Raw genomic sequence first — 115343 nt, 5'->3', positions numbered from 1 at the left:
TTTTTTAATTTCATATAAATTTTATTAAATTTATTTACACTTAGAGGATCTTTTGATTTATCGTAATTAATAAATAACGCTGACTCTATATCATAAATGAAAAGATCATCAATTAAAGTAAGTTTGTTTTTTAGTTTTTTAATATAATTAACAAAACTTTCACTTTGAACGGATTCTATAACAGGGATGATAATAGTGTCATGATATAAAATTTCAAGATATTTATCTTCAACTGTACTGTATAAATTTATAAGGAAATCGCTATCAATATCTATCAATTCTATAATCGGCCAAAAAAAAGATTCATTTAAATTAAACCACAAATTAAATGAAAGAATTTCATCACATTTTTCTTTAATCTTATAAATTCTGTTTTCCATATTAATCCAATAGTGACTAATTAAGAACAGGCTGTATTATAACTAGATAATAGTCCGATAAGTTAAAGTTATTAAGTTCATCTGATTTTTATAAAAATCAAGTCTTATAATGGTTTTTTATTATAAAATTACACTGTTCATGTAAAAATCCTAGTTGTGTATTTTATTATTTTCTTTATTAAATTTCTTTAATTTACATGAAAATTTATCCCTGAACAATTATTTTATATTCAATAGAGTCTGCAATTATATGTACCCATTCTTTTGAAGAAAAAAACTCTGCTAAAAATGAAAATGAATACTTTCCACCTAGATGAAAATATTTTTGGTAGTTTGGCGAGTGTTCTAGAAAATGTATTCTATCAGTAACTTTTATAAATTCTCCATTTGTTGTATCTATCGTCCATGACAGCGGTGCATCAATATAGCTTACATTTCCAAATTTTAATTCAATAAAATAATTTTGGTCTGTTATATCCAAACATCCTTTAACGATTAGATCATTTTTATGGAAGCCACATATTTCCATATCACACCAATCATTTTTTTTTAAAATAGAGCTTATTTTTTCTATATTCATAATATCAACAATATTTTTAATAAGATATATAAGCGGTAAAATATTATAACTACTGTTTTCTACGCTTAATCTTAAGCAAAGAAGTTATCATATATCAAATGATAATTTAATGCATGAATATATTCGTTTATAGTTGAATCATTCTGGCCCATCCCATTCAAGTTTATCTTTTAAATTTTCCGGAACTAATTTAAATAATAATTTAATGTTTTTTTTATGAGAATTGTAGTTGTTGAAATGTTGTGGGCTAGCATTTTCTAAATAATAACGAGCATGGTGATTAAGAAAATATACATCATGCTCAGTCATTTGTGGATAGGATAGTGATTTGACAATATCATGCAACAATTCTGCTTCTTGATAACAAGTCTTGTCTAATGCTTTTTTTAAGGCAGACAGGGTTTGAATGTTTCTTATATAGGATAATACCTTGTTAAGCATGTCAATATATATATTTATTTTGTCCATTAAATTTAAATCCCTGTTTGTTTCTTAATAATTTGCATGATCAGGTAAAATATATTTTTTCGTGTCCTCATCATAGTAGAAATAATGATTGTAATATAGCTCATTTTCTTTATCTTCATATTACTCAGTAAAATAAAAATGATATTCAGTATTGTTATCGGCATAAATCTGGATTTCTTGCACCATCTGGTCGCGAGACCACAGGTAATCAACACGCTGAACACGTTTATTTTTAAACGGTGAATTGGGCGGTGAAATAGGACGATTATCGACCACCTTACTTTTACTGAGGCGTCGCCCAAAAGCATCGTAAGTGTAACGCCAGCATTCCCCTTCAGGGTTAAAACAGGCAATAAGTTGATTAAGCGTATTCCATTGGTAATACCACGTTTTTGCTCGAAAACCGTGTTGATGAACCACTTTTTGCGTTAATCGACCATTAATATCATAGTGATAATCTTGGTAGCCTTTCGCGGTGATACGGCGAGTGACACGGCCTTTTTGTTGCTGTTGTGCCAGTTGTAAAAAGGCACCTTGCGCATCAGATGGAATAAGCTGGTGCTCTGTGATATTTAAGTTGTTATCGTACTGAAACTTCTCGCTTTGGCATTCAAACTGGTTACTGTATTGGGTTACTAAAATGTAGGAACGAAAGTAGAGAATAAAATCAACCATGTTTACGAAGCCATATTAAAATGGTAGAACAGCTTTGTATGCCATATCGATATTGGGCTTGTTTATATAGGTGAGTTCATTTTTTCCTATTTGGTTAAAAACCGATAATTTTAAAGAAAGGAAATAATCATGTTGAATTCATTTAGTATTTTGTTTAATTGCATTCTCTAATTTTAGATTTGAAAAGTATCAACCTTATTTAGAACAGGTCAATAGATTATAAAAAAACAATTTGATTAATTTAGGCTTCAAATAAAAGTATTACTTAGGGAAATAAATATTTCCCTATTTTAGGAGAAATAAGATCAGTTTGGTGATAAGGTGCTTAAATATGATCTTTATTATTTACAGCACTGTAATGCGGATATAGCTCCATTTAGACAATATTGTAAATTATCTTTATCAGTTAATAACGTATATCCAATACCGTCATCTGGCAATAATAACTCATTTTCTAATGAGTTATTAATAAGTGTTATCATTGATTTAAGTTGTATTTTGTCACCTCCAGAATAAATATCTAATAATGGTGGCCATTCCATTTCTTTATTTTGGTGTTCAATATTTTCAACGAAATTAGAATAAGAGTAATACATATCATCTATAGAAGAATAATTTTTAAAATAAGGTATGTTAAAATCATTATTACCAACAATACCATATTCAATGAATAAAGTTGATTTTTTTGAACTTATCTCAATGTAAGTATATGGTGTTGATAAATTTAAATATTTATTGATGCTCATAAAATCTCTTGGTTTTTAATTAAAATCGCAGCCTTAGTACCATCATGAAATAATATATTATAGTGTGCATGTGTATCATGAATTTTATTCCCTGGCATATTATGAACAATATCAGAAAATGGATTGTTTGTATTATATGTATCTCCTCTGTATGTGCCTCTTTTTTGTTTCCATAAAGAACTCAAACCACTTTCTTTCGGAAATGTAGATGGAATTGGTAGAATATCATGCTGTGGTTTTAGTTCGGGCATAAAATTCAGTAACTCTCTCGCCTCGTTAGCGTCTTTTACATAAATATCTTTTCCACTTTTGAGTTCATTAATTTGTTTTTGTTGTTTTTGTTGTTTTTGTTGTTTTGGTGTTGGTTTACAGCTTAACCCAAACGGATCAACCCACCCAGCCGGACAATGCACATACCCATACGGATTAAAGCCACCTAATAATCCGATAGGGTCAGGTGAAATATATTGCCCTGTGTCCTTATCATAGTAGCGAAAGCGATTGTAATACAAGCCACTTTCTTTATCTTCATATTGTCCGGCAAAACGAAAATGCCATTCGGTATATTCAGGGTCGTTATCGGCATAATCATCATGAGATTGCCAAAATGCCATTTGCCCCCAGGTATTTAACCGTCCTGCCCAGCTAACTGCCGTACGGCACACCATGCGCGATCTGATGGCTGATTATATCAGTGGCTAAAAGCTATAAATAGAGCAGCCTTTAATAATGAGTAAGTCATAATTATTAAGATTTCTGGCTTACTTATATTTTTCTCTTCATTAAAACAAGATTTTTTTTGAACTCATTATTTGATAGCTCACTTAATGAAATGAGTATATCTTTTTCATTCATTATGGTTTTATGTGTGTAAGATTCATAATCCTCATTAAATGTAAAAAAGTACCACTCATTTAAATTTCTGTTTATCAATTTCAAAAACTCAATAATGGTATTAATATTTTTAGAAGTTTTTTTTAATTCTAATTTGTATGAATAAAAATCATTTAATTTTAATGTGTTACCAAAAAGATAGTCGATAACAAAACCTTCACACTCATACTGAGTTAATGTAATTAAAGTTTCCCATTTAAATATTTTTGGCTCCTGAGAGAAAGATTGTTCTCCCCAATAAACTAATTCTTCATTTAAATTTAACTCTTTTATATTTAAACTTTTTTTAAGTAAAATAGAAAAATATATTTCCATAAATATCTCTGCTAATAATTAGTCATTTTTTAGTGGGTAATAAGGTACTTGATTCTGTCGCTTCCATCTAAATTTATCTTTATATATAAACTGATGCTGATGTAGATTAAGGTGATGGTGTGGCTTTCCATAATCACCCCAATACACTTCACTAAATGGAACTGATTTACCGTTTGCTGTCGGCCATGTTGATGATGGAAAGGTGGCTGATTGTCTATATAACTGGCCATTTTCGCTACTTATTTTCCCACCTAAAACAGTATGAGCTCTAGCTTCCGCTATAGGATCTGGTAAAGGAATATCTTGTCCATTGACTCTTTGCTTATCTAAAGGTGTTGGTCTGCCATTTGAATCACGAGGAATATAATGTTTATCTACAGGGCTAATATTCTCATTATCAAGCTTCGACGTCCCATTTAACCCAAACGGATCTACCCACCCAGTAGGGCAATGCACATACCCATACGGATTAAAGCCCCCTAATAATCCGATAGGGTCAGGTGAAATATATTGCCCTGTATCCTTATCATAGTAGCGAAAGCGATTGTAATACAAGCCACTTTCTTTATCTTCATATTGACCAGCAAATCGAAAATGGCATTCGGTATATTCAGGATCGTTATCGGCATAATCATCATGCGATTGCCAAAATGCCATTTGTCCCCAGGTATTTAACCGTCCTGCCCAGCTGACAATGCCTTTTTCGCTAAAAAATTCGCGCGGTGTACCTTGATGATCAGTGACGACATAATGCAGTTTTCCACGTTGATAACGGGCTGTTGGAGTGATTTCTCCGGGTTGATAAAGCCACTGAATTTGCGGATCATAAGCCGGTGTGACATCGGCATAAATCGGGGTTTTTTGCACCATTTGATCGCCAGACCACAGGTAATCAATACGCTAAATACGTTTATTTTTAAAGGGTGAATTGGGGGGAGGGGAATAGGGCGATTATCGACCACTTTACTTTTACTGAGGCGTCGCCCAAAGGCGTCGTAAGTGTAACGCCAGCATTCCCCTCCAGGATTAAAACAGGCAACAAGTTGATTAAGCGCATTCCATTGGTAATACCACGTTTTTGCTCGAAAACCGTGTTGATGAACCACTTTTTGCGTTAATCGACCATTAATGTCGTAGTGATAGTCTTGATAACCTTTGGCGTTAATACGGCGAGTGACACGGCCTTTTTGTTGTTTTGCCAGTTGTAAAAACGCACCTTGTGCATCAGATGGAATAAGCTGGTGCTCTGTGATATTTAAGTTGTTATCGTACTGAAACTTCTCGCTTTGGCATTCAAACTGGTTACTGTATTGGGTTTCAACAATTTGGTCGTTGGCGTTATAGCGGTATTGTGTGCGGTTCCAGCGGGCATCGTCGATATTGACCAGATTAAAGGCTTTATCGTATTGATAATTATAAATAGAGTAAAATTAGATGATGTTACAAGGCCGGATAGACCAATAAGTTTTTCCGGCTTGCGTCTAAATGTAGGCTAATATGTTGTTGAAAAATTAACTCCTGTAATGCTTAATTTATTTATTTAAAAAGCTCTTCATTTATAATCAAAACTCTTAAAAATGATTTAGTCAATATTACGATGGGTTCATTATTTAGTATATCTTCGTTTATAACTAGTTTCTCTATTTCATCAAAATAACCACGATCCATCGTATAGATGGATTTTTCTTTATCAATAAAATCTATATCACACAGTACATGAGCAAAATAAAAACTATTCTCATATGTTGTTTTTTTATGGATAAGAGAAACAGGAAAGTATTCTATTTTAGAGTTAGATCTATCAAATATATCTTTTAACTCTTTGGAAACTATTAATATTGGGCCACTCATAAAAAAATCAGTGGGCTTATTTTTAGATATTACTTTTACCATTAATCTAGGAAAGTTATTTCCTAATTTTTCAGGTAAAGATACTTTATGGTCTAAAATCTCTTGTATATTTTCGACTATAGCATCTGTATAGTATTTATCTTCATATGTTTCTTCTATAATATAATACATATTGCACTAGATATTTATTATAATAAGTTGTTTTGTTAGCTTAAAGTTAAAAATCAAGATAACCACCTATAGCTTTTGAGAGGGAATTGTTATTTTCCATTTCAAATTTATCAATAAAATTTTTAAAGTTATGAGCAACTAATGTTAGTCCGGAAGCAATTTGTTCATTATTAAAAGAAGGGAGTATTTCATGATCCCAAAACCATATGGTTCCTTTTATATTTCCTTGAGTGCATATACATATTTGATTTCCACCAGATGAACAACCAATGGGTATTAATTTCATTTTAAGTTCATTCTTATATGTTTCAATCATTTCAAAAATAGTATAGTCTTTATTGATATTATCTAAACCATAAAAATAATCGATAGTATCAAATCCTTTATCATCGGCCCATGGTGAAGATTCAATACCTTTGAAAATTACTATTGCATCAAATTTTACATTACTACCAAAATATAATAAAAAATCATGATAATCCTTAGGTAATATACCTGTTCTTCTCTCAAGATTTTCTAAAAGGATGATTTTTTCACTTACGTCAATGGATATAAAATTTACTCTTAAAAATTTGAGTTTGTTTATCATTTCTTACCTTTATTTAATTTTCTATATCGGATACTGAACTGATGACTTACTGCTGATTTGATGCTAATAAGTATAGAATAATTTCTTTCTCACATTGGTACATTAATTTGAGTACAGGGTTATCATAGTCACTATAAATTTCTAGATATCCTCGAGTCATATTTTTTACGATATTATTTTTTAATTTCCCTGATTCTAAAGATAAAAGTGCTTTTTTATAAAGTATCAAAATAGAATCTAAATTGTCCTCACCTTTAGATTTTTTCAACTCATTTAATGCATTGGTTATTTCATTTATTAAATACATTAATTCTTTTTTATTCATATGGTTATATTTACCTTGATGGAATGTTAGTTGTTTTTTCATCCGATTAGGTTCACAATCTCTAAAATGTATTTTCATCCATACATATTTTTAAATTGGATACATATTCCCCAAAACGTTGGCATGCATCATCTTCTTTTTTAAACGGCTCGACCCAACTTCGTTTCCCTCTTTCTGAATGATAAACAAGCCAATTATCATATTCATAAACAAGGCAAATTTTGTCATCAGGGTAACCCCTTCAAAAGAATAATAAGATAATGAAATATTATTTTATTTTAAGCGTTTTTTAATTCTACTTTATTCACAAACTCTTCTTATTTTAACGATGTTGGTGTTATTTTCATTATATTGAAATTTTTCCAACCTTACGGATATAGATTTAACCTGTCAACTAACCTTATAGGGTTATACTAGGTAAATCGCTCAATATCAAACGATAATATATTATAGCAGTTTGATCTAAAATTTATTCTGAATAAGAAGAAACTATATTTTGCCAAGTGAAGCCATCATATAAATTCACATTATGTAAATCGGCTACAATTAGAATATCATCACGTACATCTATATGGCCTGAGTAAACAACATTTTTTCCATTATGTTCAGGGCGGATCATTTTTTCTCCATCCCAACATTGTAAGTGATAGGTGTCACATGCCCATAATTTATTATCAAACCAACGTAATTGATGAATCAAAACAGTTGAATTGTCACTATGAACTTTCTCCCAGAGGAATTCTCGGCCTCGCCATAGGTTTCCACCTTCACCTGCTATATAGACGTAATCATCAGGGGCACAGAGCACTGCACTTAATTGTTCATTAGATGGAAATCCACAAGAAATCCATTTATCGTTGGTATAATGCCAGACATCTCCTTCACCACCAACTGCATACATGTCAAATTCAGAAAATCCATCTAAATCAGAAAAACCCATATTGGTGTTTATTTTTCCATCAGGCAAGCCATTGTCAAGTAGATGCCATTGACCAATATTTATACGTTTGTATATTTTTCTTCCGAGTCCCACATGATAAGAATATTAATCAATACATTTTATATTAGTAAGACCTGAAAAAATATTAGGTGTGACTTTTTCTAGTGGATAATTGGCTCCACTACCAACGCAAAGAACATCACCATCATGTCCTCTAGAAGCTAATAATCCTTGAGCTTTGGGCTTTAAACTAACACCGACTATAGGACTGTCAAATCCTTCTAAATATGTAGAACCAATAGATGTTTCTGGAGTATCCAAATAAATTGATATTAACTTTGAGGGGATCTCATTATCCCATAATTTAGAGGCCTCATCATAAGGAATATCTTTTCGCAAACAAAGATAAATGATATTTTTATCTCGAATTGCACATCCTGTGATTAGCCAAGTTTTAAATTCTTTATCCCAATAATCTTTTTTTACATATGCCATATCGTTTACCTTATTTGTTCTATACTTGGTTTAATTATTTTTTATCATGTTAATTAAATTGTAGTTTTTAGTCATATATATCTTGCTATAGTATATGAGCGTTATTATCTTCTATTGGATTTTAATTATAATTATTAGGCCTCAATATTGATATATAATACCAATTCCCGTTATGAGCAATTCCTTCCTATCTAAAATATTATTTTGTAGCAGGATTAATATCTGTTTTATTACGGGCTATTTGATATAAGAATCTACTTTATGAGTAAATTTACCTTCTTCCCCCGTAAGAATAGATAATTTCTGTGGCGTTGATGACTTTTTTGAGTAGTGTTAAAGGATAAGATAATAGGATTTTACAATCCTTTAGTAAAATACTCTAAAACATCATCCATGGTTTCTTTATATTTAAAATTATCAACAAAAATAATTTTATCTACAGATTTTATTTTTCCCTTATAGTTAAAATCAGGAACAGCAAGAACAAAATTTATTTTATCAATTTTCATTTTTCGTAATTTTTTTTCAACTTGAGGCCAAAAGTCAGAAATTAGTTCGTTATTACCAATTTCATCTATTTTTTTTCCTGTATAACCTAATTCTTCTATAGATAAGATAATTTGGTGTTCATCATCAAATAAATCACTATTATCATCTATTTTAAAATCTATTTTTAATTTTATATCATTATTGTGAATTATAAAAAGGTCTTTAATTTCTTTCTCAGAAATAGATTCAGCAATCCATACCGCTATAGTTGTATATTCGTTCATTCCTAAAAAATCTCAAGATAAATCATATTGTCCAAAAGGAAAGTGTTTTCCTGACCATTTTTTGTTTGCTATTATGTTAAAAATATAACAGTTACTAAAATTATAGTTTCAATAATTTATTTATCATTAACTAAAATAGTTTTAAATAGCCTAATAATCCAGTGCATTACCTTGTTTTGCTGGATCGTTCCCCACAAGCATCATAATTGGCATTTCAGTATAATATGGCATTCATACGAATAATAAGATTAATATGTTAGTTAATTATATCTACCATACCATCATATTTTAGATAAGTAATACCCAAGATTTAATCCTTTAAAATCCTCACTTCTTATATAGAAACTACGGTTTATTATTTTACTAATAATTTTAAGAAATAGCTTTTTATTTTTACCGCAATATTTTTTTAAATCTAACACTTCAGCAGGGCACTTCCTTATGACATAATAAATATAATTCATAAATATGATGTTGGATATAAAAAGATTACACTCTGATTGATTTTCATTAACACAATCTATTAATACGGAAAATATCTTTTTTTTATCATTATGATACTGATTGACAAATAAGTTAGGGTGGGAATAATCTATGTATACATCATCATACGGAAGTTTATATTCACATTTGGTATCAAGTAAAAAATCTATCGTTGCCAATTGAAACTGTTTTATAGTGTCTAGTTTTTCTTTATTACTATCATCAGAAAACTTAGATGCTACTATATGTACTGTCTTTATTAATTCTTTAACATCAGTAAATTTATCACGTTCAATATTGAATAATAAAGTCTCACCTCTAACTATAAAATACTTTGAAAATCTATCCCCAATTCCTAGCTCATAGGTTAAATAATTAAAAAATCAGACTTGCTCTCATCTTCATTTAATACACCAGTAGCACTTAAATTAGATTTAAGTTGATTCACAAAATAAGTTATAAATATGTTTTTATTTTCATAGCAAGCGTTAGTATCTATTAAAAAAACAGAAGGAATAATTCTTAAAAAGGAGAAGAAGATATCATGATTATTATATCCTCCTTGATAAATTTCTTTTCTTGCCTTTTCAAAATTAAACAAATCGCACCACCATGAAAGATATAACGAATCACCATCACCTCTCAACGATAATAATTTTTCATAATCATCATCCCAATTAGAATAAATAAAATTACATTCACCTATTGGCGATGTCCTTGGATTAAAGAGCATCTTTAGCTTATAGTTATATATCTCACTTACTGTAACTGATAATTTATTTTTATTTATCATTTTATTCTTCCTTCTGTTTTAATCCATCTTTTTTGATACGATTCTTAATTTTTGACATGAGGCTTGTATGAAAACCAATCATGTTTTTATTATAAGTTAAAGTTAAAGTTAAAGTTAAAGTTAAAGTTAAAGTTAAAGTTAAAGTTAAAGTTAATATTAGTATTAGTCTTCTAATCCTAGTAATTTATATTTTTCTGTCATATCTACATCTTTAGCATTAATCCAATTAATTTTTTTTGATAGTTCTAACGGTTTTTTAGAAAAATCTTTTATTGCTAAGAATACTTTTTCTGGAGAGATACAAGATCCTGTAAAAATAAGATCAAGTTGACCATCCAAATCAATTAACTGATTCATCTTGTTTTTATCTCCTAAAGAATAAAAACCTGAACCCCTATGACTATAAAGCAATGAAAAGCTTCCTTGCGCAACATTATGAGAATAAAATAAAGTGGAAATAATCTTTCCATTCTCAGAAAAGTAACGACTAGCCAGAGTTGTGTGAGACTTAGTCCAAATATGTTTGTTTTCTGGGTAGGATAGAAAAAAAAGACTATATTTTTCCAGGTGAAAAATTTTAGAAATTTTCCCATCTGGATAGCTAAACTCAAAGTAATTCACATTGAGTATCCTTTTAGTTCAAAATACAAGCAGATTTAAAATATTTTTATTAGCTCGTTATACTTATTAAGTATTAAAGTTTTTAATATCAATTCCAATCTATGATAGTTCTTCAGGTATAAAGTGTCTATTTTCTAGTCTTAAACAAGGTAGAGGCAATAGTTTTTTATACGTATAATAATTATAATGTTGAAATTATATCTTTTTTAATTTTGTTCAATGACTCTTTGTTTTTGAAGTCAGAAATATCATAAATACTAGTGTCCATAGTGTTTTCTAATTCATAATTTATATATGACTCTATATAATTATCCTATCTTCAGATATATTAATTTCAAACTCATTTAGCGTTTCTGATGGATTTTTATTTTTTAATAAATATATTAAAAATTCCCCTTTTAAAACTGACATAATTATGGAATATATTTCTAAGCTCATCAAGTTAGCTTTTATTTGCAGGGGTTCAATTATTTAAATTTATAACATATTTAATCTTATAGAGGAGATTATTAAATCTACTTTAGATCTTTCATTAAGTGAGAAAAAACGTATTTTTAATAGCCTCATTAGATTTTCAATTGAAATATCTTTAATTTTATTTGAGATGTCTTCAAATGAGCTTAATTTTATTCTTTCTATTACATTTTTTCTAACAGAAACTTCTAGTTCACTTCCACTGTTAATGGCGTGATTTATTTTTTCAATGTAGATGCTATTAATATTACCTTTCATTTCGTTATCATATATTTTTAATAGCAGAGCATATTCAATCCAAGTCCAATAGTTGTAGTTATTTTCAAAATCAACTTCACATAATAAATTTAACAAATTTTTGTATTTCTCATTGTCTTTGAAATATAGATTATAAGCCATTTTTACAATATTTTCTAAATAACTTTTCTTTGTTTTTCTTTCATTCTGTGATAATAAGTTTATGTAATTATCATCTTCATTTAGTTTCTTTATTAAGCTATTTAAATTCATATTACTCTCTCTTTATTCAACAACAATTTTTATCATTTTCCATCAGAATGAGAGGATAATCAATGAAATATAGTTGAATTGAGCCTCTATTAATCATTAATACTAATATACTTTACACTAGCTTCCTTTTCCTCCTTATTTATACATAGCCATAGTAAACTCATCTCTATCAAATTCTGTTTTAGTTGGATAATTTTGAAGGGATTAACGCCTTCCTTTTAGCTATACCAGTCAAATTAATTGCAAATTATGACATCAGATGCATGGCCAAAAGCTTCTTTATATTGCTAGGCAAAACGAAAATAACATTTGTTTTATTTTGGGACTAAAAATGTTGGCCCATTTTCAATGTGTAAATAATAAAATTGTATAGAATCAATAATATTAATTCTTAGTAATGTATCACAATATTTGCATGAGGAGGTATTAAATCACCAACCTTTAATTTTTGGTTTAAATGTTAATGTTTAATTGTCATAACTCTTCATTAATCCATTTTAAAATTTCTTTTTGGATAGCTTGTATATTTAAATCTTTATTCCAATTCAATAACTCTTCTTCACCATAGCCATCACTTAACATAAATAAGTATATAGTTGATTCTGGCTTTTGAAATAGGTTGTTTTTAATACAAAACTTCATTGCGTTTATACATACTTTAGCAATATTATTTTTATCGTTATCCTCTTCGTGCTCATCACTTAAAGAAAATTTCATCATCATTGATGACACGGAAGAAAAAGCAACATTATTATATAAATATTCATCATCATCTTTAGATATTGTTTCACTAAACCATTCGGCTGGGCTGTATTTGTTGGTTAGAGGATACGTATCATCTTTTTTTTCTTCAAAATATGTATTTGTATTAAATAATAAAGAAATAGATATAAAACTTTCATCTGTATATAAACAAAATGAGTTGATATTATCCCAATAACTTTGTTTTTTTATATGATTTATAGTATTTGTAATACTAAAAACTATATCAGTTTCTAATTTTTTAAAGTCCATAAAAATCCTCTCACACTATAATATTTTTTCCTTTACGAATAGCTCACCTAGTTCAGCTAAGGTCTCTTTTATTGATATACCTGTTTTTAATACGCTATTTTCTTGTTTTCTAAACTCCCTATATTGTGCATACCTTTTTGGAAAAATAGTCAACTCAAGCGGATCCATCCAATCTACCAGATAATGCACATATCCATATGAATTAAAATCCCAATGTCCTAATAGGATTGAAAAGAACTTATTGGCTGTTTTTTTATAAATCTGATGTAATTAACTATAATTTAAGGTGGCTAAAATTAAGAATGTTAACAGGATAGATTATTCTTAACATAGATGCTTTATATCTAGTCTTTCCTTTGAACCTGTTAGGATATTCCTCTTCAAATAATGAAGTTTTTTCATAAGGATATATGCTTGATAAGTTAGTACCTGTAGCATAATAAAATGCTGTGCTAACTTTCTCACAATAATAGGAAATTACATATGAAAAATTTATCTTAGTGCTGAACGAATTAATATATTTAGCAATGAGATTGGATTCATTGTATACAGATGGGTATTGTATATCAATATAAGAAAAACCTAGGAATTGTTCTGTTGTATAACCAAAAGATGCGCACCACGGTTTTATGTCTTTTTTCTCTGAATATATTAGAAATGGAGTTATATTATTCTATTTGTTCTTTTAAATCTGAAAGAGTTGTCACAACTATATCATGCCCATCTTTATATATGCTAGATTTTATTTCTTTATAATATCCTACTGATGTTATTTTTATATTAAATGTTTTGAAAAAATTAAGCTAAATTAAAAGCATTTTTTGAGTCTAATTTTCAGTATTGTATAAAGCTATCCTTGAGTACGTTTTTTATCCTGATAATTATATTTTTATATATCAAAAATTAATTATCTAATATTTTTATGCTTAAGAAAAAATTTCTTTTGGTGTTTAGTTGGTAACTTACTTATTACCTCATGATTTAGTGATGTAAGCAATGGTAGTTTTGTTCCCATGTGTGTTTTGAAAGTTAATTCTATTGCATGAATTGTATATTTATAGCCATAACATCGGGTCGCCTTATCGAGATCCCTTTACCACATATTTTTGTGCCATTTACTTATCTAATAGGGAAGGGAGTCAATCCAAACAGATCGACCTATCCCGTTAAACAATGCTCATACCTATATAGATTAAAGCTATCTAATAACCCGATAGGGTCAGGTGAAATATATTGCCCGGTATCCTTATCATAGTAGCGAAAGCGATTATAATACAAGCCACTTTCTTTATCTTCATATTGTCCGGCAAACCGAAAATGACATTCAGTGTATTCAGGATTGTTATCGGCATAATTATCATGAGATTGCCAAAACGCCATTTGTCCCCACGTATTTAACCGTCCTGCCCAGCTAACAATCCCTTTTTCGCTAAAGATTTCGTGTGGCGTGCCTTGATGGTCAGTGACGACATAATGCAGTTTTCCAGGTTGATAACGTGGCATTGGAATAAATTTCGCAGTGGAGATATTAAGCGGTTGTTCGATACTGACGCTGTACAGCGAAGATATCTGCGTGATTAAGTATAAAACCAACAACAGAAAGAGCAACTCAGTGCCATGATGTTCAAGTTGATGGTTGATCATCTTAATTATAATGAATGATTAATATGGCTTAGAATATTTTCAATTAACTTTTCATCACTTTCATCTAATATGCTGTTATTTATGTTTTTTAGAATAAATCGAAGTTTCATTAAAATTTCAGTTGCAGTCGAACTATATTCAATAGCATCAATAATGGTCTCATGATACTGATGTAATCCTTGTATTTCTAAAATAGTAGCTAACTTCCTAGATTCTGTATAAATGTCAAATTTCATATTTTAAAAGTAGTCGAGCATGACTCCACGATTCAGAATTACCTTTTTCCATAAATATTTGATCAGCATAGGAGCTACTAAGGGCTCCGTTCCGCGACTGCACGTTGATACGTTAATAATCTAATGGAACATGTTGATTGATTTGTAGCGAGGTCAGTTCATGGAGTTTGACCAAAGGCATAATTAAGTTCACGTTCACCAAAGTAGGTTTGGGCGAGAATATCGTGCTCTTCATCCCATTGGTGCTTAATCTCTTGTCCGTTTATTCGTTCATAACATAAATGCCCTTGGTCGTTATACTCAAATTCCACCACCGAATTAGGATTAGTGACACGAATAAGTTGTAAGTGTTTATTGTATTTATATTTTATTATCTTTATAGTTACTTAATTATTCTGTATTGAGCTTTTCTAGTATTTTTTTTATATGGTAACTAGAATAAGGCGTTAGAATAGGAATGTTCATTGATTCTTTTTCAGTTATTGAATATTCATTCCCCCATATATCTATTTTCTTACGAGAGTTTTCAGCTCCATACAAAAAATATACATCATTCATATTTGTGGGTTTGTAGTTTTCTTGGTGACCAATAATTTGCCAATCTGAATCTGATTCATATTTTTTGTCAAATAAAAGATAGCTATCAATTATAAAAGGAGGAGTTAAGCTCTTTGCTGATTTTATTTTATTTTCATCAATAGATGGAGATTTAGAAATAAAGTTAAGTATTTCAGCTACGTGGCCTACTATAGATTTCGATATAATTCTACCAAAATAGTACTTTTCTTTATCAAATGTAAAGCAAAATACATCACCGTTTTTTATAAATCTAATCATAGTTCGAGGTTTCTTATTCCACTTCCTAATTATAATATTATTCATTTGAAGTTTTTTCCTAATTGTATTATTTTACTTTTATAAGCCTCTTTAAAGACTTTTGCTCGATCATCTTCTCTATTATGATCAAATGAATTGTATTTATTTCCTCTATTGATTAAAGATATATTTTCTCCAATTATTCCTATTTTTGTTTTATAATGTTCTATGTAAAATTGCTCATATCCACGAGATTGCCCATAATTAATATTATTTTCAATAGGCATCATTATTCCTCTAGTTGATAGTCTCCCTGTATCTCTGTGTTCAACTGTTCTTCTTTCAAGGTTTTATAATAAGGCTTAGTGGCACCAGGGCCATATAAGGCATAAACATAGAATCCAGAATCATTGATACTAGAAGACAACCCAAACGGATCTATCCACCCAACTGGACAATGCACATACCCATACGGATTAAAGCCACCTAATAATCCGATGGGGTCAGGTGAAATATATTGCCCTGTATCCTTATCATAGTAGCGAAAGCGATTGTAATACAAGCCACTTTCTTTATCTTTATCTTCATATTGACCCGCAAAACGAAAATGGCATTCGGTATATTCAGGGTCATTATCGGCATAATCATCATGTGATTGCCAAAAGGCCATTTGTCCCCAGGTATTTAATCGACCTGCCCAGCTAACAATGCCTTTTTCGCTAAAGATTTCGCGTGGCGTACCTTGATGGTCAATGACGATATAATGCAATTTTCCGCATTGATAACGGGCTGTGGGAGTGATTTCATTGGGCTGGTAGAGCCACTAAATTTGCGGATCATAAGCCGGTGTGCCATCGACATAAATCGGAGTTTCCTGCACCATCTGGTCACCAGACCAAAGGTAATCGACATGTTGAATTTGTTTATCTTTAAAGGGCGAATTGGGTGGTGTAGGGCGATTATCGAACACCTTACTTTTACTGAGGCGTCGCCCAAAAGCATCGTAAGTGTAACGCCAGCATTCCCCTTCAGGATTAAAACAGGCAATGAATTGATTAAGCGAACTCCATTGGTAATACCATGTTTTTGCTCGAAAATCGTGTTGATGAACCACTTTTGGGGTCGAGTGGGTGAGTCATATTCAAAACGAATTTCCGTCCCATCAGGGTGTATTGTGGCGAGCAATAAATAAAAAGGACCGTAACGATAGTGCGTAGTTTTGCCTTCGCCATGCTGTAGTGAATTAGTCGTTGTAATCCGCTAAGGGGGAATAGTAGAAAATCATGATGTGATCGTCTATGTATTAAATATCGCGATCATGTAAGAAAAAGAGAAAACAGGAGGGCATTAAAAAATTATGACTTGAAATAAAGCCCCCGAAAAACGAGGTGTACTGCACCGTGGGCTATACCCCTAAGGGTAAAAAAACCGACCTCTTCCAGCAAGACCAGCTCAGTGAAATTAAGCTTCGAAATGCGGGAACTGATTGGAGATTATAATGTGGGATAAAAGCAGAATAATAAATTGTCCGGCAAGGTTAATTAGACGGACAATTATATCTATTTTTTATCTAGTGATTTCATCCACAACAATATCATAAAAAGTGAATTTAGCATTTTTTATGAACATAAGAATTTCAGAAAATCTAGCATCTTTACTTTGTTCGCGGAGACAATCTTTTTCCAATTCATTGAGCATTAACAAGTATTTTTCATCTTGATCATCCATTGCATCATAGACTTCGTCAGTACATAAATCAAGCATCCTTATTAAACACTCATTGAAAAATAGACAACTATTTGAATTAGAAAAACCAACTATATTTTCAATTGCATTAATTAATAAAAAACCAATATAATTACGAGAAGAATTTAATAGAAAATAAAAATTATCAGATATTTTTACTTTATAACAAACAGATAAAAAATCAGATGATACGATTAATTGATTTTTTTTTATCGAAAAAAAAGACTTTTCTTGCATTACAATATTATCAATAAAATGATCAATACAATCAATCAATTCTATTTTTTTTAATTTTTCAATATCAAAAAATTTAAATTTTGGTTCGTTGTTAAAAAATAATGATGGAATACTGAGCAATAAAAATGATAATTTATTATCAATTTTATTAAGCAAAAACCAATCCAATGAATCTAATTCACTGAAATTACTACTACCATATAATGAATCAGTATCCTCCTCCAAATCATATATAGTAGTATATTGGTTTGTCATAAAGACATTGAACCCAGATAAATCCCAACGAATATCATCCATTGAATTATCCTCCTAGGCTTACAGGATGTGCCACAGGTAAAAAAACACCATCAGGTTTAGAAATCTTTCCATTAATAATCATATTACTTGTAATTGGTAAGCTCGGATCATTCGGTGAACCTCCATGAATAGCAGTACCACTGTAGCCTTTCGGACTCAATGGGCCATAAGTAGTTATAGCTTGACCTTTATATGCACCTGTTTTATTACCAGCAAAAATAGTATTATTATTTCCACTACTAGAGACATAAACTCCATCGGGCTTCTTAACGATATTTTGAACTCATTCTTCAGACAATCTACCGCGATAACCTTTAGGAAATACTTTTTTTGGGGCGATCTTAGGTGCTTTTTCCTAATTTTCCCTTTTTTGGAGCTTTGATGCCAATTTTGCATAAGGACATTTTGCCAACCCAAACAGATCAATAAATCCTACCAGACAATGCATATACCCATACGGATTAAAGCCTGCTAATAATAATATATTGATTAGGTTTTTTATAGTGTTTATAGGAATAACCATAATTTATGATAGTTAATTTATATTCTTTTAAAATTAAAATAACATACTTTTAAATAGTTATAGTTATAGTTATAGTTATAGTTATAGTTATAGTTATGGTAATTTTCGTTTTTTCTTTTCTAAATGCAGTGGTGACCATGATATTAAAACTCCAGTTTCACCAAGAGTTTTATTAATTCTGTCAATTTGATTACTATCAACTAACCATAACCACATATTATTCTTCATTTTTATTATAGAACCATTTTTTTTATTATTGAAAATCCATTCTTTTAAAGTTATATTATTAATAATAATATAAAGGTGATTTGAGTTAATAATATTAGCTGGATAGGCCATTCTTAACATAGAGGCTTTGTATCTAGCTTTTCCTTTAAATCTACCAGGACATTCCTCTTCAAATAATGACGTTTTTTCATAAAGATATATGCTTGATAAATTAGTATCTGTTGCATAGTAAAATGCTGTAGTAACCTTTTCACAAGAATAATTAATTCCATATGAAAAAGTTATATTAGGGTCGAATGAGTTAATATATTTAGTAATGAGTTTGGATTCATTGCATATAGATGGGTATTGGATATCAATATAAGAAAACCCTAGAAGTTGCTCTGTTGTATAACCAAAAGAAGCATGCCATGGTTTTATATCGTTTTTTTCTGAATATATTCTAAATGAAATAGTATTGTTTTCTTCTATTTTTTTCTTTAAATCTGAAAGTGAACCCATAACTATATCATGCTCACCTTTATATGCACCATATTCTATCTTTTTGTAATATCCTGCTGATGTTATTATTAGATTGAAAATTTTAAAAAAGGTTTCAGCTAAATCAAGAGCATTTTTTGAATTCAATTTTTCAGTATTGTATAAAGCGATTCCTGAGTACATTTTTTCTCCTAATTATTATTTCTTAATATATCCAGAATTAATTTATCTAATATCTCTTTTATATCTTTATGCTTATATTCATGCTCAAGAATAAGGATTTCCCCTTGTTTTTTATTTGGTAACTTACTTATTACCTCATGATTTCGTGATGTAAGCAATGGTAACTTTGTTCCTATGTCTGTTTTGAAAGCTAATTCTATGGCATGAATTTTATCGTGTATATCAATAGCCATAACATCGGGGCGTCTTGCAGATATTCTTTTTCCTAAAGCAAAAGAATATGATCTATTTAAATAAATAGCTTTAAATTGACCACTCATTGCTAATTTGTTAGCTATTACTTCTCTAATTGGACAACCCGCCAACCCAAACGGACCTATCCAACCAGTTAGACAATACACATACCCATACGGATTAAAGCCACCTAATAATCCGATGGGGTCAGGTGAAATATATTGCCCGGTGTCCTTATCATAGTAGCGAAAGCGATTGTAATACAAGCCACTTTCTTTATCTTCATATTGACCTGCAAAACGAAAATGGCATTCGGTATATTCAGGGTCATTATCGGCATAATCATCGTGAGATTGCCAAAATGCCATTTGTCCCCAGGTATTTAACCGTCCTGCCCAGCTAACAATCCCTTTTTCGCTAAAGATTTCGCGCGGTGTACCTTGATGGTCGGTGATGACATAATGCAGTTTTCCACGTTAATAACGGGCTGTTGGAGTAATTTCGCCGGGTTGATAAAGCCACTGAATTTGCGGATCATAAGCCGGTGTGCCGTCGGCATAAATCGGAGTTTCCTGCACCATTTGGTCGTCAGACCATAGGTAATCAACACGCTGAACACGTTTATCTTTAAAGGGAGGATCTAAAAATGAAGAAAGAGGATATTAGTGTATTTATTTTTATTTAGTTATTGAATTATGAATATTGCAGATAGAATATTAACACTCACTTTTTTATTATAATACTTTTTGGTTTTTATTGTATATCTTGATTAATTATTATAAAGGCATTGTTAATACAATGCCTATTTTATAAATAAAAAATAAATTATTTATCTGAGAGCCAATCATTTTTAAATGAAATACTTTTCCATGATGCTGTTCTTTTTCTCTTTAGCCATTTTTCTAATTTGTCCCCATCTGGTTTTCCTGTTTTAGTATATTTCATTGGGATTAATAGTAATAAATTAACCTCTTCATCTTCAGGAATAGATATTTCTTTTTCTTGATGATCGAAGGAATAATCAACGGTAACGAGTGCATCGATTTCATCAGGCCAATGAAGGTGTTTCCATTGCTCGTCATTTTTATCTAAAATGAAACCTTCTTTAATGATTTCACTTTTTTTATAATATTCAGAGAGTGAGAAAAGTAACTTCATTGGGAAATTATCTTTGTAATTACTTTGGAGTATTGCCCGATTAATTGGCCAATTATAAGGCAAGCAGATTAAAAATTCAGTGTGAGGTAATCTTTTAAAATTGCCGAAGGTAAAAAATAATTTATGGTAATTACCATTTCTTACCCATGATGTCATTAACCTAATATTATCAGAAGAATATTCATCAGTTAGAATAGGGCCAACATTTTTATAAATATGGGAGAGAATACCATCGCCTTCAATGACGCCAGCTTGCATTTCTTCGAATGCTTTTCGTCCTCCTATCGATTGTAAATATTGAGCAACATCGGTATGCCCATAGGATATAGCGAGATCTAAAGCAGTACGATTAAAATTCATCTGTAAGCGGTTAATCTCTGCGCCTGATTTGATAAGTAATTTGACAATGTCTAAATGACCACCACATGATGCCTCAATTAATGGTGTAGTGATCCCTCGAGGATCTCCATCAATCCATGCTTTATTATTAAGCAAAAGAGTTAATATATTTATATATCCTTCAAATGCGACCTCAACAAGAGGTGTTAGATAGCTACTATCTATCACATTAGTATTGAAACCTTTATTTATTATGAAGTCACATAATAAATATTTACCTTCTTCTGAAAATCTATGTAATAGTGATTTATCAAATTTAATCTCAGATAAGTTTAAATCTTTTAGATATTCTGATAGTTTTTCTACATTCTCGTCTTTTATTATTTTATATATATCTATGTTATTTTCTTTCATAAAACTTACCTTTTATCATTTCTTTCCCTAAATCATTTAAAGCTTCCTCTACAGCATTTTTTCCTTGAGGTGCCGCAGTTATTATTTTTTCGTGAACATGTTGTGCCGCTTTTATTGTATGAGCACCACCACCATTTCTAGCCCAAGTGAAATTTCTTAAATCTGTATTTAGATCAATGCCATAGTATTTAAGAACATCTTGTGCTTGGAGTATATAATCTCGATTTTTTTAGACCAATTTGAAGGTGCATTCTCTCTAACTTATGGTGTCTATGTGGGTTTTTCATTCCGTCAGGTGCGGACCCTAGTTTTTCTAGATCTTCTTTAGATAAACGGCATTTTTCCCAACCCCAAGGATCAACCCACACTAATCCATTGGGTGCATATTGATACAGATTTAACCCACCAGCTAACCCAATAGGGTCATGCTGGGTAAATCGACCAATATCAGGATCATAATAGCGAAAGATATTATAGTGTAAACCTGAATACTCGTATCATCCTGATACTCGCCCTACGGGCCAGCGTAAATGCTGTTCAAATTTGTTCCCGACAAATTTGTCTCTATCGAGATATTGCCCCTGAAAACGTAAGTTTTGATCACGATTTTGGGGATAATAATGAAACTCCCCTAATTCAATTTCTGTTTTACCCCAAGAGGTGAAGCGAGCTTGCCATTGAATATCACCGTTACCATCAACTAACGCATCAGGTAAACCATTAGGCTGACAATGAAAATAAAAAACAGTTTGTTTATTTTTTAAGGCATTAACGCGCGCTAAGGGAGAGTAACTGCCCACATCTTCATAGATATAGAGCATGTCAATGCCGTGTCGATATTCGCTTAATAATCGCAAGCCTTCCCATAAAAAGGTAGTCGTACCACAAGTGTGTGCTTTTAAAGGCAAACGTTGTTGTGCTTGTGGTAGTTGCAGAGAGAATGATGAAGTACGGTGTTTCAAACAGTATTTTGTATAATAGGAATAATGCTAATATTTATTTTTTGTAAATTTTAATGTGAAATATAGATATATTTAAGCTGTTTAGATAAGAGATATCATCTATTTTATTTTTTATAAATAAATATCATGTTCCCGATTTAAATCAGCTAGTTATAAAAATAACCAGCTGATTATTAAAGCTTATAAATATTGTATGAAGAAAAAACCAGCATTAGATGTCTTATTTGTGTTCTTTATTTTATAATCTAAGAAAATATATCCCATACCATCGTTAAATATATTTTCATATGCTTTATTGAAATTTTTTAGATCCGTTTCATTTATTTGTGTTATAAAGTGATATCTGGAATTTATATTTATTTGATCTTGTAACCAAGCTGGTCTTCCAAATTGTTTGGAAATTTCAATACCATTTATTTCATCTTCTATTTCTTCTTTGAGTTCATCGCTTGATAAGCTTTTCAAATTAATAAATCCTTTAGGTAAAGCAAATTCATTAGGGATAATCAATTCATTAGTTCCCTTCCGATGAATTAATACTTTAGCACTTAATTTTTTTATATCAATATTATCAATATTTAGATTTAAAGAAATATCTCTAAAGTAATTTATGGAAAATATATTTTTTTTAGGTAAAGGTAAAAATACAGTTATCATCATATGATCTGGAAAAGCATTTGTTGGAAAAAATTTTTTTTCCAAGCTAATAAAAGGAAACATTGGTCGTTTATTATTATCCATAGGCCAATCTGCTATATTTTCTAGGTATGCTCCACCACCAATATAGCCTATTTTATGATCTACACTGTCTATAGTAATTTTATTAAATCCCATTAGATATACCTTATTTAATAACAACCTTTAGATTTTGCAAAGGATTTTGCATATCTTCTTGCTGTTCTCAATTGTTGTTGTGAAATTATATTGGTATCAATAAGTGATAGTTGTATAGCTTTAGACATTAGTTTTATTTCTAATCTAGCTGAACTAAGCATATCATTTACACCTAATTTCATAGCTTTACGTAATGTATTTTCAGCCGCATGAACCCAATCATGGTGTTCAGGTGTTAATGCTATTGATGGATTTCCTTTAACTCTTCTTCCTGTACCAATACCTGAGATTTGGAAATATTTATTTCTAATTATCTCATGAGCCTCTAGTCCATCTCGGGCATGAAGTTTAGAACCATATCCAGCAACTTCACCTTCTTTTAATAATCCCCAAGGATCAACCCACACTAATCCATTGGGGGCATATTGATACAGATTTAACCCACCAGCTAACCCTATCGGGTCATGCTGGGTAAATCGACCAATATCAGGATCATAATAGCGAAAGGTATTATAGTGTAAACCTGAATACTCGTATCATCCTGATACTCGCCCTACGGGCCAGCGTAAATGCTGTTCAAATTTGTTCCCGACAAATTTGTCTCTATCGAGATATTGCCCCTGAAAACGTAAGTTTTGATCACGATTTTGGGGATAATAATGAAACTCCCCTAATTCAATTTCTGTTTTACCCCAAGAGGTGAAGCGGGCTTGCCATTGAATATCACCGTTACCATCAACTAATGCATCAGGTGAGCCATTAGGCTGACAATGAAAATAAAAAACAGTTTGTTTATTTTTTAATGTATCAACGCGCGCTAAGGGAGAGTAACTGCCCACATCTTCATAGATATAGAGCATGTCAATGCCGTGTCGATATTCGCTTAATAATCGCAAGCCTTCCCATAAAAAGGTAGTTGTACCACAAGTGTGTGCTTTTAAAGGTAAACGTTGTTGTGCTTGTGGTAGTTGTAGCGCAGGAAGATATTCGACAGTTTTATGTAAACGACGCCCTAATGGATCGTAATCAAATTGGACAAAATACCGTTTTTCTTCTGGATTAACAGGATGATGAAGTACGGTTTTTAAACGGTGCTCAGCATTATAGGAATAAGTCCAAGAGCCAGTATCGGTGCGTTTCTCAATCGTCCTACCATAAATATCATATTAATAATACTTCCAACCATAAGGTACTGTTTCTTATTGTGTGGTGATTAAATTATGGCGTAAGTCATAATCCCAACGGGTTTCATTGATAGGGCGCATATATTGCTCCTGATGATATTGAGCTTATAGTAAATTTTGCCACTTAAAGTGTGTTCTATACCAGCAGCTTTATATGTACACTAGAGAAAGATGGATGTAATGAATTGGTATATCTATATTGTTTATATGTTAATGTAGATAATTCAAATAATAACCTCAATCTATTTTGTATAATTATTATTTATTATTTTTTAGTAGTTCCCATCCGTTTTTTATCTTAATAATTTCTTCTAATAAGTTATCTTCATCAAAATCATATTCATCTCTGATTTCTGGATCTGAACAATAAAGATCAACAGCTGTAAAAACACGATCAATATATATTTTTGTATTATTATCAATTTCATTTTGAGCATTAAAGTCTCTATAAATTCTCCACATAACAATATAATTATCTTCAAACTTAGTTGCTGATATGTTACCAGAGATTAAATTATCAATTAGTTCTAATAATTCAGTTGTAACTTTTTTAGAACACATTTCCTTTCTCCAATAAATCAGTTGTTTGTTTTTCTGATAATTTCCATCTAGATATAAAACTCCCATCCATATCGATCATAACATTAAGATTAGTTTCTAGATTAAAATAATGATAAACATCTTGAACCCATCTATATTGTCTCTTTATTTTTATTGTGCTAGATAAGCTCATATGATTTTTCATCGCAATTTCAAATTTGGCTATATTTATCTTATTAGTATTATCTGTAACACCAAGATTAATGGCATGTTTAAAATTCTTTTGTAATTGTTTTGAATCAAAAATATAAGGACTACCCGCCAACCCAAACGGATCTACCCAACCCGTTGGACAATGCACATACCCATACGGATTAAAGCCACCTAATAATCCTATGGGGTCTGGTGAAATATATTGCCCGGTGTCCTTATCATAGTAGCGAAAGCGATTGTAATACAAGCCACTTTCTTTATCTTCATATTGTCCGGCAAAACGAAAATGACATTCGGTATATTCCGGGTCGTTATTGGCATAATCATCATGAGATTGCCAAAACACCATTTGCCCCCAGGTATTTAACCTTCCAGCCCAGCTGACAATCCCTTTTTCACTAAAGATTTCTCGTGGCGTGCCTTGATGGTCAGTGACGACATAATGCAGTTTTCCACGTTGATAACGGGCAGTGGGAGTAATTTTACCGGGTTGATAGAGCCACTGGATTTGAGCGTCATAAGCGGGTGTGCCATCCGCATAAATCGGGGTTTCTTGCACCATCTGGTCGCCAGACCACAGGTAATCAACACGCTGAACACGTTTATTTTTAAAGGGGGAATTGGGCGGTGAAATAGGGCGATTATCGACTACCTTGCTTTTACTAAGCCTTCTGCCAAAAGCATCGTAAGTATAACGCCAACATTCCCCTTCTGGATTAAAACAGGCGATAAGTTGGTTAAGCGTATTCCATTGGTAATACCACGTTTTTGCTCGAAAACCGTGTTGATGAACCACTTTTTGCGTTAATCGACCATTAATATCGTAGTGATAGTCTTGATAACCTTTGGCGGTGATACGGCGAGTGACACGGCCTTTTTGTTGCTGTTGCGCCAGTTGTAAAAACGCACCTTGTGCATCAGATGGAATAAACTGATGCTCTGTGATACTGAGATTGTTATCGTACTGAAACTTTTCGCTTTGGCGTTCAAACTGGTTGCTGTTTTGCGTTCTCAGCGCCATAAGACACACTATGCGTGAGTTGATAGCGGAGTATATCAGTGGATAAAGACTATAAACTAAGCGGCTCTTAAAAATGAGTAAGCCAGAAGGTTGAAAGATCATCTGGCTTGTTTGTGAAAAACTTAGCTTTTATTGGTAATTAAGTAATTGATTAATATTATTTTTAATCTTGTCTAATGCCTCATTAACTTTAATTCTTTCATTAAAGTCATCTCTCCAAATAAAATATTCAGAAAAACCACCATAGCCACCAAACATGGAGCTATATGCAATTCTAGCTTCTTTAATCGCTAAGCTTGCATTATTAACTCCACCATATGTAGGTGGGGTTAATAATGCTAAAATATTTTTAATACCCTTTATCCAATTTTTTCCACCGTTATCATGCATAATTTCCCAAAGTGAGTAAAACAGGGATCTAAGCTTTTCTGATTGTTCAATTGAATACATATGCTACCTCAAAGGCCAGTCTTGTAATACTTGAACACCATCTATTTTCCAAGGCTCTTTAATAAAAATTTGCGTCTTATCTTGCCCACCTAAATATATTCCACCTTGGTAACCCACCGGACCTTCAAATACCTCAGTACCTTTAGGTATTTTTACTTGATATACGGCATTTATTGGTGACTTACCTATTAGCTCACCCGATTCATTAAGACACTGAGGTTTAACAGCTGTATCAATTCTCACATGAGTAACAGACGAAGGAGGTGATGTTGTAAACCATTGGCCTAAGCCATTTTGTCCGCCACCACCATTTCCTCCACGGTAGAGAATGATATCTTCTTGTAATATATGTGAATTATATTTTCCTCCCGCAAAATTACCAACAGGAGTCCAACGAATATTACTTGGATGTTCACCTAATGGACCTGGGTTATTCACCATATCATATTGGAAAAGGTCACCTTTATTACCTTTACCGCCACTTAACCCAAACGGATTAAAGCCACCTAATAATCCGATAGGATCAGGCAAAATATATTGCCCTGTATCCTTATCATAGTAGCGAAAGCGATTGTAATACAAGCCACTTTCTTTATCTTCATATTGTCCGGCAAAACGAAAATGACATTCGGTATATTCGGGGTCGTTATCGGCATAATCATCATGGGATTGCCAAAACGCCATTTGTCCCCACGTATTTAAACGTCCTGCCCAGCTGACAATCCCTTTTTCGCTAAAAATTTCGCGTGGTGTACCTTGATGGTCGGTGACGACATAATGCAGTTTTCCACGTTGATAACGGGCTGTGGGGGCCAGTTAATGGAGTTGATCAAAAGCATAGTTAAGCTCACGTTCACCAAAGCGGGTTTGGGGGAGGATAGTAGTTGTAATCGGTTAGTAAGTAGAATAGTAGAAAATCATGATGTGATCGTCTGTGTATTAAATATCGCGATCATGTAAGAAAAAGAGAAAACAGGAGGGCATTAAAAAAATTGTGTGACTTGAAATAAAGTACTCGAAAATCGAGATGCACTACACTGTGGGCTATTCCCAAAATGGCAACAAAAGCACACTTTCGAACGGAATTCATCTAACAGGGCACTGGCTAAAAGCGGCAGGTTTTGAGACTGGCTTTACGTTTACCGTCAAAATCTTAAACAGCTGTTTGGTTTTGATACTGGACAGCGAAGAGACCAGAGCAATAAAACAACAAAACCAACAACAGCAAGCGCAACTGAGAGAGATTAAGCTGCGCTTGCAGGCGTTGGTTATCGAATAGGGATGTTAAATAGATATGATGTGGTCACATAGTAAGTCTAGCACCAGCCTTTATAGGAGAAAAATCATCAGGCCACATTGTATCATTGTCATATTCTGCATTAACAAAGGTAGCATCACTGATTCTACTCACATTCATATTTGCACCTTTCAAGTTCGCACCATTCATATTTGTAGCAAATAAGTCAGCACCACTAAGATTTGCATTTTTTAAATTAGCATTTAAAAAGAAGGCGCCTGCAAGTTTGGAATCTACTAATATTGCATTTACCATAGAAGCTTCCATAAAATTAGAGTTCATCAATAATGAATTAGTGAAGTTAGCTTCATCTAATAAGCAATAGGCAAAGTTTGCACCACGTAAATTAGCTTGTTTAAAGATGGCTCTTTTTAATGAAAACTTTTCAAAAATGGCCGTATGTAATAAATCATTAGTAAAATCAAAACCATCTAAACTATTTACGTTTATCTCTCTGATTGCCTCTGTTGATTCAAACTGGATTTGCACCATTACTTACCTCCCCAATCAAAACTATCAACTTTAGTTTCAGACATTGGTTTAACACGTGCGGCCTGACTAGGAGATAATGTTCCAGGTACTGTTTCAGGCAATTTACCAAATACCTTACCTGCAACATATCTATGATTTCCTTCAACAATAATATTGCCATCAACTTTTATTGGTGGAGCAACATCTCCTTTCGCTAATCGATCCACATAGCGTTGAACCATAGGTAAAGAAACGGACCCTTGAGCTGTTTGCATAGTATCACCTTTTAAGGCGCTCTGGATGACCTCAGAGGTTACATCTATTCCTTTCGTTATTGTGGTTTTTGGCTCTCCTTTATTCCCCTGACCACCCGCCAAGCCAAACGGATCAACCCACCCAGTTGGACAATGCACATACCCATACGGATTAAAGCCACCTAATAATCCGATAGGGTCAGGTGAAATATATTGCCCTGTATCCTTATCATAGTAGCGAAAGCGATTGTAATACAAGCCACTTTCTTTATCTTCATATTGTCCGGCAAAACGAAAATGACATTCAGTGTATTCAGGGTCGTTATCAGCATAATCATCATGGGATTGCCAAAAGGCCATTTGTCCCCAGGTATTTAATCGACCTGCCCAGCTAACAATGCCTTTTTCGCTAAAGATTTCGCGTGGTGTGCCTTGATGGTCAGTGACGACATAATGCAGTTTTCCACGTTGATAACGTGCTGTTGGAGTAATTTCGCCGGGCTGATAGAGCCACTGAATTTGCGAATCATAAGCGGGAGTACCATCGGCATAAATCGGGGTTTCTTGCACCATTTGGTCGCCAGACCACAGGTAATCAACACGCTGAACACGTTTATTTTTAAAGGGTGAATTGGGCGGTGTAATAGGGCGATTATCGACCACCTTGCTTTTACTGAGTCGTCGCCCAAAGGCATCGTAAGTGTAACGCCAACATTCCCCATCAGGATTAAAACAGGCGGTAAGTTGGTTCAGCGTATTCCATTGGTAATACCACGTTTTTGCTCGAAAACCGTGTTGATGAACCACTTTTTGCGTTAATCGACCATTAATGTCGTAATGGTAATCTTGGTAGCCTTTAGCGGTGATACGGCGAGTGACACGGCCTTTTTGTTGCTGTTGTGCCAGTTGTAAAAACGCACCATGCGCATCAGACGGAATAAACTGATGCTCGGTGATATTGAGATTGCTATCGTACTGAAACTTCTCGCTTTGACGTTCAAACTGGTTGCTGTATTGGGTTTCAACAATTTGGTCGTTGGTGTTATAGCGATATTGTGTACGGTTCCAGCGAGCATCGTCGATATTGACCAGATTAAAAGCTTTATCGTATTGATAACCTCGGTGAACATCGGTCGACATCGGGGGTTGAAGCGGATTATCGTGTAGGGATTGTAAAAAGGACTCCGTTCCTCGTCCTGCACGTTGATGCGCTAATAAGCCAGTAGCGGTGTAATGGCTGGAATTGGCAAAGCCCGCTTGGCTTTGACGTAAAAACTCTTACCCCAGTGCGTTATAGCTAAACTGCAAGGGTGCATGTTGATTGACTTGCAGGGAAGTCAGTTCATGGAGTTGACCCGCTTTATCACGCCTATAAGAATAGGCATCGCCTGTAGCATTGATGACTTTTTTGAGTCGCGTTAGTGAGTCATATTCAAAGCGAAATTCAGTGCCATCAGAATGGATTGTGGCGAGTAATCAGTTAGTGAGTGGAATAGTAGAAAATCATGATGTGATCGTCTATGTATTAAATATCGCGATCATGTAAGAAAAAGAGAAAACAGGGGGCACTAAAAAATTGTGAATTGCAATAAAGCTCCCGAAAATCGAGAGTCACTGCATCGTAGGCTATGTCCCAAGCGCAGGTTTTGAGACGGGTTTCACTTTTATCGTCAAAATCTTAAACGACTATTTGGTGTTGATACCCGATAACGAAGACACAAGAGCCATTAAACAACAAAATCAACAACAGCAAGCGCAGTTGAATGAGATTAAGCTACGCTTGCTGCCGTTAGTTATCTAGTAAGGTAATGTTAGTTACCTGCTTTTATTGACCACTTCATATTTATTAAAAGCAGGTGAATTCACACCTTATAATATATCAGGAACATAAACTTCATCATCATCTTCTGACACATAAACGAAAACCATATTAGGTTCAAAAGATTCTGGTACATTCAATTTAGCAGAAACTGACCAGCCTGATTTTTTATTATTTTTAAAACTTAATCTAGTACTATAAATTGCGTCTAATGATCTGATATCAAATGATGTTTTCTCTCTATTTAGAGCATCTATTGCAACATTAATAATATCCTGTTCACTTCTTTTTTTAATAGACATTAATTTATTGCTCCTCTAAGGTATCTCCTTTTAAGTTCTCTCATATAACCAACGGCATGTTTAAGCTCTGCTGAAGAAAATATTGTTCTATTTCCTATAATCGTGTTAAACACATGAGATTCTCTTGCATAAGTGCCCAAAGCGATATAGGCCTCTTTACCAATAGCCGCGTATTGCTTTGCATGCGTCATTTCATGAAATGCTTCATATCGGGTAGCTCCTCTTTTTAAATAGACTGTTCCAGAAGTATAATCGAATCCACCGCGTGTATGAGGTGGTAATAGCCTATCTGCATTTTTCACAAATTTAATACCTAATTCGCTCAATTCATTCCGGATATCTGTTAGCTCTCGTCTAGAAAGTCTAGGGCTATTTAAATATCCAGTATGTCCACTAACTGGTCTTCCATCTCCAATATGGTCTATTGTTGACGTCCCACTTAACCCAAACGGATCTACCCACCCAGTAGGACAATGCACATACCCATACGGATTAAAGCCCCCTAATAATCCGATAGGGTCAGGTGAAATATATTGCCCTGTATCCTTATCATAGTAGCGAAAGCGATTGTAATACAAGCCACTTTCTTTATCTTCATATTGTCCGACAAAACGAAAATGACATTCGGTATATTCGGGGTCGTTATCGGCATAATCATCGTGAGATTGCCAAAACGCCATTTGCCCCCAGGTATTTAACCGACCTGCCCAGCTGACAATGCCTTTTTCGCTAAAGATTTCTCGCGGGGTACCTTGATGGTCAGTGACGACATAATGCAGTTTTCCACGTTGATAACGTGCCGTTGGGGTAATTTCGCTGGGTTGATAGAGCCACTGAATTTGAGCATCATAAGCGGGAGTACCATCGGCATAAATCGGGGTTTCTTGCACCATCTGGTCGCCAGACTACAGGTAATCAAGTACACCAATACCATTAACCAAACAATTAAAGGTAAGGGATAGTTACTATGACTAAGGCGTATTCTAAGTAAAACCAAGTGATAAATACCTCTCTCTAAAAAATAGAGTGTTATTACACGGTCGGGTATGCCTCGAGTGGGGGTAAAATCGGTTCACCACTCACAATCCACTTAACAGGGTATTGGCTGAAGGAAGTGGGTATTGAAACGGGTTTCACGTCTGCAGTGAGGATATTAAACGGGGGAATTGATATTGGACAGCGAAGACATTCGATCGTTGAAGCAACAGAACCAACAACAGCAAGCACAAGCTGATGGCAGAGTTTATCAGCGGTTAAAGGGTAAACTGAGCGACTCTTGAAAACGAAGAAGCCAGAAGCTCCTTCAATCTTCTGGCTTCTTTTATATTGATAAACTAATTTAGCAATAATAAAAGTAAATAGCGCGAATTAAGCCTCCATCATCTTGACTAATTATTTTTACTCCAAAATCATTAATATCTGCTAATATTCCTTTTACAGGTACATCATCTCTATCAATATAATTATATATTTCATCTTTTTTATTTTTATCGACTACGTATTTATCGGCTAAATATCTAAGGTTTTTTCGTAATTCATCTTCTGTCATATAATTATTCCGGAATAATTGTAACTTTATCGAAAGTTACAGGTAAATTTTTCTCTACAGGTAATAACTGGACTGCACCACCTTTACCATATTGAGGATACGCACTAGTGAATAGTTCAAGTTCAGGTCCTTTACCACCATTAGCAAGAGGAACTTTAACTTGTGGTACCCCATTTTTATAAAGTTGCAATGTATCAAATTCACCCAGTAGTCGAGCATCACTCCAAGATGCAGGATTGCCTTTTTCATAAAATATTTGATAGGCATCACGAGCTTCTTTACCAGAGCCATATTTTGTATAGCCAAAATAGCTCAATGGTGCAGTTTTATTTTCTAATGTAGCGGCACTCCATTCAGATTGGCTATTCATATATCTATAGGCTTTGGAAGGCATTGTCGCACTAGACCCAGCCGGTCCAACATAAAAATCAGGTTTACAATATTCGCCCTTATTTCCAATTCCTCCGGCAAGACCTAGAGGATCAATAAATTTTGTCGGACTATGTACGTAACTATAAGGATTCAACCCTCCCAATAGCCCTATTGGATCTGGTGAAATATATTGCCCTGTATCCTTATCATAGTAGCGAAAGCGATTGTAATACAAGCCACTTTCTTTATCTTCATATTGTCCGGCAAAACGAAAATGACATTCGGTATATTCGGGGTCATTATCGGCATAATCATCATGCGATTGCCAAAAGGCCATTTGTCCCCAGGTATTTAAACGTCCTGCCCAACTGACAATGCCTTTTTCGCTAAAGATTTCGCGTGGTGTGCCTTGATGGTCAGTGACGACATAATGCAGTTTTCCACGTTGATAACGGGCTGTTGGGGTAATTTCACCGGGTTGATAAAGCCACTGAATTTGCGGATCATAAGCGGGTGTACCATCAGCATAAATCGGGGTTTCTTGCACCATCTGATAGCCAGAGCACAGGTAATCAACACGCTGAATGCGTTTATTTTTAAAGGGTGAATTGGGCGGTGAAATAGGGCGATTATCGACTACCTTGCTTTTACTGAGGCGTCGCCCAAAAGCATCGTAAGTGTAACGCCAGCATTCCCCTTCAGGGTTAAAACAGGCAATAAGTTGATTAAGCGTATTCCATTGGTAATACCACGTTTTTGCTCGAAAACCGTGTTGATGAACCACTTTTTGCGTTAATCGACCATTAATATCATAGTGATAATCTTGGTAGCCTTTCGCGGTGATACGGCGAGTGACACGGCCTTTTTGTTGTTGTTGTGCCAGTTGTAAAAAGGCACCTTGTGCATCAGGAGGAATAAACTGATGCTCGGTGATATTCAGGTTGTTGTCGTACTGAAACTTTTCACTTTGGCGCTATAGCTAATCCAATTTTTTATCTGTTACCATATATTTAGGAATGCTATACTCAATCTAAATAATGCAAATTACATCATGAATAGACTGAGATTTATGATTTTATATACTTCAAGTTAATAATAAAGATGAATTTTTACCTATTAAATAATTGGTAAAAATCCTTTAAATACATTTTATTTATTCTCCATGTTTTTTTGAGTACTAAAAATTTTTATTCTTGAATTGTATTAAGTTGTTTTTTATTATTTTATCTAAGTTTTTATTTGTATATGAATGGGATTTCACCTTGTGAAAATATAATAAATAAAGACAAGTGTAAATTATTGATGCTAAATAAATTTCTACAATTTAATTATAATTTTAATTAAAAATAATCTTATATTTTCCACTATAAGTGAGGAGTGATTTTCTCCTTGATTTTATGTGGCTCTTTATAGGTTGAATATAAGTTGAAGCTATCAATTTCATTTGTTTTCTCTATAGAGATAAAGGGGGCGCTCTCGTTGTTATAAAATCCATCAACATTTTTGGAATCAATATCAAGAAATAATACATTATCTATATTTTTGCCTTCTTCATCATTAATAAAAATAATATTTGTTGTTTTTTCTAAGGAAAAATGTAGATGTTTTTTAAAAAAAAAGTGATGAATTTTTTCTTGTTTCATTTTATGGACTTGACCCGTCCTAAATAAGGTTGACACTTTTCCAATCTGAAATTGGAGAATGTAATGAAACCAATCACTAAACGGACTCAACGCGATTATTCTCTCGCTTTTAAATTACAGCTTGTTGACCAAGTTGAAAAAGGCGAAATAACCTATAAACAAGCCCAAGATCACTATGGTATACAAGGATGCTCTACTGTTTTAGTTTGGCTTCGTAAACATGGTAGGTTAGATTGGTCAAACGGTACCCCTGATACTTTTTATAGAGGTTCAGCTATGACCCAATCTTCTAAACAACAAACGCCGGAACAACGCATTAAGATCCTTGAAAAGGAACTTGAAGAAGCTCGGCTTAAATCCGATTTTTTCGAAGCTGTGGTTAAAGTCATGGATAGAGACTTTGGAGTTCGTTTGTCAAAAAAGCGCAAAGCCGAGTTATTAAAGAAAAAACGGTTAAAAACCTCACCGTAACAATTGCTTGCCGTTTTATGCAGATCAGCCGACAGGCTTATTACAAGAGGCTGGATAGAACTGAGGAACGAAAGAAAGCAGATTCGGCCATTATTGATGTTGTTAAATCTGAACGAGTCTTACAACCTCGACTGGGTGGGCGTAAATTACATTTTATTTTAAAGCAAAAACAGATGGTTATTGGTCGTGATCGGCTATTTTCTTTATTGAAAGAACATCAGTTACTGGTGCCTAATAAACGGGCTTATCATCGAACAACCTTAAGCCATCATCGTTTTCATCGGCATCCTAATTTAATTAAGTCAGGGTTTATCCCCACACAACCAGAACAGCTTTGGGTGGCAGATATTACCTATTTATCGACGCATGAAGGTGATACTTATTTAAGTTTAATTACGGATGCGTATTCACGAAAAATCGTGGGATATCATTTAGATAACAATATGAAAACAAGTTCAGTGAAGAAATCGTTGGTTCAGGCGTTAAAAAAACGGACTTCGACAACTTCGTTAATCCATCATTCAGATCGAGGGATACAGTATTGTTCTTCGGAATATCAGGAGATACATAAAGAGCATAATATTCAATGTTCTATGACTGATGGGTATGATTGTTATCAAAATGCCTTAGCAGAACGAATTAATGGAATATTAAAAATGGAGTATCTACTGATAAAACCGAGTAATCTAGAACAAGCAAGAAAATTAGTAGAAGAATCAATTCAACTCTATAATGAAAAACGGCCACACTTATCGTTAAACTATAAAACGCCCGATGAAGTACATCGAGCGTTTTATGCCTGAAAAGTTGTCAACCTATATCAGGACTAGTCAACTATTGTAAGTAAGAAGGTATTCTATTTTTATTAAATAATTGCTTGGTATTGAATTACTAAGATATATGAATATAATTAGATTATAAAGTTAACAACAGAAACTGATAACAATACGTAAGTTAATGTTGGAAGTTATCAGTTCCTAAAAATTGCATGGACTCTTAAAAATAATGAAGCCAGAAGATTCTAGGTTCTTCTAGCTGACTAAAGTTATTCAACTTCATAAAAGGTCATACAAAATCCTTCTTCGCCATATAAACCATCATCCGTAATAATGAATTCAAATATTTTATTTGGGTATAGGCTTTTTAATCTAATATTCCAGAAATACTTAATAACTTCACTAAATACAGTTATCAGCATATAGTCATCACTAGCTTTATCATTTTCCATCAAAAAAAACTGACTAATTGGAAAAACATTACTTGCCATTTCTAATGTTTTTTTATCTGTTCCATATGAGTCATTTGGGTATACTTTTTGGTCATTATTTTCACTTCGATAAATAACGCCATCTATTTCTATGATTTCGGGGCAAAATAATGCAGAGCAGGCAATAACTGCTTCTAGTCCAACACAATTCGCTACAAAGTTGGTTAAGCTAAGTTCTGTTGGAAAATCAGATGGGAACTGACCAATAAGTTTATTAGACACTATGCTTTTATGTAATTTCATTCTAATCCCCATAATTTTTTTATTTCATTAGGTATTTCTCTACCTGCAAATTTTGTATCACTACCCGTTCGAATAAAATATTGTCCTTTGGGTGAGCGATTCCATTCAACTATTTTTATTCTTTCTTTACTTATATCTGCAATTCGGCGACCATCAGGACCAAAAATAATGATATGTCCACCTGTAGTTTTAGAGTATGTAGCAGGTTCACCCATCATAGGTAACTTGCCTCCACCTCGCCCAGCATCAAGAATTTGCCCATTAAATTTCAAGTTTCTAAAATATTCAATATCTAGAACTTGTCCTTTTGAATCAATCAAGAATCGGGTTTTATCTTCACCTGAAGAGCCATCAAGTTTCGACGTTCCACTTAACCCAAACGGATCAACCCACCCCGTTGGACAATGCACATACCCATACGGATTAAAGCCACCTAATAATCCGATAGGGTCTGGTGAAATATATTGCCCTGTGTCCTTATCATAGTAGCGAAAGCGATTGTAATACAAGCCACTTTCTTTATCTTCATATTGACCGGCAAACCGAAAATGACATTCGGTGTATTCAGGGTCGTTATCGGCATAATTATCATGAGATTGCCAAAGCGCCATTTGCCCCCAGGTATTTAACCGTCCCGCCCAGCTGACAATGCCTTTTTCGCTAAAGATTTCGCGCAGTGTGCCTTGATGGTCAGTGACGACATAATGCAGTTTTCCACGTTGATAACGTGCTGTGGGGTGATTTCATTGGGTTGGTAAATCGCCCGAAAACTGTGTTGATAGACAGAATAAACTGGTGCTCGGTGATATTGAGGTTGTTATCGTATTGAAACTTCTCACTTTGGCGTTCAAACTGGCATCGTCGATATCTTATGAAGAGAAAAGAGCTATAGTTAAAATAAATAAATTTAGATATGAGCTATATTATTGTAATTAAGACATTCAAATTATTAAACAATAAAACTACCAACAGCAAACGCAATTGAGTGAAATAAAAAAATTTCATGCGTGAGCTGATGGTTGAGTATGTAAGCGTCTAAAGGGTAAACTGAGTGATTCTTAAAAACGAAGAGGCCAGAAGATTGAAAGATCTTCTGGCTTATCGTATTAATTATAATGAATGATTAATATGGCTTAGGATTTCTTCAATTAGTTCTTTATCACTTTCATCTAATATATTGTTATTTATGATTTTTAGTATAAATTGAAGTTTCATTAAAATTTCAGTTGCAGTCGAACTATATTCAATAGCATCAATAATGGTCTCGTGATATTGATGTAATCCTTTTGCTTCTAAAATAGTGGCTAACTTTCTAGATTCTGTATAGATGTCAATTTTCATTTTAAAATATGCTAAATGTTTTCATTTTAATAGCGTCAGGAGGCACTACTACTTCAATACCCCCACCAATATTTTCACCTATACCAGGTGCAGGACGAGTTACAAAGTTAGAACCAGGTTTTAATTCCGCAGTCATAATAAAATTACTTCTTGTGATATTTTCTTGAGGAATTCCATACCTGCTTGCATATCCTGGGTTATATGGGTGTTCTAAAGCCCAGAATTGAGCACCCGTAGTTTCACTTCTTCCTGTTGTTCCTATTCGGTACAGAGTGGCTCCATTCTCTACTTTTGCTCTGGCAGCAAGAGCTTCAGGTGTTCCAGATTGGATCGCAGGTCCCCACGGAGTTTGGACAGGTTTAATAAAGTTAGATGACTCTCTTGCAGCTTTGTTTTCAGCAATATTATTGAGAACATTTTCTCTAATTGAAGAAGTAGCGCTTAACCCAAACGGATCTATCCACCCAACTGGACAATGCACATACCCATACGGATTAAAGCCACCTAATAATCCGATAGGATCAGGCGAAATATATTGCCCTGTATCCTTATCATAGTAGCGAAAGCGATTGTAATACAAGCCACTTTCTTTATCTTCATATTGTCCGGCAAACCGAAAATGACAGTCGGTATATTCGGGTCGTTATCGGCATAATCATCGTGAGATTGCCAAAATGCTATTTGTCCCTAGGTATTTAAATGTCCTGCCCAGCTAACAATGCCTTTTCGCTAAAGATTTCGTGTGGCGTGCCTTGATGGTCAGTGACGACATAGTGCAGTTTTCCACGTTGATAACGTGCTGTTGGGGTGATTTCATTGGGTTGGTAGAGCCACTGAATTTGCGGATCATAAGCCGGTGTGCCATCGACATAAATCGGAGTTTCCTGCACCATCTGGTCACCAGACCAAAGGTAATTGACACGTTGAATTCGTTTATCTTTAAAGGGCGAATTGGGCGGTGTAATAGGGCGATTATCGAACACCTTACTTTTACTGAGACGTCGCCCAAAAGCATTGTAAGTGTAACGCCATAATTCCCCTTCAGGATTAAAACAGGCAATGAATTGATTAAGCGAACTCCATTGGTAATACCACGTTTTTGCTCGAAAACCGTGTTGATGAACCACTTTTTGTATTAATCGACCATTAATGTCGTAGTGATAATCTTGATAACCTTTGGCGGTAATACAGTCTTTTTATTGCAGCTATCCAATAATCCAATTGCAGTGTAATAGCTAAAATTAGAAAAATAGGTTTGGCTTTGGCGTAAAATTCTTGTCTGTTTATCTGCTCATAATAGAGTTGCCATAAATGGTTCTAACGATATCGAACTTCATGTTCTATAAAACGCACATTCACGAATGATTAAGTTTTATTATTAGTATTATAAAAATTTATTCATGTAGTAGGTTGTCACTCAAAATTTTTGAGTAACATATGGACTTGGGTATAACCATATATGAAAAGTTAATTTTATTTTTACATATAATTAGAGTAACCGAGTTCTTAGTTTTTTAGTGAGTTCCTTAATATATTCAATATCACCAAGATATAAGTAACCATCTCCATGGTCAGGTAGTGATAAGGTATTGTTTATAACGCTATTTAAAATTAATAGTTTTGATTTTTTCATTTGAGTCTCATATATAAAATCAATACCTTTTTCTTTGTCAAGATCACTTTTTTTGATAAATGTCTCTATACTTTTAATTGCCTCTTTTTTGTTTTTATATTTTTTTTTAAATTCAATGTTGAAATCTAAATCTCCAATAATAGAAAATTCAATAGATGCTATATTGTCATCAAGATATATTGTTCTCTCAACTAAAGGGAGGGTTTTTAACTCTCTATTATCTATTATTTCTTTCATTTTTCACTTTTCCTTTCTATGGAACTATTATTATTCCTGCTTTGGTGCCATTTTTAAATAAAATATTATAATGAGGATTTAAATCATGCAGTTTATTACTCGATTCATGTACAACATCAGACAATGGATTTCTTATATTATATAAATCACCTCGATAAGTACCAACTGGTTGTTTCCATACATCACCAAATACTGTTCCACGATATAATTCACCTGATTTAGCGGGGAATAAATCTATATGAGGGCGAAGCTCTGGCATGTTATCTAATAATTGTCTTGCTTCTTCGACATTTCTAACTGTAACATCCTTACCTTCTCTAAGATTGGAAATATTTTTCCGTTGTGCTGAATTAAGTTTGAGTAGCTTATCACAATCCTCACCCGCCAACCCAAACGGATCAACCCACCCAGTCGGGCAATGCACGTACCCATACGGATTAAAGCCACCTAATAATTCGATAGGGTCTGGCGAAATATATTGCCCGGTGTCCTTATCATAGTAGCGAAAGCGATTGTAATACAAGCCACTTTCTTTATCTTCATATTGTCCGGCAAACCGAAAATGACATTCGGTGTATTCTGGGTCGTTATCAGCATAATCATCATGGGATTGCCAAAAGGCCATTTGTCCCCAGGTATTTAATCGACCTGCCCAGCTAACAATGCCTTTTTCGCTAAAGATTTCGCGTGGTGTGCCTTGATGGTCAGTGACGACATAATGCAGTTTTCCACGTTGATAACGTGCTGTTGGAGTAATTTCGCCGGGCTGATAGAGCCACTGGATTTGAGCGTCATAAGCGGGTGTGCCATCGGCATAAATCGGAGTTTCCTGCACCATCTGGTCGCCAGACCACAGGTAATCAACACGCTGAACACGTTTATTTTTAAAGGGTGAATTGGGCGGTGAAATAGGGCGATTATCGACCACCTTACTTTTACTAAACCTTCTACCAAAAGCATCGTAAGTGTAACGCCAACATTCCCCTTCAGGGTTAAAACAGGCAATAAGTTGATTAAGCGTATTCCATTGGTAATACCACGTTTTTGCTCGAAAACCGTGTTGATGAACCACTTTTTGCGTTAATCGACCATTAATGTCGTAATGGTAATCTTGGTAGCCTTTAGCGGTGATACGGCGAGTGACACGGCCTTTTTGTTGCTGTTGTGCCAGTTGTAAAAACGCACCATGCGCATCAGACGGAATAAACTGATGCTCGGTGATATTGAGATTGCTATCGTACTGAAACTTCTCGCTTTGACGTTCAAACTGGTTGCTGTATTGGGTTTCAACAATTTGGTCGTTGGTGTTATAGCGATATTGTGTACGGTTCCAGCGAGCATCGTCGATATTGACCAGATTAAAAGCTTTATCGTATTGATAACCTCGGTGAACATCGGTCGATATTGGCGGTTGAAGCGGATTATCGTGTAGCGATTGTAAAAAGGACTCCGTTCCCCGTCCTGCACGTTGATGGGCTAATAAGCCAGTGGCGGTGTAATGGCTCGAGTTAGCAAAACCCGCTTGGCTTTGGCGTAAAAACTCTTGTCCTAATGCGTTGTAGCTAAACTGCAAAGGTGCATGTTGATTGACTTGCAGTGAGGTCAGTTCATGAAGTTGACCAAAGGCATAATTAAGCTCACGCTCACCAAAGCGGGTTTGGGTGAGGGTATCGTGCTCTTCATCCCATTGATGCTTAATTTCTTGCCCATTAATGCGCTCGCAACACAAATGCCCTTGGTCATCATACTCAAATTCCACCACCGAATCAGGATTGGTGGCACGAATAAGTTGCAAACGTTCATTGTATTGATAAGTGGTGGTAGAAAGGCATTTATGCTCAATGCCATCAGCCAGCCAAATACTTTGTTCGGTGACTAACCCTGTCTCATCATAATGATAACGGAGCTCATGATTATCAGGGTAACGAGTCGCAATACGTCGCCCTAAGCGGTCATAGCGATATTGAATTTCACGTCCAGCAAAATCCACTTCACGAATAATTTGACCGGCTTTATCACGCTCATAAGAATAGACATCGCCAGTGGCGTTAATGACTTTTTTGAGTCGTGTTAAAGAGATAATCCATTTTCAAATAATTTGATTAATAAGCTAATAGATAATTAAAATCCTTTAGTGAAATATTCCAAAACATCATCCATGGTTTCTTTATATTTAAAATTACCAACAAAAATAATTTTATCTACAAGTTTTATTTTTCCCCTATAGTTAAAATCAGGAACAGCAAGAACAAAGTTTATTTTATCAATTTTCATTTTTCGTAATTTTTTTTCAACTTGAGGTCAAAAATCCGAAACTAGTTCGTTATTACCAATTTCATCTATTTTTTTCCTGTGTAATCTAATTCTTCTGTAGATAAGATAATTAGGTGTTCATCATCAAAAAAATCACTACCATTATCTATTTTGAAATCTATCTTTAATTTAATATCATTATTGCTAATTTTAAAAAGATCTTTTATTTCTTTATTTGAAATAGATTCAGCAACCCATACAGCTATAGTTGTATATTCGTTCATTCCCAAAAACCTCGAGGTAAATCATATTGTCCAAAAGGAAGGTGTCTTCCTGACCATTCTTTTATAGCATTAAAATAGCCTGATTTGGTTTGAGCTAATTTTGCCATTTGAATTAACTGTCTATGTGCTTGAGCAGATGATTTTTATACTCCCCCTGTATATGTTGTATGAGCTCCGTATCTACCAAATTTATCAAGAAAACCAACAACATCCAGCGAAGTTAACCGCCATACGGCACAGTATGCGCGAGCTGATGGCAGAGTATATCAGCGGTTAAAGGGTAAACTGAGCGGCTCTTAACAACGAAGAAGCCAGAAGATTGGATGATTTTCTGGCCTCTTCGTTTAAATATCAAAGAAAAACTCTAAAAAATCACTAAAACTAGACCATTGCGGCTTCAAAGTACCAGACATAAAATCGTGAATTTCTTTGCCTAAACCTAATCCAATAACTTCTCCAGTTTTTTGATTATAAAAATAGCCGTATTCACCTTCAAAATTATCTAGTGGCAAATATTCTTCTGGCATTTTTAATGCTTTATGTGTTCTTTCAATACTTAATGGATAACTATTACTATTAATTAAAAACCAACCAATTTGATAAATCTCTCTATTTCGGCCTAAAAATGTTGGGCAATCTTCAACATGTAAATAAAACTGTGCGAAATCAGAGTTAATATCAACATTAATACTCAACAAAGCATCGCGGTATTCACTTGAAGGTTCATCAAACCACCAATTTTTATTTTTAAAATAATCAATCAATTTAGGGGTTAACATTTACCCTCCTTTTTTACAGCAATTAATCAGATTTCTACGATTGAGTTCTTCTTCAGCTCTTTGCCTCCAGTAAGCTTTCCGATCTGCATCAAAAAGGTTACGATCTACAGGATTGATAGGGTGAGCATCCGGTAAATGTGGATGTAAAGCATTACTATATCTATATTGTTCGTGCGTTGGTGTTGATAACTCAAATAAAGGCCCTAAGCCATTTTGTTTAGAGTGATGTAGACTCACGATCTCATATTTACCATTTTTCACCACCATAGGACTTCGACCATCTTCAAGAACTATTTGAAGGTTAGTTTTTACACCATCTCGTGTATTAACGTTTAAATCCCAGTCAATAGGTTGTTGATAGACAGTATAAGTAATGCCTGAAGGTCCTGTAAAAGTCGATCCTGTAAATAAGCCACTAAGGCCTAATGGATCAACCCAACCCGTTGGACAATACACATACCCATACGGATTAAAGCCACCTAATAATCCGATAGGGTCTGGCGAAATATATTGCCCGGTGTCCTTATCATAGTAGCGAAAGCGATTGTAATACAAACCACTTTCTTTATCTTCATATTGACCTGCAAAACGAAAATGACATTCGGTATATTCAGGGTCATTATCGGCATAATCATCATGTGATTGCCAAAACGCCATTTGTCCCCAGGTATTTAACCGTCCTGCCCAGCTAACAATGCCTTTTTCGCTAAAAATTTCGCGTGGAGTGCCTTGATGGTCAGTGACGACATAATGCAGTTTTCCACGTTGATAACGGGCTGTTGGGGTAATTTCACCAGGTTGATAAAGCCACTGAATTTGCGAATCATAAGCGGGAGTACCATCGGCATAAATCGGGGTTTCTTGCACCATCTGGTCGCCAGACCACAGATAATCAACACGCTGAACACGTTTATTTTTAAAGGGTGAATTGGGCGGTGTAATAGGGCGATTATCGACCACCTTGCTTTTACTGAGTCGTCGCCCAAAGGCATCGTAAGTGTAACGCCAACATTCCCCATCAGGATTAAAACAGGCGGTAAGTTGGTTCAGCGTATTCCATTGGTAATACCACGTTTTTGCTCGAAAACCGTGTTGATGAACCACTTTTTGCGTTAATCGACCATTAATGTCGTAATGGTAATCTTGGTAGCCTTTAGCGGTGATACGGCGAGTGACACGGCCTTTTTGTTGCTGTTGTGCCAGTTGTAAAAACGCACCATGCGCATCAGACGGAATAAACTGATGCTCGGTGATATTGAGATTGCTATCGTACTGAAACTTCTCGCTTTGACGTTCAAACTGGTTGCTGTATTGGGTTTCAACAATTTGGTCGTTGGTGTTATAGCGATATTGTGTACGGTTCCAGCGAGCATCGTCGATATTGACCAGATTAAAAGCTTTATCGTATTGATAACCTCGGTGAACATCGGTCGATATTGGCGGTTGAAGCGGATTATCGTGTAGCGATTGTAAAAAGGACTCCGTTCCCCGTCCTGCACGTTGATGGGCTAATAAGCCAGTGGCGGTGTAATGGCTCGAGTTAGCAAAACCCGCTTGGCTTTGGCGTAAAAACTCTTGTCCTAATGCGTTGTAGCTAAACTGCAAAGGTGCATGTTGATTGACTTGCAGTGAGGTCAGTTCATGAAGTTGACCAAAGGCATAATTAAGCTCACGCTCACCAAAGCGGGTTTGGGTGAGGGTATCGTGCTCTTCATCCCATTGATGCTTAATTTCTTGCCCATTAATGCGCTCGCAACACAAATGCCCTTGGTCATCATACTCAAATTCCACCACCGAATCAGGATTGGTGGCACGAATAAGTTGCAAACGTTCATTGTATTGATAAGTGGTGGTAGAAAGGCATTTATGCTCAATGCCATCAGCCAGCCAAATACTTTGTTCGGTAACTAATCCTGTCTCATCATAATGATAACGGAGTTCATGATTATCTGGATAACGAGTTGCAATACGTCGCCCTAAGCGGTCGTAACGGTATTGAATTTCACGTCCTGCAAAATCTACTTCACGAATGATTTGACCGGCTTTATCACGCTCATAAGAATAGACATCCCCTGTGGCGTTGATGACTTTTTTCAGTCGTGTGAGTGAGTCATATTCAAAGCGAATTTCCGTCCCATCAGGGCGTATTGTGGCAAGTAATAAATCAAAAGCACCATAGCGATAGCGCGTAGTTTTGCCTTCGCCATCGGTGACGGCGACAACACGGCGTTCGCTGTCATATTCAATATGTTGATGAATATCATCAGGCAGTAAAATATCGCTGAGACTGCCGTTAACACCATCATGCTCTTTGCTGTACTGATAGCGAGTGGTGTGGTTTAGTGCATTGGTGACTTGCAGTAATCGACCTAGCTCATCGCTTTGGTATTCCGAGCTATGTTGATAAGGGTTGGTGCTTTTTATTAATTGATTAGCTTGGTTATATTCATAGTGCCACTGTGCACCATTCGGCTGAATAGCTTTAAGTAACTCGCCATGTTGGCTGTATTCATAGGCTTGTTGGCGACCTTGCGGATCGGTAACTGCGGTTAAATTACCTTTGTCGTCGTAGGTCAGTTGCCATTTATCGCCAAAGGGGGAGACATAGCAGGTGAGTTGCCCATCGTCATTATATTCATAACCCACTTTACGGCCATCAGGTAGATGGATTTGTGCTAGAAGCCCATCAGCGTGATAAACATATTTTGTTGTATCACCAAGATCATTGGTTTCACTGACTTTTCGGTGATCTTGCCACTGTGTTCGAGTCTCTCGACCTAAAGGATCGAGTACACGAATAACTTGCTGATTTTCATTGTAATAATAGCGAGTTTGACCACCTTCATTATCAATATAAGTATTGATAGCTAAGGTATCGTCATATAAAAAACGATCACACCAATAACCACTTTCTGAATAGGTTTTGATGACACGGCCTTGCGTATCATATTCAAGCGTTAATTCAGTTTGGTCAGTATCGCGCCAACTTGTCATCCAACCTTGGGCGGTATAAGTATGGAATAAGTGGTTTTGCTGAAAGGCATCACATTCACTTAAATAGCCCTGTTTATCGTATTGACAAGAGACTAAGCGCTGGACTTTTGAATCGAAGGTGTAATCAATAAATTGTAATTTATCATATTGATAATGCAGATTTATTTGAAAACCATCATAACGAATAAGTTGGTTTAATTGTCCTTTATCGTTATATCTGAAATGAAGTGATAATCCTTGCAAGTTGCTGATTTTTATCAGCCGATAATGTGACGATTTTGCGGTTTGTGCTTCAAAGTAATAAAGGCGTTGATGGCGATTATCACGTATCCACAATCCCGTTTTTTTATTACCTAACAGTAAGTAATGAGGAACACGTTGGTTACGTGAGCACACTTCATCGGAAGGAGTCAAAAAGGTATAATGGTTGCCATCTGGATCTTGAAAATCAACACTGCCATGATGCAGTGTTAACGACATTGACCAGTTATCTCCCCATTTACTGCCAAAAAGCCCTTTAGGTGATTGGGTAGAATAGTAAGCTCTATTGAGTTCAATAGGTAAAAGGCCGGGGATCGAAATAACAGGCCAAATCTGGATAAAGTCCCCACTCACTAAATCAACGGGATCACCTTCAGTATTTTTCTTTTGGTTATCTTGGCTTTTCCCTGTATCAGAGCTCTGGGTATTGCTTTTTTCATCATTAACTTTCGTTGATGGTGTTTCTGTTTTAGGCGTATCCGTTGTTGCAGGCTTTTCTTTGATGGTTGCACCTGAGTCTGGTTTTGCACTTTCTGTGGGTTTAGGTGCAACCTCAGTGGACGGTTTTACATTATCAACAGGATCAACTGGTTTTTCTGGTGCTTTATTTATTGGTGTTGTGTCTGGCTTGATATTATCTACGTTGGTGATTGGTTTTTCTTTTGAAGCTGTTTTTGCTGTTGTTAAATCAATATTTCCAATGGTAGCATCAAGATCTCTACGTGCTTGATTAGATTTTGAAAAAACAGCTTTCGAACCATGCTTAAATACTCCCAAAATTCCTGTCATTAAGCTGGCACCTTCATAAAGCAGAGCTCCGCCTTTCTCTGCTTCACTTTCTAGCGTTGCTTTAATTTCACTAAAGTCGACATTTTTTGCTTTTTCAGTTTGACTTATTGCCTGCTGAGCTTGATTTTTCGCTATATCATCAAAACCAAATACTTTAGCAACAATTGCATTTCTTGCTGATGTTATCGCTGAGTAAAAATAGGAGACTGACGTTAAACCTTCCGCCATTTCAACGCCATCATTATAAAATTGCTTTATGGCACCTTTAGCACCTTCATCGGGATGGACAATAGCCTCTCCCATATTATTAAAGGCTTTATAAACTTGCTGGGTAGCTTCTGAAGGAGGGGAGTTTTGTTGTGATGAGTGAGTAATACTTCCCGCTACTGTTGCTGCTATTTTTTCATCATCATTTTCAGCAGAAATGACAGTGTTGGCTTCTTCAGGTGTCTTTCCATTAGAAGAAGGAACATGTGTAATAATACCTTCAGTATTACCATTAGGCTGAACTTCATCTATTGATACTGAGCTAAATAATTGTGTAGAGGGAGGTAAGTTATCAAGATGGTATTTCTTAATTATTTCATCATATGTTTCGTAATCAACATAGTAAATAGGGTGGCTTGGCGGTAAATTTCCTTTACTATCAAGTACTTTTATTGCTACATTATCACTCGATAAAGTAGCGTGAAAATACATTTCTTGACCTGATGGTAAACCAACATAACCAGCACTATGAATATCGTCATTTGTGCTGGATATTGCATGACCTTGGGGGAGGCTATCGTCTGATTTTAAAGCACTACCCCATTGTTTATCAAAAGTATCAATATCAGTGTAATTATTTTTTTTACCCACTTCTGGTACTTCATAGACTAGATAAGTTTTCATAATCGATCTTCCTTGTTACTTCCCATTCATCCAAAACTTATCCCCATGACGTAAAATGGGTTTTTTATTGACCTTAACGCTTTTCGAGTGCTCTTTGGGGTAACACTTACCCGCCACGGTGCCACTTTTTATCCCTTTTGCTGCACCTGCTTCATCACCCATTGTGGTGGGAATAACACTTTGATTAAGAACAACAACAGGGTGGTTATTTGCTCTAACCGTAGGCACTGAGCCGACAGCGGTTTCGAGTTTTGCCACAACGGGATAAGGGATCGGAGGAGTTGAAGGTCCTATTGGTGTTTTGCAAACATCGGGAACTAGACTAATAACGAACCAAGCATCTTGTTGTCTTGCAATATAATTATCAGCCATGAGTTTGCGCCTCTTGTGGTTGGGCAAAACGCACTAAAGGTGCATCAGGATTGATTTCAAAACGCGCTTCACAAACGCGAATAGGAAGTGATACTTCAAAAGCTAATCGATAAGTCAGTGCAAGTTGCTGTTTTTCAGCATCAATAACAAGCGTGTCTAAATTCAATTTGATAGGAATAAACAAGCCATCTTGCATACGCAATAAAACAAAAGGGCGATGCTCAGGTAATGTGGTTTGCAAATAACCTTGAGGGGTTAAATTCTCTAATTTCAATGTGAAATTAGTTTTTGGGTAAGGAATTTGTTGGTCAGCGGGTGCACCATTCCAATATTGAAAATCAAAATCATAAGGTAAATACGGATGGCGAGAATTAACCCATTCATCATCATAAGTACCTGCTAATAAACGGCGCGGTAACCATGCTCGACCAATAACACCAAAACCAGCGGGCTGCTGTTGAAAAGTGCTAGCATTGAGTTGCTGATTAATCCAATCAGCTGTAATGGGAGTGCTTAATGATTCAATTTGAGGAGCTGAAAATGAGGTAATACCTTTTGCTTGCTGATACCACGGAGTGATAAATCCTAGGCCTAATGGATTATATTCATAAGCAGCATGTGCAATAGGCGCTGATACACCCTGGGGATGATTAATACGTACAGGTTCAGGTAATAAATTTTCTTTATTTAATGTGTGTTGTAATTGTTCATCGGCATAGATCTTATTTTCACCCCCAAAAGCATAACGATAATCTATTGGTAATTGTCGTATTGGTTTAGGTCGTGTTAATTGCCACGATTTTTTTTGCTCGTTGTAAATGAATTGCCGAACACCTGTGCAACGTAATGGTTTATAAAGTAAGGTGTTTTTTTCTGCATCCATTAAGGTGACAGATGCGATAATCGACTCGCTAGGAATGCCATTAGGTGCATACGCCATTCCTTTTATGATCACATCACAAAAAGGTTTAAAGGGCGCTAAATCACTTTCATAAAAAACAGAAGACGTATTGATGGTTGATACATACTCATCCTGTAAAATCAGCGGAAATTTTGTTGAAAGATGAGGCTGGTAAACCCCCATTTCTGTTGTGGGCAGTAAGTCGTAACCCACTTTCATCACGACAACATGATGCTCGATATCAGAGGTATCTAACATCTTATAGTTCATGACTGAAAACGGGGTTAAGTTGCGAAATTCCATTTTCACCTTCTTAATTCAAGTCAATATCTTTGCCCGTGATCTGCACCGGACCTGAGGCTTCAAAACTAAATTCCGTACCATTAATAGTGATATGGCCTGCACTATCCATTCTTAACACGCTGGCACCGCAACGCAGCTCAAGGGCATCACCTGCATCGATGGCTAACGTATTACCCACACTGATTTTTTTATGCTGACCGACGGTTTCGGTGTTATTTTCATTGATGGTTTCAGTGCGATTACCTTTTACCTGCATCTCTTGATTTTTATCGATGATCTCAGCGTGGCTATTGAGTACATGCGTGGTGCGATTGTTGAGTACCACCGTATTCATATCCTTCTGCGCATGAATAAAAATCTCCTGCTTGCCACCGGCATCTTCAAAGCGCAGTTCGTTAAAGCCATCGCCTTTATGGGTCTTGGTTTTGATTGTTGTACGGGTCATATTTTCAGGGAATTTCAGCGGGGGTGCGTTGCGACCGTTATAGGTGCACCCTGTGATAATCGGTCTATCAATATCGCCATTAAGATAAGAGACAATCACTTCTTGCCCGATACGCGGTACAGCAGAAAAACCATAGCCATTGCCATTCCAACCCATTGCTACACGTACCCAGCACGAGGCACTGTGATCGGGCTTGCCATAGCGATCCCAATGAAAATAGACTTTCACGGCACCCACTTCATTGACATAAATCTCTTCACCCGGAGGGCCTACCACCGTGGCAACTTCATCACCATCAGCCGTCGGTTTGTAATGATGCGGCGGTCGCCATTCTTGCGTGCCGGGAATAAATTCGACGCTATTAGAAAGCTGTGTACCTTCGCCTCCGCTGTTATCTGCCAAGGGTTGGACGCCATGATGCGAAACCTGAATAACTTGCCAGTTATCATTCATCATTAAACTAGGGTGATTGCTCAGCGAGAAAATCTTGCCCGGCATTAAGGCAAAACAATTGGTGCTGGCACGTCCAACACGACTACCGTTGCGCAGTTGTTCAAAACGAATGGCGGTTAAAGGGGCTGCTTGTGCATCTTCTTGAAAGCGTCCATAGCTTTCGAACACACTATGTTGACCGCCTTTTTCTAATTTGGCTTGATGCGCTAATGGGTAAGAAGGGCGAATAAAATTATTGTCTTTCTGAATGGTTTCATCCACACAGAGATATTCGCCGTATTGCCATGTAGTCGCGGTACTATCTGTAATATCGCTTTCAGCTTGCGGGTTATAGGTCAGGTGAATGCCTGCCGTCATGCCCATATGTTCATCGCTATAAAACAGTTGGTTCTCTTCAAACCAAAAGTTAATCCCTTCCTCAAAGGCTAAACGGCACCAAAACGCATAGGCAGATTCTCGTTTTTGCGTGGTATAGGGGCGTTTCTGGTGTAAATCATCACGGTAAAATTTACTGTCAGCTTTGATATGGGCTTCTTCTAACAGTGTTTTTAAAATCTCAGGCACTTTTTTATGCTGGAATATACGGCTGTCTTGATTAAGCGTCATCACCCACATTTCAGGACGGATATCGAAGTGATACCACGTTTTTACACCATCGGTATTCCCTTGTACGGCACCGGCTAAGATCCCACGTACAGTACGAACTTCTTTGCCATTACGCTTAACCGTTAACGATGAAGCCACACCCAATAGCGATTGAAAATCGATAAAAGGCAAAGTGGTGACCGCACTAATTGACAGCGAAAATAAACGTGATAACCCTTCGTTTAAATTAAATTCAGTGACTTGAAAGGTGCTTTCAGGCAAGCCAGCAATTTGACAGGTAAAAACCAAACCAGAAGGTGATACTGCGCCTAATAGCGAATCTAACAGTTGTGCATAGGCTTTATTTTTAGCCAATCCTTCAGAGAAGGTCAGCCCCGGTACATCGTCGTTATTTATTCCACCGGCAAAACCGCCACCGGGAATAAGCGATGAGGCTTGAGAGGCCATTGACGAGGCTTGCGAAAGCCCTTGTTGTGCCGTTTGAGCTGTGGCGAGCGTTTGCTGAGTAGAGGCCGAAAGTGTCGATGTTGCTTTAGCAATCGCTAGATCCTGCGCTTTATCGAGCGCCTTCTTTTTTAATCCACCAAGCTGAGAGGTGAGATTATTTTTTTTATCTTTCGCAAACATCATTCGCTCCAATATCCACTGAGCAAGCTACCGCTTGTTTTATCCATTAAGAAAATACAAAGAAACACCCACACACCTTGGTGTGCAGGTGAAAAGAAGGATTAACCTTCGAGAGGGGCGCGCCAGTCGTCAGAGCCAGAAGTACCTGCAACCGTATGTTCCCAATCAATTTTGCGATAAGACAGGGAGACTTCGATCAGTTGTGTGAAGTCTGATTTTGCCGGATCTTGGCAGTGTGGCATTTGGCAATCGATGTTGACGATAGTCGCATCGGTTAATGTGGTGGTGAAGAAATGCTCTTGTTTCCCTTCAACCGAAGTGCGGTACCATTTTAAGGTGGTTTTTGGCAGCATTTCGCCTGAGGCTAATGCGTTATACAACAGGGGAACGGCTTTGTTTAACGCCACCGTAAAACGGAATGGTTTATGGGCACGTTGACCTGAAGGCTGACCCGATTGTGGATCAGTCGGCACAGTGACTACGTGAGAGAATGCTTGCACCAGCATTTCATCTTCGTGGCCTTGAACATAAATATTACCGACGGATTCTGCGGTAAATGCACCCGCAGTGATGTTACCTTGGGTTTTCCCTTCGATAGAGATATAGCATGGAGTTGGCATGGCAAGTCCTTAATTTACAGTGAGTAATCGTTTCTCAACAAAATTATTTTGTTGATGTCCTTTCGATAAAAATCAGCCAGTGCGCACAGCGATTTGATAAGAGTAGCTTAAGTAATTTTGGAAGGAAGTAAAGAAAGGGGCAGAGAGAAAGGGCATTGTATCCTCGTAGGATAAGTGACTTAGCGTAAAATAATTGTTCACACGATATTTACTGCTTTCGTTTCTTATAATAAGCGTATTTACTTATACAATTCCCTTTCGTAAATGTCCGAAATCTCGCTAAAGCCAGTCCGTTCTAATGTACATGGATTTTTAATATGTAACAAAATGTGTATTTTGTTTCAGATTGTAACAATGTTGATTTATAAGGAAAAATTAAGGTCTATTTTACAAAAATAATCAAAAAAAGACTTATCTTGTTATTGGTTTAAAAATGAACACTTAAAATTTGGTTATACAAAGAGATAAATATAATCTTAAGTATGGTCATTTCAACTACCTCCTTATTTTCTTCTGAATCACTATCAAATAACCAGCCCATTGTTATATTTCTTATCATTATCTCCTTTTTATATACCCAACTTATTATCTTAGTAACATTAGTAATTTTGTGGATTATTTGTTAATCAATTTATTTAATTCAACTTATTTATTTGTAATTTGAATGTGTAATAACGTGATGTTTAACAAGTGGGTTGTAGCACTTTAATAGTGGAAAATTTTATATATTGATGAAAAAACCAAGAAAACAACTAGTTTGATATGCTCTAATCTTACTTAATTGACTTAAATAATCGATAAAAAACAAAATGATAATTAATCCCCTTCTTTGTATAAGTAAATTAAATAGTACGGATTTTTAAGAAAAAAACAGATGAAAAAGTTTACAAATACTTTACTAATAGTTTACAAATGAAATAAGATATCGTTATTGTTTTAATGCTAATAATTCATTGAGTAAAAGGAACGTGTAAAATGGCGATATCTAGAAGAAAATTTATCATTGGTGGAACAGTAGTGGCTGTCGCTGCTGGTGCTGGTATTTTGACACCAATGTTAACTCGCGAAGGGCGCTTTGTTCCGGGTACACCAAGACATGGTTTTGTTGAAGGTACGGAAGGGGCTTTACCAAAACAAGCGGATGTTGTTGTTATTGGTGCGGGTATTCTCGGTATTATGACGGCCATTAATCTTGTGGAACGTGGTTTATCTGTTGTGATTGTAGAAAAAGGTAATATCGCGGGTGAGCAATCTTCTAGATTCTACGGTCAAGCAATTAGCTATAAAATGCCTGACGAAACATTCTTATTACACCATTTAGGTAAATATCGCTGGCGTGAAATGAATGCAAAAGTAGGTGTTGATACCACTTATCGTACACAAGGCCGTGTAGAAGTTCCTCTTGATGAAGAAGATTTAGTAAACGTAAGAAAATGGATTGATGAAAGAAGTAAGAATGTTGGCTCAGATATTCCATTTAGAACCAAAATTATTGAAGGTGCTGAATTAAATCAACGTCTTCGTGGTGCGACAACAGATTGGAAAATTGCTGGCTTTGAAGAAGATTCTGGTAGCTTCGATCCTGAAGTAGCAACCTTCGTTATGGCTGAATACGCTAAAAAAATGGGCGTTAGAATTTACACTCAATGTGCGGCTCGTGGCTTAGAAACACAAGCGGGTGTGATTTCTGACGTTGTAACAGAGAAAGGTGCAATTAAAACTTCTCAAGTTGTTGTGGCTGGTGGTGTTTGGTCACGCCTATTTATGCAAAATCTCAATGTTGATGTGCCAACACTGCCTGCCTATCAGTCTCAACAGTTAATTAGTGGATCACCAACAGCACCGGGTGGCAACGTCGCTTTACCGGGAAGTATTTTCTTCCGTGAACAAGCTGATGGTACTTATGCAACCTCTCCTCGTGTTATTGTGGCACCAGTAGTGAAAGAATCCTTCACTTATGGTTATAAATATCTGCCATTATTAGCACTACCTGATTTCCCTGTGCATATTTCTTTAAATGAACAATTAATCAATTCATTTATGCAATCAACACATTGGAATTTAGATGAAGTTTCTCCGTTTGAGCAATTTAGAAATATGACAGCACTGCCAGATTTACCTGAGCTAAATGCTTCATTAGAAAAATTAAAAGCAGAATTCCCAGCCTTTAAAGAATCGAAATTAATTGATCAATGGAGTGGTGCAATGGCTATCGCACCAGATGAAAATCCAATTATCTCAGAAGTTAAAGAATATCCAGGCTTAGTGATTAATACAGCGACAGGTTGGGGTATGACAGAAAGCCCAGTATCAGCAGAATTAACAGCTGATTTGTTACTTGGTAAAAAACCTGTTTTAGATCCAAAACCATTTAGTCTTTACAGATTCTAATCCATATAGTTTAAAAAGCCCTCTAGTAGAGGGCTTTTTTTGTATATACTTAATCATAATTAAACTTATTGTTTTAATTAATTGAAAATATTATTTGGGTTATGAAATAATATTGTTTTTTTATAAGTTAGATATTTAAATAAATAACTATCTATTTATTCTAAATAAAATGTAAGTTGATAAAAATAAGAGCAACTGCTATTGTTGCTTCAATATAAAGGATTATTAATTAATAATAGAATAAGGATATTTATATGGCTAACCGTTCTTACTTATATAGTATTTCTAATCAACCTAGTAATCATAATGATCGACCTGATATTGTTTATGGATTATCTGAATGGGCTTACTCTGTTCCTCTAATACATCGAATTCTGATGTCTGGTGATCCTAAACGATGTGAGTCTTTGATCTTCTCTGGATTAGAAAGTGATGATTTTGATGAAGATGAATGCGAAATTGATGAAGAGCAAGATCTTCCTTTATATGCAGTAACCAGTCATTTTGAACCCGGATATAAACGATTAAAGAAATTTTTATCCATTCTTGAAGTTCTCTTTTCTGATGTAAAAAGTCATATTGTCGAAGATATTCAGGAAACAATTTGTTTCTTAGAAAAAAATAAATTGCCTTATTTAATATTAGATACTGTTGAAATTGATATGATGTTAATTTCAGGTGCTGATAATTTACGAGATGCTGTCGATGAAGAGGTTGAACGCTGTTTATCTATAGGGAAAGTTATTGATGAGTTACCTGATAATATTGAAGAAGCAGCGAAGATAATAAAATCAGCCATAATAAAACCTAAAGCGAATGAGCTTTATGTTTTCTCTGATATTCGATTAGATGAAACTTACGATCATATTCGTTGCGGTGAGCCTCTAGGGTTGTCTTATTGGAGTAATGAATTATATTATTATCTGCTTAATAAAAAAGAATTCGAAGAAAATAAATAATAAGCACTCCCAATAATCTAAAAGTAGATTGTTGGGGGGATTTTATTAATTAATATTAATTTAAATAAAAACTATTTATGATAGTGTGTTTTCTAGTTTTCTAGTTTTCTAGTTTTCTAGTTTTCTAGTTTTCTAGTTTTCTAGTTTTCTAGTTTTATAAAAGATATTTTTGCTATTGCATATTTTGTTTTTCTTTATTTTAAAATAAAAATAATTAATATTATTAATAGTGATATAAAACTAATAATAGTTAATATTATCATGCTGTTAAATAAAGAATATAATAAAATGTAAAGATATAAAAAATGAAAATAAAAATATTAGATAGGTTTGTACTAATTTATAATATTTTTAATTCAGTTTTTAATTGTTGTTATTTGAAAAAATTATTATTTATTTGTTGAGTTATAATTTTTTAATATAGTATGAAATTGTTACAAAAATAATAACATAGAGATATCTTTATGATGTATTATAGCTTCTATATTAATGATAAACATCCATCTATAAATTATTGATTATATCCATATGTTTTTATTTTAGAATAAAGCCCTTTTTTCTAAGAAAAAAATAGATAAAAACTATCTAACATATTGAGTTACATGTCGATTACGAATTCGATATTTAATACTATTGCGTTACTCTAAATATGATGTAGATTAAAATAACATATAGAAATGTAAATTACTTTAAATTTAAAATATCGGAATAACCTTATTAACAGAGTTCGTGAAAGTAAGTACTGTTACGAGTGTTCAATAACAAATGGTTAAGTATTTTCAGTTTATGATTTGATCGTTTTTAAACTGTAATTCGGTGTTTTATCGATATGATCATCTAATAAAAGAAGGAGAACAATGGGATGATTAACACCAAAGTTGGAAATAGAATAAAAATGATAAGAAGACAATTGAAAATAACAGAGAATGAAATGTCTGAAAGGTTGGGAATAAGCATATTACATTATTCTCAATTAGAAGATGGGCATTTAAAAATAACGGTAGATCAATTGATTACTATTTCTTTTATACTGGGTGTTACACCTCAAAGCTTAATTTTAGAGGCTAAAAAAACAGATTTTATGATTTTTGAAGATAGAGAATCAATAACACAACCTAGTGAGATTGTAATATTTAGAAAGAAAAAGGTAGTTTGAAGAAATAGTATTATAATATCTTTATTAACATTGAGTTCAGATAAATATATTAAACTGTATTTTTAATTGTTTTAATTAAAGTTATACTTCATTAAAACTTAATAAATAATAGCATAAATGCCATCTTATTATGAGATGGCATTTATGTATTTAATGGCAGGATGTTGTACCGGTTCTATGATTTATAGCACCGTTTCTAATCAGTAGCCTCTGCATATCTTTAAGATTATTTTGGCAAGCATAGCTTAATGCACTATGATTATAAGAAAATAGTGATGTATCTTGTGTTGTGGTAACAAGATTAACATCTGCACCTTGAGAAATAAGATATTTTACAGTATCAATGCGATTATTGCTTGCAGCAATCATAATAAAGGTTTCACCATCACTTTCTACTCTTTGATTATTAATTTCAATATCACTTCTCATTAGGGCGTGAATTTTTTTGACTACATTAACGTTGTTTCCTAATACAGCTGACTTAAAGACATTATAAACATCGCCTTTATCTGTAGCCCATAAATTAGCACCTTGAGAAATAAGATAATCAACCATTTCCTCATCACCAATAAATGCGGCCCAACCTAGTGCTGTTTGGTCTAAGCTACCTGTATCTTTTGCTTCAATATCTTGACCATTAGCAAGCATCTTTTTAACTTCATTTAAATCACCGTGTTTAACAGCATCAAACCATAGCGCATTTCTACCTGTACTTGGTGAAGTATAGAAAACACGATGTGGCAAGCGTGATTTATTAGCCAACTCAATCATATCAGAATAATTTGATTTAAAAGATTGATATTCTGGTGGATTATTTTCATTAATAATCAATGCTTGTGCGCCAAAAGAAACCAATAATAATGAAATAACAAACATTTTTATATTCATTCAAACACCTTACAATCTAAATAATTAATAAAATCTACTACAATTAGTTTATTAAAAATTAATATTTATTAGTGTTGATAATTGAAACAGAATGTAAATAATGATATTTCACAGATATGAGTTTTCAGTAAGAATAAACCTAAATATTTACTTTTTAATATATGTTTATTTTATGTGGTTATACTTATTTTTACTATTATAAATATAAAGTTATGTTATAAAATCATCATTAGATGATTGTTTTATAAAGTACTTATTATGTGTGTCTAAATTTTTACGGGAAATACTATATTAAATAATATGTATATTTACAGAGGGTTTACGTAACAATAAGTTACTATTTTTATCGTAATATATACTAATTACTTATTAGTAATAAAAATAATAATACCATATTGGCTTGAATAGTGATAAATAACTCAAGTTAAGGGATTTTATTTTTAATAAAGAAATTCAAGTGTTAACGCTTATAGCATTGTAATAATGTACTATAAATTTAATCTATCACATCTTATGGTGAGAAAAATAACTTACCCTTAATAAGGGTTAATTGAGCTTAAATTTAAATAAATCATGATGTTGGAGATAGTATTGAGAGATATCTATAAATAAAAAAGATCACGTTGATAACAGTGATCTTTTTATTGTAAACATCATATTTAAATCTTGTATGAGGTCATGAAATATTGAAATTTAAATTAATTTAAAATCAATACTATTGTTTGTATTGCTATCATTGCCAACATATACCGTAATTATTGAAGACTCCATGGCCATAACTTTATTTATATTGAAAAATGATAATTCTTTAGCGGTAAGTGTAAATATTACTTCTTTTGATTCACCAGGTTCAAGCCATACGCGCTCAAAGCCTTTTAATTCACGTAAAGGCCGCGATGTTGAAGCAACATGTTGACGTATATAACATTGTACTATTTCTGCACCTGCAATTTTACTGGTGTTTGATAGTGTAATCGTAATTTGTTGTGGTTTATCTTGGCTCACTTCTGCATGTTTAATGTGAGGTTGACTATAACTAAATTGTGAATAACTTAACCCAAAGCCAAAAGGATAAAGAGGCGTATCACTACTGTCTTTATACGGTTGATATTCTTGATAAGCACGCATTTTACCTAACTGCTTACGACCATAATATATTGGAATTTGTCCTGTTGTTCTAGGCACAGTAATAGGTAATTTTCCACTAGGATTAGTATGACCAAATAAAATATTTGCAATACTGTTTCCTGTTTCTGTTCCTAGTTGCCAGCTCATTAATAAAGCATCGGCATATTGTTCTATCGCTTTTGATGGAATAGGACGCCCTGTGCATTGCACAATAATAAGTGGTTTGCCTATTTCTCCTATCGCATTAATAAGTTCTTCTTGTCCTGGAGGGAGTTGCAATTGGGCAATGTTACGAGCTTCTCCTGTACGTCGATGGCTTTCACCTACACAAAGTACAACAATATCGGCACGATGAGCACATTCGATCATCTCATCACTAAATTCGCTATTATCCGTTATCACATTGCAGTTATTTTCGATACTTTTTATGCCTTGATAAATAGAAATTACATCATTTGCGTTTCCATCTAAACACCAGGATCCTAAATGCTGACGTTGAGAATGGGCATGTGGGCCAATGACAGCAATAGTTTGTTTATGGGTTGAATTTAGAGGCAATATATTATGTTTATTTTTAAGCATCACGATGCATTTTTCAGCCAAAACTTGTGCTTTTTTAACGTGTTCAGGATGACGTAATGTAGTCAAATGTTTATTTTCATCTACATAAGGATTTTCAAATAATCCACAACTAAATTTTGAATGTAAAACACGATAAACGGCATCATTAATTAATGAAATATCGATTTTTTGATCTTCAATTAATTTTTCAAGATGACCTTCGTAGGCTTCATTAGTCATTGCCATATCAATACCTGCAATAATGGCTTGTTTGGCTGCATCAGTTGCATCAGTTGCAATACCAAAATAGGCTAAATCGGAAATTGAACCCCAGTCACTGACAACTAATCCATTAAAGTTTTGTTGTGATTTTAACCAATGGCGAATAAGTGGAGTTGATGCGCTGACAGGTGTGCCACCAAGATCACAAAAACCTGTCATTACAGAACCTACACCAGCTTTAATCGCGGCTTCAAAAGGTGGTAAATGCACATTATGTAGGGTATTTTCAGAAAGCTCGGTTGTATCGTAATCACGTCCACCTTCAACCGCCGCATAACCGACGAAATGCTTGGCACATGCTAATAGTGAATCCGGTTGACTAAGGTCGGCTCCTTGAAAACCCGTTACTACTGCTTTTGCAAATTGACTGGTTAAATAAGGATCTTCACCAAATGTTTCAATAACACGGCCCCAACGTGGATCACGAGCAATATCAAGCATTGGAGCAAATGTCCAGTGGATACCAAGGGATGATGCTTCACGTGCAATATAACGATAAGCTTCAGAGACACAAAGAGGATCCCATGATGCAGCTTGAGCTAAAGGAATGGGCAATACCGTTGCCTGTCCATAAATAACATCACGGGCAAAAATGATAGGAATACCTAAGCGGCTTTCTTCGATTGCAATTCGCTGAATTTCATTTAATTCTATTGGGTTTATAATTTCAGCTGGCGCGTTACCTGCCCATGCTGTGTCAGCTAATATACGTGAACCGCAACGCCCTTGACGAATAAGGTCATTATATTTATCTTGGTGTTGTTTAAACTCTAGCATTGGATTCATGCAAAGTTGACCAACTTTTTCCATTAATGACATTTGGTTTAATAAATTAATAATACGAACAGAAATTGGCTGTGTGGGATCTCGATAAATGTTGTTCATCGCTTTTTCCATTTTATGATTAAGTGAATATGAACTATTCAGTTATTTGGCAACCATTTATTAATAATGGTGATGCTTGCCATTTATAAGCTGGGAATGCATCATTTAAAAATTGAGTCATTTCATGTTCACCCTCTTTATTATTATCTTTTTTATAGCGAGATAATAAACATGTTGCAGCTTCTGGAATATAACGAATATCAATTTCAATATAGGTATAAATAAAATCCTTTAGTTCTTTATTGCTTGATTTTTGTAATATAGATTGGCTTCGTTCTAGCGCTTGATAATAAAAATCAGGATAAAAAACGAATAATCCATTTTTCCATGCTTCAATGACATTTTGATAACCACCAAAATAATCATCTTCAGGATAAAGCTCAATTTTATTAATACCTTTCAATGCTAAAACATAATTACCTTTCTCATATTGTTGCTCAGCAAAATGATAATAAAGTTTAGATTTTTGATAAACACTGTACCAACCGGTAAAATAGGCAATAAAAATAAGCGCGATTAATATGATAATGCTATTTCTTCCACTCATAATTATTTAACTCCAATACCGGTAAAAGCTTTAATGAAATTACGTTGTAGAAAGAAAAAGATGAAAACAACGGGAATAGCAATCATGGTTGTCATTGCCCACAGTTGTTCAAGATTTTCAGTCGGAACATCATTGACAAATTTAAAAAGTGCAAGTTGAAGCGTCATTAATGAATCATCACGTACATAAAGCAGAGGGCCCATAAAATCATTCCAGGCTCCCATAAAGGTTAAAATAGCGACAGTGGCGAGAGCAGGGCGGATCATCGGTAATACTATTTTAAAAAAGATTGTTATTTCGCCCGCACCATCGATACGTGCAGCTTCAATATAGGCATTATCAACTTGCTTTAAGAATTGAACTAATAAAAAGATATTATAGGCACTAATCATTCCAGGAACTATAAGTGCTTGAAATGTATTAATCCAATCCCAAGAATACAACATCATATACGTCGGAATGGTAAACAGAATTGCAGGCACCATCATTGATGTGAGGATTAACTTTAGCCAGAACTCTTTTCCAGGTAAATTCATTTTAATAATAGCGTATGCAACCATTGATGAAAGAAGCGTATTAGATACCGTCACAGTCAGAGAGATAAATAAAGTATTAAAAAAGATACGTCCTAAATTTAAACTTCTAAATGCTTCAATATAGCCATCAAAAGAGAACTTACTAGGTAAGGCATTAGGGGTATTAATTATCTCACTTCCTGATTTAAATGAATTCATAATCATAAAGAAGAATGGATAAAGTACAACTAAGCTTGCTATGATAAGTAAGCTATAAATAATAAGATTTCTTTTACTAAAACGCATTATCTATGCTCCTTATCTTGAGTTAGTTTTAATTGTAACATAGTGAAAATATAGATAATTGTTGCTAGCAATAATCCTATTGTTGATGCCATTCCCATTTTTACATCAGAGAATCCTGTTTTATATAAATACAGCACTGGTGTTAAAGCAGAATTATAAGGCCCACCAGATAAATCAAAATTCATTAAGACTTCGACAAACATCTGCATTCCGTTAATAATATTAATGGTCATCACAAAAATAATTTGGGGTTTTAATAAAGGTAACGTAATACTCCACATTTTTCTTAACCATGATGCTCCGTCAATATCTGCTGCCTCATAAAGAGAACGATTGATACTAGCAATACCGCCAAGAAAAATAATCATTTGAATACCAAACCATTTCCATGTACTAAAAACAGCAATCATTGGCATTGGAAGCCATTCATCAAATTTCCAAAAAACAGGTGCGTTAATAATATTCCAATCGAGCATGAGGCTTTGAACTGGCCCCGTTGGACTTGAAATAAAATTAAAAATTATCATTGCTACTGTGATAGATGTAATAACAGGAATAAACATAATCGTTCTAAAAACACCACCGAAATGAGTGACTTCATGAAGAAGTAGTGCCATTCCCATTGCGACAATAAACGTGAGAAAAACAAAAATAACTTGATTGAAAATAACATTAAATATTGATTTCCAAAATAAGCCATCGGTTGAAACTTCTACCCAGTTTTTTATTCCAACAAATTGGGTGTTTTCTGGTGTTAATACATTAATATCGAGAAAGCTATTTTGAAAAGATAGGAAAAATGGATATAAAATAAAGACAACAAAATAGATTATCCAGGGAAATAGGAATAGATATCCCACTAAAATATTCTTGTTTTTCATGTCGATTCCTTAGAAAAACACTAAGTTATTAGTATTGTATTATTTAAATTATCGTAATAGTTTAAATTTTTTTTTGATAAAAATAGAATACTCTATTTGTCGTTTAATATTTCACGTGCAGTTTTGGCCGATTGATTAACAGCTTGCTCTGGTGTTAATTCATTTTTTAATACAACTCTTGCATAGTTTGATAAGAAAATTTCTGCAATATCAGTAACTTTAGCATGAGGTTCACTTAATAATGCATTATCAAGTTGTTTAACAAAGGGTTTTGCTTCATCACTTTGAAAATAATCATGTTCTTTTAATGTTTTTAACGTTGGCAACTGACCTAATTCAATATTGGCTTTTAAATTAATATCATCACGCATTAATAAATTAATTAAATCCCAGCTTAAATTTTCTTTCTCTGATGTGTTTTTAAAAACCATAATTGCTCTACCATCTAGGATTGAATAATGAATATCTCCTTTTTTCATGACGGGAATAGGAGCAATACCCACATCATCACCAATTACCATGGGGTTTCCTGCAGCTGTAGTTAATGATGCCTTCCATCCAAAACCAAATTGCAACCACATACCGATATTTCGAGAAAAAAAGCTCTTTTCCATTGTTGGCGGCGCATATTTTTGTGCTCGTTGCATCAGGGTAATAAATTCAGCCATATGTGCTTCAGGTTTATCAAAAACAACATCAGTACCGTATTTATTGAGTAACTGAAAATTGCCCTGATTAACGTTGTAATAAATAGGTGCAAGTAGGTTCCAATACCAGCTACCAAAGGACAATACATCATTCCAAAAAACGGTACCATAAACCTTATTACCGTCTTTTCTGGTAGGAAGAGAAGATATTTTTTCTGCTGCAATTAGAAATTCATCCCACGTTTCGGGTGGGGAGTTTGGATCTAATCCCGCCTCAATAAATAGTGCTTTATTATAAATCATCATCTGAGTGGTCGCATTCCAAGGAATATAATAAGTACGACCAAAATTTTGATGTAAAAAATGACTGTCAATACGACTTATTAATTCATTGAAGCCATCAAATTTATCTAAATAGGCAAGTTTTCCTAATTTGGCTAAATGGGCTGGCTGATAACCATAAACACCAATATAAATATTGGGATTATCACCCGCCGCCATTCGTGTATCAAGTTGCTCATCATTAGAGACAACAAGTTCAACATTTGGATGTTGTTTTTTAAATTCAGGAACAACAGTATTACGAATAAAAGAAACATAATTCCCACTTGGAACCATAATTTCTAATCTTTCTGCTGCAACCGTTGCAAAAGAGAATAGTGCAGCCGTAATTAAACAAACTAATTTCATAAACTGTGATCCTGATGAGATTAAAATAAATTAAAGCGTTTCACGTTCTATTAATTCTGTAGGAAGAAAAGTGACTTCATCAATATTGCTTTCTTCTCTAATTGCTTTTAATAAAACCTTTGCTGAGAGAACACCCATTTCATATTTATGATGATCTATTGTTGTTAGTGCAGGTGTTAAAATATTTGATGCATAAATATTATCAAAACCTACAATTTTTAATTGATCAGGAATTTGAATGTTATGTTCTTTCGCCGCCCTTAAAATACCGATTGCCATTTCATCATTAGCAGAAAATATGGCAGAAGGCATTTTACCTGCCTCAATTAATGCATTCATTTTTTGGTAAGCATCTGCTTCGGTAAAATTTGAATGAATAATAAGACCAGGATTTAAAGGTATACGGTTATAACCTAGTGCAGCAATAAAACCGTCTAAACGTTTTTGATTATCATAAGAACCTTCAGGGCCACTAAAAAAGGTAATCTCTGTTGCACCTGCATTTACTAATGCGTTAACAGCCTTGAAGGCACCACCAAAGTTATCAATCAATACGCTATAAATATGGGGGCTTTTTAATTCTCTATCTAATACAACTACTGGCAAATTTTCAGATGCGATAGATTTTATAAATTCATTATCAAATGAGCTAGATAAAATAATGGCACCATCAACAATACGTTCACGTAAATATTTATGAGCGGTTGATTGTTCACCACCATAAAGACTGCATGCAACTAAATCATATTGTTCACTGTGTGTTTGCTCTTGAATGCCTCGGACTAATTCACTGTAGATAGGCCCAAACCAAGAGTTAAAAAAGAGGCCTATAGCACCACTACGTTTAGTTTTAAGCATTTTGGCATTGCTATTGGCAATGTAATTCATCTCTTTTGCTATTTTCAGTACATATAGGCGTGTTTTTTCAGTAATTTTTGGGCTGCCATTTATAGCGTAAGATACTGTAGAGATTGAAACATTTGCTTTTTTAGCGACATCTTTTATGGTAACACTCATCTTCATCCCTCAAAAAATAAACACACAATACGTAAATATACCACTTAGTCGGCTCTTGCGATGAGTAGCAAGAGCCAAATTCTAAGCTTTACTTTGATATTTATAGATAAATATCAAGTGTGTTGTTATCCAATAAATAAGCCATAACATCTGAATTCTTGATTAAAACGCCACCTGTACGATAAGGGTTATTTTGTAATGTAAAGTCTACTATTTGTTGATTAAGTATGACGCGTTTAGGTGTGTATTCATCTTCGTTAGGATAAATATTAATCACAACCGCTTTTCCATACAGTTGGAAATTAAGGCTAATATCACCAAATTCTTTACTAATAACAGGATCTAACAGTAAATCACCAAATTCATAACGAAGGCCTAAAACATTAGAAATAATTTGGTTAATATAAATCCCAGGACCGCTGGAATAGATACGCCAACCACCTTTTGCAGCAACTTTTCCTGATTTTAATTGCTCAAAATTATCATAGGCTTGGTAACGATCATTAAATTTTGCATCAGAGCTAGAGAAATAGCTATTTGCTTGTCGTAGTTCTGCATTCGGCACGTTTTCTTTGATACCAATTGGTGAAATTTTAAAGAGATTTTCAAATAGCTCTTTTGCCATTCCCATCTTACAAAGTGCTTCGATAAAACGGATATGAGCATGGCAATATTGTAATCCAACTTCACGACCTAGATTTGCAGCCAGTTCCGCACGTTTAAAATAACTTTGGCGTCCTGCTTTATATTGTGCTGTTTTATCCATAAGGCGAACACCATCAGGATAAAGTAAATTATCAAGGATAATTTTTATATGTTTCTGTGCCATTTCTTTATCAAATGATTCAGAAATAATTGAACGATTAGCCGGTAATAAGCGGTATTTAATATTTGTTTTAACATCAGAAGGATGTAATAAATATTCCACATCATTTTTATTAAAATGAATAAAGCCACTAATAACACCATCTTTAATTAGGTATTTATGATAATCCGCTTCCATCTTAATAAAGAGGTCATTAATTCTTTTGAGTAAATCTGCAAATGAAGGATGATTTGCGAGCGCTTTCATTATTAATTTAAATGTTTGTAATGTCAGCGGAATAGTCCAACCACTCACCATATTTTTACGCAATGAGTTATTTGCTGGTTGGAGGGTATCATCCCAATCACCATCACCATAGCTAGACAGATGAGTTCCTGGCACCAAATGCTCAATAACATGTTCAAGTTGACGATAAATATGCTGTAGTAACGTCTCTTTTTGAGTTGTAAAAGTAAATTTATTGTCAATGCTGGTATAAGGTAATTCTTTATTCAGGATATCGACATTATTTGTAGCTAATAGGTAATCAGCCAATGCTTTTAATGGCCAAATAACGACGTCACCATGAGATTCTTGTTGTTGAATATGTGCATAATTATCAAACATAAACCATTGTGGCCAATTACCTGTTTCTAAATATTGGTGGCTATACATCTCACATAAAATGTGCTCAACATGTTGATAGCGACCTAATGACATAAAGAATTCAATAGGTCCTTGTGATACATCACGAGTTCCCCAAGCTGCGCCTGATGGTTGTTCAAGCCCATGTGGTGAACTGTAGTGAACCAATGCATTATGTGTAAACCAATGTAGTGTATGATTTAGCCTCTGTGCATCTCTTGGTTTTTTCGAAAACTCAATGGAGAAATGGTTTAATAACTCATCTTGCTGGTTTTCGTAATTGACGACTTCTGTTGCAAACGATAACCACTTACCTAATGTGTCAACTTGATTATTTTTACCGCCAAAGACAAGGCTAGCTTGGTGGTGAATTTGGCCTTTAAGCATAAGATATTGAACAGAATTGGTTTCAACATCAATATAGTGTTCAATATCCGTAAATTCTGAGCTATAACTCAAACTAAAGAGGGGGGCATTAGGATTATTTGCACTTGTAATGAGTATATTGTTGTCTTCACTTGGTGCGGAAACTTGAATAATAGACTCTTCTTCTTGATTTCCCATAATAAGCGGGTGACTCACAATAACATCTACAGCTTGAGCAAAATTGTGAAGTTTAATATCAAGTTGGATAATAGGTTCATCATGGCTAGCGAAAGCGAGGATCTCAATCATCCCTTCTGATAATTTATAAACCCAACGGGAAAAGTTAAACCCAACCTCATAGGCAGAAGGCATAGCAAGTAAATGGTACTGATTATTCAATTTAACTTGAATGCGTTGACCACTACTTTTAAAGAAATTTAAAAAATTACGATTAGTACCAAGTAATTTATTAAATGAAGTGTTTCCTAGTGTCAGATGTGAATTAAAAACACCATAAATATAGTGTGTTGAATTCATAATTGAATTTTTAAAATTAAGATTATTGCCTGATGAAATTATATGTCCTGTTGCTCGCTCTTGATAATGTTCTTTATCAGCGAGCGTAATGTAATGGCGTCCCTCTTTTTGGAAGAATGAGAGTAATTCATCCTGTTCATTTTCCTCAAAGCTTTTTTCACCAGGAAATAAAATATCAAGTTCTTGAGGTGTTAGTTTATCGCCTGATAATGGTTGAACATTAAATATAACGTCTGTTTTTTCGCTAAATTTTGTCGAATTATCAATTTCTGGTTTGTAATAGCTGTCTGTAATTTTCTTTATGCTAATAGGTTGTTCAATATTTGCTTCAGGCTGATTGGCAACATAATAGCCATAGAATACTTGGTCAGATCCTTCTTGAGGGGCTAGCTCTAGGGGTTTTAATTGTAAGGCAATAAAGGCCATTTCATACTGATAGTTCTCATTCGCTAATGTAAGCTCTTTTGTTATGATTGGCTGATGCGTAAATTTAGATTGCTTACCAAAAAACTGATAGCCATCAGTTGAATAAGCAACGACGGGAGAAAAACTTCCTAATTGTAGTAACGGGTTACCACTACTTTGAGGCAAATTTTGGCGTGAAGACGTAATATATCCGTAATTTTCTACATTAAATATTTTATGATCAAGATATTGGCTGCAATATGATTCATTTGTTTTTGTTGCACCACTATCGGATAAGGAAAGGTCTTGTCCATAAATTAGATCGAAAGTAAGGGAGGTATTACTGATATTTTTTACATTAACAGAGTAATAATAAATATTTTCGGGATCTTCGGATAAAGAAAGTGTAACCGAGGCAATAAATTTCTCAGTTTCAATATGCCAAGTTATATTATCTTGTGTATCTTTACTTAATTGAGTTTTAGCATGACTCGTTAAAAGTGGCGTAGTAGAAATAATATGATTATCGCTCAACTCACGAAGATAGATATTGCTAATTGCGGTATCTAATCTTGGTGTCTCAAAGAGGTTGAGCATAATATTACCCGCCATAATATTTTTAAGCATTTGGCCTGGCATAAAATTAAATGTGAGCAGTGCGTTTTTTTTACTATAGACCACATTATTAACTGGCTTAATTGTCATGTTACTCATCCTGATAATACTAAGTGTAAAAAATATTCTGTTCGTTCTCTTTATCGAAGAGATGGCATTTATCCATATTAAAATGGAAGCTACAGTTTTTTGATTTATCTATTTCTATTTCTGGATTAGGGCGTTTACAAATAACTTCATTATTTGCTAGATGAAAATAAATAAATTCATCTGAACCCATAGCATCAACACGAAGAATTGAAGTTGATAAACAATTATTTTCAATTTTCTCAATGACTTTAATATCTTCAGGCCTAATTCCTAAATAGATCTCTTTATTGATATAGGCTTTTGCTTTTTCTTGTTTCTCTGTCGGTAAAATGAAGATATTTCCATCACATTGAATAGCGAGTTGATTCTGATGTTGAATAACTTGTCCTGATATAATATTCATTGGTGGAGAACCAATAAATTCAGCAACAAATTTATTTTTGGGATGGTGATAAACGTTTAAAGGATGATCAACTTGCATAATACGTCCTTTACGTAAAATGCAAACACGTTCTCCCATTGTCATGGCTTCTATTTGATCATGAGTAACATAAATCATCGTTGCAGGCTTGCCAGCTTCACGAAGTTGTTGATGTAATTTACTTATTCGTAATCGCATAGACACTCTGAGCTTAGCATCAAGGTTTGATAGTGGCTCGTCAAAAAGAAATACAGCCGGTTTTCTCACCATTGCTCTACCTAATGCGACTCTTTGACACTGACCGCCAGACATTTCTTTAGGTTTACGTTTTAAAAGTTCTGTTATTTCAAGTAGTTCTGCTGCCTCAGAAACACGTTTGGTGATTTCTTCTTTTGATTTTTTAGAAACACGTAGACCAAAAGACATATTTTCATAAGCAGTCATGTGCGGGTAGAGTGCGTAGTTTTGAAAAACCATTGCAATCCCCCGATCTTTAGGAGGCATATCATTACAGATATTATCAGCAATACGCAGCTCACCGGATGATATTGCTTCAAGCCCTGCGATCATTCTTAGCATTGTGGATTTTGCACAACCAGATGGACCAACGATGACCATAAATTCACCGTCTTTGATATCCAAATTAATATCATGAAGTACATGTGTACCATTTGGATAGATTTTATTGACGTTGGTTAATGTGACGCCTGCCATCACTACACTCCGCATTTCATTGAAACGTTTCTATAGATTATGAATGCTTAATAAATCCTGTCAACTGTAATTTACTTGACCGATTTAATTCGGGATATTCATCACATTAAGAATGATGATCTAATGTAACTTATTGTATTTTATTGATTAATTTTTATTTGTTAATTTTGGTATCTGAAATATATATAAAAATACACTACTCGTCACATTTTAAATAAATGATGATAAATTGACTTGACCAAGCATCATTAGTGAGATGATTATAGAAACGTTTCTACGATTTGATAATGAGTTTCGCTTAGAAGGCAAAATGATATGACTAAGAATGGTTCGATGCTTCTCGCTTCCCTATTGCTGGCTTTTAGCACGCAATCTTTAGCCAATAACGTTGTTATTAATGAAATCAAAGTTGCTGAACATTTATACCCAGCGGGTTTTGAAGAAGAATTTCAAAATAATCTTAATTTTTTTCGTGATGGAGTCGGTGTTGATAAATATGTCAAAGTACCTTATGACACCATAAGAATTGAAAGTAATACTGTCGTTCCTGGATATTATACAAATACGACAGAGATTGGTTTATATCTCAATGTGTTAACTCAGTCAGCTAAAACTGGGAATAAAGATGCGGTAGAGCGAATCAAAGAGACATTGACCACCATGGAACAAGCACCTAAATGGAAAGGTTTGTTTTATTGGCCTTATGATATTCGTGATAATAAATTAGTTAAAAACCCTGATGAGATTGTACCTGCAGTAGATAATGGCAACTTTTCTTTTGCGTTGATGGCAGTGGCTGGGGCTTTTATGAACTCGCCAGATCCAGATAAACAAGAAATTGTAAAACGTATTCAAGCCATTCTTGATGGGCAAAGAGAGGGGTGGGTTGCGTTATATGATGAAAATAAAGGATTAATGTCGTCAGGTTGGTCAACAAAGAATAATGCATTTCTAGGTTATCATCTTGATAGAAAAGGAAATGAAAGTCGTGCGGCTGTTATTTGGGCTATTTTAGATACCAAAGATTTAGGTGCTAATGCTATCCCTGAAAGTGCATTCCATAAAATGGAGCTCTATACTCAGCATTATAAAATTAACGATAAAATATATAATCCATTGTTAACATGGGATGGCGCCTATTTCCAAATGATGATGCCCCAAATTTGGCTAAATGAAAAAGAACTCATGCCAGATTATAAGATTGTTGAAGATCATACATTAATTCAAAAGATCTACGCTGCTAAACACGGTATTCCAATGGTTTCCTCATCAGCTCGAATTGATAATGGTTACCACTCTTTTGGTGTTCCGGCACTTTCAGAAAGTAAAGTTCGTTTTAATAATGTTATTGAAGATGGTAATACAGGAACACCTCATGCTATTGCGTTGTCTTATATTGTCGATCCTGAAGGTGCAATTAGTGCGCTGAAAAAACTCAAACAAGTTTATCCTAATATTCAATCTCCATACGGATGGTATGACGCTGTTGATAATAAAGGCAATATGACTCAAAACATCTTATCACTGGATGTTGGGATGTTTGTTGCCGCGATTATGTCTAAAGAAATTAATGATGATGTTAAAACTTATTTAGAAAGTCAGGGGCATCTCAAAGATTTAGAAATGTTATATCAAGGCTTTGTACCGAATAATTACAAAAATATGAATGTCATCAATAGTTCTTCCATGCAGTAAAACACGCGATAACTCCCCTTGATTCCGTCTTATTATTGAAGAATTAGGGGAAGTTAGTTATGAATTGACAAGGATTACCAGAGCATGAAAAAGATCATTCTTCCTGTTGCGTTGCTGATGGCATCAAATACAGCATTAGCAGAACAGCAAATAGAAAAACCGATCCTCAATAATCAAGAAAATACAACGAGTATTCGAAATTCCAATTTAGACTTATTTGGTGTTTCTCGTAGTTTTGGCGATATTATATTTGTTGATGATGATGCAACACGCCAAAATTCAGCGCCAAAAAGAACTCGTGTATTTACAGGATATGAATATGAGAATATTAAATTCTCAAAACATCCCGGACAATTATTAAGTACTTTTGTTATTGCTGATGGTTCTACTCGTATCACTGATAAATTAAGTATGGGTTATGTTATTCGTGAAACAACGATTTATGATACGGCTGATAATAACAAATATGTCGGTTCAGGAGGCAATCGTATTCGTCGTGATACGTTTACCGAAATTCAACTTTTACCTAAATATATAAATTGGATTAATGAAAATTTTAGTTATGGCGTAGAGTTAGGTTATGAACATATTGGTGATGCCAAAGATTCTGCTGAAAAACAGATGTATCACATCCGTCCTGAAATTAATCTAGGTTTTGGTCGTAACTTCTTGCATCTAAATACAGAAATAGGCTGGATTGATCGAGCAGATCGTGGTGCTTATATTGAAACCGAACCTTTATATCTTTATCGTTTAACCGATAATTTTAATATGGGAGCTAAAGTTTATTATCACGCTGAAGATAATGATTTTAGATGGCGTGAATCTGCTGTTCGTCCATTAGTACAATATCGATTTGCTAATAATACTTATCTTGAATTACGTTGGGAAATAGGCAGTATTCGTACTCATGATGGTAGTGGTTATAACTATAATAACTATGCACTGTATACCGAAATTCCATTTAACCCAACATTCTCTTTATTAGCTGATTTACAATTTAAAGATCAAAAAGCACATAAAGGAAACGAATGGTCTTGGGGAGATAAAGAAGATATTTTCGCCAAAGTTGGCTTCGTTATTAATTTCTAATGAAGTAAAAATATTTTAATCAAACAATAAATATCTTGATTTAGAGGTAAATGATGAAGAACCAAACTATGTGGCGTTTGTCTGCAATTGCTACAGCTCTTATTATTAGTGGTAACGCTTACGCAAATCAAACGTATCATTTTTCTGAAAAGCCAAATAACAGTGGCACAATTGAAGTTATAACGGATAAGAATACGAATGAATTTCAATTGTCAGATTTAACGGCTAATACAGAAGGTCACCCTGTTGATGCCGTTAATAGCGGTAAAATGATGTTAACGATAGCACCCACAAGGGGTGATGCCAGAGCCAGTGGTGTGTTAGTTAAATCAGGAACATTTACCAATAAAAGTGGTGGTAGTGTTGTCGTTTCATCCACGAGCCAAAATGAACTGTCTGTGGCAAATGGGTTACAAGCTTCGGATGCTTATTGGTCAACAATACGCAATCAGGGGAGTGTTGATGTAACAAGCAAAAGCCATCAAGGTGATGCTCAAGCGACAGGGATTAATGCGGGGTTATCTTTTTCTGATAATCCATATGATCGTTATGGTGATCATATGGCATTAATTAATGAAGGTAAAATGACCGTTGTTGCCGACGCTAAAAAAAGTGCAACAGCACAAGGAATTTATACTAATTCAGCAAATGGATTGACTAATAATGGTGAATTAAACGTTCATGCACAAAGTGAACAAGGTATTGCGAATGCATCAGGCTTACATACCATTAAAGGCAATCCTAATGTTGCACCTGATCATAATAATCCCAGTAATCCAACCCATGTAATGACAAATAACGGCCAAATGAATGTTTCTGCATCAGGCAAAACATCAGTAGCAAGTGGTATATATACTGAAGGTGATAATGTTATTATTCGTAATAATGGCACTATTAATGTGGATGCCCAAGCTGAAGATAATGCAAAGGCATATGGTATTAATGTTGTAAATGGTCAAGCCGTTATTCAATCTCAAGGGCGTATTTTTGTTTCAACATCGGCTAACGGTACTGAACACGCTTATGAAGTGATGGCTGATGGCTCTGTCGTGAATATAGAAAGCTACATGATGACGCTAGGTTCAGAAAATCCGTGGGCAGTAAGTAACGGAGGATCTATTGTTCTAGGTAATGGTAATAAAGGGGCGGATCTTATCTTTATGCCAGGGCAAAAAGAGGACGGATTTGAATATGGCAAAGGCTATGCGCTTGATTCTTTAGCTTATGATATCACTAATAATCAATCTGAAATGGTAAACGGTGAAATTAATACGTTCTCAGGTATTAACCAAGATTTTAAAGTCATTCATACCAGTAATGGCAGTGGTGATTTAGGAACAGCCACATTAGTTTATGCCCCTAATGTTTCTCATGCAGGTGTTTCTGCTTTAGTACAGCGCTCTTCAATGACACAAGCTTCAAATATTATTTCTTCGCGTTTAAATGAACAATTTATTCGAGAAGGATGTAATGAAAAAATAGATGCTAATAACTGTATGTTTATTACACCTTATGCAGGAGATTATCGTCGAGATCAAGTTTCATCTGGTTATAGCGGTCATCGTTATGGTGTGTTATTAGGTCAAGACCATCAATTTGAAACCTTTAATCTTGGCTGGCATGGTGGATATGAAAAAGCAAAGACCAGCTTTAATGGTACTTCCGATGGGCGTAAAGAAGATGTAAATACCTTTATGTTAGGTATGCAAGGTGGAATGACATTTGAAAATGACATATTTGCAACAGCAACAACAACATGGTTTCGAAGTAAGACCGATTATACCGATAGTAATCACTATTCAGGTATAGGAAGTCAAAGTGCAGATTACGTTAGTAATGGCCTTTATACCGATATTTCAACAGGTAAAAGTTGGGATATAAACCGTAACTATAAAATCACACCAATGTTAGGGGTAACTCATATTTGGCAACAACGTGAAGGTTATACAGTATCTTCTCATAATGCTGATTATGATTTAATAGATACTCATTATAAAAACTATAATGGGCAAGCGCTGATGGTTAATGCTAAGTTACGTTTTGATGGACGTTATCCGCTAACAAACGAAACATTGCTTAAACCTTATTTAAATTTAGGTATCCACCAAACATTATATGGAGATGAAATTAAAATCGATCAGCAAGTTCCTAATGCTAATTCTGTTCGAGTGACAACGAAAGATAAATCAACGTCAGGTTCATTTGATGCAGGTATGTCATTAGTCAGTGAGAATGGTTTTACTTCTGATGTCCGTATTAGTGGTGAAGCGAATTCGGATAGAACAGATTATACGGGATGGGTAAATATCGGTTATTCTTTCTAATATAATAATAGTATTTCCGTTAATGACTCTCCCTTTTAATAAAATAGGGGGAGTCATTATAGAAAGTGAGTATTCTTTTCTTTATGTTCTTTATTTTAGAGTTTAATCTCTTATAAAAATATAGTGATATATTCTTATTTAGAGTGTAATAACGAATATCGATTTAATAGTTGTTTAAAATGATTGTCTATTTGTTGATATTCATAGTCTGAAACTGCATTTTGTGTTGGTTGTTTTTCAAGTAAGCGTAACTCTTCCTCTAAAGGCTTAGCTTGATTGAAATGTTGGCGAGCTTTGAAAATGATAGATTTTAACTCAGAGCCAGTAATATAATTTTTAGGGTTACCATCAAAACTATCTAATCGTTGGCTTAATCCGTCGAGTTCAGCCATGCCTTTAGACCATTGATTGAGTTGTTCATCCGTGGTGGCATTTATTTTTAAATTATTTTTCCAAAGCTGCGTAAATGATAAAAGCTCTGGATTATCTTCATACTGCTCATTCAAATAACTGATTACTTCAAGTCCATAACTCTGTGCCCATGTGGGAGAAAGTAATGCGAGTTCATCTAAACGTTGTTGTATCACGTCAATCTGCTCAGAATTGAGTATTTTTGTTATATTTTTACCATTTGCAGTTTGCTGTTCAATAAGAGAGCCTGCATGTGCATTAATAGTTGGAATATAAGGAAAAGCATCTGTCAGATTGTTATTTTTTAATTCAGATAACCAAAAATAAAATAGGATAACAAAAAATAAACTACTGGTTAATGTGCCAATTAAAATACCTTTCCATAATTCTTGATGGTTGTTTTTTTTAGCTGGTGTTTGTAATGCAATAGATGGGGAGATATAGGTTTTAGGTGGTATGGTCTTTTCAGTTAAATGAGGGGATGTAGATAATGCTGATTCAGCAATTTGAGGTTGATTGTTTTCTTCTTTATTAATAATAGGTGATAAATCAGGTGAATAAAAATTATTATCTAATGTATCTGCATTTTCTAGTTGTCTCGCTTGGGTGATAATTAAATTTTGTAAATAATCAAACTGGATAAGATGTTTTATTTCTAATGTTTGAAGGTGATGATTAATATTTTTTAATAACTCTTCAATTTGATAAAGAATAGGTAAGTCAGTATAAACAAATGTTGTTCCTCGAATGCCAGAAATTAATTGTTGGCTTAATGTAGAAAGAATATTAATACGAGTATGTGTTTGTACAGGCCATAATGTTTGCCAATACTGAGTTAATATTTTATGGGTTAGATAAAGGCCTTCATTTAAACCATCTAATCCAGACTGTTGCTGACGAGATAAAACAAACCAAGCTGCTGTTTGAAGATCAACACCATTTTGATTAAATAAAGAAATACACAATTCATGGACATATTGCCAATTAATATCAGGGCGTGCTGGATGAAAGCGTTTATCAAGTTCCTCTTTAATATTAAGAAATTGATTAAATACACGAGGATCACCTCCAACAGGAAGTGAGTCTAAGTAAGAGTTCATAGAAGCCTCAAGTTAATTTAAGGTCTAAATGCTATAAGATAAAGTTAAACAAAGGAAAATAGGCTAAGAATAAAATGAATGGAAATATATTTACGATAAGTTAAATTGTTTTTTTAAATGATGGAGAAATATTCGTCCATCAGGAGAAAATTCAGTGCCATAACGTATAAGCCCTCTTTCATGTAATTCAATATCTAAAGAATAACATAATTTTCCAAATTCATTTTCAGGTAATATACCTAGTGTTACTGATTTTATTCTAGGTTCATACTTGAGTAATGTTTTTGATAATATTGCCATTACTTTATGTGAACTTCCTGGTAATCCTTGAATAAGTTTGCTCATATCGGGTAAGCCATAATCAGGTAGATGTTTTAATGTTCCTGCTCGTGAGTTTAATATTCGACGAATATTATCCATAACAGATAAAATAACTTGGTCTTCTTCGGAGATGGCATCTACAGGCAATCCTCCAGAAAAATATCCCGTTAGCATTTCATAAAGAGAGGGTTGTGGCATCGTTATTTTTTATCCAAAGGTTGTAATGTTAGTGTATTTTCAGCTAACTCAATTTTTCGTGCTTTATCAGGATCAAGTTCATTTTTAGGAATAACAATACGCCAGTTATTTTTAATTTCATCAGGAGTGTGAAACATTACTGCTATTGCAACAAATTCTGTTTCTTTCTCCATTGGCATATCTAAAGAAATAGATTCTCCAGGACGAATACGTAAGTCTTTTTGTGTTAGCAATGAAGATTTTAAAATATCGTTATTTTGATTAAACAGCGAAAGATAATCACTATCATTAAAGGTGTCAGCAGATTTCAGTTGGAATACTCTAACAATGACGGAAAGTGAAGAACCGTTATCGTCAGTATTAAGTGCTTCTCGTGCAGTAAAATCTAAATGTAGCACTTTAATTTGTTTATAGAAAATAGATTTAGTTAAAGAGACTGTACCATCACTAATAGTTTGTGTTAGACCACATCCTGCAAGAGTAAAAACACCAATAAGTAATAGTGCTAGTCGGTAAGTATGGGAGAAAAATATTTGAGGTTTAGAATTGATAATTGCCATATTCATCACTTTTATAATGTTGAGTGCGGAGTGTTAGATATTGATAAAAACCAAGGCCGATGGTGATAAAAGAGGGCGTTGATGGTTTTTCAATAATGTTATGAGGTCGCATAACTGCAGTTCTACCCAGTTGCACACCTTGGCTTTTAGAGGTGCTCAGTGTTGCATCAGGTAATAAATCTCTTGGTAGTGTTAAACGCAATCGTGCATTAACGCGAGAACCTAAATAAACACGAAGCAATGCCATAAAATCTTGATAAATACTGCCATCAGGTAGCCAGCCTTTTGCTTCATCTTTATTTTCAGTATGTAACTTTATTAATACTTGGCTATTTACGTCTATCGCATAACTCCCTAAAACGGGTTTGTTTTCTAATGTAATAGGGGATGTACACGACATTGCGGTGGGGATCTCTAGCGCTATTCTTCGTGGATCATGAGGAATAATATTGACCTTTGTCGATGGTGCTAATAATTTTACTAATGCACTAATTCCTTCCGCCGTGCGTGTAGGTAAGCGTAATATTCCTAATAAAGCTAAAAAGCGAGATAGGGGAGACTGCACCTGATTAGCACAACCTGGAATACCTAAACCAATTAAACCATAAAGATATTGTGATGTATTATCACTGCCTCCTTCATCGAAGGTTGCAGGATACGAATATTTACGCCAAATTCGATAAAATTGTGTAGTAAGTCGATGGTTAAAAATATCTAAAAAATCAGTGAGTGAATCCGTACCATCTCTATATTGTGCAATATCGTCAAGGTAAGATGTTGGAAGAGGTGAGGTGATACCATAAAGTCCTAGAAAGGTAGTACGTAAGCTTGGTACTGTACTTTTACGATATTTATCAAGGGAGTCAATCCCTTTGATTTCAGTCACTGGAAAACCCATACCTCGATGAGGGCGAAAACGAATAGGATCATCTTTAGGGTCGTGAGAACGCCCTAATTCATAGAACTTAGCATTGGATTTTTCAAGTAGTTGGCAAAAGCGATAGAAATTTATATAAGGTAATTTTTCGCCTAAAGCCTCAATTAACGGGGTAGCTGTGGATTGTGGATCTCTTTCCATTGAATGCGTTTTCCTGTTGGTAAGATAATCAGTGTTAATTGATTAAACAGATGAACATCGGCATAAAGTGCAAAAAAGCGATTAAGCATTTCACCAAATAAATGCATATCCCCTTCACCATTAAAACCATTACTGTCTAATGTCACTTCAATATCAATGCCTCGTTGTAAAAAACCTTTCTCAAAACGCTCAATTAAATGGTGTTCAACATGAATAATGGCATCGAGTTTTCGATGATTCATATCATCATCTCGCCAGTCATAGAGTGCGAGTGTACCTCGGAGCACTTCGGCATTGTCCATCATATTAAGAAAACTTGAACCAAGGTGGCTGAGTACTCGCCAATGAAAGCGATCTTCTGAAGGTGGATAAAGCGGTAAAGTGGGTTTACATAAATTACGAACAGTTAATGGAATTTGTAAGGTTTGTTCTGTTCTATCAAGCAATGTACTTTGCAGTGCTTTACGAGGTAATTGCCCATTAGTGCCAGTGAGTTGTAATGAAAGTGTTTCTGTTTCGGTAGCTAAATCAAGATCTTGTTTTTCACCCCCAAAAATAAGCCAAGTATCATGAAGTCCCGCTACACCACGTTTAACACGGGTATGATAATAACGTTCGGGGGCATTATGGCGTAACATACCACCACGATGACGAAAGCTAGTAAATGGCACATAAATAGATTCATTTGTTCGTTGAGAACCATGTACGCTATCCACACTATAAATTTCAGTATGCCCATCTTGAATACGACGCGGGCGTAGTAAATATTCGCTTTCCAATCCATTAACTGTGAGGGGATCTGCTTCTATATTGAAAAGATTAATAACAGGAATACAATGTAAACGGATATTTTCATCACTTAATGTGAGTGAGCTATCCCATAAAGTATTTAGAACAATATCTAACTCAAATTTTGATGTTTCTTCAGGAAAATGGATATCACCTAATCCATTAAGTGACACAAACATAAACTTTTCACGAAAAGAAAAATATTCCAGTAGCAATTGATAACCACTAAATGTGGTATCACCTTTAGGCCAAAGGGCATCCGTATCCTTAAATCCTCCTGGTGAAAAATAGAGGGGCACCGCTATTCTGTCTTTTGATTGAGGAAGTTTTAAATAGATTTTTGAAACTTGTTTGGTTAATGCTAAATGCAGTGCATTAGTTGTTGGAATATCACCAGATAAATAAAATGAAAGCTTATGAAGGTTAACCTCAGACCAGTTAATAATTTCACTACATGTAAATTTTAACTGAATAACTGAGCGTCCATCTGGCTCAGTTGTTAAATTAACGGTCTCTATTCTTATTGGATTAAGTGTTAAATCTTGCGTTGTTCGATAGTGACAAATTGTTTTTTTCGGGCCAATAGGACGAGAAAGTACCTCGAATTGAGCCGATATTTTATCTGTCATTTTCATTTTCTGAATATCTGGTGTTAATTCAATGATTGATAATGAAGGAATTGTTTGTAAATAATGAGGCCACAATAAACTAACAAGGCCTTCTGTTAACTCAGGTAAATCATCATCAATTTTTTGTCTTAATTGCCCCATTGAAAAAGCAAAGCCTTCAAATAAGCGTTCAACAAAAGGATCGGGTGTACCTGCTTTATCTAAATCGAGCATTGCGGCTCTATCGGGGTGTGCTTGTGCAAACTCTTTTGCGGCTTCTCTAAGATAGCGCATTTCCGCATCAAAATAGCGAAGGGTTAAATCATCCATTAATTTGATACCTTGATTTTTTGAGTAAAATATTAAGAATATAAAATTGAAGAACGTACAGGATCGATAGCTGTCAATTCACTGAGTAACAGTTCCATTTGTTGTTCAATGCGGTTTTTATCTGAAGTATTACGTTGAATTTTGGCTCTATAAAGGTGAAGTTGTCGTGCTTTCACTTCAAAAATATAGTTAGGCTCCCATTGTGTTAATGGCATTGAAAGTGCTTTTTTATCAAGTTCTCGTAATAAATTTAATGCCAGATCGTGACGAGCAAATTGTTCTGCTACTCTTGCCATAACTAGGTTTAATAGCCATTTTTGTCTTGGCGTGTTGATATCAGGACGATGTTGTAGCCATTTTAAGGCAATCTCAATGCCTTCATTATCTGCTTGAGTAATGGCTTCAGGCTCTAGTGCTAATATAGGCTCGTCTTCGGATTGGTGAGATGATGAACTTGATAATCCCTGCATGGCATCAAAATTCTCTTCCATAACATGCTGTTTTATCCAACTTAAGGTTACTTCATCAGCAAAGGGAGTACCATCTTCCCATGACAGTTTTTCTAAATCAGGAAGGCGAGTAAGAAATTGTTTTAAATCGTTTTTTATAACATCAGACCATGCATTCCAAGGGGCAGAGGATTTGCTGAGTGCTTGATATAAATACCATTGCACATCTAACCAAAAATGGTTAACACCTTCAGCAAAAAGCTTGTCAGCTTGTTCTGCCAGTTCACCCCAGCTTTGTTGTAAATAGAGGCGTTTAAGTTGTGCTCTTGCATCCGTTCTTGGGGGGGAAAGGCGAGTACAACCTTGTTGATCTTGTGGTGGAAGTTGATGAAGCGTATCCCATCTCACTACTTTCATTAATCTATGTCCTGCTAACCAGCCATTAGGCTGATTGCGTAAGTAGTTAGCAAGCATTTTAGATTGATCTAATAATTCACGACCTGATTGTATTGTCTCTATTGGCGTGTTTTGTGATAAAGAAGATGGCTTTGAAGAAGAGTTATAAGCAGATTCATTTCTGCTGATATTTTGTGGTACTAATGAGCTTGTGCCACCAGATTGAGCAAGGCGTTTTTCGAGTGCTTGATGTAATCCCGCAAGTTGTGGCCTTTCAGCTTCGTTCCATGTTTCAAGCTCAGTTTCAATGGTGGCTAATAGGGCGATAATCCGAGAAAATTCATTATGATCGACTTCGGGATAAAGCGATAAGCTATCTAAAACGCGTTGCCCTGATAACCACTCTAAGGCCGATTTTCTACTGGTGGCTCGGCTAGGTAATAGCGTGTCGTGATAGCGAATAAGCAATCCACTTAAAAGTCCTAAAGAATCGGCAAGTCCGTGTTCACCTTCTTTGTGTAAGCGTGCCCAAATATAATAAGTCACCACACGCACATCTTTGCAGGAATTGAGCAATAATTTTTCAGCCAATAAGCAAATCAGTTCAGTATCTGCGCCAGAGAGTTTATTGACTTCTTCTTTCATTCGCTCAAAGTCATCTTCATAACTGGGATCATCACCAATGGGGTGATTGGGTGTAATGGGTAATAACCAACGATCCCACAAAGCGATTTGTTGTTGAGCAAGTTGTGTTTCTAAGGATGCGTCTTTATTGAAACAAGCAGTTCTAAGAGATGTTAATATAGACATGTATTTTCCTAGTAATAATTAATATTATCATTATTATCTATTGCCATGAGTAAACTAAGTCTTCCTCCATTATTATCACCTATGATATTTAATATAGTGGTAACGTTATTGGTATCATATTGGCTTTTTATTTCACCACACTCTTTATTTTCGAGACATTGGAAAAAAGTATTATCTCGAGGGATATTATCAATTTGATAGCTAGGTGGGCCAAATATATTAAATAATGACTGATTTAATTTATTGTAGTTATTTAATAGTGTTTGTTGGTTATTTTGATTTTTTAATTCTAGAATAAGAAGAGATGCAAGACCTTTATCTCTTAATACCACAAAAAAGTAATAATAACTGCCCTTTATGCCATAAGGAGATGACCATGAAGAACATGCCCATCCTTCGGGTGCAGATGTACATTTTAAATTAGCTAAATCTAATTTTTTAATATCATCCATTGATTGATGCCATTTAAAACCATGCATGATTTTTTTAATATCTGCTTGTTTGTTATCACAAGAACTAAGTGTTGAAATAACAAATGCCAAACTAATTAAAAATAATATTTTTATTTTTTTCATTAAGTACTCATTGTTTTATTAAGAAAACTTATTTTTTGTTGATTACAATTTTTATAAAATAAATTTATAAATATTTATTTTATTGTATTACTTTAATAATAAAGTGGATAAAGATATGTGAAAATTTCGACTGCAGTTATAATTTTTTATTCTTCTCGTGTTTTATAATTATTTTCTATTTGTTGTTGAGATAATTCCAATCGCCCATCATTAGGGAAATGATTAGGTACCCAAACTGGTTCTGCTTTTATTTCTTCAAACATACGGTTGGCTCCTTCATATTATGAGGTTCATTAATTGGGTATTCAGGATGACCATATCCTTTACAGGAAGTAGTGATTTTCACTTCATTACAAGGTAAGAAATGCACTTTGACACTACAAGGTTCATCATATTGTGGAATGGGCACCCAAGCTTCGTGACTGGAGGTATTATCGCGTAGCTTTTGTTTCCACTGATGATAGGCTTCTACTTCGTCAAAGTCAGGAGCTGGTGGAAATTTTGTGGTATCGACTTTTTTCCATCGAATATGTGCGGTTAAATTAGGGCGCCATTTTTCGGGGATCATCACACAACAGACGGTTCCGCCAATACTGCCGTAACCCCCATTAATTGAAAAACCTGAAATTTCAAATTGAGTATGGTTATAGCCTTGAAGTCCTGCTCCCAAGAGGGAGTTTTCTGGTTTTGCACCCCAAGAGCCGGCATTAGCACAACCGGAAAGTAACAGAGAAATGATCAAGAGCGTGGCAAGTTTAGGGTAAGTGTGCCAAAAGGTTATTTTTGAGGACATACGGTGGGCTCCTTCATATTATGAGGTTCATTAATTGGGTATTCAGGATCACCATAGCTATAGCAAGAAGTGGTAATTTTCACCTCATTACAAGGTAAAAAATGAACATCTACACCACACACTTCTTTATCATATTGTGGGATGGGCACCCAAGCTTCGTGACTGGAGGTATTATCGCGTAGCTTTTGTTTCCACTGATGATAGGCTTCTACTTCGTCAAAGTCAGGAGCTGGTGGAAATTTTGTGGTATCGACTTTTTTCCATCGAATATGTGCGGTTAAATTAGGGCGCCATTTTTCGGGGATCATCACACAACAGACGGTTCCGCCAATACTGCCGTAACCCCCATTAATTGAAAAACCTGAAATTTCAAATTGAGTATGGTTATAGCCTTGAAGTCCTGCTCCCAAGAGGGAGTTTTCTGGTTTTGCACCCCAAGAGCCGGCATTAGCACAACCGGAAAGTAACAGAGAAATGATCAAGAGCGTGGCAAGTTTAGGGTAAGTGTGCCAAAAGGTTATTTTTGAGGACATACGGTGGGCTCCTTCATATTATGAGGTTCATTAATTGGGTATTCAGGATCACCATAGCTATAGCAAGAAGTGGTAATTTTCACCTCATTACAAGGTAAAAAATGAACATCTACACCACACACTTCTTTATCATATTGTGGGATGGGCACCCAAGCTTCGTGATAGGTCGTATAGCGGTCTAATTCTTTTTCCCAGTGATCATAGGCTTCGACTTGATCAAAATCAGGAGCAAGAGATATTTTGCTTTTATCGAGTTTCTCCCACTTTATGTGAGCGATTAAATTAGGACGCCATTTTTCGGGGATCATCACACAGCAGACCGTGCCGCCAATACTGCCATACCCTTCATTAATCGAAAAACCGGTAATACTGTATTGAGTGTGGTTATAGCCTTGAAGTCCTGCTCCCAAGATGGCGTTTTCCGGTTTCGCGCCCCAAGAGCCCGCATTGGCACAACCGGAAAGTAACAGAGAGATGATCAAGAGCGTGGCTAGTTTAGGGGAAGTTTGCCAAAAGGTTATTTTTGAGGACATACAGCAGGCTCTTTCATTTTCATTGGCTCGGTTATTGGATATTCAGGATCGTGATAGCTATAACAGGAGGTAGTGATTTTTACTTCATTACAAGGTAAGAAATGCACTTTGACACTACAAGGTTCATCATATTGTGGAATCGGCACCCAAGCTTCGTGACTGGAGGTATTATCGCGTAGCTTTTGTTTCCACTGATGATAGGCTTCTACTTCGTCAAAGTCAGGAGCCGGGAAAGGTAAGTTATTTCTATCCACCTTTTTCCATTGAATATGCGCGACTAAATTAGGACGCCATTTTTCGGGGATCATCACACAGCAGACCGTGCCGCCAATACTGCCATACCCTTCATTAATCGAAAAACCGGTAATACTGTATTGAGTGTGGTTATAGCCTTGAAGTCCTGCTCCCAAGATGGAGTTTTCCGGTTTTGCACCCCAAGAGCCCGCATTAGCACAACCGGAAAGTAACAGAGAAGAAGTGAGAATTAATGATATTACTTTTAATGACATAGAATAATTAAGATTTATTTAAATGTTAGTTTGTTATTTAACTTAAAAGAAAGCTTTCCAGAGATCTTTTGGCTAAATAGGGCGGTGACTAGTTAATATTCCAATATAATGGAGAATACTTGGTGTAAAAATAACTGAGATATCAATAATCCATTTTAATCATCTTTTTATTTGTTTAAATTTTTAATCTAAAAAGATCTTTTCTGGTAAAACAAAATTGCGTAGTTGCAAGAGTGCGATTGGGCCATCGCCCATTTCTGTTCTTAAAGTGTAATTGAGTGACTGTCCATTTAAGGTTTTCCAACTGACAGAGTAACTGCTGGTGCTACCAGCATAAGGGGCGATATTGGCATCCTCCAATAACCGAATGATGCCCCAGACGCCACGATAATCGCCATAAATACGTGTACCTGTATTGGTGGTGATCCAACTCAGCGATGCACCTGAAGCAACGGTATCAGCTGGCCAAACGAAGCGTTGCCATTGCGGTTGTTGGTTATCATAGATAAGAGATTGTTTATCTATCATTAGGTGGGTTTGCATAATGTCAGGTGATGTACCTGGACGTAATTCAAAGTAAAGACGCGCTTCACCATTCGCAAAAACGACATCTCCGAGATAGCTTAGTTTGTCTAAGGCTTTTAAGAACTCAGGGTTAAAGGTTAAGCCCTGTGCATTTGTGGTATCGGGTACCCAGTGCGTACCTTCTTTATGTAAAACACCGTTAAGGTGAGTTTCAAGGAAGCGCTGAATACGACCATTATCAGGGCGTAGATATTGCGCCATTAAAGGTAATGAGATTTCACTTTGCGTATTTTTGAGTGGATAGCGACCACCGAATGCCCTATTCCAGTCATTAACAACGGCATTTCGCCATTGAGTGTTAATACCTTGCGAAGTGGGCGCTAATAACTGTTGCCATGCTTGAGACATGGGTTGCACAAGCAATGTATCACCAAAGCTATTCCACTCTTGCCCAAAGCTTGCTGCAATCAAACTGCCGTAATCTTGCGTTTCTGATAAATCGACGGTTTTTCCTTCAAAAATACTTCGAGCCAATGCTTGAGACATGGCTTGTGGATCGGGGGCATTAACAACTTGTTGAAGTTTTAAGCGAACTCTAGTCACGCGTGTGAGGTAGGCTTGTAGGCTTAACGCATCACTGTTTTGCGCTGAAGATTGAGGATCGGTGAAGGCAAGTATTGGTGCAAAAACAGGCTCTAGAGGGCCGGTAAATTCCGCTTTTTGACTAATAACCGGCTGTTGTTCTTTGTTTAATAAATCTTTGGCTGAGTTAACAAAAGAGTCTGCTAATTTTTCTTGTTGGCGACCGGTTTTACCTTGATAAGAAAGCGTATTCATTAGAGCAATAATGGGGGATTGTCTGACATCGCTCATTAAGGTGAGTTGATCAATGGTATCTGAAAGACTTTGTGTTTCTCGCCACTGCAAACCATTGAGGAAGCTTAACCAACTGCCTGAAAAATCATTAAAATAGCGTTCTGTGAGATTTTGCTGGAGTTTTTCAGGTGAAATATCAATATCGGTTTCTTTTTGTGTGTCACTTAATACCCAATCTATTTCTTCTCGTCTTTCATAAACGGCTTTTTTAATCGCGGGCTCAATCGACTCTTCCCACGCTTTACGGGTAAAAATACCGGGTACGGTTTCAGTGGTACTGAGTAAGAAGCTGACATCAGTATCCCCCGTCATATCATCTAAGCTCATATCTGCAAAGTTATGCTGTGCCTGTTGTAAGATTTTTTGGTAAAGCGCAGATTCGCCATTACGTTGACCAATTTGGCGAATAAGAATGGTTCGGCTTCCTGCCACTAAAGTACGATTAGGCTTGATTGTCCATTCATGGTGATAAGGCAATTGAGAGGCATAGAAGGTTAATAATTCGGTGCCTAATGTCTGCCATTCCCCCTCTTTTAATCCGTTATAGTCAGGCCAAATGCGTAATGCACTTTCAGTGAAGAATGCAGGATCAATACGGGATGGATCGCTCATCATTAAATAGGCTTTTAATGCTTGATAAGCGGATTGAGCACCTTCAATACGTTCTGCGCTTTCTGGTGGGAGTTGCATAAACGCGTGAAGGTAATTTTCAAGGTGTTGTTGGGTTGAATCGCGCAATAACGGCAACATAGATTGGCTATAAACCGGCCATAGATGACTAAGTAATGCGTTATTACTGCTTAAGCCAAAGCGTAGCCAAAATGGAACAGAAGTTTTTTCTCGATGGCTTAATAAACCTAAGGTTTGTTGTAAGCCATATTGTGCCTGCAAGCGGGCAAACTCAGATTGATGATTGTCTGTCGCCAACTGTGCTTGTTGTTGGCTTTGGGTAATTAATTGGCGATTCATAAAGTAAGAAACAACCATGCCAACGCCCCAGAGTGTCATGGCGGTTGCAACGGTATATTGCAAAATACGTTTTGAGTTTAGCCCTAAAGGTGATGCCTTTAGTTGAGGGGGAAGGTGTGAATTTGCCGTGAGAAGCGCTTTCCAATGGGGATTGGATGTCCATTGATTATTTTGTGATGAAGTTGCAGACACATTATTGTTAACAGCCGTACTAAAGAGCACACCAGCGAACGGCAACGAGCGATAACCCGATAAAAGCGGTGCCAAAGTATTGGCGAGTTTTTCACATCCTTCATGTTGAAGAAAACGCGCTAATGCTAATAGGTAAGTTTGTGTTGGGTTATGCAAGACAGCTAGTGTGCCTTGTTCCACTAGTGCCGGTAAAAGCGTTTTTAAGTCATTGGAAATTATTTCAGATGTCGCTTTTAAAGGGGCTGAATAAAGGACTGTGGGTACTTCATTTGTTGTTATTTCACCGTGATTACTGATATTCCAAAGCCAAATGGGGGCTTGCCAGCGTAATTGACGAAATAGCTGGTGGAAATAACGGCTAGCTGTGTCTGTATTGGTCGGATTTAAGTGATTAAATAAGGAATGACCCAGCGGTTGTTGCGATAAGTTATTTTCTGACACCCAAATAACCGCATCGAGCGGACGACGTCGGCGCAGTTGTTTTAAATCTTGAATTAAATTTTCATCAATACTTTGATGGATATCGCCACCATAGATAAGTAACGTTCCATTGTTTTCTTGCCAGATATCCGTTGTTAGATTAGGAGTGAGTTTTTCGATAGATGTCGAGGTGCCGATGAGGAGTATGCGTATTAAATTTTTTGAATTACGTTGACCATATTGTTTAAATATATCATCAATAAATGAATTATTTTGTTTGTTTATTTCTGGTAATGTTTTTGTATTATATAAGAAAGGCTTACTGAGTAATGGAATGACTTTTTTCCAACCATAAATAAAAAAAGGAAAAGCTAATAATAAAGCAGCCCAACTGGAAAAAGTAAAAAATACAATTTCTTTAGGTGAGTAGTCTGTTTCTAATATTTCATTACCAAAAAGATAATAAAGTATGCTTAACGTAAAAAGGGATATTGTAAGAACAACAGCATAAATAATAAATAAATCCCGAGTTGAAGAAAGCTTATCATTGATTTTCATCTTTGAGAATAACCCCTGCTATATATTGATCGTTACAATATCCAGAAATCCATCCACAACTATTAACATCGTTATGCATGCAGTGTAGAGCAGCAAATGAAATAGCGATAAATGGTGATGAGCAAGTACTATCACCGAAGTAATCCTGTACAATATTGTCGGCTGAATAGAGTGATGTTGATAAAAAAGCATAAGATGCTTGAGTATTAATCGATATATTTATTTCTGGTAATTTCTCCATCCCTGAGTATTTAATAATTTGAGACGCTAATTCATTAGCATTTTCATTATTTGATATTTCACAACGATGTAAATGATAGGCTTCTTTATCAGGAAATATTGTCCATAAAAAACCAGTTTCACTTAATTTACCTGCATTGATATCATCAAAAATATTAGAACCGCCAACAAGGTTGTAATGTTCTGACTTATAATGAAGATAGTAGTTATCAATAATGATATCTAAAGAATCTATTGAATCGATAAATATGGTTTTTAATGGTGGTAATATATGATGATCTTTTAGATGCTCAATAAATTTATTTAGACTACCTTGACTACCTTTCCAGTAAAAATTATCTATTTTGATATTATCAATATTGTTTTCTTCAGTATTTATAAAGTGATTAGCTAGTAATTTAGCAATCATTTCTTCTCTGTTTTTTTTATCTCCGATGAGTGCTGAACAGGGAATGCACTCTTGCTCCTCCTCTATTATAGAAGATGGAGGTATCGGTTTATCTTTTAAAGCCTGATGCCATTTATATTGGTTTTCACCCAAAGAGCCAATAACAACTGAATTTTTTATTGGTATTGAAGCACTATGGTATAACCACCATTTTTTACTGTCTTCATCAAATTGTTTTTTAAATAACTCATTATTATGATTGTTTAATACTTTTAAAAATAAATAAATTAAAAATAAAAATGATGAAATAAAGATAGGAATGATAACACTAGAGATTAAAATAAAATATTTATTCTCTACTTTACTATTTGATAAAATAATATTAGTGAAAAAAAGAGAGAAACCAATAAATATCAATAACCACTTTAATAGTTTTTTCCAATTTATCGGTTTGTCTTGGGTAAACTCAGGGTAACGCGGAGGATATCTCACGATATATCTCCTGATCTTTTAGAGATAAAGTTAAAATAAATGGGATTAATGCTAATTTAAGCAATTGATAAGACTTTTTTAGTATCAATAACTTGAGTTAAACTATTTATAACACCTCCTGTTTTTTCAACAATAGATTGAGCTATGGCAATTGATTGTACAGGGCCCGCATTTTTAGTAGGTTTAACATCTTCAGGATTAAAGGGAAGTGCTAATCCTGTTATTGCATTTACGACTTCATATTCCATTGACATAACGCCTAATGTACCTGCAAAAGCACCTAGTGCATTTTTAATGTTTTTTTGCCTCACTACATACGCCATACCACCAATAAATGTGGCTATGCCAATTAATTTTCCCGCTATTGCGACAGGTGATAAAAATTTATTTGTTTCACTATCAGCATAGATCATTCTATAACTAAAATAGCTTGCCCAAGGTTCTCTAGATTGTAATGCATCATGCATAAACCAAGCACGAGAATCATGAAATTGGTTATCAAATAAATCTCTTGTTAATAATGCATCAGGATCAGGAGTGTTATTTTCTTTAAATAAAGGAAATCCATAACCTTTTTTATAAATATCATCACCACTTTGTTTCATATGAAAATATTCAGCTTTCTCATCGTCAGTATTTACTAAGCACATTATATTAGTTAATAAATTATCGACAGAAAACTGTTTCCAATTTCGAACTTCTCTTCGTTCATCGTAATAGTCCGCTTTAAATTCTTCAGCACCTTCTCTTAATTGTGTTTTACCTAGCATGGGCTCATAAATACGAGGCCCCATAAGATCTCCTGGTGAAATGGTATCTGTACCTTGTTTTATTTTTTCTTTCTGTTGTTCTTCTATCTCCTCTTTAGTTTTCTCCCATTTTTCTTTATCTTCTTTGATCTTTTCAGTGCCATGCTGTAATGCATTTTTATAAAAATCTTGATTAAAAAGATTCATATCGGCATATCTATCGATACGCCAAGCTGTCATCCATGCCATTTGTTTTTCGACGACTTTTTCTAATGTTGTATTTGCACGGCAAGCATTGAAAGTTCCCGAAAAATGAGTAGTAGCCACTTGAGGTAACCCTAAAGTAATTTTTCGCCATGCGTTAAAGCGTTGAATTAGAATTGGGTTGATTTCAAAAAGTTCATAGATCTTTCTTGTAATACTATTACACATTATTTTCCCATTACTATTTTTAGGTGATATACCAGTAATATTTAATGGGGCTCCTATTAGAAATGCTGAAAGATAAAGATCATGTAAGACAATTTGTGAAACTAACATTGAAGGATCATTAAAGGCTTTTCCTTGATCTCCTACCAAATATCCCCCTCCAATATCGGAGTGAACACCGGGATAAACCACTTCTTCAATATCGGATATTTTGGGATAACGGCCATAATTATTACCATTAATATTCTTATTATTCACAGATGTATCTGCTTTATTTTTTTCATTCTCCCAATCTGAAGGCCGTCTTACTGTATCTAGAGGAAAACAGAAACGTTGCTCATGAGCAGAAACAAAGTGACGACAGCACTTAATAAAGTTAGGAAAAATTTTTTCACTGGGGAGTTGTTGAGTGCCATTTGCCCAATCCATATGACCTGAAAAGAAAGGTGCTAAATGCACTATACCCACAGAAGGCACCGTATCCAAAATGCCAATAAATTCAACTTTTACATTAATACCACATAATTGCTGAGTGGGTTTATCAGCACCTTCAGGGGTATCGAATAACTGTGTTACCCAATTAACAAAGGTTCTTGCTTCCGCTGCACCACGTGAGAAACCGTAAACATAAAGCTTAATCGTCAGTGTTTTAGGGTTAAGTTGTAATCCTTCAATAATCTCTTTTTTATTAATTAAAGAATGGATAACCGCACGGCGACGACCTTTACCACTAATAGGAAGATATGTTGGAGTTGCCATATCTTTTAAGTGAGTACGTAATTGAGTAAGTGTTAGCTCATCTAAGTTAGATGAAATGATTAATGTATTGGCTAACATTAATAATGCCCAATTAATACGATTTTCTCCCCCTGTTGCAAATATTAAGCCCATATTAGTAAAATTATATTCTGCTATTTCAGGGAAGGCAGTACCAACACCGGGCATATAATATTTAAAATATTCTCTTTGTTTTTTATCTGGGTTATTTTCATCTTCATACGTTGTTTCAAATAATCGCGTAATATTGGTGGCGGTTTTAGGCTCAGCCGCCATATCTTTTTCTCGATTATTATTGGTGCCATCAAAAAAGAAACTAATATGTAAATTTCGACAGCAGTTATTTTTTACACTAGCAAGGCTAGAGTTATGATTTCGTTTCTCTTCTTCTCGTGTTTTATAATTATTCTCTATTTGTTGCTGAGTTAATTCTAGTCGCCCATCATCTGGGAAATGATTAGGTACCCAAACTGGTTCTGCTTTTATTTCTTCAAACATACGATGGGCTCCTTCATATTATGAGGTTCATTAATTGGGTATTCAGGATGACCATATCCTTTACAAGAGGTAGTGATTTTCACTTCATTACAAGGTAAGAAATGCACTTTGACGCTACAAGGTTCATCATATTGTGGGATTGGCACCCAAGTTTCGTGACTGGAGGTATTGTCGCGGAGTTGTTGTTTCCAGTGTTTATAGGCTTCTACTTGGCTAAATTTTGGAGGTGGTGGAAATTTGCTGGTATCGACAGTTTCCCATCGAATATGTGCGGTTAAATTAGGGCGCCATTTTTCGGGGATCATCACACAACAGACGGTTCCGCCAATACTGCCGTAACCCTCATTAATTGAAAAACCTGAAATTTCAAATTGAGTATGGTTATAGCCTTGAAGTCCTGCTCCCAAGAGGGAGTTTTCTGGTTTTGCACCCCAAGAGCCGGCATTAGCACAACCGGAAAGTAACAGAGAAATGATCAAGAGCGTGGCAAGTTTAGGGTAAGTTTGCCAAATGGTTATTTTTGGGGACATACAGCAGGCTCCTTCATATTATGAGGTTCATTAATTGGGTATTCAGGATCACCATAGCTATAGCAAGAAGTGGTAATTTTCACCTCATTACAAGGTAAAAAATGAACGTCGACACCACACACTTCTTTATCATATTGTGGAATCGGCACCCAAGCTTCATGATAGGTCGTATAGCGGTCTAATTCTTTTTCCCAGTGATTATAGGCTTCGACTTGATCAAAATCAGGAGCAAGAGGTATTTTGCTTTTATCGAGTTTCTCCCACTTTATGTGAGCGACTAAATTAGGACGCCATTTTTCGGGGATCATCACACAACAGACCGTGCCACCAATACTGCCATAACCTTCATTAATCGAAAAACCGGTAATACTGTATTGAGTGTGGTTATAGCCTTGAAGTCCTGCTCCCAAGAGGGAGTTTTCTGGTTTTGCACCCCAAGAGCCCGCATTGGCACAACCAGAAAGTAACAGAGAAATGATCAAGAGCGTGGCAAGTTTAGGGTAAGTTTGCCAAATGGTTATTTTTGGGGACATACAGCAGGCTCCTTCATATTATGAGGTTCATTAATTGGGTATTCAGGATGACCATATCCTTTACAAGAGGTAGTGATTTTCACTTCATTACAAGGTAAGAAATGCACTTTAACACTACAAGGTTCATCATATTGTGGAATCGGTACCCAAGCTTCGTGACTGGAGGTATTATCGCGTAACTCTTGTTTCCAACGTTGATAAGCTTCTACTTGACTAAATTTAGGTGCTGGTGGAAATTTTGTGGTATCGACAGTTTCCCATCGAATATGTGCGATTAAATTAGGGCGCCATTTTTCGGGGATCATCACACAACAGACGGTTCCGCCAATACTGCCGTAACCCTCATTAATTGAAAAACCTGAAATTTCAAATTGAGTGTGGTTATAGCCTTGAAGTCCTGCTCCCAAGATGGCGTTTTCCGGTTTTGCGCCCCAAGAGCCCGCATTAGCACAACCGGAAAGCAACAGAGAAGAGGCGAGAACTAATAATATTAGTTCTAATTTAATCATTTTATCAACTTTATTTTTATAAAATAAGAATGACATATAAATAATTAATTTATGATTTGATACTTATATTAGAAAGTGAACTTACTAAAGTACAACCACAAGCACAATGGTACCCTTCTAATGCAACTGCTCTTTTATTTATTGTTGAATTTTTTGCCCCTTCAATAATTCTATTTTCACCATGCTTATTACAAATAACCTTATCGCCAACGCAAGCAACAGACTTTCCATATGCTAAATAGCTTCCTGTAATCACTTGTCCACCATAAGGATTTAAAGTATCTCCGACTCTAATTATTTTTTTCATTTTATGATCTTTTTAAGTGTGAATTTTAAAAATAGTAATCTGAGTAAGTTAATTATTAGAATAGTATTTGCGAATATATTCTTCTACTGTGCCCAAATGGTCACTATTATTGGCTTGAATAGCAAGAGCATATAAATGATTGAAATTTTCTTCTTGAGTTATCGATGTGTTATTAAATTCAGAATATGATCTTAATTCTTCTGCATCACTTATACAGCCAATTTTATTAATTTGTTCATCGTTAAATTGCATTATTGGAAATGACTTATCTTCAATCTCTGGATGATAACTTCCTAATAACCAACTCATATCATTGTCTCTATCTAGCCAGCCCCAAATAAAAGTAATATCAGTGAATCTTTTTTTTTGCTCAGGTGTAAGAATATCTTTTACTAGTGTTGGAAATACCCGTGTATCATAAAAGCGAAGTAAGCAAGATTTAAAGCCCCATTCAATTTCTGCAAGAGAAAGTAGAAATGTAGATAACATATTAAATGGAAGAGGGGATGATGTTATTAATAATCGAGGCTCTGAATAAAGTAATTCAAATAGCTCTTCTAATAAGATTAAATGTGTACTTTTATTCCATTCAATACGAATAAGTAGAGGAGCTTGTTCTAAAAAACCTTCTTCCGGCATATTAGTGAAAAGCGAAAACCATCTAATATCATTATCCATCTTGATTAACGCTGGAACGATGGGATTTTCTAACCCAGCTTGGTCAATAACTATATCAAGATAATCTAGATGTGTTTTTTCTGAAATCAATTTTAATTGGTTTATCCATTGATCTGTTATTTCTTTTGAGGGGGATTGTAATGTATTATTCACGGATGGCGACTCCCATAGCATTTTCTTGGGCTTTCTTTAAACACTCTTTACAAACAGATTGAGGAAGGTCTGGTAATGGGAAATCTTCACTCGCTGGCTCACTCCAAATATGTTGCCCTTTGAGGCTTAAACGACTCGGTGTATGAATTTCAATTTGGCCATCAGGCATTATTTTAATATATCCACCGCCACAGCCTAAAGTAATTCCATTTTTAGCAGTTAATTGAATATGACCTTGAGTTGATTGTACCGTAATATCTTTAAGTGCCGTTGCTTCGAAGATATCGCCATGTGATTCTAATTCAAAAGGTCCTTTTCCAGAGACAATGCGTATTCCTTCTTTTTGAGACAACATCGAGATTTGTTGATATGCATTTACCGCTATTTTCTGTGTACTTGATAGGTGCATTTCACCTTTTGTTTGAGCATAGAGTGCTTCAACACTTTGCATAAGTAGTGTTTCATTGGTAACAATACCTATTCCTTCTGGTGCATGCATTAAAATAGAAGGTGATGCTAGTTTATCGGTGTTTTTTAAAAGATTATCTAACCCTTCTTTTTCTGGTTGGAGATTGTGATGTGCTTGTGTGATTTCTCTACAATCATCTAACTGACTTATTGCTCCCTTGACTAAAGATATTGCAGGGTCCATTGCCAGCACTTCACCACCTGCTTTGGCTTGATTATCTGCACTAATAAACAATCCTTTACCTGCTCTTATTGCTCCCCAACTGTCAGTGCGTAACTCAAAACCTTCGCCACGTTTATCACGATTGGCATCGACAATATGACCTAAGCTTAACTGAGATTTACCACCATATTCGGTGCTGAGTTTAATATGCTCCTGTCCACGTTTATCCTCCATTCGCAATTTATTATTTGCAGGGGTACGAATCACATTACGAGTGTTGTTTCTATCCGTTACATGATCGGGATGACGCGAATCATGCAATACATGGGCGATGTAAGGCCGGTCTGGGTCGCCCTCATGAAAGGCGATAGCGACTTCAGTACCTTGAATTAACGGAAAATGCATCCCGTAAGTGTCACCTGCATAAGGTTTTGCCAAGCGTACTGGCATACTTTCATAGCCCATGGGTTTTTCATCACGGTCAGCATCAAATTTTACCCAATAAAAACCGTGTTCATTTTGGTGAGCGTAAATATCGTTATCTTTTGCACTCGTAATACGCGCAGTCAGTGTGCCTGTAATAATTGGACGAGGTTTAATAACTGGACGCCAACAAAGTGTTTCACTATAAGGAATGGCATTAAACCGCACTTGTAGTGCTTTTTCTCGACCACCACTAAAGCGTAAGCGAGTGATTAAAATCGGTGATTGAAACACAGACGGTAATGATGAAGGTATTGCGTTATCAGTGATTGAAAGGACTTGTAGCGGTGATAAAAAGTCGGCATTACTTTCACCTTTTAAGCGAGTTTGTCGAGTGAGAAAACGTTCATGATCGAGTCTTGCCCAAAAGTTAGCAGTTTCTGCTTCAGGTGTGAGTTTATCGCCACGGGCAAGGTGTCTTGCTTGGTAATGATAAACTTCACCATAGTGAACTTCATCTCCTTCACCACGGGTCATATCCGTTACTGCTGAAATCAAGGTATCTTGTGCTTGGCGATGGTTATAGTCTTTGGTAAAGACAGTCTGTTCGACTACTTGATGATGTAATGATAATCCCCATACGCTTTCTTGGTGATTATCATTCATGCCCGATGGGCTATTTAAAGGCAATGTTTTATCAAAGGTGTAAGCGCTTTGGCGATCGGCAAAACGGATGACTTCGGTTTGTGTTTGGTCTTGTAAATAAAAAGAGTAAAAAATACCGACTTCACTTAATAGTCGTTCAATAAATTGGCGATCACTCTCATTGTATTGGTTGATTTGTTCACGCTTGGGATATTCGTTTTTAAGCGTAAATTCAAACTCCCAATCTTTAAAATTATGCTCACGTAAAATTTGGCTTACAACATCGGGCACAGATTGATTGAGGAAAAATCGATGAGAGCGGATTTGATGACGTAATAATGCAAAAACAGGCTCAATGACGAGTTGATAACGCGCTTCATCAACCGAGCCTGATAGACGTCGAAATTGTGTGACTACACCATGAACGTGTTTGGTGATAGGCTCTTGCGTTGCCAAATCGGTAATACTGTTAATTGGTGGGGTAAAGGATAGCGTTGCACTACGGCGCAAGAGTTGTTGTGGCTGTAAATCTTGAGCTTGGCAAGTAAAGGTAATTTGATAATGGTAGGGTTCACTTATTGCTTCGCGTCCTGTGAAGTGTTCTACATCAAGTAAAACATCACACTCTTGTACAGTAAGATGATAGCGATTGTGTCCATTAAGTAGAGTCTGAGTTGTTTTTTTTAAGTTCATAGCTGAGTTATACAAACACATCCCGTTTGTTTATTATTAACAAACTTTCGGTGTTTATCCTTGTGAAGGAGTTTTAATTGATATAATAACGTTTAATAATTGTAGATATTATTTTTCAATAATTACTTGTAAATCTTGCATAGTATTATTTAATTCTTCTTTTTTTTGTTGCTTAATAAGTTCTGATATTTGATCAACTAAATAATATGTTGGAGGGGGAAATTTAGCTATATCTATAGGAGCTTCTTTTCCTGTCGATAAATCTACAAATATAATTCCATATAAAGGTTTATATGCTATACCTAGTAGTATTATTGTATCTAAATAACTAGATGTTCCTTCAGGTTGCATAATTAATTGCATAGATTTATTTGATTTATGACCAAAGTAGATCATTCTTGATAAAAAATAACTGCTAAAAGGTTCTCGAAGTCCACTCTCTGAGTGCATAAACCATGCACGGGAATCATGTATTTGATCATCAAGCAAACTAATAACATTTTTAAGGTCTACATCTTGAGTTATTTTTCTCATTGATAAAGACATTATTTTTCTAAATATGGTACTGCTAATCGCTTTTAAACTTAGATATTCTTGTCTTTCATCTTGAGTTGTCGCTATGTAGACATACTTATTAGCAGATTGTAATGCGTTTAGTAAATTTGCTTGAGATATAACATCAGATGGAAAAATAACTTCAGGATCATTTTTACAGTTTTCTAAATGTGTTTGATATATTGATGATCCTTCACCATGCACTTTTTTAAACCATTGTGCTTCTTGTTGACATTCTACTTTTGATTTTTGGTTTATTTTTATTAGAGGCGTAGGTCTGGATACTCCTTTTAAATCTTCTAATTCAAATTTAAATTCTAAAGATGCCTCCCATAACTGACCTCTAGCATTTGTTGCATCAAAAAGTGGTGGCCCTATATTTTTATCACTTGGTTTCCAATTAGAAAGGCCAGTTATTGTCTTTTTTTCTTTATCTCTGAGTGATGTTTTCTCAGCGATATCTTTTGCTTTTTTCTCATATTCTAGAGCTAACACCGCTGTAGCTTGTCTTGAAAATTTAGCATCATAAGGTTCGACTGAAATGTCAGGGTGTTGCGGTGCATTTGTAAAAAATGGTTGATACGTTAAATTAATTTTTTCACTTTGTTTTGTACCATAGCGGCCAATTCTCCAGGCTGTGATTAAAATAAGCTGAATTTCCATAGCATATTCTAAAGTACTCGTTACAAAACGTGGAGGTATAAAACATAAGGTTTCATTACTAGTAGCAGTAATATGATTAGATAAAGCAGGCTGTTCAGGTAAAGTATAGTTTCGCCAAGAGTTAAATTTATCTACTAAATCTTCTGATATTGCAAATTCTTTTAGAGCTGATGGAGATATTATCCGGAAAGAATATTCATTTTTAATTTCTGGTAATTGTATAAGAATATCTTCTCTAATCGCTAATGGTGCTCCTGCATCGATTGCTGCTGCATACATATCATGTAATGTGATTTGTGATAATAATTCTTTATGGTGATTCCTTGCTTTACCTTGGTCGCCTGGTGGATAACCTCCACCAATATCAGAGTGTACTCCTGGGTAAATGACTTCAACAGAATTCAAGGGATAATGGCCTTCAGGTGTTCTAATTGAGTCAACAGTAAAACATTGTCTCTGTTCATGGGCAGCAACAAGATGACAAATATTTTTGACAAGTGATGACTTTGGCAACTGTTGTGTACCACTTGCCCAGCCATTATGTCCCGTAGCGCCAGGGATAACATTAGCTAATCCCACCGCAGCAACAGTGTCAAATAAGCCTAGAAATTCAACGGAAACAGGTAAACTATAAATGGTTCCCAAAGGACACGGTTTTTTCCATGCGTGAGGTAACTCTTCAAAATGATAATTTAAAAATTGATTAAGCCAGTAAACAAAAGTACGTGCTTCTGCTGCACCTCGAGAAAATCCATAAGCGTAAATTTTTAAAGCGACAATATGCGGTTTTACTTTAGATATTTTCCATTTTAGCGGTTTAAGTAAATCGTTTAACGGTTTGACGGGATTATAGGTTTTATTAAATTTACTATATGCGGAACCAACGATTAACCCTAGACTACCCATAGCGACGGCTCCAGTCACGCCATAAAAAATATCCGTAGAGTCTAGATCGGTATTTATCATTGATTCAAAATTTAAATCTGTACTCATTTCTTTAAGTAGGTCTCGTTTATCTGCTAAAGAGAGACCATCACCTGTTACTGCATGGTAAATTGCATCACAAACTTGAATTAATCCCCAACTTATTCGAGCTTCGCCACCGGTTGCAAAAATTAATCCATCAGAATAGTACTCATCAGTGCCGATATCTGGAAAAGGGGTACCAACACCAGGAATATAATAACTATAGAAACCCTTATTCTTAACTTCATTCTTTTCAGGAGAAGAGGCATGATAAAGCTTAGCAACATTAGAGGGATGTGGTGGAGTTGATGCTTTAGTATCATTGTAATTATTATTATTAGTACCATCAAAAAATAAACTCACGTGTAATGTTTTACAACATAACGCTTTTTTTTGTTTTTTAGCGTTTTGATAATATTCCTTTTCTTTATTTGTTAATTTTTCATGATTATTACGAATTTGTTTCTGAGTAAGTTTTAAGCGCCCATCTTTAGGAAATAAGGGGGGAGCCCAACAAGGATCACCTTGAGATCTTATGGTTGAAATAGCTTTAGTGGCTTCTGCTTCTATAGTTTCAATAAAAATGGAGTTTATTTGCTTGGACATGTTTCTGGTTCCTCCATATCATCGGGTTCATTGACTGGATAGTCAGGGTGTCCCCATGATTTACAAGACAAGGTGATCTTGACTTCTTGGCAGGGAAGAAAATGCACTTTGACATCACAGGGGTCGTCATATTCGGGAATTTCTACCATTTTGCTATAACGACGGTAATTGGCCTCATGTAGCCTCATATATTCATCGTAGTAAGGATCGCTAAACTCGGGAATATCACCGGGATAAGCATTGGGATCGACTTCCCATTCCACTTTGACCCATTGATTCGGCGTCCACTTGGCGGGCACGACAATACAACAGGTTCCGCCACCCCCTTTGCCATAATAGCCATTGACCATAAACCAATTTACAGAAGTACCTTTGACATGATTAAACCCGTGTAAATTCCCAGCAAGGTAGTCATCTTGTGGTTTTTTTTTGGGGAAAAACAGTGAGCTCACGGCAACAATGGCAAGAATAACACCCACGATAATAACTTTTTTACGGGTTATTTTTTCGAGCATATTGCAGGCTCCTCCATTTCTAATGGTTCTTTTATTGGATATTCGGGAAGCCAAGGGGAATAACAAGACAGGCTAATTTTTACTTCTTGGCAAGGGAGAAAATGGACTTTGACACTGCATGGCTCATCATATTCAGGGATTTCAACCATTTTTTGATAGTGGCGATAATTGGCTTTATGTTTTTCCATATATTGGCGAAATTCATCAGTACCTAAAGGTGGTGATTTATCTGAATACGCGTCGGGATCAACTTCCCATTCCACTTTGACCCATTGATTAGGTGTCCATTTTGCCGGTACCATAATACAACAAGTATCATTAGCACTTTGGGCATAATAGCCATTGACTTTAAACCAATTCACCGCAGTGCCTTTCACATGGTTAATACCACTCATACTACCGGCTAAATACTCCACTTTCGGTTGTCGGATAAAGAGCAAATAGATCGTAAGAAGAGCAATGATTATCCCAACAAACATGAGTTTTTTACGGGTTATTTTTTCGAGCATATTGCAGGCTCCTCCATCTTTGTTGGAACCGAAATGGGGTAATTAGGGTGTCCTGGGGAATAACAAGATAATGTGATCCGAACCTCTTGGCAGGGAAGAAAATGGACTTTGACACTACAAGGCTCATCGTATTCGGGGATTTCTACCATTTTGCTATAGCGACGATAATTTGCTTCGTATTTTTTCATATAAGCATCAAATTTGGGATCTGTCACACCCGGTGAATCTGTAGGGTAAGCATTGGGATCGACTTCCCATTCCACTTTGACCCATTGATTCGGCGTCCACTTGGCGGGCACGACAATACAACAAGTCCCGCCACCCCCTTTGCCATAATAGCCATTGACCATAAACCAATTCACCGAGGTACCTTTGACATGGTTAAAGCCGTGTAAATTTCCTGCTAGGTAGTCATCTTGTGGTTTTTTCTTTGGGAAAAGCAGTGAGCTCACGGCAACAATGGCAAGAATAACACCAACGACAATAACTTTTTTGCGGGTTATTTTTGGGGACATACTTAGATTTCTCTATTCCTTAATGATATGCATTAATCAATGTGGCAACTCATCACTAAAACTCAACGTAATACCTTCTTCTTCATTAAAATCTAAAATGACATATTGTGATTTTTCAGCATTGGCTTGGCGTAAAAGGAGTTGCTGGCTAAGAATAGGGAGAATTTGTTGATTAAGCAGGCTATCGATATTTCGCGCACCTGTATCGGGTAATAAACAGGCATCTACAATGGTGTCGTAGAGGGTTTCTTCAACAATACCTGTTAATCGATAGTGAGTGTAAAGTCGCTTGATCACATTTTTTAATTTCATCTCAACAATAATACGTAGTGCCGTTGCATCAAGAGGACGGTAAATTAATGTTTGGAAACGAGCCAGTAGTGCGGGTTGAAAATGGTCACGTAAAATAGGGCGAAGCGTTTCTTGTAAATCGCTATCTGTACTTAATGGTGACTCTTCCAGTTGTTGCATTAAATCATCACTGCCTAAATTTGCAGTCATTAAAATAACGGTATTACGAAAATCAATTTCACGGCCTTCACCATCACGCATAAAGCCTCTATCAAATACTTGATAGAAAAGATTGAGCACATCGCGATGTGCTTTTTCAACTTCATCTAATAACACAATGCTATAAGGCCGTTTTCTTACGGCTTCAGTTAATACGCCACCTTGACCGTATCCGACATAACCTGGAGGCGAGCCTTTTAATTGGCTGACAGTATGTGCTTCTTGATATTCAGACATATTAATAGTGATTAGGGATTTTTGACCGCCAAACAGACATTCTGCCAGCGCAATGGCAGATTCTGTTTTACCTACACCACTTGGACCCACTAATAAAAATACCCCTTGAGGGCCGTTTTCAGACACTAATCCTGTTCTCGATGCACGCAGACGTTGTGCTAACGCGAGTAAAGCACTGTCTTGTCCAACAACATATTTTGATAAGTTACTTTCTAGCTCTAATAGGCCGATTTGTTCATCTTTAAGAAGACTTGAAAGTGGAACACCTGTCCAATCAGCGATAACCGTTGCTACTGTGCGAACGTCTACATCAGGGTTTAAAAGTGGTGCTTCTTGTTGTAATTGTGAGAGTTGTTGCTGTAACTGTGCCGATGTTTCGGTATTTTCGGGATCTTGTCTGCTTTCAATTAGCTGACAGATAATCTCTTTTTCTTGCTCAAAACGCTGTTCTAAGGCTTCAAGTTGAAGTGCTAATTGGGCATCTTGAGAAGATAAATCAGATAACTTGGTTTGATTGGTTAAATTACCAATAGTGATGTCATCAAGTATTGCTTTTTGTTCTAGTTCAAGTGCATAACGCTTGGCTTTAATGCGAGTGAGTTCTTCAGGTAAGGTGTCCAAACTCATTCGAATACGCGCACTTGCTGTATCAAGTAAATCCACCGCTTTATCAGGAAGTTGGCGACCTGTTAAATAACGGCGAGATAAAGTGACGGCGGCTTTTACTGCATCATCAGTGATGTGTACGCCATGATATTTGGCATAACGAGATTTTAATCCTCGTAACATTAAAAAGGCTTTTTCATCATCAGGCTCGTCAACTTTAACTATTTGAAAACGACGTTCTAATGCGGCATCACGTTCAAAATATTGTTTGTATTCAGACCAAGTGGTTGCGGCGATAGTTCGTAGTTCACCGCGAGCCAATGCGGGTTTTAATAAGTTAGCTGCATCAGCACCACCGGCTTGATTACCTGCACCAATAATTGTATGCGCTTCATCGATAAAAAGTAGAATTGGTGTGGGTGATTGTTGAACGGCATCGATAACGTTTTTTAACCGCTGTTCAAATTCACCTTTTACTCCCGCCCCCGCTTGTAATAGACCTAAATCTAGAGTGCGTAATGAGGTAGTTTGTAAACTGATAGGAACATTTTTTTCAGCAATACGTAATGCTAATCCTTCAACAAGTGCGGTTTTACCTACACCAGGCTCTCCAACAAGAATAGGGTTATTTTTACGACGACGAGAGAGAATATCGACCATTTGACGAATTTCGTCATCTCGACCAAAGACAGGATCAATTTCACCCAGCCGTGCTTTTTCTGTCACATCAAGAGTGAATTTATTTAATACTGCTTGTAATGCATCACTAAGAGTGTGACCAATAATGGCGTTATCTGTCGTTGAGGATGGAGTATTGGTTTCATTATGTTGAGTAAGAGGGGCTTCAGGTAAATGATTATGTGAAGCTAACTGCTGAATTTCTGGTCTTTCATCAGATTGAGCATCAAGTAGAGGTCTTAATCGTTGTAGTTGTGTCTCACCTAATGTCATTAAAGGCCAAAGTGCATCGAGTGGAACTAATGCAGGTTGTTTTGTCATTGTGTGTAATAAATGTACACTGCGAATTTGTTCGATATCTTCATCAAGAGAAGCAATTACCCATGCATTTTTAATTAATTCTAGTAAGGATTTGGATAATTGAGGTCGGCTACGTACAGAGCGGGGCAATTTATCAATCGCATCAAGTAAGCTTTGCCAAAGTGCAGATAAATCCCATTCATAGCGACGTGCCAATACAGTGATATCACTTTCGCCAAGTTCTAGAATTTTTAATAGCCAGTGTTCAATAGTCACTTCTGCATGGGCACGGGTTTGGCATAATGAGGCCGCCGCTTCTAGCGCTTTTGCACAATAAGGATTTAAGCGACGTAATAGCATGACAGATTGATTTTCCATATTTTCTCCCAGTAATGAAGTCCCTATTGAGGGAATTTAGGTACGCTACCGCCCTTAGCCATAGACCGAGGCTCATAAGGTATACTTGTCATATTTCAAGTTGTAGCGTTGTTGGCTATGCTCATTCGCACTAGCCACATACTCCTGATACTCGTCATATTTCAAGTTGTAGCGTTGTTGACTATGCTCACTCGCACTAGCCACATACTCCTGATACTCGTCATATTTCAAGTTGTAGCGTTGTTGACTGCACTCACTCGTACTAGTCACATACTTTTGTATGCTCCTAGCAACTCATTCCTTTGTCGCCTAGCTACACCTTGAACTATTTAGAGTATTTGCTCGTTGTGCTTCAAATAGTGTTATTACAATAATTTGCTGTTAAAACAGGCGGTTAACCGCCTGTTTGTTTTGGTTTTACGCAGTGGCGCGTTCATTCCATGAATCTGAATGAATGATATTTCCGTCTTTGTATGTCCAAGTGATTTTTTCGTAACGCAATTCAACTTCTTCAAGGTGATTGTGTTTTTCTTTAGTTGGATCTTTGATGTTGTGCATCTTAGGAGCCACTTTTACGACTTTGACGTTTTCAAGCGTAGTGTTGAAATATTCAACTTCTTGGCCTGCATCATCGATGCGATACCACTTAAACTCTGCCTTTTTCAAGGTTTGCCCAGTTGTAACTGCTTTGTATAAATACGGACTGGATGCATCAATTTCTTTTACGAAGATAAATGGAGTATGGATACGTGTACCGGTTAATTTGCCGGTATTGTTATCTGTTGGAATGTACAAGTTGTGATCTTGAGCGACGACTTCAATACTGCCTTCACGATCTTGAACATTAACAGAACCTTTGATATCCGCATTACCGTCATCTTTTAACCAGAGGTATACAGGAATAGCCATAATTACATCTCCTTTCTAAGGTTTAGTTGCCACCATCCTTCAGTGGCGTAAGGTCATCAGCTAATACCTGACAAGCATCGGCTTGAGGTATCAGGCGAATTTCAACTCGACGATTACGAGCACGTCCATCGAGTGTTGAGTTATCTGCAACAGGTTGGCGCTGACCATATCCTTGCACTGCAAAGCAAGAAGGTGCGATATCACTGGTTTTAATCATCCAGTCGCGCACAGCTTCAGCTCGTTTAAGAGAAAGTTTTTGGTTTAAATCGGGGTTACCTGTGTTGTCGGTGTACCCTGAAATAACAATTAACCAACCCGGTTTCGCTTTGATATTGATAAGGGCATCAACAAGTACTTTGGTGGCTTCATTTTTTAATTCGTATTGACCAGAAGCAAAGAGAGCAAGACTATCTAAAGTCACCATTTCAGGGACTTCTTGCACAATAATGGGAGCTGGTGGCAGTGGTGGGGACCATGAACTGAGTAAAGTATGCAAATAAGGCAATATGTTATTACCTTGGTATAACGCTAAAGAGTAACGAGCAGGAATACCTTCTCGTTGCCAATGAGAAAGAAAAGCTGCATCTGAAAGTAGCTGTTTATAAGCTACTTTTTTAGGTTCTAAGTTTTCATCAGTAATACTTTTAAAGTGATGAATATCATTACCTATATCATAAATTAGCTGTTTGTTATGATGATAGCTTCCTGATATTGCTCCAATAAGAAATAATCCACAGATCATGCCAACAACACCAAAGGTGTTTTCTATTTGCAGTAAGTTAACATCGTGGGTGAATTTATTAATTAGAACATCAGGTAATGGTAATTCTTCACTTTGATTGGGGGCTTTAGTAATAGATGGGAATAATGTGGTTTTATGATGAATAAATTGAGCCCAGCTGTTATCTGAAATGGTAGGTACGGTCGTAAATTGCATTGCCCAGGCCACAGGAATAAGACTTGGAGCACCAGATTGAGCAATGGTAAGCAGAGGAATAAACGTATTTTTTAACCAAGCAAGTAATTGATCAATCCAGAGTGCCATAGTGAGTTGATGTTCAACGTGCTTAATGTTTTGTGATAACCATTTTGAAATAGGCTGTGTTGCTAAGTTATCAGAAACAACGAGTAATTCTTGCTGATCTTTTAAGTGAATGATCCATGGTGTAGTGTCATCAAGATGTGAATTTAGATAATCAATGGGAGAATTAAGATAAAGAGTCACCCAAAATGGCAGGGATTTGCTCGCTTTTTTATTACATTCATTAATAGCTCTACGCCAATTTAATGTGTCTTGGGTAACTTCCTCTAATTGTGATAACTGTTCTGGTAAGAGAGAATATAACAGCGATAAACGGTTAAATTGAGTAGGTGAAACATCACTAATATGCTGAGTAATGTTAATCAAATCAATTGGCGATGACGCACGGATATACCAGCCTTTAGCTGTTTCTCGATAAGTTTGATTTTCTTCAAAAAGAGCTTGTGATTGTCCACAAACAATAACAACATCACCTTGGTAGTTTTCAGGGGGAAGTTGGTTTGTTTGAGTATCTTTAAGATAAGGTATACTTTTTTGTTGGCGGAAAAACCAAATACATAAAGAGAGTGTGACAATACAAATAAACGCCGTCAGGAAAAAAGAGATCTCTTTACCAAAAGACCAAAATCCCCAAATTAACCATAATAGTAAGCTTGCTGAAAACAATGTAATACACTGTTTTATCCTGTTTTTTTGCATCACTTTCCTTGAATTACCCATTGTTGAAGTAAATGTTCTAATGACACAGAAAAGCCCCACCACAATGCTGCAATCACGATAAATCCGCCTAACCACCCTAGCCAATATAGGTGACGACGATTCATTCGGTTTTTGGGTTTCATTACTAAAGGTAAATCACTTGATAGGGCATAAGTGGGAAGTTGGGTATTAAGTAACTCAATTATTTTTTCTCGCTCTGGAGCATCGGTTTGGCGATATTTGCCAACAAAACCAAGCGTAATAACACGATGAAAACAGATAAGCACATCATGGTTTGGTGCTGGTTCATTTAATAGATTACGTAATCTATCCCAAAGCTTATCTCCAGCTTCTAACGTATTGAAATATTTGGCTTGTAATGGAGATTGTATCCACTGTAAGTAGCCATCATCACGCTCAGTCCGATTCATCACGCTTTCATCAATTAAGGCACACTGTGCATAAAGCATGTTTTCAATGGCAGATTGTGAGTAACCTTTTTCAGTGAGATTTTGGCGTGTTTTGTCAATATGTTCGCAAACGCGTCGATAGAAGGTTTTCCCATCAGTAATTTCAGCTCCTTGACGTAGTTGACATACCATTAACCAAGTATCAGCAAAAAGCACATCAATCAGGTTATTTTTAACTGTTCTTGAATTAGTCATCATGATCGAAGCACCGCAAAAAGTTCGAGTTGAATTTCACCTAATGTTCCCGGTACATAAAAGGCGCAATGACCTGAAGACAACATGGCTTGGCCTGCTGAATTATTGAGTTCAAGCGCAAAATAGTGGTTTTCTAAACGTAGAGGGATAGCGGCAGGAACATGCGTTAATGGTTGTAATGGAATACCGTTAAGCGCCACGTTAACGACACTAGCAACATCGTCATTACTGCCTGCTTTACAAAGCAATGGAAATTGAGTGATCAACAAGTGAGCTGGCAATGCAGAACGTACTGAAAGATAGAAATCAGCGTCTTCGCGTAGGCGAGGATCATGCAATTCACCACGCCAGAAAGGCCCTTCTTTATCAAGCACAATACTAATCACACGAGAAGGTAAACTTGCTTCTAATAAGGTGTTAAGTAAATTGAATAATGGTGGAAAAACCTGTTCAGGAAAAGCGTGTTGATAAAGAGGAATATCACCATTTTCATGATCGAGTGAAAATGTCAGTAGTGCCCCAGCTAAACGTACTAATTCACGATAAAGAAGCTCTGGGTGGCGACCCATTGATGATAGTAATTCGCTTAATACTGGTTCAGCGCTATTAATCGCATTTAGTAGCCAAAAAAGCGAGACATCAGCAACCGCAAAATCTGCCATTTGCTCATTATTTTCGCGACGCATAGTCATTAGGCGACGGCGCTTTGCGACTAAGCGATGCATGAATTCTGAAAACAATATGGTTAATTCAGCGCTCGCACTACAACTTAATAATGGAGGAATAAAATGCTTATCTATTTCCCATGCACCTTGTGCATTGCGAATTAATCGAGCAACGGGACAAGTCATATATGCACTGTTTTCTTCATGGGCATAGCGCAAAGTAATACTGTGGCGTAATACGGCAATATCCGTTTGTTCTTGACCAACTAAATCTTGGACTTTCATCCACTCTTGATAGAACTGTTGTGGTCTATCAGAGCGACCCTCTTGCATAAGATTGCCACCATTGGCTTGCAATAAAGGTAAGGCAAGAACGATATCAAGTGTTTGATGTTGAGAGTAATGGCTGAGTTCATTGACTGGCGGTAAATTGTCAGCCAGTGTCGTATCGATCAGTGTTCCATCAGGAAAACGCACAATTAATTTTTGTGCGCTAAGGCGTGAAATCGTTAAAGCACTTTCATCAAATTCAGCACAAATCACGCCCCATGTTGATGCAATCGTCATATTGGCGATTGTGCTAATGAGATAGCTATCCCATCTTGCTTGTTGTTGAAATTGCTGAGGAGCCAAAAAGGCCCCATCACTCCAGAGGGGGCGGTATATTTTCATCCGTGCTTCACCTTATGCTTTCGCTTTTGGCATTTGAGATACTAACGAGAGATCTACATCCATTCCTTCTACTTGGAAGTGAGGAACGGCATACAGTTTCACTCTGAAAAATCCTGGATTATCTTCAATATCTTCTACAACGACTTTGGCATCGCGCAGTGGGTGAGAAGCTTGTAAATCATCACTTGGATCAGTCATTTCAGTAACTAAACCACGAACCCAATTATTTAATTCGAGCTCTAATAAACGGCGATCTTTAGTAGTACCGATATTTTCACGCTGAATTAATTTTAAATAATGAGCAATTCGTGAAAGTAGGAAGATATAAGGTAAACGCGCATTAATACGGCTGTTTGCAGTTGCATCAGCGGTATCATAAATAGCGGGTTTCTGAGCCGAGTTTGCTGAAAAGAAACAAGAATAATCACGATTTTTATAGTAAGACAATGGAATAAAACCGAGGTTGGCAAATTCAAACTCTCGTGTCTCAGGGATCATGACTTCAGATGGAATTTTGACCTGACTTCCTGTGCCTAAATCATAAAGATGAATAGGTAAATCTTTTACAGCTCCGCCAGCTTGAGGGCCGCGAATTTGTACACACCAACCATTATTAATAAAGCTTTTAACCATATTTGCAGCAAAAGCAAAGGTTGCATTTGTCCACAAATATTTTTCATGATCTGGGCCTTTTACTTCTTCAATATAATTAAAACTACGTACAGGAACGGTATCAGGACCATAAGGAAGGCGGCCTAAAACGCGAGGCATTGTTAAACCAATATAGCGGGCATCATCAGAATCACGGAAGGATTTCCATTTAATGTATTCAGCGCGATCAAAGTAGTTGCTGATATCTTTAATTGCCGCGACTTCTTCCATGGAATCTTTACCAAAGAAGGCTGGACCAACAGAGCCAACAAATGGCATATGTGCGGACGCTGAGATTTTTGCAATATTACGTAATAGTGCAATATCTTGTGGGCTACGATCAAACTCATAATTAGAGACAATAGCTGCAATAGGCTCACCACCGGGAGTATCATATTCTTCGATATACGTATGGTGATAAAGGCCACTTTGAATAGTTTCAGGGCAATCTTCAAAATCTTGGCGTAAATCGTCTTTGGCTACATCGAGTAATTCGATTTTCACATTTTGGCGAAAATCAGTGCGATCCACTAAGAATTTTAGTCCACGCCATGCTGATTCTATTTTTTGGAAATCGGCATGATGCATGACTTCATCAAGTTGCTCACTAATTTGTCTATCTAAATCTGCAATATGGTGATCGAGTAGAGTTCTATCTAAACGTTCAACCTTTTGGCCTGAAGATTTCAAACGATCGAGAAAAACTTGAACTGCAACAGTAACGCGTTCATTTGCAGTTGTATCAGCCAGAGCACTATTGTCTTGGAAGATATTAATATCGCTCACCTGAGAAACAGGAGTGAGATTGATTTTCTCAAAGAGAGAGGCGTAAACACCGCTATTGGCGGGCTCATCAAGTACAGTTGTTGTACTTTTTGAAATACTTTCGCTATTCACTGACATAAGCATAATCCTGTAATGATAAAACCCAATTAGTCTTTTTTCGGTGCGAGTTGAGATAACTCTTCGCGTAATTCATCACTTAATGCAGGATCTTTAAGGATATTTTCGAGTTCACGGCGAAAAGTGATGTTATCAAGAAGGTTAGATTTCAAATCACGTAAGAGATTACGCATTGCCAGCATGGCGCGCAGTTGCGGTATTTGGCGAGCAACTTGTTCTGGCTCAAAATCAGCCATTTCTTTAAATGACAGATTAATATTTTCTTCGCTACCATCATTCGTTAATGTGTTTTTTACGGTAAGACTGATCGATGGAGAAAATTCAGTAAGAACACTATTGAAATTATTTTTATTAATATTGACCTTTTCTCTTTCTGAAAGAACACGTTTATCTTTTCCGTTACTGTAGTCACCAATGGCCAATAGTTTTAAAGGCAACTCAACTTTTTTCTGTGCACCACCTGTGTGCAAGTCGAGTTTTATATTTACCCGCGCTTTAGGAACTTCATTTTGAAAGCTATCTGACATAATAAAATCCTTGTATTAAAATGAATAAAGGATCTCTTGAGAGTGGGAATAATAAGTAAATCCACTACCAGGAAATTTAATTTAAGGCATGATTACTTATATTAAATTATTTTAAATAAATCAATTTATCTTAACGTTTTTAAGAGATATCTCTAAAAATAAAATGTAACAACAAATAGGAGTAAATAATTTATTAGTTTTATATTTCTATATTTATTTGCATTTTTAGTATTTATATAAAAATTATAATTTAAATATTTATTTTATTCTGTTATGGGTCGTAAAAAACATCCTTACTCAGTATTTGTACATAGAACATATATTTAATAATTTACATTAGATACTATAACTCTTTTTCTAGTTTCGTTAAGTTATTAATTAGGGGTAAAGAAATAAGAATGTAAGTTAAGCCATGAAGAGTATGAGCGTAAATCACTTTGAATCTAATTGGTCAGACATTAATGAGTAATGAAAAAATATTGAGGGAGTGATAACTACGCATGTATTGATAGCGATACTCAGTGGGATGTTGCGAGTGATTACAGCATATTACATGATATTTAGCTGTTTTCTGTTTCTGGGCGCTATTACTAAACAGAAGAAAAAAATACGTGAAGGCAAAGTCCAGACAACTATGGGATTCACGATTATTTATCACTAAATCTATGATGAAAGTATTAAACAGATAAAACTGTTTTTTGAGTTCAACCGCAATAATAGAGTTAGTTATTATTGGGGTACTTTTGGGAATAATAGTTATCGTTTACGACGATAAATGCGATGTCCAATCATTGTACCAATGATCATTAATGGTGTGTTTTCACTGCTAATTATTGGATAATCATTATTTAATAGTACAAGTTTAAAATGTTCATTGTTATTTGCATCAATGCGAGTTGGCCTGTATTTCTTAAATGTTGCCTCTCTTTCATTATTAGCAGCAACAATATTAGCAGCAACAATAAATTCACCAGGATGTGGTTTTATCTCAGGATCGACAATGATTACATCTCCTGATTTAAAATCAGGTTCCATTGAATCACCTTCTATTTTTAATGAAAAAGGAAGTGATTAAGTATCATGTGGAAATAATTAAAATTGTATTAAATTATCATATGTCTGATAAATCATATTTTTATGGGAATTAAAACATTTTATCTATATTAATTGAAAAGCTAATTATTTAAATATTTATTTAAATAACATGGCCTTCCTGTTTATAAAATAAAGGAATATTATGAAACTTATTGATGGATTGAAAACAGAATTAAAAGGTTTCTTCAATGAAATATCAGAAAATAACTATGTGAAGATTTTTGACACTCCTCATATATGGGGAATGCCATTTGGTAAAGAAATTATGCCAAAAGCGATAGAACGTGAGGCTGAGTTTGAACAGGCTATTACATCTATCTTAGATAAAATGCTATATCGCTGTGATATTTCATCGCTTAATGCCCCTGATGAGGAGTAGCGTAAAATTATTCTTGCTGCAATTGATAAATCTTTTTCTGAAAAGAAAGGGCGTAAAGAACGCACGCAAATTCGATTTTTATTTGCACAAACACCAACAGTTTTATTAAACGGTGTAAAATATTATTTTAGTGGAACACCCGAATATTTAGCATTGAAAAAAGATCTTATTGAATTAATTAAAGAGCGTGGAAAATATTGGGAAGGGCCTGATATGCGCACTGATTATAAGAAAGGTTCCGAAAAAATGAAGGAATACCTTATAAAAAATGCGAAGAAAAAAATTCGTATGTCTCAGCAAGATGTTGTGAGCGCATGGAAGAAAATATGGAAAGATCACCCAGTTTGCCATTGGATCATTGAAGCGTTATTAAAAATAAAACTATAAAGGGGAGTTAATCCCCTTTATATCGTAAATAATAATTAATTTAGCTATTTTAGATAACCTAACGGCCAGTGTTTGAAATAAATATGATTAGCTTGCCAGTCTACTTTTTCTGTATTGTCGCTTAATAAATGGCGAGCCACAGTAAAGGCAAATTCAAAACTTACACCTAATCCTTTTGCACTGATAAATTTTCCATCGACAACTACATCTTGATCAAGATAATTGCCATCATCATATTTATCTGCCAATTTATCGCCTGTGCTGTAATTACGACCGTCAAGAAGATGGTGTGCCGCTAATACTTTTGCTCCAGAAGAGCATAGCGCACAAATATATTTATCTTCAGCAATATGGCGTTTAATAAATTGAATAACTTGTTCATTCGCACATAAACGATCAGTACCTTTAGGACCACCTGGCATCATTATTGCGTCATAGCTGTGTGTCAGTTTTTCAGTTAATAGAAAATCAGCACTGATTTTAGTTTCAAAATAAGTATTTAATACCAATGTATCCATGCAAGAAAGTACATCAACATGAATATCAAGACGGCGCATGATATCAATAAAAACAACGGCTTCGCCTTCTTCGAATCCGTCTGCTAATAAAACGGCAACCTGTTTCATTGTATTTATCCTTTATTGATTTTTAGTAATGAATGGATACTTTGAATATGATTAACAATGGTTTGCTTATCTTGTTTATCAATAGCTTCAGTAGTTGCAATCCAGCTACCGCCACATGCCACCACTTGTGGAATAGCGAGATAATCACTGACATTATTTAAACTAATGCCACCCGTTGGCATAAATTGCATTTGTGCGTAAGGTGCCGCAAGTGCTTTTAGCATTTTTATACCGCCAGAGGCTTCTGCTGGGAAGAATTTAACTAAGGTTAGGCCTCTTTCAAGGGCTACTTCTATTTGGCTTGGATTATTAATTCCCGGCACAATGTTGATGCCATTATTCAGACAATAATCAACTGTACTTGGGTTATAACCTGGAGAAATGACAAAGCTTGCTCCAGCTTCTTTTGCCATGTCTGCTTGTTGTGCCGTTAATACTGTTCCTGCGCATAAAATAAGCTCAGGAAAATGCTCATGCATTAACTTAATAGCTTTAGCTGCCGCAGGTGTACGAAAGGTGATTTCAGCAACAGGTAATTGATTTTGGGTTAGAATTTCACCCAGCCAGATTGCATCTTCTGCGCGATTAATTTGGATCACGGGGATCACTTTCAGTGAGGAAAGTGTATCAACAATTGACTGTGTCATGGTTATCCTTGATTAATGTATAGAATGAATCGGTGACTTTATGAGGGATGATGGCGCCATGGTGTTGAATAACGAGTCCGGCTAATGTATTTCCCCATAAACAGCAAGTTGGTAAGCGATTATTTTGTAGCCAAGCAGCAATAAAACCAGCATTAAACGAGTCGCCCGCTGCGGTAGTATCAACAACCAAATCAATCGGTTTGGGAGAGATATAGCCCGTATCTATGCCATCAGACCAGAAAGCGCCATGAGCACCGAGTTTGACAATCACGTTTTGATTGCCCCATTGATGAAGGCGTTGTGCAATATCTTGTTCTGTCAAAATGGGTTGTTGCCAAAGCATTTGCTCATCATCACCCGTAACTAAAGCGATATCGCTAAGCCTGTACAGTTTTTCAAACCATTCTTGTGCATGAGATATTGAATCCCATAAGCGAGGTCGATAATTTGAATCCACAATTAAAGTGATCCCACGCTGTTTAAGGTGGATTAATTGCGTGAGTAGAGACTCTTTTCCTTCCGGCGTTAAAATAGCAAGAGAAATTCCGCTGAGATAAATTACACTATTATCAGGTAGTGCATTGAGATGTGTTGTAAAACGGCTATCTGTTGCAATATAACGTGCGGCCGCATCATTACGCCAATAATGAAAACTACGCTCACCGCAGGGATCAATTTCAATGGCATATAGGCCGGGAAGTTTTTCGGGAATAGTAATAACAGACTGGCAGTTAATTCCTTCTTCTTCCCATGCTTTTTGCATTAAGGCACTGTAAGTATCAGTGCCTAAACCTGTCATATAGTACGGATGTAATGTAGGGATAAGTCGCGCTAAGTACAGCGCTGTATTTAGCGTATCACCGCCAAAGCGCTGTTGTTGTGGTAAAAACGGTTGACCACTAAGCTCTATCATACATTCGCCAATAATGGCGACAGTTCTATTTGTTTTCACAGTTTCCCATCACTTTTACAGACACGAATTTTATCCGCAACCACCGCTTTCATTGCGGCTTTGCCCGGTACAAGGTAATGGCGAGGATCACTTGCATCAGGATTATCTAAAAAGTACTGCTTGATTGCGTTAGAGAAAGCTATTTTTAGTTCAGTTGCGACGTTAACTTTACAAATACCTAAATCGATACAACGGCGCACATCCGCATCAGGAATACCCGATGCACCATGAAGAACTAAAGGGACGTCTGTTTTTTGGCGAATAATCTCTAAGCGATCAAAATCGAGATGAGGCTCATGTTTATACATGCCGTGTGCTGTACCGATTGCAACAGCTAATGAATCAATACCCGTTGCTTTAATAAATTGTACCGCTGAATCAGGATCGGTGAATAGGGCATCTT

107 protein-coding genes and 9 pseudogenes (2 of these 116 cut by a window edge) are annotated in these 115343 nt (G+C 35.5%); 10 read left to right on the top strand and 106 right to left on the bottom strand.

Annotated features, from left to right (window positions below):
- The 37 genes and pseudogenes from LG402_RS15850 to LG402_RS22390 all read right to left on the bottom strand — a co-directional run.
- Positions 1–380, bottom strand: the 5' portion of a protein-coding gene (locus LG402_RS15850; protein ID WP_166539865.1) for an aminopeptidase. 229 nt of this gene lie to the left of the window's left edge; the window shows 380 of its 609 coding nt (coding positions 1–380); its start codon is at positions 378–380; its stop codon lies off the left edge, out of view.
- Between the two features lie 205 nt (positions 381–585).
- On the bottom strand, positions 586–960 hold the full coding sequence (locus LG402_RS15845; protein ID WP_227335924.1) for a hypothetical protein: 375 nt from the start codon (positions 958–960) through the stop codon (positions 586–588).
- Between the two features lie 138 nt (positions 961–1098).
- Positions 1099–1428, bottom strand: a complete 330-nt coding sequence (locus tag LG402_RS15840; protein WP_227335923.1) for a hypothetical protein — start codon at positions 1426–1428, stop codon at positions 1099–1101.
- Positions 1429–1548: 120 nt separating this feature from the next.
- Complete coding sequence (locus LG402_RS15835) at positions 1549–2103, bottom strand: RHS repeat domain-containing protein (protein ID WP_227335922.1); 555 nt, start codon at positions 2101–2103, stop codon at positions 1549–1551.
- A pseudogene (locus tag LG402_RS15830) lies at positions 2099–2241 on the bottom strand (IS3 family transposase); the annotation flags it as partial. The pseudogene LG402_RS15830 and the gene LG402_RS15835, both read right to left, overlap by 5 nt.
- 203 nt (positions 2242–2444) lie before the next feature.
- Complete coding sequence (locus LG402_RS15825; RefSeq protein ID WP_227335921.1) at positions 2445–2849, bottom strand: hypothetical protein; 405 nt, start codon at positions 2847–2849, stop codon at positions 2445–2447.
- Between the two features lie 362 nt (positions 2850–3211).
- Positions 3212–3499, bottom strand: a pseudogene (locus LG402_RS22405) (RHS repeat-associated core domain-containing protein); the annotation flags it as partial.
- Positions 3500–3614: 115 nt separating this feature from the next.
- On the bottom strand, positions 3615–4058 hold the full coding sequence (locus LG402_RS15815; protein WP_227335920.1) for a hypothetical protein: 444 nt from the start codon (positions 4056–4058) through the stop codon (positions 3615–3617).
- Positions 4059–4076: 18 nt separating this feature from the next.
- Positions 4077–4928, bottom strand: a complete 852-nt coding sequence (locus LG402_RS22300) for an RHS repeat-associated core domain-containing protein (RefSeq protein WP_319800737.1) — start codon at positions 4926–4928, stop codon at positions 4077–4079.
- Between the two features lie 666 nt (positions 4929–5594).
- Positions 5595–6080 carry an imm11 family protein gene (locus LG402_RS15800; protein WP_227335919.1) on the bottom strand — a complete coding sequence of 162 codons (486 nt, stop codon included), beginning with the start codon at positions 6078–6080 and terminating at the stop codon, positions 5595–5597.
- A 46-nt stretch (positions 6081–6126) separates the two neighbouring features.
- Positions 6127–6669 (bottom strand): SMI1/KNR4 family protein, encoded by a 543-nt coding sequence (locus tag LG402_RS15795; protein ID WP_227335918.1) that lies wholly within the window; start codon positions 6667–6669, stop codon positions 6127–6129.
- Between the two features lie 46 nt (positions 6670–6715).
- Entirely contained in the window at positions 6716–7036 is a 321-nt protein-coding gene (locus LG402_RS15790; RefSeq protein WP_227335917.1) for a hypothetical protein, read from the bottom strand.
- Positions 7037–7463: 427 nt separating this feature from the next.
- Positions 7464–8027, bottom strand: a complete 564-nt coding sequence (locus LG402_RS15785) for a hypothetical protein (RefSeq protein WP_227335916.1) — start codon at positions 8025–8027, stop codon at positions 7464–7466.
- Between the two features lie 12 nt (positions 8028–8039).
- Complete coding sequence (locus LG402_RS15780; RefSeq protein ID WP_227335915.1) at positions 8040–8429, bottom strand: hypothetical protein; 390 nt, start codon at positions 8427–8429, stop codon at positions 8040–8042.
- Positions 8430–8785: 356 nt separating this feature from the next.
- Positions 8786–9202 carry a hypothetical protein gene (locus LG402_RS15775; RefSeq protein WP_166540383.1) on the bottom strand — a complete coding sequence of 139 codons (417 nt, stop codon included), beginning with the start codon at positions 9200–9202 and terminating at the stop codon, positions 8786–8788.
- 850 nt (positions 9203–10052) lie between these two features.
- Positions 10053–10478, bottom strand: coding sequence for a hypothetical protein (locus LG402_RS15770; RefSeq protein ID WP_227335914.1), 426 nt, complete (start codon positions 10476–10478; stop codon positions 10053–10055).
- Between the two features lie 162 nt (positions 10479–10640).
- A complete protein-coding gene (locus LG402_RS15765) occupies positions 10641–11099 on the bottom strand; it encodes a hypothetical protein (RefSeq protein ID WP_166540385.1) in 459 nt (152 codons plus the stop codon).
- Positions 11100–11576: 477 nt separating this feature from the next.
- Positions 11577–12083, bottom strand: coding sequence for a DUF6707 family protein (locus LG402_RS15760; RefSeq protein ID WP_227335913.1), 507 nt, complete (start codon positions 12081–12083; stop codon positions 11577–11579).
- Between the two features lie 474 nt (positions 12084–12557).
- Complete coding sequence (locus tag LG402_RS15755; RefSeq protein ID WP_227335912.1) at positions 12558–13097, bottom strand: DUF4303 domain-containing protein; 540 nt, start codon at positions 13095–13097, stop codon at positions 12558–12560.
- A 15-nt stretch (positions 13098–13112) separates the two neighbouring features.
- Positions 13113–13265 (bottom strand): hypothetical protein, encoded by a 153-nt coding sequence (locus LG402_RS15750; protein WP_227335911.1) that lies wholly within the window; start codon positions 13263–13265, stop codon positions 13113–13115.
- 990 nt (positions 13266–14255) lie between these two features.
- Positions 14256–14741: an RHS repeat domain-containing protein gene (locus LG402_RS15745; RefSeq protein WP_227335910.1), complete on the bottom strand. Its 486-nt coding sequence runs from the start codon at positions 14739–14741 to the stop codon at positions 14256–14258.
- A gap of 394 nt (positions 14742–15135) precedes the next feature.
- Complete coding sequence (locus tag LG402_RS15740; RefSeq protein WP_264484593.1) at positions 15136–15288, bottom strand: hypothetical protein; 153 nt, start codon at positions 15286–15288, stop codon at positions 15136–15138.
- Positions 15289–15367: 79 nt separating this feature from the next.
- Entirely contained in the window at positions 15368–15859 is a 492-nt protein-coding gene (locus LG402_RS15735; protein WP_166540388.1) for an Imm26 family immunity protein, read from the bottom strand.
- A complete protein-coding gene (locus LG402_RS15730) occupies positions 15856–16080 on the bottom strand; it encodes a hypothetical protein (protein WP_227335909.1) in 225 nt (74 codons plus the stop codon). The genes LG402_RS15735 and LG402_RS15730 overlap by 4 nt, the downstream gene beginning before the upstream one ends.
- 2 nt (positions 16081–16082) lie before the next feature.
- Positions 16083–16562, bottom strand: a complete 480-nt coding sequence (locus tag LG402_RS15725; RefSeq protein WP_227335908.1) for an RHS repeat-associated core domain-containing protein — start codon at positions 16560–16562, stop codon at positions 16083–16085.
- A gap of 54 nt (positions 16563–16616) precedes the next feature.
- Entirely contained in the window at positions 16617–16907 is a 291-nt protein-coding gene (locus LG402_RS15720) for an RHS repeat domain-containing protein (protein WP_227335907.1), read from the bottom strand.
- A gap of 452 nt (positions 16908–17359) precedes the next feature.
- Entirely contained in the window at positions 17360–18073 is a 714-nt protein-coding gene (locus LG402_RS15715) for a hypothetical protein (protein ID WP_166540390.1), read from the bottom strand.
- A gap of 616 nt (positions 18074–18689) precedes the next feature.
- Positions 18690–19487 carry a hypothetical protein gene (locus tag LG402_RS15710; protein WP_166540391.1) on the bottom strand — a complete coding sequence of 266 codons (798 nt, stop codon included), beginning with the start codon at positions 19485–19487 and terminating at the stop codon, positions 18690–18692.
- An 8-nt stretch (positions 19488–19495) separates the two neighbouring features.
- A pseudogene (locus LG402_RS15705) lies at positions 19496–20323 on the bottom strand (RHS repeat domain-containing protein); the annotation flags it as partial.
- A 223-nt stretch (positions 20324–20546) separates the two neighbouring features.
- Positions 20547–21632, bottom strand: coding sequence for an ankyrin repeat domain-containing protein (locus tag LG402_RS15700; RefSeq protein WP_227335906.1), 1086 nt, complete (start codon positions 21630–21632; stop codon positions 20547–20549).
- A 335-nt stretch (positions 21633–21967) separates the two neighbouring features.
- A pseudogene (locus LG402_RS22400) lies at positions 21968–22366 on the bottom strand (RHS repeat domain-containing protein); the annotation flags it as partial.
- Between the two features lie 408 nt (positions 22367–22774).
- Positions 22775–23428, bottom strand: a complete 654-nt coding sequence (locus tag LG402_RS15685) for a hypothetical protein (RefSeq protein WP_227335904.1) — start codon at positions 23426–23428, stop codon at positions 22775–22777.
- 377 nt (positions 23429–23805) lie between these two features.
- Positions 23806–24204, bottom strand: a pseudogene (locus LG402_RS22395) (RHS repeat-associated core domain-containing protein); the annotation flags it as partial.
- A gap of 666 nt (positions 24205–24870) precedes the next feature.
- Positions 24871–25173 (bottom strand): colicin immunity domain-containing protein, encoded by a 303-nt coding sequence (locus tag LG402_RS15670; RefSeq protein ID WP_210814040.1) that lies wholly within the window; start codon positions 25171–25173, stop codon positions 24871–24873.
- Positions 25163–26386 carry an RHS repeat domain-containing protein gene (locus LG402_RS15665; protein ID WP_227335902.1) on the bottom strand — a complete coding sequence of 408 codons (1224 nt, stop codon included), beginning with the start codon at positions 26384–26386 and terminating at the stop codon, positions 25163–25165. The genes LG402_RS15670 and LG402_RS15665 overlap by 11 nt, the downstream gene beginning before the upstream one ends.
- Before the next feature lie 129 nt (positions 26387–26515).
- Positions 26516–26836, bottom strand: coding sequence for a hypothetical protein (locus LG402_RS15660; RefSeq protein WP_227335901.1), 321 nt, complete (start codon positions 26834–26836; stop codon positions 26516–26518).
- 486 nt (positions 26837–27322) lie between these two features.
- Positions 27323–27652: pseudogene (locus LG402_RS22390) on the bottom strand (RHS repeat-associated core domain-containing protein); the annotation flags it as partial.
- Between the two features lie 211 nt (positions 27653–27863).
- Between LG402_RS22390 and LG402_RS15650 the strand changes: the two are divergent.
- Entirely contained in the window at positions 27864–28115 is a 252-nt protein-coding gene (locus LG402_RS15650; protein ID WP_166540398.1) for a SymE family type I addiction module toxin, read from the top strand.
- Positions 28116–28139: 24 nt separating this feature from the next.
- Here the strand turns inward: LG402_RS15650 and LG402_RS15645 are convergent, their stop codons facing one another.
- The 8 genes and pseudogenes from LG402_RS15645 to LG402_RS15610 all read right to left on the bottom strand — a co-directional run bounded on the left by LG402_RS15645 (position 28140) and on the right by LG402_RS15610 (position 34543).
- Entirely contained in the window at positions 28140–28625 is a 486-nt protein-coding gene (locus tag LG402_RS15645) for a pentapeptide repeat-containing protein (protein ID WP_099074736.1), read from the bottom strand.
- Positions 28625–29998, bottom strand: coding sequence for an RHS repeat domain-containing protein (locus tag LG402_RS15640; protein WP_227335900.1), 1374 nt, complete (start codon positions 29996–29998; stop codon positions 28625–28627). Before LG402_RS15640 ends, LG402_RS15645 begins: the two co-directional genes overlap by 1 nt.
- A 729-nt stretch (positions 29999–30727) precedes the next feature.
- Positions 30728–30979 carry a hypothetical protein gene (locus tag LG402_RS15635; RefSeq protein WP_227335899.1) on the bottom strand — a complete coding sequence of 84 codons (252 nt, stop codon included), beginning with the start codon at positions 30977–30979 and terminating at the stop codon, positions 30728–30730.
- A pseudogene (locus tag LG402_RS15630) lies at positions 30979–31326 on the bottom strand (zincin-like metallopeptidase toxin domain-containing protein); the annotation flags it as partial. The gene LG402_RS15635 and the pseudogene LG402_RS15630, both read right to left, overlap by 1 nt.
- Positions 31327–31416: 90 nt before the next feature.
- Positions 31417–31884: pseudogene (locus LG402_RS15625) on the bottom strand (RHS repeat-associated core domain-containing protein); the annotation flags it as partial.
- A gap of 434 nt (positions 31885–32318) precedes the next feature.
- Positions 32319–32528: a hypothetical protein gene (locus tag LG402_RS15620; RefSeq protein ID WP_210813820.1), complete on the bottom strand. Its 210-nt coding sequence runs from the start codon at positions 32526–32528 to the stop codon at positions 32319–32321.
- A gap of 4 nt (positions 32529–32532) precedes the next feature.
- Complete coding sequence (locus LG402_RS15615) at positions 32533–33684, bottom strand: RHS repeat domain-containing protein (protein ID WP_227335898.1); 1152 nt, start codon at positions 33682–33684, stop codon at positions 32533–32535.
- A gap of 580 nt (positions 33685–34264) precedes the next feature.
- A complete protein-coding gene (locus LG402_RS15610; protein ID WP_227335897.1) occupies positions 34265–34543 on the bottom strand; it encodes a hypothetical protein in 279 nt (92 codons plus the stop codon).
- A gap of 63 nt (positions 34544–34606) precedes the next feature.
- On the opposite strand from LG402_RS15610, the gene LG402_RS15605 reads away from it, so the two are divergent.
- Positions 34607–35817, top strand: a protein-coding gene (locus tag LG402_RS15605) for an IS3 family transposase (protein ID WP_227335837.1) whose coding sequence is annotated in 2 segments (ribosomal slippage) — positions 34607–34949 and positions 34949–35817 — 1212 coding nt in all. Because the reading frame shifts where the segments join, the coding sequence is not laid out codon by codon here.
- Positions 35818–36059: 242 nt separating this feature from the next.
- Here LG402_RS15605 and LG402_RS15600 read toward each other — a convergent pair.
- The 15 genes and pseudogenes from LG402_RS15600 to LG402_RS15530 form a co-directional block, all read right to left on the bottom strand.
- Complete coding sequence (locus LG402_RS15600; RefSeq protein WP_165122666.1) at positions 36060–36524, bottom strand: hypothetical protein; 465 nt, start codon at positions 36522–36524, stop codon at positions 36060–36062.
- Between the two features lie 365 nt (positions 36525–36889).
- Positions 36890–37284 (bottom strand): annotated as a pseudogene (locus tag LG402_RS22385) (RHS repeat-associated core domain-containing protein); the annotation flags it as partial.
- 350 nt (positions 37285–37634) lie between these two features.
- Positions 37635–37865, bottom strand: a complete 231-nt coding sequence (locus tag LG402_RS15590) for a hypothetical protein (RefSeq protein WP_166540401.1) — start codon at positions 37863–37865, stop codon at positions 37635–37637.
- 1 nt (position 37866) lies between these two features.
- Positions 37867–38445, bottom strand: a complete 579-nt coding sequence (locus tag LG402_RS15585; RefSeq protein ID WP_227335896.1) for an RHS repeat-associated core domain-containing protein — start codon at positions 38443–38445, stop codon at positions 37867–37869.
- Positions 38446–38560: 115 nt separating this feature from the next.
- Positions 38561–38992, bottom strand: a complete 432-nt coding sequence (locus LG402_RS15580; RefSeq protein ID WP_227335895.1) for a hypothetical protein — start codon at positions 38990–38992, stop codon at positions 38561–38563.
- 362 nt (positions 38993–39354) lie between these two features.
- Positions 39355–39735, bottom strand: a complete 381-nt coding sequence (locus LG402_RS15575) for a hypothetical protein (RefSeq protein ID WP_166540420.1) — start codon at positions 39733–39735, stop codon at positions 39355–39357.
- Between the two features lie 16 nt (positions 39736–39751).
- Positions 39752–41725, bottom strand: coding sequence for an RHS repeat-associated core domain-containing protein (locus LG402_RS15570; RefSeq protein ID WP_413685598.1), 1974 nt, complete (start codon positions 41723–41725; stop codon positions 39752–39754).
- A 131-nt stretch (positions 41726–41856) separates the two neighbouring features.
- Positions 41857–42009, bottom strand: coding sequence for a hypothetical protein (locus tag LG402_RS15565; protein WP_210813821.1), 153 nt, complete (start codon positions 42007–42009; stop codon positions 41857–41859).
- 65 nt (positions 42010–42074) lie between these two features.
- Complete coding sequence (locus LG402_RS15560) at positions 42075–42272, bottom strand: hypothetical protein (protein ID WP_227335894.1); 198 nt, start codon at positions 42270–42272, stop codon at positions 42075–42077.
- Between the two features lie 344 nt (positions 42273–42616).
- Positions 42617–43051, bottom strand: a complete 435-nt coding sequence (locus LG402_RS15555) for a hypothetical protein (RefSeq protein WP_227335893.1) — start codon at positions 43049–43051, stop codon at positions 42617–42619.
- Positions 43052–47986 carry an RHS repeat-associated core domain-containing protein gene (locus LG402_RS15550; protein WP_227335892.1) on the bottom strand — a complete coding sequence of 1645 codons (4935 nt, stop codon included), beginning with the start codon at positions 47984–47986 and terminating at the stop codon, positions 43052–43054.
- 15 nt (positions 47987–48001) lie between these two features.
- Positions 48002–48358, bottom strand: a complete 357-nt coding sequence (locus tag LG402_RS15545) for a DUF4150 domain-containing protein (protein WP_227335891.1) — start codon at positions 48356–48358, stop codon at positions 48002–48004.
- Positions 48351–49562, bottom strand: coding sequence for a DUF2169 domain-containing protein (locus LG402_RS15540; RefSeq protein ID WP_227335890.1), 1212 nt, complete (start codon positions 49560–49562; stop codon positions 48351–48353). Before LG402_RS15540 ends, LG402_RS15545 begins: the two co-directional genes overlap by 8 nt.
- A gap of 10 nt (positions 49563–49572) precedes the next feature.
- A complete protein-coding gene (locus tag LG402_RS15535) occupies positions 49573–51693 on the bottom strand; it encodes a type VI secretion system Vgr family protein (RefSeq protein ID WP_227335889.1) in 2121 nt (706 codons plus the stop codon).
- Between the two features lie 101 nt (positions 51694–51794).
- Positions 51795–52313 (bottom strand): Hcp family type VI secretion system effector, encoded by a 519-nt coding sequence (locus tag LG402_RS15530; protein WP_036939804.1) that lies wholly within the window; start codon positions 52311–52313, stop codon positions 51795–51797.
- 975 nt (positions 52314–53288) lie between these two features.
- On the opposite strand from LG402_RS15530, the gene LG402_RS15525 reads away from it, so the two are divergent.
- The 3 genes from LG402_RS15525 to LG402_RS15515 all read left to right on the top strand — a co-directional run bounded on the left by LG402_RS15525 (position 53289) and on the right by LG402_RS15515 (position 56819).
- Positions 53289–54704 carry an NAD(P)/FAD-dependent oxidoreductase gene (locus tag LG402_RS15525; protein ID WP_227335888.1) on the top strand — a complete coding sequence of 472 codons (1416 nt, stop codon included), beginning with the start codon at positions 53289–53291 and terminating at the stop codon, positions 54702–54704.
- A gap of 254 nt (positions 54705–54958) precedes the next feature.
- On the top strand, positions 54959–55663 hold the full coding sequence (locus LG402_RS15520) for a hypothetical protein (RefSeq protein ID WP_109410188.1): 705 nt from the start codon (positions 54959–54961) through the stop codon (positions 55661–55663).
- Positions 55664–56525: 862 nt separating this feature from the next.
- Entirely contained in the window at positions 56526–56819 is a 294-nt protein-coding gene (locus LG402_RS15515) for a helix-turn-helix domain-containing protein (protein ID WP_166540107.1), read from the top strand.
- A 150-nt stretch (positions 56820–56969) separates the two neighbouring features.
- Here LG402_RS15515 and LG402_RS15510 read toward each other — a convergent pair whose 3' ends face one another.
- The 9 genes from LG402_RS15510 to LG402_RS15470 all read right to left on the bottom strand — a co-directional run bounded on the left by LG402_RS15510 (position 56970) and on the right by LG402_RS15470 (position 69764).
- Positions 56970–57707 carry an ankyrin repeat domain-containing protein gene (locus LG402_RS15510; protein WP_227335887.1) on the bottom strand — a complete coding sequence of 246 codons (738 nt, stop codon included), beginning with the start codon at positions 57705–57707 and terminating at the stop codon, positions 56970–56972.
- A gap of 693 nt (positions 57708–58400) precedes the next feature.
- The gene (locus LG402_RS15505; protein WP_166540106.1) at positions 58401–60563 is read right to left on the bottom strand and encodes a glycoside hydrolase family 3 N-terminal domain-containing protein; all 2163 of its coding nucleotides are present in this window, start codon (positions 60561–60563) and stop codon (positions 58401–58403) included.
- A 34-nt stretch (positions 60564–60597) separates the two neighbouring features.
- Positions 60598–61110 carry a hypothetical protein gene (locus tag LG402_RS15500; RefSeq protein WP_208105152.1) on the bottom strand — a complete coding sequence of 171 codons (513 nt, stop codon included), beginning with the start codon at positions 61108–61110 and terminating at the stop codon, positions 60598–60600.
- Between the two features lie 2 nt (positions 61111–61112).
- Entirely contained in the window at positions 61113–61931 is an 819-nt protein-coding gene (locus LG402_RS15495) for a carbohydrate ABC transporter permease (protein WP_166540105.1), read from the bottom strand.
- Positions 61931–62812 carry a carbohydrate ABC transporter permease gene (locus tag LG402_RS15490; RefSeq protein ID WP_166540104.1) on the bottom strand — a complete coding sequence of 294 codons (882 nt, stop codon included), beginning with the start codon at positions 62810–62812 and terminating at the stop codon, positions 61931–61933. Before LG402_RS15490 ends, LG402_RS15495 begins: the two co-directional genes overlap by 1 nt.
- Before the next feature lie 92 nt (positions 62813–62904).
- Complete coding sequence (locus LG402_RS15485) at positions 62905–64149, bottom strand: extracellular solute-binding protein (protein ID WP_227335886.1); 1245 nt, start codon at positions 64147–64149, stop codon at positions 62905–62907.
- 30 nt (positions 64150–64179) lie between these two features.
- Complete coding sequence (locus LG402_RS15480) at positions 64180–65166, bottom strand: LacI family DNA-binding transcriptional regulator (RefSeq protein ID WP_166540103.1); 987 nt, start codon at positions 65164–65166, stop codon at positions 64180–64182.
- Positions 65167–65266: 100 nt separating this feature from the next.
- The gene (locus LG402_RS15475) at positions 65267–68629 is read right to left on the bottom strand and encodes a GH36-type glycosyl hydrolase domain-containing protein (RefSeq protein WP_227335885.1); all 3363 of its coding nucleotides are present in this window, start codon (positions 68627–68629) and stop codon (positions 65267–65269) included.
- Positions 68630–68648: 19 nt separating this feature from the next.
- Positions 68649–69764 carry an ABC transporter ATP-binding protein gene (locus tag LG402_RS15470; protein WP_166540101.1) on the bottom strand — a complete coding sequence of 372 codons (1116 nt, stop codon included), beginning with the start codon at positions 69762–69764 and terminating at the stop codon, positions 68649–68651.
- Positions 69765–70079: 315 nt separating this feature from the next.
- Between LG402_RS15470 and LG402_RS15465 the strand changes: the two genes are divergently transcribed.
- The 3 genes from LG402_RS15465 (at position 70080) to LG402_RS15455 (ending at position 74875) form a co-directional block, all read left to right on the top strand.
- Complete coding sequence (locus LG402_RS15465) at positions 70080–71459, top strand: glucoamylase family protein (protein ID WP_166540100.1); 1380 nt, start codon at positions 70080–70082, stop codon at positions 71457–71459.
- Positions 71460–71543: 84 nt separating this feature from the next.
- On the top strand, positions 71544–72551 hold the full coding sequence (locus LG402_RS15460) for a transporter (protein WP_166540099.1): 1008 nt from the start codon (positions 71544–71546) through the stop codon (positions 72549–72551).
- Positions 72552–72604: 53 nt separating this feature from the next.
- Positions 72605–74875, top strand: coding sequence for an autotransporter outer membrane beta-barrel domain-containing protein (locus tag LG402_RS15455; RefSeq protein WP_227335884.1), 2271 nt, complete (start codon positions 72605–72607; stop codon positions 74873–74875).
- Positions 74876–75009: 134 nt separating this feature from the next.
- Here the strand turns inward: LG402_RS15455 and LG402_RS15450 are convergent, their stop codons facing one another.
- The 33 genes from LG402_RS15450 to LG402_RS15290 all read right to left on the bottom strand — a co-directional run bounded on the left by LG402_RS15450 (position 75010) and on the right by LG402_RS15290 (position 111904).
- The gene (locus LG402_RS15450; RefSeq protein WP_227335883.1) at positions 75010–76386 is read right to left on the bottom strand and encodes a VasL domain-containing protein; all 1377 of its coding nucleotides are present in this window, start codon (positions 76384–76386) and stop codon (positions 75010–75012) included.
- A 90-nt stretch (positions 76387–76476) separates the two neighbouring features.
- Positions 76477–76905: a type VI secretion system baseplate subunit TssE gene (gene tssE, locus LG402_RS15445; protein ID WP_109410184.1), complete on the bottom strand. Its 429-nt coding sequence runs from the start codon at positions 76903–76905 to the stop codon at positions 76477–76479.
- 2 nt (positions 76906–76907) lie between these two features.
- The gene (tssJ, locus tag LG402_RS15440) at positions 76908–77471 is read right to left on the bottom strand and encodes a type VI secretion system lipoprotein TssJ (protein WP_166540096.1); all 564 of its coding nucleotides are present in this window, start codon (positions 77469–77471) and stop codon (positions 76908–76910) included.
- Positions 77446–78543, bottom strand: coding sequence for a type VI secretion system baseplate subunit TssG (tssG, locus tag LG402_RS15435; RefSeq protein WP_227335881.1), 1098 nt, complete (start codon positions 78541–78543; stop codon positions 77446–77448). The genes tssJ and tssG overlap by 26 nt, the downstream gene beginning before the upstream one ends.
- Positions 78507–80270: a type VI secretion system baseplate subunit TssF gene (gene tssF / locus LG402_RS15430; RefSeq protein WP_227335880.1), complete on the bottom strand. Its 1764-nt coding sequence runs from the start codon at positions 80268–80270 to the stop codon at positions 78507–78509. Before tssF ends, tssG begins: the two co-directional genes overlap by 37 nt.
- Positions 80271–80302: 32 nt before the next feature.
- A complete protein-coding gene (gene tssA, locus LG402_RS15425) occupies positions 80303–81925 on the bottom strand; it encodes a type VI secretion system protein TssA (protein ID WP_166540093.1) in 1623 nt (540 codons plus the stop codon).
- Positions 81926–81933: 8 nt separating this feature from the next.
- The gene (locus tag LG402_RS15420; protein ID WP_227335879.1) at positions 81934–82500 is read right to left on the bottom strand and encodes a hypothetical protein; all 567 of its coding nucleotides are present in this window, start codon (positions 82498–82500) and stop codon (positions 81934–81936) included.
- A 247-nt stretch (positions 82501–82747) separates the two neighbouring features.
- Positions 82748–83293, bottom strand: coding sequence for a DUF3304 domain-containing protein (locus LG402_RS15415; RefSeq protein WP_227335878.1), 546 nt, complete (start codon positions 83291–83293; stop codon positions 82748–82750).
- Entirely contained in the window at positions 83278–83826 is a 549-nt protein-coding gene (locus tag LG402_RS15410; RefSeq protein WP_227335877.1) for a DUF3304 domain-containing protein, read from the bottom strand. Before LG402_RS15410 ends, LG402_RS15415 begins: the two co-directional genes overlap by 16 nt.
- On the bottom strand, positions 83811–84359 hold the full coding sequence (locus tag LG402_RS15405) for a DUF3304 domain-containing protein (RefSeq protein ID WP_227335876.1): 549 nt from the start codon (positions 84357–84359) through the stop codon (positions 83811–83813). The genes LG402_RS15410 and LG402_RS15405 overlap by 16 nt, the downstream gene beginning before the upstream one ends.
- Positions 84344–84868 carry a DUF3304 domain-containing protein gene (locus tag LG402_RS15400; RefSeq protein WP_227335875.1) on the bottom strand — a complete coding sequence of 175 codons (525 nt, stop codon included), beginning with the start codon at positions 84866–84868 and terminating at the stop codon, positions 84344–84346. The genes LG402_RS15405 and LG402_RS15400 overlap by 16 nt, the downstream gene beginning before the upstream one ends.
- A gap of 183 nt (positions 84869–85051) precedes the next feature.
- Positions 85052–88408, bottom strand: a complete 3357-nt coding sequence (locus LG402_RS15395) for an ImcF-related family protein (RefSeq protein WP_227335874.1) — start codon at positions 88406–88408, stop codon at positions 85052–85054.
- A complete protein-coding gene (locus LG402_RS15390; protein WP_227335873.1) occupies positions 88395–89528 on the bottom strand; it encodes a hypothetical protein in 1134 nt (377 codons plus the stop codon). Before LG402_RS15390 ends, LG402_RS15395 begins: the two co-directional genes overlap by 14 nt.
- Before the next feature lie 56 nt (positions 89529–89584).
- Positions 89585–91981 carry a T6SS phospholipase effector Tle1-like catalytic domain-containing protein gene (locus tag LG402_RS15385; RefSeq protein ID WP_227335872.1) on the bottom strand — a complete coding sequence of 799 codons (2397 nt, stop codon included), beginning with the start codon at positions 91979–91981 and terminating at the stop codon, positions 89585–89587.
- Complete coding sequence (locus tag LG402_RS15380) at positions 91966–92511, bottom strand: DUF3304 domain-containing protein (RefSeq protein ID WP_227335871.1); 546 nt, start codon at positions 92509–92511, stop codon at positions 91966–91968. The genes LG402_RS15385 and LG402_RS15380 overlap by 16 nt, the downstream gene beginning before the upstream one ends.
- Positions 92496–93044, bottom strand: a complete 549-nt coding sequence (locus tag LG402_RS15375; RefSeq protein ID WP_210813661.1) for a DUF3304 domain-containing protein — start codon at positions 93042–93044, stop codon at positions 92496–92498. The genes LG402_RS15380 and LG402_RS15375 overlap by 16 nt, the downstream gene beginning before the upstream one ends.
- The gene (locus LG402_RS15370) at positions 93029–93553 is read right to left on the bottom strand and encodes a DUF3304 domain-containing protein (protein WP_210813660.1); all 525 of its coding nucleotides are present in this window, start codon (positions 93551–93553) and stop codon (positions 93029–93031) included. Before LG402_RS15370 ends, LG402_RS15375 begins: the two co-directional genes overlap by 16 nt.
- Before the next feature lie 49 nt (positions 93554–93602).
- Positions 93603–93860 carry a PAAR domain-containing protein gene (locus tag LG402_RS15365; RefSeq protein WP_227335870.1) on the bottom strand — a complete coding sequence of 86 codons (258 nt, stop codon included), beginning with the start codon at positions 93858–93860 and terminating at the stop codon, positions 93603–93605.
- Positions 93861–93908: 48 nt separating this feature from the next.
- The gene (locus LG402_RS15360; RefSeq protein WP_227335869.1) at positions 93909–94691 is read right to left on the bottom strand and encodes a DUF4123 domain-containing protein; all 783 of its coding nucleotides are present in this window, start codon (positions 94689–94691) and stop codon (positions 93909–93911) included.
- A complete protein-coding gene (locus LG402_RS15355; protein ID WP_227336972.1) occupies positions 94684–97083 on the bottom strand; it encodes a type VI secretion system Vgr family protein in 2400 nt (799 codons plus the stop codon). Before LG402_RS15355 ends, LG402_RS15360 begins: the two co-directional genes overlap by 8 nt.
- 108 nt (positions 97084–97191) lie before the next feature.
- On the bottom strand, positions 97192–99873 hold the full coding sequence (locus LG402_RS15350; RefSeq protein ID WP_227335868.1) for a T6SS phospholipase effector Tle1-like catalytic domain-containing protein: 2682 nt from the start codon (positions 99871–99873) through the stop codon (positions 97192–97194).
- The gene (locus LG402_RS15345; RefSeq protein WP_227335867.1) at positions 99858–100388 is read right to left on the bottom strand and encodes a DUF3304 domain-containing protein; all 531 of its coding nucleotides are present in this window, start codon (positions 100386–100388) and stop codon (positions 99858–99860) included. The genes LG402_RS15350 and LG402_RS15345 overlap by 16 nt, the downstream gene beginning before the upstream one ends.
- On the bottom strand, positions 100373–100897 hold the full coding sequence (locus LG402_RS15340) for a DUF3304 domain-containing protein (protein ID WP_227335866.1): 525 nt from the start codon (positions 100895–100897) through the stop codon (positions 100373–100375). Before LG402_RS15340 ends, LG402_RS15345 begins: the two co-directional genes overlap by 16 nt.
- Positions 100882–101412: a DUF3304 domain-containing protein gene (locus LG402_RS15335; protein ID WP_227335865.1), complete on the bottom strand. Its 531-nt coding sequence runs from the start codon at positions 101410–101412 to the stop codon at positions 100882–100884. Before LG402_RS15335 ends, LG402_RS15340 begins: the two co-directional genes overlap by 16 nt.
- A gap of 36 nt (positions 101413–101448) precedes the next feature.
- Positions 101449–104121 carry a type VI secretion system ATPase TssH gene (gene tssH, locus LG402_RS15330; RefSeq protein ID WP_166540604.1) on the bottom strand — a complete coding sequence of 891 codons (2673 nt, stop codon included), beginning with the start codon at positions 104119–104121 and terminating at the stop codon, positions 101449–101451.
- 72 nt (positions 104122–104193) lie between these two features.
- Positions 104194–104391, bottom strand: a complete 198-nt coding sequence (locus LG402_RS15325; RefSeq protein ID WP_166540605.1) for a hypothetical protein — start codon at positions 104389–104391, stop codon at positions 104194–104196.
- A 147-nt stretch (positions 104392–104538) separates the two neighbouring features.
- A complete protein-coding gene (locus tag LG402_RS15320; RefSeq protein WP_023583757.1) occupies positions 104539–105030 on the bottom strand; it encodes an Hcp family type VI secretion system effector in 492 nt (163 codons plus the stop codon).
- 22 nt (positions 105031–105052) lie between these two features.
- Positions 105053–106771 carry an OmpA family protein gene (locus LG402_RS15315; RefSeq protein WP_227335864.1) on the bottom strand — a complete coding sequence of 573 codons (1719 nt, stop codon included), beginning with the start codon at positions 106769–106771 and terminating at the stop codon, positions 105053–105055.
- Positions 106771–107439: a type VI secretion system protein TssL, short form gene (gene tssL / locus LG402_RS15310; RefSeq protein ID WP_227335863.1), complete on the bottom strand. Its 669-nt coding sequence runs from the start codon at positions 107437–107439 to the stop codon at positions 106771–106773. The genes LG402_RS15315 and tssL overlap by 1 nt, the downstream gene beginning before the upstream one ends.
- Positions 107436–108773, bottom strand: a complete 1338-nt coding sequence (tssK, locus tag LG402_RS15305) for a type VI secretion system baseplate subunit TssK (protein WP_166540608.1) — start codon at positions 108771–108773, stop codon at positions 107436–107438. Before tssK ends, tssL begins: the two co-directional genes overlap by 4 nt.
- Positions 108774–108785: 12 nt before the next feature.
- Positions 108786–110333: a type VI secretion system contractile sheath large subunit gene (gene tssC / locus LG402_RS15300; protein ID WP_166540609.1), complete on the bottom strand. Its 1548-nt coding sequence runs from the start codon at positions 110331–110333 to the stop codon at positions 108786–108788.
- 23 nt (positions 110334–110356) lie between these two features.
- A complete protein-coding gene (gene tssB / locus LG402_RS15295; protein WP_227335862.1) occupies positions 110357–110854 on the bottom strand; it encodes a type VI secretion system contractile sheath small subunit in 498 nt (165 codons plus the stop codon).
- A 756-nt stretch (positions 110855–111610) separates the two neighbouring features.
- On the bottom strand, positions 111611–111904 hold the full coding sequence (locus LG402_RS15290; RefSeq protein ID WP_227336971.1) for a LexA family protein: 294 nt from the start codon (positions 111902–111904) through the stop codon (positions 111611–111613).
- A gap of 187 nt (positions 111905–112091) precedes the next feature.
- On the opposite strand from LG402_RS15290, the gene LG402_RS15285 reads away from it, so the two are divergent.
- Positions 112092–112328 carry a hypothetical protein gene (locus tag LG402_RS15285; protein ID WP_208105196.1) on the top strand — a complete coding sequence of 79 codons (237 nt, stop codon included), beginning with the start codon at positions 112092–112094 and terminating at the stop codon, positions 112326–112328.
- 153 nt (positions 112329–112481) lie between these two features.
- Positions 112482–112715 (top strand): hypothetical protein, encoded by a 234-nt coding sequence (locus LG402_RS15280; RefSeq protein ID WP_227335861.1) that lies wholly within the window; start codon positions 112482–112484, stop codon positions 112713–112715.
- A 44-nt stretch (positions 112716–112759) separates the two neighbouring features.
- Here LG402_RS15280 and LG402_RS15275 read toward each other — a convergent pair whose 3' ends face one another.
- The 4 genes in view from LG402_RS15275 to LG402_RS15260 are tightly spaced (at most 5 nt apart) and all read right to left on the bottom strand, a layout consistent with a single transcriptional unit that may run on beyond the window.
- Positions 112760–113341 carry a DJ-1/PfpI family protein gene (locus tag LG402_RS15275; protein ID WP_166540612.1) on the bottom strand — a complete coding sequence of 194 codons (582 nt, stop codon included), beginning with the start codon at positions 113339–113341 and terminating at the stop codon, positions 112760–112762.
- A gap of 5 nt (positions 113342–113346) precedes the next feature.
- Entirely contained in the window at positions 113347–113988 is a 642-nt protein-coding gene (locus LG402_RS15270) for a bifunctional 4-hydroxy-2-oxoglutarate aldolase/2-dehydro-3-deoxy-phosphogluconate aldolase (RefSeq protein WP_109407524.1), read from the bottom strand.
- Positions 113969–114940, bottom strand: coding sequence for a sugar kinase (locus LG402_RS15265; protein ID WP_166540613.1), 972 nt, complete (start codon positions 114938–114940; stop codon positions 113969–113971). Before LG402_RS15265 ends, LG402_RS15270 begins: the two co-directional genes overlap by 20 nt.
- Positions 114937–115343, bottom strand: partial view of a tagatose bisphosphate family class II aldolase gene (locus tag LG402_RS15260; protein WP_166540614.1) — the final stretch only. The gene runs 448 nt beyond the window's last position; the window shows 407 of its 855 coding nt (coding positions 449–855); the start codon falls outside the window, past its right edge — the gene reads right to left on this strand; the stop codon is at positions 114937–114939. Before LG402_RS15260 ends, LG402_RS15265 begins: the two co-directional genes overlap by 4 nt.

It is taken from the genome of Proteus sp. NMG38-2, assembly GCF_020640995.1.
In the GTDB taxonomy this organism is placed as follows: Bacteria; Pseudomonadota; Gammaproteobacteria; order Enterobacterales; family Enterobacteriaceae; genus Proteus.
This window is presented reverse-complemented; position numbering and strand designations above follow the sequence as displayed.

What these genes read in the sequence shown, in the direction of transcription:
- tssK (WP_166540608.1), bottom strand. Translation starts at nt 108,773, where the DNA reads ATGAAAATATACCGCCCCCTCTGGAGTGATGGGGCCTTTTTGGCTCCT.
- LG402_RS15505 (WP_166540106.1), bottom strand. Translation starts at nt 60,563, where the DNA reads ATGAACAACATTTATCGAGATCCCACACAGCCAATTTCTGTTCGTATT.
- LG402_RS15465 (WP_166540100.1), top strand. Translation starts at nt 70,080, where the DNA reads ATGACTAAGAATGGTTCGATGCTTCTCGCTTCCCTATTGCTGGCTTTT.
- tssA (WP_166540093.1), bottom strand. Translation starts at nt 81,925, where the DNA reads ATGTCTATATTAACATCTCTTAGAACTGCTTGTTTCAATAAAGACGCA.
- LG402_RS15315 (WP_227335864.1), bottom strand. Translation starts at nt 106,771, where the DNA reads ATGCAAAAAAACAGGATAAAACAGTGTATTACATTGTTTTCAGCAAGC.
- LG402_RS15490 (WP_166540104.1), bottom strand. Translation starts at nt 62,812, where the DNA reads ATGAAAAACAAGAATATTTTAGTGGGATATCTATTCCTATTTCCCTGG.
- LG402_RS15640 (WP_227335900.1), bottom strand. Translation starts at nt 29,998, where the DNA reads ATGTCGACCGATGTTCACCGAGGTTATCAATACGATAAAGCTTTTAAT.
- LG402_RS15550 (WP_227335892.1), bottom strand. Translation starts at nt 47,986, where the DNA reads ATGAAAACTTATCTAGTCTATGAAGTACCAGAAGTGGGTAAAAAAAAT.
- LG402_RS15610 (WP_227335897.1), bottom strand. Translation starts at nt 34,543, where the DNA reads ATGAAACAAGAAAAAATTCATCACTTTTTTTTTAAAAAACATCTACAT.
- LG402_RS15415 (WP_227335878.1), bottom strand. Translation starts at nt 83,293, where the DNA reads ATGTCCTCAAAAATAACCTTTTGGCACACTTACCCTAAACTTGCCACG.
- LG402_RS15845 (WP_227335924.1), bottom strand. Translation starts at nt 960, where the DNA reads ATGAATATAGAAAAAATAAGCTCTATTTTAAAAAAAAATGATTGGTGT.
- LG402_RS15790 (WP_227335917.1), bottom strand. Translation starts at nt 7,036, where the DNA reads ATGAAAAAACAACTAACATTCCATCAAGGTAAATATAACCATATGAAT.
- LG402_RS15475 (WP_227335885.1), bottom strand. Translation starts at nt 68,629, where the DNA reads ATGACAATTAAGCCAGTTAATAATGTGGTCTATAGTAAAAAAAACGCA.
- LG402_RS15530 (WP_036939804.1), bottom strand. Translation starts at nt 52,313, where the DNA reads ATGCCAACTCCATGCTATATCTCTATCGAAGGGAAAACCCAAGGTAAC.
- LG402_RS15485 (WP_227335886.1), bottom strand. Translation starts at nt 64,149, where the DNA reads ATGAAATTAGTTTGTTTAATTACGGCTGCACTATTCTCTTTTGCAACG.
- tssF (WP_227335880.1), bottom strand. Translation starts at nt 80,270, where the DNA reads ATGGATGATTTAACCCTTCGCTATTTTGATGCGGAAATGCGCTATCTT.
- tssC (WP_166540609.1), bottom strand. Translation starts at nt 110,333, where the DNA reads ATGCTTATGTCAGTGAATAGCGAAAGTATTTCAAAAAGTACAACAACT.
- tssL (WP_227335863.1), bottom strand. Translation starts at nt 107,439, where the DNA reads ATGATGACTAATTCAAGAACAGTTAAAAATAACCTGATTGATGTGCTT.
- LG402_RS15525 (WP_227335888.1), top strand. Translation starts at nt 53,289, where the DNA reads ATGGCGATATCTAGAAGAAAATTTATCATTGGTGGAACAGTAGTGGCT.
- LG402_RS15750 (WP_227335911.1), bottom strand. Translation starts at nt 13,265, where the DNA reads ATGGATCCGCTTGAGTTGACTATTTTTCCAAAAAGGTATGCACAATAT.
- LG402_RS15760 (WP_227335913.1), bottom strand. Translation starts at nt 12,083, where the DNA reads ATGAATTTAAATAGCTTAATAAAGAAACTAAATGAAGATGATAATTAC.
- LG402_RS15575 (WP_166540420.1), bottom strand. Translation starts at nt 39,735, where the DNA reads ATGAAAGAAATAATAGATAATAGAGAGTTAAAAACCCTCCCTTTAGTT.
- LG402_RS15825 (WP_227335921.1), bottom strand. Translation starts at nt 2,849, where the DNA reads ATGAGCATCAATAAATATTTAAATTTATCAACACCATATACTTACATT.
- tssE (WP_109410184.1), bottom strand. Translation starts at nt 76,905, where the DNA reads ATGCCACAACCCTCTCTTTATGAAATGCTAACGGGATATTTTTCTGGA.
- tssH (WP_166540604.1), bottom strand. Translation starts at nt 104,121, where the DNA reads ATGGAAAATCAATCTGTCATGCTATTACGTCGCTTAAATCCTTATTGT.
- LG402_RS15370 (WP_210813660.1), bottom strand. Translation starts at nt 93,553, where the DNA reads ATGATTAAATTAGAACTAATATTATTAGTTCTCGCCTCTTCTCTGTTG.
- LG402_RS15620 (WP_210813820.1), bottom strand. Translation starts at nt 32,528, where the DNA reads ATGACAGAAGATGAATTACGAAAAAACCTTAGATATTTAGCCGATAAA.
- LG402_RS15795 (WP_227335918.1), bottom strand. Translation starts at nt 6,669, where the DNA reads ATGATAAACAAACTCAAATTTTTAAGAGTAAATTTTATATCCATTGAC.
- LG402_RS15555 (WP_227335893.1), bottom strand. Translation starts at nt 43,051, where the DNA reads ATGTTAACCCCTAAATTGATTGATTATTTTAAAAATAAAAATTGGTGG.
- LG402_RS15270 (WP_109407524.1), bottom strand. Translation starts at nt 113,988, where the DNA reads ATGACACAGTCAATTGTTGATACACTTTCCTCACTGAAAGTGATCCCC.
- LG402_RS15385 (WP_227335872.1), bottom strand. Translation starts at nt 91,981, where the DNA reads ATGTTTGAAGAAATAAAAGCAGAACCAGTTTGGGTACCTAATCATTTC.
- LG402_RS15775 (WP_166540383.1), bottom strand. Translation starts at nt 9,202, where the DNA reads ATGAACGAATATACAACTATAGCGGTATGGATTGCTGAATCTATTTCT.
- LG402_RS15840 (WP_227335923.1), bottom strand. Translation starts at nt 1,428, where the DNA reads ATGGACAAAATAAATATATATATTGACATGCTTAACAAGGTATTATCC.
- LG402_RS15520 (WP_109410188.1), top strand. Translation starts at nt 54,959, where the DNA reads ATGGCTAACCGTTCTTACTTATATAGTATTTCTAATCAACCTAGTAAT.
- LG402_RS15665 (WP_227335902.1), bottom strand. Translation starts at nt 26,386, where the DNA reads ATGGCGCTGAGAACGCAAAACAGCAACCAGTTTGAACGCCAAAGCGAA.
- LG402_RS15700 (WP_227335906.1), bottom strand. Translation starts at nt 21,632, where the DNA reads ATGAAAGAAAATAACATAGATATATATAAAATAATAAAAGACGAGAAT.
- LG402_RS15635 (WP_227335899.1), bottom strand. Translation starts at nt 30,979, where the DNA reads ATGTCTATTAAAAAAAGAAGTGAACAGGATATTATTAATGTTGCAATA.
- LG402_RS15500 (WP_208105152.1), bottom strand. Translation starts at nt 61,110, where the DNA reads ATGAGTGGAAGAAATAGCATTATCATATTAATCGCGCTTATTTTTATT.
- LG402_RS15545 (WP_227335891.1), bottom strand. Translation starts at nt 48,358, where the DNA reads ATGGCTGATAATTATATTGCAAGACAACAAGATGCTTGGTTCGTTATT.
- LG402_RS15400 (WP_227335875.1), bottom strand. Translation starts at nt 84,868, where the DNA reads ATGTCATTAAAAGTAATATCATTAATTCTCACTTCTTCTCTGTTACTT.
- LG402_RS15815 (WP_227335920.1), bottom strand. Translation starts at nt 4,058, where the DNA reads ATGGAAATATATTTTTCTATTTTACTTAAAAAAAGTTTAAATATAAAA.
- LG402_RS15355 (WP_227336972.1), bottom strand. Translation starts at nt 97,083, where the DNA reads ATGAACTTAAAAAAAACAACTCAGACTCTACTTAATGGACACAATCGC.
- LG402_RS15420 (WP_227335879.1), bottom strand. Translation starts at nt 82,500, where the DNA reads ATGAAAAAAATAAAAATATTATTTTTAATTAGTTTGGCATTTGTTATT.
- LG402_RS15540 (WP_227335890.1), bottom strand. Translation starts at nt 49,562, where the DNA reads ATGGAATTTCGCAACTTAACCCCGTTTTCAGTCATGAACTATAAGATG.
- LG402_RS15455 (WP_227335884.1), top strand. Translation starts at nt 72,605, where the DNA reads ATGAAGAACCAAACTATGTGGCGTTTGTCTGCAATTGCTACAGCTCTT.
- LG402_RS15710 (WP_166540391.1), bottom strand. Translation starts at nt 19,487, where the DNA reads ATGTACTCAGGAATCGCTTTATACAATACTGAAAAATTGAATTCAAAA.
- LG402_RS15510 (WP_227335887.1), bottom strand. Translation starts at nt 57,707, where the DNA reads ATGAATATAAAAATGTTTGTTATTTCATTATTATTGGTTTCTTTTGGC.
- LG402_RS15340 (WP_227335866.1), bottom strand. Translation starts at nt 100,897, where the DNA reads ATGCTCGAAAAAATAACCCGTAAAAAACTCATGTTTGTTGGGATAATC.
- LG402_RS15600 (WP_165122666.1), bottom strand. Translation starts at nt 36,524, where the DNA reads ATGAAATTACATAAAAGCATAGTGTCTAATAAACTTATTGGTCAGTTC.
- LG402_RS15515 (WP_166540107.1), top strand. Translation starts at nt 56,526, where the DNA reads ATGATTAACACCAAAGTTGGAAATAGAATAAAAATGATAAGAAGACAA.
- LG402_RS15480 (WP_166540103.1), bottom strand. Translation starts at nt 65,166, where the DNA reads ATGAGTGTTACCATAAAAGATGTCGCTAAAAAAGCAAATGTTTCAATC.
- LG402_RS15735 (WP_166540388.1), bottom strand. Translation starts at nt 15,859, where the DNA reads ATGAATAATATTATAATTAGGAAGTGGAATAAGAAACCTCGAACTATG.
- LG402_RS15730 (WP_227335909.1), bottom strand. Translation starts at nt 16,080, where the DNA reads ATGCCTATTGAAAATAATATTAATTATGGGCAATCTCGTGGATATGAG.
- LG402_RS15380 (WP_227335871.1), bottom strand. Translation starts at nt 92,511, where the DNA reads ATGTCCCCAAAAATAACCATTTGGCAAACTTACCCTAAACTTGCCACG.
- LG402_RS15275 (WP_166540612.1), bottom strand. Translation starts at nt 113,341, where the DNA reads ATGAAACAGGTTGCCGTTTTATTAGCAGACGGATTCGAAGAAGGCGAA.
- LG402_RS22300 (WP_319800737.1), bottom strand. Translation starts at nt 4,928, where the DNA reads ATGGTGCAAAAAACCCCGATTTATGCCGATGTCACACCGGCTTATGAT.
- LG402_RS15770 (WP_227335914.1), bottom strand. Translation starts at nt 10,478, where the DNA reads ATGATAAATAAAAATAAATTATCAGTTACAGTAAGTGAGATATATAAC.
- LG402_RS15745 (WP_227335910.1), bottom strand. Translation starts at nt 14,741, where the DNA reads ATGATCAACCATCAACTTGAACATCATGGCACTGAGTTGCTCTTTCTG.
- LG402_RS15470 (WP_166540101.1), bottom strand. Translation starts at nt 69,764, where the DNA reads ATGGCAGGCGTCACATTAACCAACGTCAATAAAATCTATCCAAATGGT.
- LG402_RS15345 (WP_227335867.1), bottom strand. Translation starts at nt 100,388, where the DNA reads ATGCTCGAAAAAATAACCCGTAAAAAAGTTATTATCGTGGGTGTTATT.
- LG402_RS15650 (WP_166540398.1), top strand. Translation starts at nt 27,864, where the DNA reads ATGCACTACACTGTGGGCTATTCCCAAAATGGCAACAAAAGCACACTT.
- LG402_RS15800 (WP_227335919.1), bottom strand. Translation starts at nt 6,080, where the DNA reads ATGTATTATATTATAGAAGAAACATATGAAGATAAATACTATACAGAT.
- LG402_RS15335 (WP_227335865.1), bottom strand. Translation starts at nt 101,412, where the DNA reads ATGTCCCCAAAAATAACCCGCAAAAAAGTTATTGTCGTTGGTGTTATT.
- LG402_RS15835 (WP_227335922.1), bottom strand. Translation starts at nt 2,103, where the DNA reads ATGGTTGATTTTATTCTCTACTTTCGTTCCTACATTTTAGTAACCCAA.
- LG402_RS15560 (WP_227335894.1), bottom strand. Translation starts at nt 42,272, where the DNA reads ATGAACGAATATACAACTATAGCTGTATGGGTTGCTGAATCTATTTCA.
- LG402_RS15715 (WP_166540390.1), bottom strand. Translation starts at nt 18,073, where the DNA reads ATGGATGATATTCGTTGGGATTTATCTGGGTTCAATGTCTTTATGACA.
- LG402_RS15645 (WP_099074736.1), bottom strand. Translation starts at nt 28,625, where the DNA reads ATGGTGCAAATCCAGTTTGAATCAACAGAGGCAATCAGAGAGATAAAC.
- LG402_RS15395 (WP_227335874.1), bottom strand. Translation starts at nt 88,408, where the DNA reads ATGAAAATCAATGATAAGCTTTCTTCAACTCGGGATTTATTTATTATT.
- LG402_RS15350 (WP_227335868.1), bottom strand. Translation starts at nt 99,873, where the DNA reads ATGTCCAAGCAAATAAACTCCATTTTTATTGAAACTATAGAAGCAGAA.
- LG402_RS15535 (WP_227335889.1), bottom strand. Translation starts at nt 51,693, where the DNA reads ATGTTTGCGAAAGATAAAAAAAATAATCTCACCTCTCAGCTTGGTGGA.
- tssG (WP_227335881.1), bottom strand. Translation starts at nt 78,543, where the DNA reads ATGGAAAGAGATCCACAATCCACAGCTACCCCGTTAATTGAGGCTTTA.
- LG402_RS15285 (WP_208105196.1), top strand. Translation starts at nt 112,092, where the DNA reads ATGAAACTTATTGATGGATTGAAAACAGAATTAAAAGGTTTCTTCAAT.
- LG402_RS15660 (WP_227335901.1), bottom strand. Translation starts at nt 26,836, where the DNA reads ATGTATTCAATTGAACAATCAGAAAAGCTTAGATCCCTGTTTTACTCA.
- LG402_RS15780 (WP_227335915.1), bottom strand. Translation starts at nt 8,429, where the DNA reads ATGGCATATGTAAAAAAAGATTATTGGGATAAAGAATTTAAAACTTGG.
- LG402_RS15670 (WP_210814040.1), bottom strand. Translation starts at nt 25,173, where the DNA reads ATGTGTTCTAAAAAAGTTACAACTGAATTATTAGAACTAATTGATAAT.
- LG402_RS15365 (WP_227335870.1), bottom strand. Translation starts at nt 93,860, where the DNA reads ATGAAAAAAATAATTAGAGTCGGAGATACTTTAAATCCTTATGGTGGA.
- LG402_RS15590 (WP_166540401.1), bottom strand. Translation starts at nt 37,865, where the DNA reads ATGAAAATTGACATCTATACAGAATCTAGAAAGTTAGCCACTATTTTA.
- LG402_RS15460 (WP_166540099.1), top strand. Translation starts at nt 71,544, where the DNA reads ATGAAAAAGATCATTCTTCCTGTTGCGTTGCTGATGGCATCAAATACA.
- LG402_RS15565 (WP_210813821.1), bottom strand. Translation starts at nt 42,009, where the DNA reads ATGAAAATTGATAAAATAAACTTTGTTCTTGCTGTTCCTGATTTTAAC.
- LG402_RS15375 (WP_210813661.1), bottom strand. Translation starts at nt 93,044, where the DNA reads ATGTCCCCAAAAATAACCATTTGGCAAACTTACCCTAAACTTGCCACG.
- LG402_RS15320 (WP_023583757.1), bottom strand. Translation starts at nt 105,030, where the DNA reads ATGGCTATTCCTGTATACCTCTGGTTAAAAGATGACGGTAATGCGGAT.
- LG402_RS15755 (WP_227335912.1), bottom strand. Translation starts at nt 13,097, where the DNA reads ATGGACTTTAAAAAATTAGAAACTGATATAGTTTTTAGTATTACAAAT.
- LG402_RS15495 (WP_166540105.1), bottom strand. Translation starts at nt 61,931, where the DNA reads ATGCGTTTTAGTAAAAGAAATCTTATTATTTATAGCTTACTTATCATA.
- LG402_RS15685 (WP_227335904.1), bottom strand. Translation starts at nt 23,428, where the DNA reads ATGGGATTTAATAAAATTACTATAGACAGTGTAGATCATAAAATAGGC.
- LG402_RS15410 (WP_227335877.1), bottom strand. Translation starts at nt 83,826, where the DNA reads ATGTCCTCAAAAATAACCTTTTGGCACACTTACCCTAAACTTGCCACG.
- LG402_RS15405 (WP_227335876.1), bottom strand. Translation starts at nt 84,359, where the DNA reads ATGTCCTCAAAAATAACCTTTTGGCAAACTTCCCCTAAACTAGCCACG.
- tssJ (WP_166540096.1), bottom strand. Translation starts at nt 77,471, where the DNA reads ATGAATATGGCAATTATCAATTCTAAACCTCAAATATTTTTCTCCCAT.
- LG402_RS15450 (WP_227335883.1), bottom strand. Translation starts at nt 76,386, where the DNA reads ATGAACTCTTACTTAGACTCACTTCCTGTTGGAGGTGATCCTCGTGTA.
- tssB (WP_227335862.1), bottom strand. Translation starts at nt 110,854, where the DNA reads ATGTCAGATAGCTTTCAAAATGAAGTTCCTAAAGCGCGGGTAAATATA.